At 49.5% G+C, this 115,343-nt stretch carries 97 protein-coding genes (2 of these 97 cut by a window edge); 31 read left to right on the top strand and 66 right to left on the bottom strand.

What is annotated here, in order from left to right; genetic code table 11:
* Positions 1-745, bottom strand: partial view of a single-stranded-DNA-specific exonuclease RecJ gene (gene recJ / locus C8E01_RS12770; RefSeq protein WP_165820630.1) — the 5' end (the start) only. It extends 971 nt beyond the left edge of the window; the window shows 745 of its 1,716 coding nt (coding positions 1-745); its start codon is at positions 743-745; its stop codon lies beyond the left edge, outside the window.
* A gap of 284 nt (positions 746-1,029) precedes the next feature.
* Between recJ and C8E01_RS12760 the strand changes: the two genes are divergently transcribed.
* Positions 1,030-1,650: a hypothetical protein gene (locus C8E01_RS12760; RefSeq protein WP_133242765.1), complete on the top strand. Its 621-nt coding sequence runs from the start codon at positions 1,030-1,032 to the stop codon at positions 1,648-1,650.
* A 12-nt stretch (positions 1,651-1,662) separates the two neighbouring features.
* Here the strand turns inward: C8E01_RS12760 and C8E01_RS12755 are convergent, their stop codons facing one another.
* From C8E01_RS12755 to C8E01_RS12715, 10 genes are all read right to left on the bottom strand, one after another.
* Positions 1,663-3,498 (bottom strand): tetratricopeptide repeat protein, encoded by a 1,836-nt coding sequence (locus C8E01_RS12755; RefSeq protein ID WP_243409557.1) that lies wholly within the window; start codon positions 3,496-3,498, stop codon positions 1,663-1,665.
* 140 nt (positions 3,499-3,638) lie between these two features.
* On the bottom strand, positions 3,639-5,744 hold the full coding sequence (locus C8E01_RS12750) for a peptidylprolyl isomerase (protein ID WP_116543827.1): 2,106 nt from the start codon (positions 5,742-5,744) through the stop codon (positions 3,639-3,641).
* Between the two features lie 74 nt (positions 5,745-5,818).
* On the bottom strand, positions 5,819-7,117 hold the full coding sequence (locus C8E01_RS12745; RefSeq protein ID WP_116543826.1) for a hemolysin family protein: 1,299 nt from the start codon (positions 7,115-7,117) through the stop codon (positions 5,819-5,821).
* Positions 7,118-7,130: 13 nt separating this feature from the next.
* Positions 7,131-7,304 (bottom strand): hypothetical protein, encoded by a 174-nt coding sequence (locus C8E01_RS21655; RefSeq protein ID WP_165820629.1) that lies wholly within the window; start codon positions 7,302-7,304, stop codon positions 7,131-7,133.
* A complete protein-coding gene (lptC, locus tag C8E01_RS12740; protein WP_243409556.1) occupies positions 7,304-7,840 on the bottom strand; it encodes an LPS export ABC transporter periplasmic protein LptC in 537 nt (178 codons plus the stop codon). The genes C8E01_RS21655 and lptC overlap by 1 nt, the downstream gene beginning before the upstream one ends.
* 94 nt (positions 7,841-7,934) lie before the next feature.
* Entirely contained in the window at positions 7,935-9,230 is a 1,296-nt protein-coding gene (locus C8E01_RS12735) for a hypothetical protein (RefSeq protein ID WP_116543825.1), read from the bottom strand.
* Positions 9,223-9,945: a type III pantothenate kinase gene (locus C8E01_RS12730; RefSeq protein ID WP_116543824.1), complete on the bottom strand. Its 723-nt coding sequence runs from the start codon at positions 9,943-9,945 to the stop codon at positions 9,223-9,225. Before C8E01_RS12730 ends, C8E01_RS12735 begins: the two co-directional genes overlap by 8 nt.
* Before the next feature lie 4 nt (positions 9,946-9,949).
* Positions 9,950-11,794, bottom strand: a complete 1,845-nt coding sequence (locus C8E01_RS22070; protein ID WP_116543823.1) for a pseudouridine synthase — start codon at positions 11,792-11,794, stop codon at positions 9,950-9,952.
* 90 nt (positions 11,795-11,884) lie between these two features.
* Entirely contained in the window at positions 11,885-12,445 is a 561-nt protein-coding gene (gene scpB, locus C8E01_RS12720) for an SMC-Scp complex subunit ScpB (RefSeq protein WP_116543822.1), read from the bottom strand.
* A 12-nt stretch (positions 12,446-12,457) separates the two neighbouring features.
* A complete protein-coding gene (locus C8E01_RS12715; RefSeq protein WP_116543821.1) occupies positions 12,458-12,847 on the bottom strand; it encodes a TraR/DksA family transcriptional regulator in 390 nt (129 codons plus the stop codon).
* A 345-nt stretch (positions 12,848-13,192) separates the two neighbouring features.
* Between C8E01_RS12715 and C8E01_RS12710 the strand changes: the two genes are divergently transcribed.
* Positions 13,193-13,789: a DUF3575 domain-containing protein gene (locus C8E01_RS12710; RefSeq protein ID WP_116543820.1), complete on the top strand. Its 597-nt coding sequence runs from the start codon at positions 13,193-13,195 to the stop codon at positions 13,787-13,789.
* A 94-nt stretch (positions 13,790-13,883) separates the two neighbouring features.
* On the opposite strand, the gene ribH is transcribed toward C8E01_RS12710, so the two are convergent.
* From ribH to pdhA, 3 genes are all read right to left on the bottom strand, one after another.
* Positions 13,884-14,360, bottom strand: coding sequence for a 6,7-dimethyl-8-ribityllumazine synthase (ribH, locus tag C8E01_RS12705; protein ID WP_116543819.1), 477 nt, complete (start codon positions 14,358-14,360; stop codon positions 13,884-13,886).
* Positions 14,361-14,531: 171 nt separating this feature from the next.
* On the bottom strand, positions 14,532-15,251 hold the full coding sequence (locus tag C8E01_RS12700) for a tetratricopeptide repeat protein (RefSeq protein WP_116543818.1): 720 nt from the start codon (positions 15,249-15,251) through the stop codon (positions 14,532-14,534).
* A 117-nt stretch (positions 15,252-15,368) separates the two neighbouring features.
* The gene (gene pdhA / locus C8E01_RS12695) at positions 15,369-16,415 is read right to left on the bottom strand and encodes a pyruvate dehydrogenase (acetyl-transferring) E1 component subunit alpha (protein ID WP_116543817.1); all 1,047 of its coding nucleotides are present in this window, start codon (positions 16,413-16,415) and stop codon (positions 15,369-15,371) included.
* 131 nt (positions 16,416-16,546) lie between these two features.
* Here pdhA and recF point away from each other — a divergent pair, with 131 nt between their 5' ends.
* From recF to C8E01_RS12670, 5 genes are all read left to right on the top strand, one after another.
* Positions 16,547-17,653 carry a DNA replication/repair protein RecF gene (gene recF, locus C8E01_RS12690; protein ID WP_116543816.1) on the top strand — a complete coding sequence of 369 codons (1,107 nt, stop codon included), beginning with the start codon at positions 16,547-16,549 and terminating at the stop codon, positions 17,651-17,653.
* 50 nt (positions 17,654-17,703) lie between these two features.
* The gene (locus tag C8E01_RS12685; RefSeq protein ID WP_116543815.1) at positions 17,704-18,027 is read left to right on the top strand and encodes a DUF721 domain-containing protein; all 324 of its coding nucleotides are present in this window, start codon (positions 17,704-17,706) and stop codon (positions 18,025-18,027) included.
* 30 nt (positions 18,028-18,057) lie between these two features.
* Complete coding sequence (locus C8E01_RS12680) at positions 18,058-18,720, top strand: hypothetical protein (protein WP_116543814.1); 663 nt, start codon at positions 18,058-18,060, stop codon at positions 18,718-18,720.
* Between the two features lie 55 nt (positions 18,721-18,775).
* Positions 18,776-19,336 (top strand): acyl-CoA thioesterase, encoded by a 561-nt coding sequence (locus C8E01_RS12675; RefSeq protein WP_116543813.1) that lies wholly within the window; start codon positions 18,776-18,778, stop codon positions 19,334-19,336.
* 185 nt (positions 19,337-19,521) lie between these two features.
* Positions 19,522-20,901 carry a M20/M25/M40 family metallo-hydrolase gene (locus C8E01_RS12670; protein WP_116543812.1) on the top strand — a complete coding sequence of 460 codons (1,380 nt, stop codon included), beginning with the start codon at positions 19,522-19,524 and terminating at the stop codon, positions 20,899-20,901.
* Positions 20,902-20,977: 76 nt separating this feature from the next.
* Here C8E01_RS12670 and C8E01_RS12665 read toward each other — a convergent pair whose 3' ends face one another.
* From C8E01_RS12665 to C8E01_RS12655, 3 genes are all read right to left on the bottom strand, one after another.
* Positions 20,978-21,592 (bottom strand): head GIN domain-containing protein, encoded by a 615-nt coding sequence (locus C8E01_RS12665; protein WP_243409555.1) that lies wholly within the window; start codon positions 21,590-21,592, stop codon positions 20,978-20,980.
* Between the two features lie 614 nt (positions 21,593-22,206).
* Entirely contained in the window at positions 22,207-23,784 is a 1,578-nt protein-coding gene (locus C8E01_RS12660; protein WP_243409554.1) for a rhomboid family intramembrane serine protease, read from the bottom strand.
* Between the two features lie 65 nt (positions 23,785-23,849).
* A complete protein-coding gene (locus C8E01_RS12655) occupies positions 23,850-24,032 on the bottom strand; it encodes a hypothetical protein (RefSeq protein WP_116543810.1) in 183 nt (60 codons plus the stop codon).
* A gap of 232 nt (positions 24,033-24,264) precedes the next feature.
* Here C8E01_RS12655 and C8E01_RS12650 point away from each other — a divergent pair, with 232 nt between their 5' ends.
* Genes C8E01_RS12650 through C8E01_RS12640 form a run of 3 tightly spaced genes read left to right on the top strand, consistent with a single transcriptional unit; the run spans position 24,265 to position 28,042 of the window.
* Complete coding sequence (locus C8E01_RS12650; RefSeq protein ID WP_116543809.1) at positions 24,265-25,080, top strand: N-formylglutamate amidohydrolase; 816 nt, start codon at positions 24,265-24,267, stop codon at positions 25,078-25,080.
* Positions 25,059-26,933 carry a flavohemoglobin expression-modulating QEGLA motif protein gene (locus C8E01_RS12645; RefSeq protein ID WP_116543808.1) on the top strand — a complete coding sequence of 625 codons (1,875 nt, stop codon included), beginning with the start codon at positions 25,059-25,061 and terminating at the stop codon, positions 26,931-26,933. The genes C8E01_RS12650 and C8E01_RS12645 overlap by 22 nt, the downstream gene beginning before the upstream one ends.
* A gap of 59 nt (positions 26,934-26,992) precedes the next feature.
* The gene (locus C8E01_RS12640) at positions 26,993-28,042 is read left to right on the top strand and encodes a glutathione synthetase (RefSeq protein WP_116543807.1); all 1,050 of its coding nucleotides are present in this window, start codon (positions 26,993-26,995) and stop codon (positions 28,040-28,042) included.
* 587 nt (positions 28,043-28,629) lie between these two features.
* Here the strand turns inward: C8E01_RS12640 and C8E01_RS12635 are convergent.
* The 4 genes from C8E01_RS12635 to C8E01_RS12620 form a co-directional block, all read right to left on the bottom strand.
* Complete coding sequence (locus tag C8E01_RS12635; RefSeq protein ID WP_116543806.1) at positions 28,630-29,082, bottom strand: hypothetical protein; 453 nt, start codon at positions 29,080-29,082, stop codon at positions 28,630-28,632.
* A gap of 27 nt (positions 29,083-29,109) precedes the next feature.
* A complete protein-coding gene (locus C8E01_RS12630; RefSeq protein ID WP_116543805.1) occupies positions 29,110-30,018 on the bottom strand; it encodes a hypothetical protein in 909 nt (302 codons plus the stop codon).
* 120 nt (positions 30,019-30,138) lie between these two features.
* Positions 30,139-30,957, bottom strand: a complete 819-nt coding sequence (locus tag C8E01_RS12625; protein ID WP_116543804.1) for an energy transducer TonB — start codon at positions 30,955-30,957, stop codon at positions 30,139-30,141.
* A gap of 61 nt (positions 30,958-31,018) precedes the next feature.
* Positions 31,019-31,852: an energy transducer TonB gene (locus C8E01_RS12620; RefSeq protein ID WP_116543803.1), complete on the bottom strand. Its 834-nt coding sequence runs from the start codon at positions 31,850-31,852 to the stop codon at positions 31,019-31,021.
* Positions 31,853-31,992: 140 nt separating this feature from the next.
* Between C8E01_RS12620 and C8E01_RS12615 the strand changes: the two genes are divergently transcribed.
* A complete protein-coding gene (locus C8E01_RS12615; protein WP_116543802.1) occupies positions 31,993-33,843 on the top strand; it encodes an ABC transporter ATP-binding protein in 1,851 nt (616 codons plus the stop codon).
* Between the two features lie 157 nt (positions 33,844-34,000).
* Here the strand turns inward: C8E01_RS12615 and C8E01_RS12610 are convergent, their stop codons facing one another.
* The 8 genes from C8E01_RS12610 to C8E01_RS12575 all read right to left on the bottom strand — a co-directional run bounded on the left by C8E01_RS12610 (position 34,001) and on the right by C8E01_RS12575 (position 44,312).
* Positions 34,001-34,771: a DUF2490 domain-containing protein gene (locus C8E01_RS12610; RefSeq protein WP_116543801.1), complete on the bottom strand. Its 771-nt coding sequence runs from the start codon at positions 34,769-34,771 to the stop codon at positions 34,001-34,003.
* A 252-nt stretch (positions 34,772-35,023) separates the two neighbouring features.
* Positions 35,024-36,802, bottom strand: coding sequence for an SLC13 family permease (locus C8E01_RS12605; RefSeq protein ID WP_116543800.1), 1,779 nt, complete (start codon positions 36,800-36,802; stop codon positions 35,024-35,026).
* Between the two features lie 186 nt (positions 36,803-36,988).
* Entirely contained in the window at positions 36,989-37,426 is a 438-nt protein-coding gene (locus C8E01_RS12600; protein ID WP_116543799.1) for an SIR2 family protein, read from the bottom strand.
* 122 nt (positions 37,427-37,548) lie between these two features.
* Positions 37,549-38,022 (bottom strand): fasciclin domain-containing protein, encoded by a 474-nt coding sequence (locus tag C8E01_RS12595; RefSeq protein ID WP_116543798.1) that lies wholly within the window; start codon positions 38,020-38,022, stop codon positions 37,549-37,551.
* Positions 38,023-38,118: 96 nt separating this feature from the next.
* The gene (locus C8E01_RS12590) at positions 38,119-38,745 is read right to left on the bottom strand and encodes a rhomboid family intramembrane serine protease (protein WP_116543797.1); all 627 of its coding nucleotides are present in this window, start codon (positions 38,743-38,745) and stop codon (positions 38,119-38,121) included.
* A gap of 318 nt (positions 38,746-39,063) precedes the next feature.
* Positions 39,064-40,038: a polyprenyl synthetase family protein gene (locus C8E01_RS12585; protein ID WP_116543796.1), complete on the bottom strand. Its 975-nt coding sequence runs from the start codon at positions 40,036-40,038 to the stop codon at positions 39,064-39,066.
* A gap of 8 nt (positions 40,039-40,046) precedes the next feature.
* The gene (rnr, locus tag C8E01_RS12580) at positions 40,047-42,305 is read right to left on the bottom strand and encodes a ribonuclease R (protein WP_116543849.1); all 2,259 of its coding nucleotides are present in this window, start codon (positions 42,303-42,305) and stop codon (positions 40,047-40,049) included.
* A gap of 171 nt (positions 42,306-42,476) precedes the next feature.
* The gene (locus tag C8E01_RS12575) at positions 42,477-44,312 is read right to left on the bottom strand and encodes an ABC transporter ATP-binding protein (RefSeq protein ID WP_116543795.1); all 1,836 of its coding nucleotides are present in this window, start codon (positions 44,310-44,312) and stop codon (positions 42,477-42,479) included.
* 464 nt (positions 44,313-44,776) lie between these two features.
* On the opposite strand from C8E01_RS12575, the gene C8E01_RS12565 reads away from it, so the two are divergent.
* Complete coding sequence (locus C8E01_RS12565; protein WP_116543793.1) at positions 44,777-45,382, top strand: HAD family hydrolase; 606 nt, start codon at positions 44,777-44,779, stop codon at positions 45,380-45,382.
* A gap of 57 nt (positions 45,383-45,439) precedes the next feature.
* On the opposite strand, the gene C8E01_RS12560 is transcribed toward C8E01_RS12565, so the two are convergent.
* The 3 genes from C8E01_RS12560 to C8E01_RS12550 form a co-directional block, all read right to left on the bottom strand.
* Positions 45,440-46,060, bottom strand: a complete 621-nt coding sequence (locus C8E01_RS12560; RefSeq protein WP_116543792.1) for a lipoprotein signal peptidase — start codon at positions 46,058-46,060, stop codon at positions 45,440-45,442.
* 86 nt (positions 46,061-46,146) lie between these two features.
* Complete coding sequence (gene ileS, locus C8E01_RS12555) at positions 46,147-49,500, bottom strand: isoleucine--tRNA ligase (protein ID WP_116543791.1); 3,354 nt, start codon at positions 49,498-49,500, stop codon at positions 46,147-46,149.
* A gap of 1,003 nt (positions 49,501-50,503) precedes the next feature.
* Positions 50,504-52,006 carry a glycine--tRNA ligase gene (locus C8E01_RS12550; protein WP_116543790.1) on the bottom strand — a complete coding sequence of 501 codons (1,503 nt, stop codon included), beginning with the start codon at positions 52,004-52,006 and terminating at the stop codon, positions 50,504-50,506.
* Between the two features lie 227 nt (positions 52,007-52,233).
* On the opposite strand from C8E01_RS12550, the gene C8E01_RS12545 reads away from it, so the two are divergent.
* Positions 52,234-53,370, top strand: coding sequence for a hypothetical protein (locus C8E01_RS12545; protein ID WP_116543789.1), 1,137 nt, complete (start codon positions 52,234-52,236; stop codon positions 53,368-53,370).
* A gap of 340 nt (positions 53,371-53,710) precedes the next feature.
* On the opposite strand, the gene C8E01_RS12535 is transcribed toward C8E01_RS12545, so the two are convergent.
* From C8E01_RS12535 to C8E01_RS12480, 12 genes are all read right to left on the bottom strand, one after another.
* Entirely contained in the window at positions 53,711-54,169 is a 459-nt protein-coding gene (locus C8E01_RS12535) for a hypothetical protein (protein WP_076668407.1), read from the bottom strand.
* Positions 54,170-54,259: 90 nt separating this feature from the next.
* Positions 54,260-54,766 carry a DUF4385 domain-containing protein gene (locus C8E01_RS12530; protein WP_116543787.1) on the bottom strand — a complete coding sequence of 169 codons (507 nt, stop codon included), beginning with the start codon at positions 54,764-54,766 and terminating at the stop codon, positions 54,260-54,262.
* Positions 54,738-56,816, bottom strand: a complete 2,079-nt coding sequence (locus C8E01_RS12525; protein ID WP_116543786.1) for a cation:proton antiporter — start codon at positions 56,814-56,816, stop codon at positions 54,738-54,740. The genes C8E01_RS12530 and C8E01_RS12525 overlap by 29 nt, the downstream gene beginning before the upstream one ends.
* Positions 56,817-58,201: 1,385 nt before the next feature.
* The gene (locus tag C8E01_RS12520; RefSeq protein WP_116543785.1) at positions 58,202-59,818 is read right to left on the bottom strand and encodes an Ig-like domain-containing protein; all 1,617 of its coding nucleotides are present in this window, start codon (positions 59,816-59,818) and stop codon (positions 58,202-58,204) included.
* 76 nt (positions 59,819-59,894) lie between these two features.
* Positions 59,895-60,782 carry a class I SAM-dependent methyltransferase gene (locus C8E01_RS12515; RefSeq protein ID WP_116543784.1) on the bottom strand — a complete coding sequence of 296 codons (888 nt, stop codon included), beginning with the start codon at positions 60,780-60,782 and terminating at the stop codon, positions 59,895-59,897.
* The gene (mnmG, locus tag C8E01_RS12510; protein WP_116543783.1) at positions 60,783-62,645 is read right to left on the bottom strand and encodes a tRNA uridine-5-carboxymethylaminomethyl(34) synthesis enzyme MnmG; all 1,863 of its coding nucleotides are present in this window, start codon (positions 62,643-62,645) and stop codon (positions 60,783-60,785) included. It lies immediately after the preceding gene.
* A 67-nt stretch (positions 62,646-62,712) separates the two neighbouring features.
* The gene (gene ybeY / locus C8E01_RS12505) at positions 62,713-63,141 is read right to left on the bottom strand and encodes an rRNA maturation RNase YbeY (protein WP_116543782.1); all 429 of its coding nucleotides are present in this window, start codon (positions 63,139-63,141) and stop codon (positions 62,713-62,715) included.
* The gene (locus tag C8E01_RS12500; RefSeq protein ID WP_101444487.1) at positions 63,125-63,550 is read right to left on the bottom strand and encodes an ATP-binding protein; all 426 of its coding nucleotides are present in this window, start codon (positions 63,548-63,550) and stop codon (positions 63,125-63,127) included. Before C8E01_RS12500 ends, ybeY begins: the two co-directional genes overlap by 17 nt.
* A 31-nt stretch (positions 63,551-63,581) precedes the next feature.
* Entirely contained in the window at positions 63,582-66,890 is a 3,309-nt protein-coding gene (locus C8E01_RS12495) for a DUF4175 family protein (protein WP_116543781.1), read from the bottom strand.
* Positions 66,891-67,047: 157 nt separating this feature from the next.
* Complete coding sequence (locus C8E01_RS12490; RefSeq protein WP_116543780.1) at positions 67,048-67,809, bottom strand: exodeoxyribonuclease III; 762 nt, start codon at positions 67,807-67,809, stop codon at positions 67,048-67,050.
* 97 nt (positions 67,810-67,906) lie between these two features.
* Positions 67,907-68,257, bottom strand: coding sequence for a hypothetical protein (locus C8E01_RS12485; RefSeq protein WP_116543779.1), 351 nt, complete (start codon positions 68,255-68,257; stop codon positions 67,907-67,909).
* A 106-nt stretch (positions 68,258-68,363) separates the two neighbouring features.
* Positions 68,364-68,717, bottom strand: coding sequence for a carboxymuconolactone decarboxylase family protein (locus C8E01_RS12480; RefSeq protein WP_101444491.1), 354 nt, complete (start codon positions 68,715-68,717; stop codon positions 68,364-68,366).
* 95 nt (positions 68,718-68,812) lie between these two features.
* Here C8E01_RS12480 and C8E01_RS12475 point away from each other — a divergent pair, with 95 nt between their 5' ends.
* Positions 68,813-69,499, top strand: a complete 687-nt coding sequence (locus C8E01_RS12475; RefSeq protein WP_243409553.1) for a ComF family protein — start codon at positions 68,813-68,815, stop codon at positions 69,497-69,499.
* A 63-nt stretch (positions 69,500-69,562) separates the two neighbouring features.
* Here C8E01_RS12475 and gldJ read toward each other — a convergent pair whose 3' ends face one another.
* Entirely contained in the window at positions 69,563-70,798 is a 1,236-nt protein-coding gene (gene gldJ / locus C8E01_RS12470) for a gliding motility lipoprotein GldJ (protein WP_116543778.1), read from the bottom strand.
* A 63-nt stretch (positions 70,799-70,861) separates the two neighbouring features.
* Positions 70,862-71,875, bottom strand: a complete 1,014-nt coding sequence (locus C8E01_RS12465; RefSeq protein ID WP_116543777.1) for a PorP/SprF family type IX secretion system membrane protein — start codon at positions 71,873-71,875, stop codon at positions 70,862-70,864.
* 106 nt (positions 71,876-71,981) lie between these two features.
* Between C8E01_RS12465 and C8E01_RS12460 the strand changes: the two genes are divergently transcribed.
* The gene (locus tag C8E01_RS12460) at positions 71,982-75,008 is read left to right on the top strand and encodes an AsmA family protein (RefSeq protein WP_116543776.1); all 3,027 of its coding nucleotides are present in this window, start codon (positions 71,982-71,984) and stop codon (positions 75,006-75,008) included.
* Positions 75,009-75,275: 267 nt separating this feature from the next.
* On the top strand, positions 75,276-76,067 hold the full coding sequence (locus C8E01_RS12455) for a DUF4382 domain-containing protein (protein WP_116543775.1): 792 nt from the start codon (positions 75,276-75,278) through the stop codon (positions 76,065-76,067).
* A gap of 112 nt (positions 76,068-76,179) precedes the next feature.
* Here the strand turns inward: C8E01_RS12455 and C8E01_RS12450 are convergent, their stop codons facing one another.
* The 13 genes from C8E01_RS12450 to C8E01_RS12390 form a co-directional block, all read right to left on the bottom strand.
* A complete protein-coding gene (locus tag C8E01_RS12450) occupies positions 76,180-76,656 on the bottom strand; it encodes a DinB family protein (RefSeq protein ID WP_116543774.1) in 477 nt (158 codons plus the stop codon).
* 2 nt (positions 76,657-76,658) lie between these two features.
* Entirely contained in the window at positions 76,659-77,054 is a 396-nt protein-coding gene (locus C8E01_RS12445; protein WP_116543773.1) for a DUF6970 domain-containing protein, read from the bottom strand.
* A gap of 91 nt (positions 77,055-77,145) precedes the next feature.
* Positions 77,146-77,532 carry a diacylglycerol kinase family protein gene (locus C8E01_RS12440; protein ID WP_116543772.1) on the bottom strand — a complete coding sequence of 129 codons (387 nt, stop codon included), beginning with the start codon at positions 77,530-77,532 and terminating at the stop codon, positions 77,146-77,148.
* Between the two features lie 87 nt (positions 77,533-77,619).
* Positions 77,620-77,931, bottom strand: coding sequence for a peptide-methionine (R)-S-oxide reductase (locus C8E01_RS12435; protein WP_116543771.1), 312 nt, complete (start codon positions 77,929-77,931; stop codon positions 77,620-77,622).
* 23 nt (positions 77,932-77,954) lie between these two features.
* Positions 77,955-78,350 carry a methionine-R-sulfoxide reductase gene (locus tag C8E01_RS12430; protein WP_116543770.1) on the bottom strand — a complete coding sequence of 132 codons (396 nt, stop codon included), beginning with the start codon at positions 78,348-78,350 and terminating at the stop codon, positions 77,955-77,957.
* Positions 78,351-78,445: 95 nt separating this feature from the next.
* Entirely contained in the window at positions 78,446-79,222 is a 777-nt protein-coding gene (locus tag C8E01_RS12425) for an SDR family NAD(P)-dependent oxidoreductase (protein ID WP_116543769.1), read from the bottom strand.
* A gap of 198 nt (positions 79,223-79,420) precedes the next feature.
* Positions 79,421-80,269 (bottom strand): SRPBCC family protein, encoded by an 849-nt coding sequence (locus C8E01_RS12420; protein WP_243409551.1) that lies wholly within the window; start codon positions 80,267-80,269, stop codon positions 79,421-79,423.
* A gap of 209 nt (positions 80,270-80,478) precedes the next feature.
* The gene (locus tag C8E01_RS12415) at positions 80,479-80,856 is read right to left on the bottom strand and encodes a hypothetical protein (protein ID WP_116543767.1); all 378 of its coding nucleotides are present in this window, start codon (positions 80,854-80,856) and stop codon (positions 80,479-80,481) included.
* 25 nt (positions 80,857-80,881) lie between these two features.
* Complete coding sequence (locus C8E01_RS12410; protein ID WP_116543766.1) at positions 80,882-81,241, bottom strand: hypothetical protein; 360 nt, start codon at positions 81,239-81,241, stop codon at positions 80,882-80,884.
* A gap of 48 nt (positions 81,242-81,289) precedes the next feature.
* Positions 81,290-81,790, bottom strand: a complete 501-nt coding sequence (locus C8E01_RS12405) for a GbsR/MarR family transcriptional regulator (RefSeq protein ID WP_116543765.1) — start codon at positions 81,788-81,790, stop codon at positions 81,290-81,292.
* Positions 81,791-81,959: 169 nt separating this feature from the next.
* The gene (locus tag C8E01_RS12400) at positions 81,960-82,982 is read right to left on the bottom strand and encodes a hypothetical protein (RefSeq protein WP_116543764.1); all 1,023 of its coding nucleotides are present in this window, start codon (positions 82,980-82,982) and stop codon (positions 81,960-81,962) included.
* Positions 82,983-83,383: 401 nt separating this feature from the next.
* Positions 83,384-84,781 carry a class II fumarate hydratase gene (fumC, locus tag C8E01_RS12395; RefSeq protein ID WP_116543763.1) on the bottom strand — a complete coding sequence of 466 codons (1,398 nt, stop codon included), beginning with the start codon at positions 84,779-84,781 and terminating at the stop codon, positions 83,384-83,386.
* A 111-nt stretch (positions 84,782-84,892) separates the two neighbouring features.
* Positions 84,893-85,609: a hypothetical protein gene (locus C8E01_RS12390; RefSeq protein ID WP_116543762.1), complete on the bottom strand. Its 717-nt coding sequence runs from the start codon at positions 85,607-85,609 to the stop codon at positions 84,893-84,895.
* 267 nt (positions 85,610-85,876) lie between these two features.
* Here C8E01_RS12390 and C8E01_RS12385 point away from each other — a divergent pair, with 267 nt between their 5' ends.
* From C8E01_RS12385 to C8E01_RS12360, 6 genes are all read left to right on the top strand, one after another.
* Complete coding sequence (locus C8E01_RS12385; protein ID WP_116543847.1) at positions 85,877-88,813, top strand: CHASE domain-containing protein; 2,937 nt, start codon at positions 85,877-85,879, stop codon at positions 88,811-88,813.
* A gap of 69 nt (positions 88,814-88,882) precedes the next feature.
* Complete coding sequence (radA, locus tag C8E01_RS12380) at positions 88,883-90,268, top strand: DNA repair protein RadA (RefSeq protein WP_116543761.1); 1,386 nt, start codon at positions 88,883-88,885, stop codon at positions 90,266-90,268.
* A 195-nt stretch (positions 90,269-90,463) separates the two neighbouring features.
* The gene (locus C8E01_RS12375; protein WP_243409550.1) at positions 90,464-91,879 is read left to right on the top strand and encodes a TlpA disulfide reductase family protein; all 1,416 of its coding nucleotides are present in this window, start codon (positions 90,464-90,466) and stop codon (positions 91,877-91,879) included.
* 210 nt (positions 91,880-92,089) lie between these two features.
* Positions 92,090-93,277, top strand: coding sequence for a baeRF7 domain-containing protein (locus tag C8E01_RS12370; protein WP_116543759.1), 1,188 nt, complete (start codon positions 92,090-92,092; stop codon positions 93,275-93,277).
* An 87-nt stretch (positions 93,278-93,364) separates the two neighbouring features.
* Positions 93,365-94,387 (top strand): SPASM domain-containing protein, encoded by a 1,023-nt coding sequence (locus C8E01_RS12365; RefSeq protein WP_116543758.1) that lies wholly within the window; start codon positions 93,365-93,367, stop codon positions 94,385-94,387.
* Positions 94,388-94,426: 39 nt separating this feature from the next.
* Positions 94,427-95,344 (top strand): mechanosensitive ion channel family protein, encoded by a 918-nt coding sequence (locus C8E01_RS12360; RefSeq protein WP_116543757.1) that lies wholly within the window; start codon positions 94,427-94,429, stop codon positions 95,342-95,344.
* Positions 95,345-95,398: 54 nt separating this feature from the next.
* On the opposite strand, the gene C8E01_RS12355 is transcribed toward C8E01_RS12360, so the two are convergent.
* The 6 genes from C8E01_RS12355 to C8E01_RS12330 all read right to left on the bottom strand — a co-directional run bounded on the left by C8E01_RS12355 (position 95,399) and on the right by C8E01_RS12330 (position 99,411).
* Positions 95,399-95,737 (bottom strand): hypothetical protein, encoded by a 339-nt coding sequence (locus tag C8E01_RS12355; protein ID WP_116543756.1) that lies wholly within the window; start codon positions 95,735-95,737, stop codon positions 95,399-95,401.
* 227 nt (positions 95,738-95,964) lie between these two features.
* On the bottom strand, positions 95,965-96,141 hold the full coding sequence (locus C8E01_RS12350; RefSeq protein ID WP_116543755.1) for a FeoB-associated Cys-rich membrane protein: 177 nt from the start codon (positions 96,139-96,141) through the stop codon (positions 95,965-95,967).
* 34 nt (positions 96,142-96,175) lie between these two features.
* The gene (locus C8E01_RS12345; RefSeq protein ID WP_116543754.1) at positions 96,176-96,979 is read right to left on the bottom strand and encodes an inositol monophosphatase family protein; all 804 of its coding nucleotides are present in this window, start codon (positions 96,977-96,979) and stop codon (positions 96,176-96,178) included.
* Positions 96,976-98,214 (bottom strand): Lnb N-terminal periplasmic domain-containing protein, encoded by a 1,239-nt coding sequence (locus C8E01_RS12340; protein WP_116543753.1) that lies wholly within the window; start codon positions 98,212-98,214, stop codon positions 96,976-96,978. The genes C8E01_RS12345 and C8E01_RS12340 overlap by 4 nt, the downstream gene beginning before the upstream one ends.
* Positions 98,215-98,377: 163 nt before the next feature.
* Positions 98,378-99,073, bottom strand: coding sequence for a 16S rRNA (cytidine(1402)-2'-O)-methyltransferase (gene rsmI / locus C8E01_RS12335; protein WP_116543752.1), 696 nt, complete (start codon positions 99,071-99,073; stop codon positions 98,378-98,380).
* Positions 99,074-99,165: 92 nt separating this feature from the next.
* A complete protein-coding gene (locus tag C8E01_RS12330) occupies positions 99,166-99,411 on the bottom strand; it encodes a 4a-hydroxytetrahydrobiopterin dehydratase (RefSeq protein WP_116543751.1) in 246 nt (81 codons plus the stop codon).
* 115 nt (positions 99,412-99,526) lie between these two features.
* Between C8E01_RS12330 and C8E01_RS12325 the strand changes: the two genes are divergently transcribed.
* The 9 genes from C8E01_RS12325 to rpiB all read left to right on the top strand — a co-directional run bounded on the left by C8E01_RS12325 (position 99,527) and on the right by rpiB (position 114,225).
* A complete protein-coding gene (locus tag C8E01_RS12325) occupies positions 99,527-100,396 on the top strand; it encodes an SDR family oxidoreductase (RefSeq protein ID WP_207774898.1) in 870 nt (289 codons plus the stop codon).
* A gap of 76 nt (positions 100,397-100,472) precedes the next feature.
* Positions 100,473-100,784: a hypothetical protein gene (locus C8E01_RS12320; protein ID WP_116543750.1), complete on the top strand. Its 312-nt coding sequence runs from the start codon at positions 100,473-100,475 to the stop codon at positions 100,782-100,784.
* Positions 100,785-100,882: 98 nt separating this feature from the next.
* The gene (locus C8E01_RS12315) at positions 100,883-101,122 is read left to right on the top strand and encodes a hypothetical protein (RefSeq protein ID WP_116543749.1); all 240 of its coding nucleotides are present in this window, start codon (positions 100,883-100,885) and stop codon (positions 101,120-101,122) included.
* 93 nt (positions 101,123-101,215) lie between these two features.
* Positions 101,216-101,911, top strand: a complete 696-nt coding sequence (locus C8E01_RS12310) for a metallophosphoesterase family protein (RefSeq protein ID WP_116543748.1) — start codon at positions 101,216-101,218, stop codon at positions 101,909-101,911.
* A gap of 423 nt (positions 101,912-102,334) precedes the next feature.
* Entirely contained in the window at positions 102,335-104,563 is a 2,229-nt protein-coding gene (locus tag C8E01_RS21935) for an Ig-like domain-containing protein (RefSeq protein WP_243409549.1), read from the top strand.
* An 830-nt stretch (positions 104,564-105,393) separates the two neighbouring features.
* A complete protein-coding gene (locus tag C8E01_RS12300; RefSeq protein ID WP_165820627.1) occupies positions 105,394-111,414 on the top strand; it encodes an IPT/TIG domain-containing protein in 6,021 nt (2,006 codons plus the stop codon).
* 215 nt (positions 111,415-111,629) lie between these two features.
* On the top strand, positions 111,630-112,904 hold the full coding sequence (gene glyA, locus C8E01_RS12295; protein ID WP_116543844.1) for a serine hydroxymethyltransferase: 1,275 nt from the start codon (positions 111,630-111,632) through the stop codon (positions 112,902-112,904).
* 36 nt (positions 112,905-112,940) lie between these two features.
* Positions 112,941-113,783, top strand: a complete 843-nt coding sequence (tatC, locus tag C8E01_RS12290) for a twin-arginine translocase subunit TatC (RefSeq protein ID WP_116543746.1) — start codon at positions 112,941-112,943, stop codon at positions 113,781-113,783.
* A gap of 4 nt (positions 113,784-113,787) precedes the next feature.
* Positions 113,788-114,225, top strand: coding sequence for a ribose 5-phosphate isomerase B (rpiB, locus tag C8E01_RS12285; protein ID WP_116543745.1), 438 nt, complete (start codon positions 113,788-113,790; stop codon positions 114,223-114,225).
* Between the two features lie 15 nt (positions 114,226-114,240).
* Here rpiB and C8E01_RS12280 read toward each other — a convergent pair whose 3' ends face one another.
* Positions 114,241-115,343, bottom strand: partial view of a hypothetical protein gene (locus C8E01_RS12280; protein ID WP_165820626.1) — the 3' portion only. It continues 262 nt past the right edge of the window; 1,103 of the gene's 1,365 nt are visible here — the last part of the coding sequence; its start codon lies beyond the right edge, outside the window — the gene reads right to left on this strand; its stop codon occupies positions 114,241-114,243.

Raw genomic sequence — 115,343 nt, 5'->3', positions numbered from 1 at the left:
AGTACGCCAGAATACGGTTCTCGCCCGTGATCGGCACAATGTCGGCGGCAATACTCACCACCAGCAGGTCGAGCAGTTTAAAAGCCTCTTCCTGCGGTATTCCCTGCTGAAGGCAAAAAGCCTGTATCAGCTTAAAGCCAACGCCGCAGCCCGAAAGTTCTTTGTAAGGGTATGGACAATCAATCTGCTTCGGATCCAGTACCGCCACTGCCGGCGGAATGTCCTCGTCAGGCAGGTGGTGGTCGCAGATGATGAAGTCTATACCTAACGACCTGGCATACGCCACTTTGTCGGCTGATTTGATACCGCAGTCGAGGCTGATGATGAGCGAGAAGCCCTGCTCTTTGGCATAGTCTATACCTTGCGTGGATACGCCGTAGCCTTCTTTATACCTGTCGGGAATGTAGTATTCCAGCTGGCCGGGTTGAGTGAGCGGCTTTAAGAAACTGTACATGAGCGCCACAGAGGTGGTGCCGTCTACGTCGTAGTCGCCGTAGACCAGTATGCGTTCGGATTCGTGCAGGGCCTCTGCCAGTCGGTCGACGGCGCGGTGCATGTCCTTCATCAGAAAAGGGTCGTGCAGGTCGAGCAGGCTTGGGCGGAAAAATGCTTTAGCTTCTTCGAACGTACAGATAGAGCGTTGACACAGTACATCGGCCAGCGTGGTGCTGATTCGGAGCGATTCGGCCAGTTGATTGATCATTGCTGGCGCAACGCTTTCGTTATATACCCACCTTTTCTCCATATGCTGCTTCACAAATAAACCCGAAGCAAAGGTAGTCAATTTACACAGGATTTGGGTCCAGCGCAGCCCAATAGACAGCACCTTTCCGCTATTTTTTGTAATTTGCAGCCATATAACACCCCAGATCATGAAGCGCATTAAAGAAATTTATGAGCAGTATAAGAACTACTCGCTCGACCTGATCATGTATGGATTTTTCCTTATATTTATTCTGTTCCTGTTTCTTTTCTTCTCCTAAAATTTACAGCAGGGCAGCGTATACATCTCCTAAACACCTCCTTGGCATGGACAGAAAGCTCTGGCTGACCGTAAGCCTGAACTGTGTGTTAACTGTATTGCTTACCAACCTGCCTTTTCTACCGGGGCCTCACCTGTTATACCTTCCTGCTCAATTATTTTTTTCGTCGGGTATGTTCTTGGGCATATTGGGCTTTTTGTTGATTCCCATCGGCCTAGTCTGGACGATATGGGCTTTCATTAAGCATCCGGAACCTCGCCTCAGCAAGGCGTTTGCTATTTTGTGCTGGGCCCTGCCTGCCACTGCTTTGGTTTCCACTACCTGGCTTGCTAATCATACTCGTGATATAAGCCGTAACCTAGCCATGAGCAATGCCGCTGAATTGATTGAGCGGGTAGAAAAACACTATCAAGAACAAGGCGCTTACCCAGAGACACTGGAACAACTGGCAATGGACCAACCTTCTCCTTGGGTAATAGGGATCCCCGCTTACTTCTACTCCAAAACCGACAATGCCTATACCTTATCCTTCACTCAGAACGTGATCCTTGGCTTTAACTATGAAGTAGTAGTATTCGATCCGTCGGGTTTACATAAGGCGGAGGGCGAACTGACCACCCTGTATGACACTGGGCTTGCCAACTGGAAGTACTACATTTACGATTGAGCCCTATACCTGTTAATTGACCACGGGCGCATCGCCCCGCAGACTGCGAAAGCGCTTGCGCGCCTCAGCCACGTAAATGCTGCCCTGGTGCTTTACCAGAAATTCGTTGTATAGCTCCTGTGCCTTCTGGGTGTCTTTCAGGTTTTCCTCGTAGATGTAGGCCATCTTATACAGGGCATCATCACTCAGAATATCGGCGGGAGCGCTTACCACTTTTTCCAGACTGGCAATGGCTTTGTCAAACGCACCGGTGCGCTCATAGATGCTGGCTTTCCGGAAGTAGATCTCGTCTGTCAGGCTATGGCCCGGGAATTTTTTTAACATCGCATCTAACCTGCCTTGCGCTTCGTCCAGCTTGTTCTGGAAGATGAGAAGCTCAATGGCCGCATACTCCTCCATCGCAACGGTAGACGTATCCAAACCGGTATTGTCTGTTATGAGCAGGCTCAGGTCCATGGCGTCGTTGGCGATCTCACGGCTGGTGGCCAGTTTCAGGATGTCGAGGTGGGCCTGCGCCAGTTCGAAGTCGCCTTTGTAGTAGTTGAGGCGGGCATTGCGCAACTTGGCCTCGTGCCCGATCGGCGTTTCTTTATGCGATTTCTCTACCTGCGAGTACAGCAGCGTCGACTCCCAGGGCTCCCCCTTCAGCAGGTAGATATCACCCAGCGTGAGTTTGCTTTCGGCTACAAAGTCGGGTTTAGCCCGTGGCGTTGTAATTGCCTCTTGTAGCAAAGCAATGGCTTTGTCCTTGTCATCCAGATGAAAGGCATAGAGATTCGCCATGCGCTGGAGCACCTCCACCGTTTGGGCATTGCGTCCCACTTCAGCCAGCAGCGCCTCGTAGTCTGACACCAACGTTCTGATCTTGTCCAGGTCAACGGGGAAGGTGTTCTCTACCTGCTCTTCGCGTGCATGGATCAGTCGCTGCCGTGCGATCAAATAGTAGGGGCCGCCCGGATACTCCTTGATAATGTACTCATAGGCCTCTATCGCCCCCTGGTAGTCTTTGTTGCGGGCACTGATGGCGCCCAGTTCCATCACGCGGGTGCCGCCGCTGCGGGTGCGCTTGTCCACGGAGCGGGCCTGCAGCAGGGCGCTGTAGAAGTCGCGGCGCTGGATATAGAGCCAGATCAGCAGTTCGTTGTAAGCCTGCAGGTCGGGGTTTTGCTGCACCCGGGTAATCAGCTCTTTTTCCAGCGCATCAAAAGTCTTTTCGTCCTGCATACTGTTCTGCAGCATGTTCTGCACATAGATCAGTTCGCTTTCGTTTTCTTGTAGCAGGTTGAGCGCCTCCCCTATCAGGTTTTCGTGCTTCTGCCGGAAGGTATAGAGCGCGATAAGGGATCGATTGTGCTCGTAAGGGTTCTTACTAAGCTCACGGCCGCGCAGGTAGGCTTTCTCAGCATAGTCGAATAACTCGTGCTGCACAAATACACTGGCTGCTACGATTACTTCCTCTGGCTTCAGTTGCGCAATCAGTTTGTCGAAGTGCTTTTCTGCACCCGCTTTATCGCCAGTGGCCTGGTAGACTATACCCAGGTCGATGTTGTAGTTGATCTGACCGGGGTAACGCTTGATGGTGCGTTTCACCAATTTTTCGGCCTCTTTGTGGTTATTCTGCGCCAGCAGGGTTTTCAGGTAGTCGGGATACACGACAGAGAAAAGTCGCTGGTCGTCGATCAGCTTGCCGTAAATGGCCTCTGCCTTTTGGTACTCGCCTTTGCTCAGGTACTCGCGCGCCAGCGCCAGTTCCTGGTTTTGCGCCATGGAAAGCGGCACTGCCAGCACCACGAACAGGAGCACAAACAGCAGTCGCAGCAGGTAGGTATGAGCAGGTATAGACATCATGTATTACAACGTGTAGACGGGCTTTTTGATATGAACTTATCTCCCGGAAATGAAGATAGCCAATAATTTCTGTTTGGCCATAAACAGAAGAGGGCCACCCCAGTTGGGGCAGCCCTCTTCTTATGCCTTCTGTGCAGGTCTTAGAAGAACCTTACACGGTTGTCTTTGATATCAGCTTTCTCTTTGATCGCTTCAAACGCGTTGGTTTCTACACGTGAGCTGCGGGTGTTTGCCAGTTGCGCCTTCACGCCAGACAGGTCCTGTGCATCCGGCGAGTTGGTCAGGTTAACCAGCTCTGCTATCACCACACCACCCTGTCCTTCGATCGGAGCAGTACGGCTGCCAGGCTTCAGGCCAAACGCTTTGCCAATCGCCACTGGCTCCAGACCCAGGCCAGGTATAGCACCAGAAGCTAGCGATACTTCTTCAGCATCTCTTACAATGGCATCCGGGCCGTAGTTAGCTGCGATCTGGTCAAGTGAACCGGTAGCGCCTTTCAGCTTCGCGATGATCTGCTGTGCTTTCAGCTCGTTACGAACGGCAGCTGTCAGCTCTTCTTTCACATCCTCCAGCTTGGCATAGCCTTTCTCACGCTGGCCAGTCAGGGTAGCGATTACATACTGGTCGTTGATCTCGAACACAGGCGATACGTCACCTACTGATGTGTCTTTGGAGTAAGCCCAGCGCACCAGTTCTCTGGCGTTGCTCAGGTTACCTACCAGCACGTTGTTTTTACCTACGTTTGGCACTTCTTCAATAGATAGCGCTTCGTTTTTCTTCACGTTCTCTCTGAACTCGTTGGTTGAGCCGCTTGTGCCAGCCAGTTCGTCAGCCATCGCATAGGCCTGATCGCGGGTGGCATCGCTTGCGTCCAGGGAGCGCTGCACGGCAGCCACTTTGTAAGTACGCTTCGACTTAGGAGCCGTCACTTTAATGATGTGGTAGCCATACTCTGTTTCTACGGGAGCTGGCAGCAGGCCTTCGGCAGAAGCACCAAATACGGCCTTCTCAAATGCTGGCACCATACGGCCTTCCGTGAAGTAACCCAGGTCGCCACCTACTGAGGCAGTACCGTCAGAACCGTGCTGCGCGGCCATTGCTGCAAAGTCAGCGCCGTTTTTGATTTGCGCCTGGATGTCTTTCGCTTTGGCAAGAGCAGCCTGCTTGGCCTCCGGTGAATCATTCTCCGGCTTAATCAGGATGTGGCTGGCACGGGCAGTGTTCACGCTACCGTCCTTGATGTCCACGATCTTGTACAGCGCATAGGTGTCGCCATCGTTGTAAGGACCGTATACCTTGCCCTCTTCTAATGGAGCGATTTTGTGCAGTTCCTCAGGCAGTTCTGCCGTGTGCAGGTAAGTACCGTCGTAAGGTGTATCTGAGTGCGTGTTTACAAAAGCCGAGTCATTAGTAGCTGCTGTAAACTGCTCTGTCAGGTCTTTCAGCTCTTCCTGGAAGTAGTTCATGTCTTCGGTAGAAGCAGCAACCGGAATGGTCACATACTCCAGCGTACGGCCGTCTTCTACTTTGTAAAGCTCCTTGTTGCGGTTATAGTAGTCTTTTAGCTGCGCATCTGTTACGCTCACAGCAGAGTCAGCGATCGAGAAGTAAGGAATGTACAACACCTTCATGTTGGCGATCGTGTTCTGCGCCTCGTAGTGCTTCTTCGCTTCAGCCCCTGTTACGTACACCGACTTGGTCAGCAGGTTGCTGTACTTGGTCTGGATGCGATCGTTGAGGATGCTCTGCTCGAAGTTAACCCACATCGGGCGGCCACCTGTCTGATCCAGGCTCTGCAGGTACTGAATCACCTGGTTGCGCTCAAACTCCCCTGTTTGTGGGTTGGTGAATGCCTGACGAACCGATGGGTGGATGTTGTTACCCTGCACCATGTCGGCCAGTTCTTCTTCTGACACCTGAATGCCCAGGCGGTCATACTCTTTCTGTAAGGCTATCTGGAAGATTAGCTGGTTCCAGGCCTGCTCGCGCATCATGGCCATTTCGCTCTCGGTGGCAGCACGCTGTACCTGTCCTTCGTACTGGGCTTTGATCTGCTGGAACACCATATCGAAGCGCTGGTAGTCTATTTTCTCACCGGCTATTTCGCCTACAGTAGTCGTATCATTACCCAAAAGTCTGGAGTTTGGCCCTAATAGGTCGCCGCCTACTACAAATACGCCAAGTCCAATGGCGATAGCGCCAACAGCCCAACCCGACTTTTCTCTAATCTTGTTAATTAATGCCATGTGTTATACGAATGATAAAGGATGTGCAAAATAAGGTTAATCGTGCAAAAATTCAAAATTTTGTGCGCATCTGTTTAAAATACGCCATCTGCCTGTAAGTCTGGGTCTTTGAAGAGCTTCACCGCATTGATGCGGTTTTCATCCATCGACAGGATGGTAATGGTAAAAGGCCGCAGTTCCACGACATCGCCCGGCTTGGGTATTTCGCCCAACACCGAGAAGATAAGGCCGCCCAGTGTCTCGTAATCCCCTTCGGGCAGGTTGAGCTCGTATTTATCGTTCAGGTAGTCGATCTCGTGGCGGGCGCTCAGCAGGTAGAGGTGCTTGGCCGGAAACGCCTGTTCGAGCAGTGCCTCATAGTCGTATTCGTCCTGTATCTCCCCTACGATCTCCTCAATCACGTCCTCTACCGTCACAATACCGGATGTCCCGCCGAATTCATCCACCACAACCGCCACGGTGCGGTGCTCTGTGCCGAAGCGCAGAAACAACTCGCTGGCCAGCATGCTCTCCGGCACCAGGCTCACCGGCGACAGGATCTCGCGGATGTGCTGCGGCTGCTGAAACATGGCCAGCTGGTGGCAATAGCCGATGATGTTGTCAATGGAGTCCTCATATACCAGTATCTTGGAATGCCCTGTATTGATAAAGGTATCGCGCAGCACTTCCACCGGCTCATTCACCTCCACGGCTTCTACCTCCGTGCGGGGAACCATGCACTCTCTTACACGCACTTTTTTAAATTCCAGCGCATTGTGAAATATCTCCTGGTCTACTTCCGGGGCCCCTTCCTCTACTGTGTGGTAGAGCCTGTTCTTGATGAAAGCATTCAGGTCAGTCACCCCAAACACGGGATGCTCATCTGAAAATTCCATCTTGAGAATCCGCTCGGCAATCCACTTGCTTAGCCCCATCAGCAAGATTACAACAGGGTACAGGAGGTAGTACAGCACCAGCATGGGTATGGCCAGCACGTCCAGCATGCGGTTGGGGTTGATGGCAAAAAGGCTGCGGGGAAGAAACTCGGCAGTGAGCAGTACGATAACCGAAGCCACCAGCACCTGCAGCACCAGAATAAGCGGCGCCAGTTGCAAAGGGGTGGGCAGATAGGCCTGGAGCAAGGTATAGAGTATACCTGCAATCACGAAGCCGTACAGCACCAGCGAAAGAACATAACCAATCAGGGTAGTGCCCATCAGCCGCGAAGGATGCTGCAGCAGGTGTGTGAGGATGCGCCCGGAGAAAACGTTGTTTTTCTCGTCGAGCTCTATCTGCAGTTTGTTCGCCGCCATAAATGCAATCTCTATACCTGCGAAAAAAGCACAGGCCAGCAGCGCAGCAAATAGCAACAGTATCTGGTCGGGGTCTATCATAAGATGCTACAGACTACTCGGTCTGCTTCTTCTTGCGGTAATGGTACACGATGTAGAGCATAAAGCCGATCATGTAAATCCAGTAATTGCCGGCAATGTCAGACTCCTCAATGCTTCTGTGCACGCCGATTACCATGGCCACAAAAGCCAACGACAATAAAATAGTATTAACCAGTTTTTGGTTCATTATTCTTTCAGACTGAATACGCCCGTTACTTTTTTGATCCTGTAATTGCTAAAGTCCTGGTTTGCCTCCAGACCGTGCCCCATCAGAATCTCCTCAGGCGTCGTTATTTTCACAAACTTGTCTGTGTAGATCTGGGCTTTGGCTTTGTTCCAGTACAGCTCTTCGGTTTCGAGCTTTTCCTGCTTCTGCAGATTGTGCACGATCACGTTTCCCCGCACCAGGTATAGGTCCTTGTTGCGCTCCTGCTTGCCATAGTTAGCCTGAAGCGTTGATGTCACCTTCTCTCCTTCTTCCAGAAACTCTACATCAATGCCATCCGGAAAAACCACATCGCCATTTTCGTAGTCTTCCTGCATCGGAGTCTGCAACCTCACCATCACTTTGGCTGAATCGCTGTAAAGTGTCAGCACATTGGCTGTTTCCCTAAATGGGCCTGAATATTTTTTTTCCTGGTCCGGGTCTTTCAGCTCTGTTCCGCAACCTGTCGCCAACATAGCAAACAAGACGGCCAGCACTGAAAAAATAGATCTCGGCATGCTTTTATCTTTATCGAAAGTGAAGATACTAAAAATTAAAAAAGACCGTCGTCAGAACGGCCTGTTTTAATAATGCTTTTAAAGTCGGAATAGTTTACTCTATTCTGCGTTTTACAAACCAGCGGCTGTTGATGGTCACGCCCGCACCGAACTGAAAGTAGTTCTCCGCGATCAGGCCATTGTCTGTTGTGCCTCTTTTGCCGTAGCCCATCATAACGTTAAGCTGAAAGGGGGGCTCAAAGTAATTACCCCGTCCTAATGGTAGCGTTAAGCCACCTGTAACGGCCATGTCTTTAATATTTTCACCGTTGATGCTGTATGGGCTCTGACCGTAGCGCAGGCCGCCTCGGTACGTTATACGCTTGAAGTAGCTATCGATGGCAGTTGGATCTGGCGTGTACTCGGTACCAAAGCCGATTTTATAGCTTTTGCCTAGTTCCTGTTCACCGTCCAGGTTGCGGTAGTCTGACCAGTCCTGTGTCATGAACTCCGTGCCAATGGTCAGGTTAGAACCATTGTCGTAGCTGATGGAGGCGCTCAGACTTGGTGGAACATTCACAGAGGATTCAACACTGTCTGGCAGCATCGGAGCTCCCTTAAGGGCATCACCCAGATCGCGGCGCTCGTAAGCGGATTTGCGATTTGCATTCAGGTCGGTACCTAGCGTGTAAACTGCTCCTGCGCTCATAAAGGCTTTATCAGCTATTTTCTTGCGGTAGTTGGCTCCACCCCTGAAAATAAAATCTGTATACCTAGTGCGCTCCACGTAAGCCACTCGCTCCAGCGACGTGTTGCTGATCGATGTATCCGCTACGATAGAGGAAGACTCCTGTGAGATGGTGCCAAACAAGTATGAGGCGCTGGCACCAATGGTTAGCCCATCAGCAATTCTGACACCATGCCCAAAGTAAAGTTCTGAAATGTCGCCCTCTCCACTATACTCATTGATCACGACGGCTTCCTGTCTGTTAGGCAGGGAGCCCATGTTTTTGATGCTGTATTCAACCGAGCTGTAAGGCCTTAAGCTGATTGCTGAACTCCAACGCTTGGTAATAGGAACTCCCAACGTCATATAAGTCAGGTTGGCGTCGCCGTCGCGCTGCGACTGGCTGGCGTTTTTCAAGGTCTTATACCTGCCGGCTATACCTATATCAAACACTGTGATGCTATTGTAATATAGAAGTGCCGGGTTAGCGGTATTGGAGTGAAAGCTGTTTCCAGTGCTTACGCCCACATCGCCCATAGCTGCCGTTCGCAAATTGCCTAAGTTTGTGTTGAGTTCTCCTAATCCGTAGCGGGAGTAAGGCGAGTTACCAATGCTTTGCGCCTGCACGCCCTGCGCGAGGCACAGCACGGATGCGCAAATAAGTAAACGGAGCGTTTTATACATTATGTCTTAATATTCTTTGCAGTCCAATCAGGACCAGTTCAGGAATTACAAAGATGGGGTGTTTTATGGTACTTTCAAAAAATCCAGCGTCTCCACCACAAAGTATAACCACCAGTTTATCTGATTTTTGCCGATATGCGCTGATCATACCTTCTACTTCTGCCACCGTACCACCCAGCACACCGCTCTCCAGCGACTCTTGTGTGGTCTGTCCGATCAAAGGAAAATTTTCGTGGATTCCTTGTACTAACGGAAGGCGGCCTGTAAAATTATGCAGCGCTTTGAATTTCATTTGGATGCCGGGCGCTATACCTCCGCCCTGGTAATGGCCGTGCTCATCTATAAAGTCATAGGTGATGGCTGTGCCTGCATCGATTGTGAGGCAATTGCGCCCAGGAAAGAAATAGTGAGCTGCTACAGCGGCAGCCATGCGGTCGGCACCCAGTGTTGCGGGGGTTTTGTAATCGTTGGAAACAGGCAGGGCTGTCTGCGCCGAAAGCTCAATAATGCTTCCGGACACTGACAGCCCTGCTTTTATTTGTTCCACTGCGCCACCGCTCACCGAGGCAATAATGGCATTGTCAAAAGTCTGGCTTGCCACCTCTTGGGGTAGCCCTTCCTGTTCTTTAAAACTGCCTTGCGAGACAAGGGCGTCTTCTTCGAAAACACCGTATTTGCCTCCTGTGTTGCCTATGTCAAGGACGATGCTGCGCATGCGCTTACATAAAGTATTTCAGACGAATCACTTCTTTTTCGGTCAGGTAACGCCACTCGCTGCGCGGCAGGTCCTTCTTGGTCAGGCCAGCATACTGCACACGGTCCAGTGTTACTACATCATAACCCAAGTGCTCGAAAATACGACGCACAATGCGGTTACGGCCAATATGGATCTCCAGTCCAAGGAACTTCTTAGAGTCACCCAGCATGGCCACATCGTCCACCATTGCTTTGCCGTCTTCCAGTTCCACGCCTTCCACTACTTTCTGGAAATCGTCTTTGGTGATCGGTTTGTCCAGCTCTACCTGGTAGATTTTCTTGATCTCGTTTGATGGGTGCGTCAACTTCTGAGCCAGTTCCCCGTCGTTGGTAAACAGCAACAGACCAGTTGTGTTGCGGTCCAGGCGGCCTACCGGGAAAATACGCTCTTTCGAGGCTTTCTCCACCAGGCTCATCACGGTCTTACGCCCTTCCGGGTCTTCTGTAGTCGTGATAAAGTCTTTCGGCTTGTTGAGCAGCACATATACCATCTTCTCGCGGCTCAGTACTTTTTTGCCGTAAGTAACGGTATCAGAAGGCTGTACCTTGAAACCCATTTCGGTTACTGCTTCACCATTCACCTTGATTTCGCCTGACAGAATCAGTTCATCTGCCTCGCGACGGGAACATACCCCGGCATTGGCGATGTAACGGTTCAGACGGATGCTCCCGTCCTCATCTTCGCCTTTGCGGTTGGTCTTCTTGATGCGCGGATTATCCTTGTAGCGACGCAGGTCATAGTTCGGCGTCTCTGGCTCTCTCTCTGAGTCAGAGCTGCGATCGAAGCTACGGCCACGGCGCTCCTCGCCCCCTTCGCTAGACTTATCTTTGCGGTCGAACGATCTGCGTTCGCCTCCTTCGCGTCGATCACCAAAACTGCGGCGCTCACCGCCTTCTCTGCGATCGCCTCCGAAAGAACGTCTCTCGCTACGCTCACCACCTTCACGACGGTCACCTCCAAAGCTACGACGCTCGCCGCGGTCTTCTCTTTCACCACCTTCTCTGCGATCACCATAAGGCTTACGCTCCCTGTCTCCACCGAAAGAACGGCCTTCACCGCTCTCTCTTCTGTCTCCGTACGGCTTGCGCTCACCACCTTCGCGGCGATCGCCGTATGGCTTGCGCTCTCTGTCACAGCCTTCACGGCGGTCGTTGCCAAATGATCGGCGTTCGCCTCTTTCTTCACGGTTTTCACCGAATGAACGTCGCTCACCACCTTCTTCTCTATTGTCGCGGCTAAAGGACTTTCTCTCACCACGCTCAGAGTCAAAGCGGCGCTCGCCGCCTTCTTTGCGATCGCCATAGGATCTGCGTTCGCCTCCTTCGCGTCGATCACCGTAGGGCTTACGCTCCCGGTCTCCTCCGAAAGAGCGACGTTCGCCACCCTCTTTCCTGTCGCCATATGGCTTGCGCTCGCGATCACCACCGAAAGAGCGTCTTTCGCCGCCTTCTTTGCGGTCACCGTAAGACTTGCGTTCGCGATCGCCTCCGAAAGAACGGCCTTCACCACCCTCTCTGCGATCTCCGTACGATTTTCTTTCCCCTCCTTCGCGGCGCTCTCTGTCGCCTCCAAAGCTGCGGCGCTCACCACCTTCGCGGCGGTCGCCGTACGATTTGCGGTCTCCGCGGTCTTCTCTTCTGTCGTTCCCGTAAGAGCGGCGCTCTCCGCCATCTCTGCCTTCGCCTTTATCTCTTCTGTTAAATATCTTCTTTTCACCGCGATCGTTGTACGGTCTGCCTGACTCATTTCTGTCAGACGATCTTCTGCCTTCGCCGTCGCGTGAAGGTCTTTCGTTTTCTGTTGCCATTGTCTAATTATTATCGATGCAGTATCGCTACTGTACCTGTGTGCAGTATATTATAAGCTAGTATACTCTCTATTAAGTGATGTGGGTTCGCTAATCGGAAGCTTCGCCAATCATATTCTCTTCTGTGGCGAAGTCCTTTAGCTGCGGGAGGTCTTTGATGTGGTTGATACCGAAGTAGTCCATGAATTTTTGAGACGTGCCGTACAATACGGGTCTCCCAATGGTTTCGGCCTTACCTTTAATTTCGATAAGTTCTTTCTCTAGTAGTTTGTGAATGGCATAATCGCAGCCTACGCCACGAATCTGCTCTACAGCCGAGCGGGTTATCGGCTGCTTGTAGGCAATAATTGCCAGCGTCTCCAGAGAAGACGCTGACAATTTCTTTTTTGATTTGTGCTTCAGGTAAGTGCTTACCGTCTCCTGGTACTCCGGTTTGGTCAGGAACTGGTAGCCACCACCTATGGCATATATCTGAAAGGCAAAACCAGCTTCGGCCAATTGCTCGTTGATGTTCTCAACGGCCTCTAGCACGTCCCCTACGAGCACCTCCATTTGCAGCGACTCCGTGAGGCAGCGCTGAATCTCTTCGATGCTTATGGGCGATTGGGCACAAAAAACCAGTGCCTGAATATGGTTCTGCAGTATATTCAAAGTGTAAAATTACTAGTCGTTACGCTGAAGCTTGGCCTCGATGGTGTGCTGTGTGTGTGGTACGGCACGCAGTCTCTCTTTCGGAATCAGCTTACCCGTCACGATGCAAACACCGTAAGTGCCGTTTTTGATGCGGATCAGCGCATTCTCCAGCTGCTGGATAAACTTCATCTGACGCGATGCCAACTGGTTCAGGCTTTCCTTCTCGGCTGTGTCTGCACCGTCTTCCAATACCTTGGTCGGAGATGCCGTGTTATCCGTGCCCGAGTCGTTTTTGCGGCTCAGGGTCTCTTTGATAAAAGACACTTCCTTGCGCGCATTTGTCAGCTTCTCCTGAATGATTGCTTCAAATTCTGCCAATTCCTCACGGGAATACCGTTGTTTCTCTTCGTTTGAATTCATGATACTATCTTAGAACTAGGTTATAGTTTTTTGTCTTGATTCTCGAAAAACCGCCCCTGTGTTGTGTTTGCGCTTGTGCCTACTCAACAGCAAAGGGTACATTTTAGTTTACCGCTTTAAACTTATACCCAAAAACCGAACCACGCTGATGTTCAGGTTATTATTTAAGCTAAATTTCGTGCAAAAATAGAAGTTATATCTATAATTTGCTACCTGCCTTCTCTATTTTAATTTTAATTTTGTCTTTCCACTCTTTTATTAGATTCGCTTAAATACTGGAATGGAACTTGCTGCTAGCCTGAAATAGCATCTGCCCATTTTTTTTCGGAATACACATCTCATTATATGAAAAACAAGATTATACTAGCTTTTGCCGCTGCGGCACTTCTTTTTATACCTGCTCAACAGGCTCATGCTCAGGCACAACAGCCAAATAGAGCCGTCATTAAGGTGAATCCTTTGAGTGCCTTTGCGCTTACAGGATCGGGCTTTTTAGAGTACGCCATCACTGATAACCTGAGTGCTCAGCTAGGCGCTTCTGTTACCGGTGTATCTATTTCTAATATAAAGTTTAGTGGTTATGGCTTTACGCCTGAGGTGCGGTACTATTTTTCTGAAAATAAAGTGGCTCCTATGGGACCCTATGTGGCGGGCTATGGCCGTATCAGGAGCTTTAAACTGACTGCAGAGAAGCAGGACGAAGAAGGCCGGGACTACAGCGCCACTTACAAACCAATAGGAGCCGGTGTGGCCATTGGCAACCAGTGGATATTCAACAGCGGCTTTACATTCGATGCGTTTCTGGGTGCTGGCTACAACGGTGGCAACCTAAAGGTGAACATTGGAACAGAAGAAGACTTTGATACAGGTATAATTGGCGATATGCTGCTGGGAGGCGGTTTTTCCGTTCGGCCAGGTATAGCGATCGGCTATAATTTTTAACCTCCTATACCTGTACCCCCTTGTATAAAATCAAAAAGGCCCTTGCTCGTAATAGCAAGGGCCTTTTCGTTATACCTCTATACCTGCTCCTGGTCTAGAAGCTCAGCATGTGAATGGCTGCTGCGGCTGCCTCTACGCCTTTATTACCGTGCTTGCCACCCGCTCTATCCAGTGCCTGCTCCAGGTTGTTGGTAGTAACGAGGCCAAACGAGACAGGCTTGTTGAACTTAAGGGACACATTGGTGAGGCCATTGGCCACCGCATGGTTGATGTAGTCGTCATGCTTGGTATCTCCTTTGATTACTACACCGATGCAGATCACCGCATCTATCTCTTCCTGCATAGCCAGGAATTGTGCACCCAGTGTTAGCTCGAAGCTGCCGGGCACCGTATTCCGGAAAATGTTTTCCTTTTTGGCACCATGCTGCAGCAAAGTATCAATAGCGCCTGCGCACAGCACATCTGTTATGTCGTGGTGCCAGTCGGCCACTACAATGCCGAATCTCTTTTCAGATATATCGCCGAAGCCCTCTTTCTTGTAGTCGTTCAGGTTTTTGAGAGAAGTAGCCATATGATGAATTGTTGATGGTTAAATGGTTGATGGTTGGGCCCGCAGGTATGGAACGTACCAGTTAGAGTACAGGTATAGCCATTAGACTCTAGACCGCTATTACAAAAAAAGAAGCGCTTTTGCCGGTAAGACAAAAGCGCTTTTTATATTCAGGCATTCGCCTATAGGATCTTAGTTAGCAGCTGCGCCGGTCATTGCCTCGGCACGCGCCTTAAACTTCTTGGCATCTGTTACTTCAGCCGACGTCACAAAATCCTTGATGATCTTGTCGTACGTATTGGCAGCGGCCTGGAAGTCGTTGGCAGCTTCGTAAGCTACTGCAGCCTTCATCAGGTACTGTGGAGAGAAGTAAGCGTTGCTGTTGTGGTTCGCAGCTTTGTTGTACAGGTCAGCGGCCTCCTTGTACTTGCCCTGCTCTGAAAGTGCATCACCTGTCAGGCTGTAAGCACGAGCCTGCAACAGGTAATCATCCGATTTGAAATCTTCTAAATGAGACTGCGCCTCGGCAAAATTTCCCTGCTTCAGTAAAGCAACACCAGCATAGAACCTGGCCAGGTTGCCAGCTTCTGTTCCGCTATACTCATCCGCCACGCTCAGCAAACCGTCGTACTGACCATCGCCGTTCAGGGCTTTGTTCAGTGAGTCGGCTTCAAAGTAATAAACCGCCTGGAACATGGCCTCGTGTGCCTCCTGGTTTTGGGTGGTGCGGTGATTGTAATATAGGAAACCTGCAACAATAATAGCGGCAATGGCGGCAAACACACCGAGCAGCTTGGTTTTGTTTTTCTTCACGAAATCCTCAGAACCCGTTGTCAGGCGCTCTGCCAACGCATCCGGATTTTCTACCAGCTCCTCAAACTCGCTGTGCTTCTGTACTGTCTCTTTTGCCATTAGTTTAATTGAAATAAGAACTCAAAAATAGAAATTAAAAGCGATTCGTTCCAAATCTCATAAGATCAGAACATCAAATTTATGTTTTTTAATTCCTAATCCTTAATTATTTAAAATTTAGTCCATTATGTATGGATAGTCCGGCTCCACGTAAATGTCGGTGTACAGCTCAGACGGATCCGGATATGGCGATTCTTCGGCAAATTTAACAGCCTCGGCTACGATCTGCTTCTGCTTCTCGTCTATCTCGTCCAGCTCCTCTTCTGTCGCCCAGCCGTTTTTCAGGATAGTCGCTTTTACAGATTCGATGGAGTCGCGGCCTTTGTAGTCTTCCAGCTCCTCTTTGGTTCTATACTTGGCAGGGTCTGACATGGAGTGACCTTTGTAGCGGTAGGTCTTGAACTCGAGCAAAGTAGGTCCTTCGCCGGCACGGGCACGCTCAGCAGCTTTCGCCACGGCGTTGTGCACGTTCTCTACGCTCATGGCCTCTACCGGCTCAGATGGCATTTCGTAGGCATGGCCCAGTTTGTACAGGTCGTTCACGTTAGACGTACGCGTTACCGAAGTACCCATCGCGTAGCCGTTGTTCTCGATCACGAAGATCACGGGCAGTTTCCAGGTCATGGCCATGTTCAGGGCCTCGTGGAACGCACCTTGGCGCACCGCACCGTCACCCATGTAGCAAATGCACAGCTTGCCTGTCTTGTTATACTTCTCAGCGAAAGCCAGACCTGCGCCAAGTGGCACCTGACCGCCTACGATACCGTGACCGCCTACGAAGTTTACTTCTTTGTCGAACATGTGCATCGAGCCACCTTTGCCTTTAGAGCAACCAGTAACCTTGGCAAACATTTCGGCCATTACGGCACCCGGCGATGTGCCAAGGGCCAGTGGGTGTGCGTGGTCACGGTAGGCTGTAATCCACTTGTCGCCTTTCTCAAGGGCTGTTACGGCACCAGCCACACAAGCCTCCTGGCCGATGTAAAGGTGGCAAAAGCCTTTGATTTTCTGCTGGCCATACAGCTGGCCTGTTTTTTCTTCGAAGCGGCGGATGAGTTTCATCGACTCGTACCACCACATGTAAGTCTCTTTTGAAAATGTTGGTTCAGCCTGTACCTTTGCTTTCTGCGACTTCGCTTTTGCCTTTTCTTTCGTATCAGCCATGGGTATTTGTGTATCGTTATTGTTGTCCGTACAGCTTTTTTAGCGAGATTCGACCTCAATTAGCGGCAAATCAGCTTACTGTCGGGTTTTAGCATGCGAAATTAAGGAAAAAGAAATCAAAGAAGAAACTAATGCTCCTCGAAAATCTAAGTCTGCTGTTTTTCAAGAACTACGACGACGCTAACATTAGTTTCTCGCCGCACATCAATTGCTTTATCGGCGACAACGGCAGCGGCAAGACCAACCTGCTCGATGCCATCCATTACCTCTCCATGACGCGCAGCGCCTTCAACAGCTCCGATGCCCTCAACATCAAGCAAGGCGAAGAGTATTTTATGGTGAAAGGGCGCTTTAAAATAGAGGAAGAGAAACACACTGTGACCTGCAGTCTGAAGCAGGGCCAGAAGAAGTCGGTGGTGCACAACAAAGTGGCTTATGAGAAGATGAGCGACCACATCGGCCGTTTCCCGGTGGTGCTGATCTCGCCTTACGATACCGATTTGATCCGGGAGGGCAGCGAGGAGCGCCGCAAGTACTTCGACAGCCTGATCTCGCAGCTCAACCATACCTACCTGGAGCAGCTGATCCAGTACAACTACATCCTCAAGCAGCGCAACTCTTTGCTCAAGCAGTTTGCCGAGCGCCGCTACTACGACCGCGACTACCTGCATATCCTCAACGAGCAGTTGGTGCCGCTAGGCGAGCAATTAGCGCAGGAGCGTCTGGCCTTTCTGGAGAGCTTTGAGCCGGTATTCCAAAAGCACTACCGCCACATCTCCGACAGCCACGAGACTGTAACGCTCACCTACAAAAGCCAACTGCCCGGCGCTAACTTTGCCCAACTATTGGAACTGGCTGAGCAGAAGGACCGCGCCCTGCAGCGTACCACAGTGGGCACGCATAAAGACGATTTCGTGTTCCTGATGGACGGCAATCCCGTGAAGAACTTCGGCTCACAGGGACAGCAGAAGAGTTATGTGATTGCCCTGAAGCTGGCGCACTTCGAGGTCATGGACGAGCGCCAGCGCCACAAGCCCCTCCTCCTCCTCGACGACATATTCGACCGTCTCGACGAGAAGCGCATCACCAAGCTCATGCAAATGGTCGCCGCCCATACCTTCGGCCAGATTTTTTTGACTGACACCCACCTGGAGAGAACGGATAAAATACTCTCTGGACTATCCGAGCAGATCCGTAGATTTGAGGTGAAAGAGGGAGCGGTGAAAGTAATTGCTTAATTTGCACCTTCAAGTTCCACTCAACCACTCATTCAAAAACTAACCACCCTGTGCGCTACTACAAGAAGAAAGAGGAGATTGCGAAGCGAAAGGCTGACGTGCAGACCATCGGCGACAGCATCAAAGGGTTGCTGAAAGCCTACCGGCTGCAGGGCAAGCTCAATGAGGTGGACCTGGTGCAGCGTTGGGAGGAAATCATGGGCAAGCCCATCGCCATGAAAACGAAGGAGCTATACTTCCGGGATCAGAAACTGTTTGTGCGCCTCACCTCCGCACCACTCAAGCACGAGCTCAACATGTCGAAAAGCAAAGTGGTAGAGCTTCTCAACCGCGCCATGGGTGACGAAGTGGTGAAAGAAGTAGTATTTTTGTAGGCCCTATACCTGATTGGCTGCTTCCCTTTTATGAGAAATCTTGCGTTTTTAATCCCGTCGGTGCTATTCTTGAGCATGAGTTTGGGCTGTGAGCAAAGTAAACGGGGCCTGACAGAAGCCAACGGCATTACGATCGAGTCAGCAGAAGAAACGATCAAGGACACATCCTCTGCTATAGCTGCCTCTGAAGCTGAAATCCAATACGAGCAACAAACAGCAACTGAGCGCACAGCCATTGTGTGCGAGGAAAAAGACGAGGACAATCCTGGCTCTGAAGATCCGATCATTGTCAGAACTTGCACTTATAACAGCTATAAATCGGTGGCCACGGGCATGCCCGACTATAAAGGCCGCTACAGCTGGGAACACACCCTATATAAGTTGGAAAACGATGCGTATGTGCCGATAAGCAACGCCTCCTTGTTCAACGAAAAACGAAATGACTTGCTCCGGCAGGTCAACCAACGGATACTGGCAGAGTACCACCTCTTCCTAAGCGACCCTGACTTCAGTGACTGTTTTACGATGGCTGAGTCTATACCTGAATTCGGGTATGAGGATCTGAATATAGGCTTTGAGGATGATCAGCTCATTTTTCATGCCTCACTTGGCTTGCCTGAGGCTTGTCTTTCGATAGACGGTGCTTCTGTTTCTTTTAAACTTTCCGAAGTAGCTCCTTATTTGCAGGAGTAGCATACCCCTCCTCTACTTGCCCCGTATACCTTGCCAAAACATTTTCTGTACACGCATGGCTATACCTGCATTCCGACCTGTTTCGTATTCACGCACCACTCTTACCGAGCTTATGATTCCGAGCTATGCCAACTTCGGTGGCAAGATACATGGTGGCATTCTGCTCTCGCTCATGGACAAAGTGGCTTATGCCTGCTCTGCCAAACATGCCGGTAACTACTGCGTGACCGTAACAGTGGATGGCGTGCACTTCCTGCAGCCCGTGGAAGTGGGCGAACTGGTTTCGCTGCTGGCTTCGGTGAACTATGTGGGCAATACGTCGCTGATGGTAGGTATAAAGGTGATTGCCGAAAACGTAAAAACAGGCATGGTTAAGCACACAAACACTTCATACTTTACCATGGTGGCCAAAGGCGACGACGACAAGCCCACGCAGGTGCCGGGCCTGATACTGGAGAACCAGGATGATGCGCGGCGGTTTTTGGAGGCGATTAAGCGGCGTGAGCTGGCCCAGCGCTACCAGTCAGAGTTTGCTGAGGCCAAGCATGGTATTGCCGTCGAAGCTGAACTCTATAAACTTGCGGGCGAGCGCTGCCAGCTTGCTTTCAAACAGTAGGCCAGCTTGGGTGATTTATATCTCCGATTGGATTCTTCTGCTATACCTGCTATTGCTTGCGCTTTGGCACAGCCTTTCTTTTCGTTCTTCCCCGAAGCTGCTTATATTTAAAAACTAAATCTAATCGAACCAGTTTAGCATTAACTCTAAACAATTAAGCACTTAACTGACCTCACCTAACACCAATGACCCACAAAACGAAGTTCACCCGACTGCTGGCGCTTTGCATGCTGGCAGGGCTATACCTGAGCCAAACCGTGGCCGTACAGGCCCAAGCCGCACAAGACGAAGAGATTCAGAAAATGGTAGGCGAAGTGTCAGCAGACAACCTGCGGACGCTTGTTGAGAAAATGGTTTCCTTTGAAACCCGCCACTCCCTGAGCTCCACCACTGACAAGAAAAGAGGTATAGGCGCCGCCCGCGAGTGGGTAAAATCGGAGTTTGAGAAATACGCCAAAGCCTCCAACGGTCGTATGACGGTGGACATGGACCGCTATATTGTGAAGGGCGATGGCCGCCGTATACCACAGGACGTGGAGATGGCCAACGTGGTCGCTACCCTCAAAGGCGCTGACCCGAACGATGACCGCGTGATCATTGTAGCCGGTCACCTCGACTCCCGCGCCACCGACGTGATGGACGCCAAAAGCAAAGCCCCCGGTGCCAACGACGATGCCTCCGGAGTGGCTATAGTGATGGAAATGGCCCGCGTGATGGCTTCGCGCCAGTTTCCGGCAACACTCGTGTTTGTTGCTTTTCAGGGCGAAGAGCAGGGCTTGTACGGTTCCCGCCACATGGCGGAACGTGTTAAGAAAGAGGGCTGGAACCTGGTGGCCGTGCTCAACAACGACATCGTGGGCAACTCCTACTCCGCTGAAATGGGCATTCACGACAACACCCGCGTGCGTGTGTTCAGTGAGGCCACTCCTTCCAACGAAACGGAAGAGCAGGCCCGCCTGCGCCGCACGCTGGGCTCAGAGAACGACGGCCCAAGCCGCAACCTGGCCCGCTACATGAAAATGACCGGTGAGGCGTACGTAGACCAGATCGAGGTAGTGCTCGGCTACCGCCCGGATCGCTTTCTGCGTGGCGGCGACCATACGCCATTTAACCAGCAGGGCTATGCCGCTGTGCGCATGAGCGAGATGAACGAGGACTTCGATCACCAGCACCAGGACGTGCGCAAAGAGAACGGCAAGCAGTACGGCGACCTGACAGAGTTTATGGACTTCGAGTACCTGCGCAAAAATACAGCTGTGAACCTGGCCACCATGGCAAACCTGGGCCGGGCACCGCAAACGCCCGAAAAAGTGGGTGTGCTCACCGCCAACCTCACCAACAAAACGGACTTGAAATGGGACGCCCCCACAAAAGGCAAAAAACCAGCCGGCTATTATATCCTGATGCGCGAAACCAGCAGCCAGACCTGGGACAAGAAGTTCTTTGTGAAAGACACGAAGGTGACGCTGCCTTACTCCAAAGACAATTACTTCTTTGCCGTGCAGTCCGCTGACGAACTTGGCCATACCAGTCTGCCGGTACTGCCGGTGCCGGTGCGCCAATAGATTTTAAACATTGATGGCATAAGAAAAGGGCAACCCAGCGGGCTGCCCTTTTCCGTTTTATATGCGATGTATTCTCTTACATTTTAGAAATTTTGGCTGCGGCCGATACGTTAGACGATACGCTTGGGTCGCCTTTGTAAGTGACTTTAGTAGCACCCGAAGCATTCACGTTCAACTCGTTTTTGGCAAATACTTTCACATTGCTGGCACCGCTTGCTTCTACGTGCACCTTCTTTGCCTCTAGCTCTAGCGCTTCTACTTTGGAGGCCCCTGACATATCCATGCGCATTTCGTCGGCACGGCCGCTCAGCATTACCTTACTGGCGCCGCTCATGTTGGCTGTCAGCTTTTTGGTGTTTAGAGCCAGCGTTACTTTGGAGCCACCGCTCAGATCCATTTTAAAAGCATCGGCCTTAAAAGTAGAGTTGCCTGTCACTTTCACGCCGCCGCTTATATCAATCATATTCAGTTCCTTAACTGATATATAAGCCTTAAGGCCTTTGTTGGTGCTGATATTGTCAGAGGTATAAATGTGGAGCACCCCATTTTTAACTTCTGTTTGGATGCTGTTGAGCAGGTTCTCCTGCGCTTCAATCCTTACGCCCTCTTTGCCGCTCTGCGTTACTTCCACTGAAAAGCCGCCGCTTACATCGACTCCTTTAAAGCCGGATACTGTTCTGTTTTGTGACACAGGCTCCCCCTCGCCTTTCAGGTTGCGGCGTTCTTGCGCCGTGGCTGTCAGGTTTGTCAGCAGAAAGGCTATTGGGCAAATGCTTTGTAAATGTTGATGGTGCTCATAGGTTTATTTTGTTTGATGGTTTCTGGTTAAGCGTGCGTCGCTTAGCAGCAGGCTATACCTTTTTCTGAAGCTTTTCACTACCTAATAGATGCAATGATTCCTCAAAGGTTGCTTGGAGCTCAGAAAAAAATGATACTATTTGATACTCCTCTGCAAAAGGAATTGCAAGGTATAGGCTGTTGCCCGAGAGATGTTTGCCGTGAAGGTGCAGCAATGATAAACAGGAAGCATTATGCCCCTTATCGCTGACTCAAGAATTTAGAAAAGGATGAATTGCAGAGCTGATTCGGATTTATCAATCCGAATTCCAACTATTGCGGGTCTGGAGAGCCGCATGTGCTGGCGCACGGGGATGTGGACATCCCCAGCAGTATACTTCGGGACATGGATATCCCGAAGAGCATTTGCTTAAACTAACGGCATCGGTAGCATACCTAAGTTATAGGTCGCTACCGATAATTGGTTAGCACATCAAGCTGAATCGAAAGTCGCGCTATTATAGCAGTTTATTTCTGTTTTGAAATTATTTCAATCACCCCGTTCTGGGCCTTTTCGCCATATTTGGCTATGGCTTCCTCGCCCTTCAGCACAGAAACCTCTTCTATTTCTTCTGAGGCTACATAATCCTCTATTTCATCAGGTGCTATACCTTCCAGTGCCTCTCCGTCGAGCACGATAAGTGGTTTTGTCTCCAGTTTAAGGCCTGTCGCTTCCTCCAGCGCTTCTGGCAGTGGCATCTCGTTCAGGTTTTCGTGTGCCGTAGTGGGCTTGCCTTCTCTCAGATCGTTTAGATCCTTCACAAAGGTGCCGATGGCCAACAACACCCGTTGCTGCTGCTTGTGCATCCAGGGCTGGTTCTTTTGGATATCGTCGCGCATCATGGTATAAGATGTCTTGCGCAGTTGCGTGTAGTTCAGCAAGATCTCTACCTCTTTTGCCTGCTGCTCGCCCAGGCCGGGCAGTTCCTGCAGCGCCGTCAGTTCTTGGATGCTCTCGTCCCACAAAGCTATACCCTGCTCCAGTCCTGGCAGGTACTTTCCCCCATTGATCAGAGTGGCATCCAACTCCATTTCCTTCATCACATCCATTGCTTTTGTTTCCCGCTCGCCAAAGCGGTCCAGCATAGTCAGGTATTTGGCATTCTCGGTCGGTATCTGCAGGTATAGGCCTACAAAAGCACCTAGCAACAGTGCCGCTGTCACAATGCTTCCGCGCAGATTATAGTCTTGCGTGAAGTATCTGCCCGAGCGCAGCATCAGCACGGCGCCGTAGGCTATACCCAGCACCAAACCACCTGTGTGGGCGGCGTTGTCTATACCTCCTTTGAGACCAAAGACCAGGTTCAGCGCAATAACGCCGAGCATGTTGTATACCATGCCTTTTTTCTCGGCCCAGGTCATCCGCCGCTCCAGCAGCACCATGGTCATGAACATGCCGAACATGCCAAAAATAGCCCCGGAGGCACCCGCGCTGATGCGCTGCTGGTCCCACCACAGGCTCGCCAGACTGCCCGCCAGTCCGCAGAGCACATAGGCCGTGACAAACTGCTTGCGACCCACCAGCGGCTCCAGCGCACCGCCTATGCTGGCCAGTGCATACATGTTCACCAGCAGGTGAATGATGCCGATGTGCAGAAACATGGACGTGAAAAGGCGCCATGGTTCTCCGGTCAGGGTATAGGGACCGAAGTTGGCGCCTGCGTTCACCAGGTCCTCTCCTTCAGGAGAAAGCACGTGCACACCTGCCAGTAGCAGCAGCACGAAAATGACAATGTTGATATTGACCAGGATAGGCGTGACAAAGTAGTGCCGCTGCGGCACAAAGAACGTCCAGAAATCCTTGAATTTGTCTGTGAGTGAGGTCGGCCCCGTGGGTTCAGGATTCAGCTGTTGCTCACGTTGTTGAAGGGCTTGCAGGGTATCCTGCTTTATTTGCTCCAGATTTGGAGCCTGAATGTTTCTTCTTTCAATCTCAGCGATCACGGCCAGTATAGCTTCCGGCTCGTATGCTGCATGTTCTCCTAAAATTTTCAGCAGTTGCTCGTCCTCTTTTTCAGAGGCCACTGCTGCATAACCATTTTCCATCTACAAACCTTATTCTCTTTCTGTAAAGATAAGGCCGCGGACTCATTATGCAAACACAGGGGATATTAACGGGTAGAGGCGACCATCACCTTTCCTACCAGCAGAGCTCCGCTTAACCCGATGGCATACCACAAACCGAGTACAAAGGATTCTGATAGAAAGAGTCCTCCGTTTCTCAGGCTCTGCATCAGCAGCACCACCGAAAAGATTGCAATAGCTAATAGCGCATTTTTGTAAAACTGACGCATAGGCACCTATGGTTTATGGTAAAACAATTGGTATATAGCTATACTTTATAGTACCATATTTTGTTATAGACTTCTAAATCTATTTATTTCTGATCAATCTACAAACTATCTCGGGTTAAGCTTTCGCTCTATTATTATAAATTGTTTGTGACTGAATATCAAGGTTTAAACAAATATGCCTGTTAAATAACCTTAGGTATAAATATCGGGTAAATGTTTCCAAAAAGATTTTATGCCTGGTTCTAAACAATCACAATCCTTTTATACCCTTACTACCGGACAAAGTCCACTCGTAGCCACTGCCATACACGACGGCCACCGCTTGCGCGACAACATCAGCTCTCTTTTTTCGCTCTCTTCGGATGAGCGGCTGCGCGAGGAAGACCCCTTTACAGCGGGCTGGGTAAGTATAACCGACAACCAGATAATAGGTTTAAACTCCCGCTTCGAAATGGACCTGAACCGTCCGCGTGAAAAAGCAATTTACCGCAAACCCGAAGACGCCTGGGGCCTCACCGTCTGGAAAGACAAATTACCAGAAGAACTGGCGCAGGAGTCGCTGGCCCGCTACGACCAGTTTTATACCGATGTGAAAAAGATGCTGCAAGGTATAGCCGACCGTCATGGTTGCTTTGTGGTGTACGACCTGCATACCTACAACCACCGCCGCGATGGCGCAGATGGACCGGAAGCCGACCCGCAGGAAAACCCCGAGGTGAACCTTGGCACCGGCAACATGAACCGCCAACTCTGGGCGCCCGTAGTCGATGCCTTTACCCAAAGCCTGCAGGCGTACGATTACCAGGGTCGCCACCTCGATGTGCGCGAAAACGTAAAGTTTGAAGGCGGCCATTTTATGCGCTGGATCCACGATACCTTCCCCGACCGCGCCTGTGTTATCTCCATCGAGTTCAAAAAGTTCTTCATGGACGAGTGGACCGGCAAACCGGACGAGGCGCAGCTGCAGGAAATCAGGAAAGCGCTGCAGCGAACGACAGAGCCGGTGCTAAAGGCGCGTGAACAGGTATGCAAAACCCTTTTGCCATGACCGATACCATTTCTGACATCTTCATAAAAGGCATCGTCAGGAGTTTGAAACGTGGCCGGCAGGTGCGCCGCAGATTGCCTGATGGCGGTTTGCTGCACATCGACAGGCCGCTGCCCTTTCTGGTGCTTTACCGCCACCCGGCAGGCCAGCCCGACCATGCCACTGCCGACTTTGTGAAAGCTGAAGCCGCCTACATCATCGCCCGCGAAGAGCAGACGCCCGAACTGCGGCAGCTGATAGGTGAGATAGCCAAAGCCATGGCCGACGAGTTTGGTGCTTTCATGGTGCTCGAACTCTTTGCTGCCCCGGACACCCGCCCGTCCGACAGTCCGACCTTTCGGGTGCTTGGCCCTGAGGAGGCGCTGCCCGCCACCATTCGGACGCTTAAGACCGAACTGGCCAGCATCAAAATCAGCAACCTGCCTGTTACGGTGGACACGGCCCCGAACCAAGCCTTGCTGGAAGGACCTAACAGCCTGATGAGCGAAGAAGAGCTAAAACAGCACAGTACGCTCATGCTCGGGCTCGAACTAAAACCCATTTACCGTCAAGCCGGCACCGGACAGGTATACCCCTTGCTGCAGCGCACCCTGCGCAGCCATGTATCGAGCGCCATCAAAAAGGCGGTTTTCGACTTCGTGCGTGTGCAAACCACCCATAAGCCCCAACACTTCCAGGCCTTGGGCCGGCAGGCCGTCGTGCCCGCCGTGTGGCGCATCGACAAGCAGCTGACCTCCATTAGCGACCAGTTCCGGTTTCTGTTGCTCGTCACGCCCATCAACGCCGAAGAGGCCTGGGAGGAGTTTCGCAGAAAGAAGTTCAAACAGGTGCCCAACTTTCACTATCGCCTCATGCCCGTGGACGCAGACATGCTCAAACGCAAGCTCTACAACATTCCCATTGAGAAGGTAGAAGATCCAACCCTGGCTTTCCTGTTCCGCGACAAGCGCCACGAGCTCGACAAGACGCTGAGCATGCTGGCCAACCGCAACACGCCGCATTTTCTATACAGCAGCCTGCAGTTGTTTGGTGGTGTGGACGAGCAGCTGCTGAAAGTAGCCGAAGGCATACTGGCCGCCATACCTGAGCCAGTACGTGCCGAAAATGTGCCGCTTATACCAGTAGACGAATTTGCCGCACTGGCTGAGCGCGAAATCGCTTACCTCAAAAGTCAGTACCCGGCGCTCGAATCGGGTGTGGACATACGCAAGGACATTGTCGGGCTGATTGTTTCCAAGGGCAGGCTTAACATCGGAACCGACGCTAAAATACCACGGCATCGTGCCGAAGCACTGATCCAGCACGAAGTCGGCACGCACATCCTCACCTATTTCAATGGCAAGGCGCAGCCGCTGCAGCAGCTCTATGTAGGGGCACCTGGCTACGAAGAGCTGCAGGAAGGACTGGCCGTGCTGAGCGAGTACCTGGTGGGAGGACTTGATCAGGACCGCTTGCGCATACTGGCTGCCCGTGTAGTGGCAGTGCACCACCTGACCAAAGGCTGCAGCTTTACCGAGAACTTCCTGCGCCTCAAGGAAGAGTACAGGTTCAGCGATGAAACGGCCTTTAACGTGACCATGCGCGTGCATCGGGGTGGCGGGCTCACCAAAGACGCTGTATATCTGCGCGGACTCGTGCACCTGTTGAACTACCTCAAAGAGGGACATGAACTGGAGCCACTACTGATCGGCAAAATACGGCAGGAGTACATTCCCATTGTACAGGAACTTATCTACCGGCAGGTACTGCGGCCCGTGCCCATCCGGCCGCGCTACCTCACCGACCCGGCTGTAAAACCTAAGCTTGAAAAACTTAAAACCGGGATATCAGTATTTAACCTACTGCAATCATAAAGAATAAGCCAGTATAAATACCTAAACCGAAACTCTACTAACATACCAACTCAGCATCCATGACTATAGCATTTGTAGTAAACGATATAAGTACAGAGCGGCCAGGCTATGCCACCGTTTTTATGGCGCAACGCATGCACAACTTCGGACACACCGTGTTCTTAACGGGCGTGGGCGACCTTGCCTACTACCCAGATGGCTACATGGGCGCCACGGCCGTGCAGGCCGATCCCAACCATAAGTATAAATCGCCTGCCACCTACCTGGAGGCCTTACAAAGCGAAAAAGCCAATAAAATACGTATTACAGCACCAGATCTGGACGTGCTTATGCTTCGCAACGATCCTTCTGCCGAAGGAGAAGGCAGAGCTTGGGCCCAGAATGCAGGCATCATTTTCGGGCAGCTGGCCCTGCGCCACGGCGTGATTGTGCTCAACGACCCGACTTCGCTCTCCGATGCCGTCAACAAGATGTACTTTCAGCACTTTCCGGAGGCGGTGCGCCCCCGCACGCTCATCACCCGCGACAAAGAAGAGATAAAGCAGTTTTTTCAGGAGCAGAAAAACAACATTATCCTGAAGCCGCTACAAGGCTCTGGCGGTTCGGGTGTGTTTATGGTGAAGAAGAACGACGCCACCAACCTCAACCAGATTGTGGAGGCCATCAGCCGCGACGGTTATGTGATTGCGCAGGAATACCTGCCGCAGGCCACTGAAGGCGACGTGCGCCTGTTTGTGGTAAACGGCGAGGCATTGCAATACAAGGGGAAATACTGCGCCCTGCGCAGGGTTGGCGCCAAAGACGACATCCGGAGCAACCTGCATGCAGGGGGTTCTGCACAGCCCGTGAAAGTAGACCAAACCATGTTGGACCTGGTAGAACTGGTGCGCCCAAAGCTGATACAGGACGGCATGTTTATGGTCGGGCTGGATATAGTGGGAAACAAACTCATGGAGATAAACGTGTTCAGTCCCGGAGGGCTTAACGGTGTCAGCGAAATGGAAGGGGTTGATTTTTCTGTGCCTATCATAGAGTCGCTCGAGCGGAAGGTTCACTACAAAAAAACCTACGGCGTTCAGATCGACAATAAAACAGTGGCTATGATTTAAGCCTGGCCTCAAGCCCCGAAAAGGGACAGTCGGAAACGCGTTTTGAGTAACGCGTTTCCGACTGTCCCTTTTTTATGCATTAGGTATAGTGAATCTAGATATTCCGATGCGTGGAAAACTCATTATTCTTCCGAAGATCTTAGCCCTTGAGATAAGCTAGAGAAGCCGTTAGGAAATCAAATAGGAGGAGTGAGATAAAAATTATTGCCCTGACAATCAAGAACATATAAAAAGCGCAAAAAAAATTACATGCTTTGCTTTTGTTTATAAAAACAAAACTATAATTTTGCACCCGATTTGAGAGAGATACATAACCGGAAAGCTAATATGAAAAGCAATTCCCAAATACGCAAATCTCAGTCTAATTTTCTTGAATTTTATTAGCTGTGTACAGCACAGTTTTAGAAAAGTGATATACGATCTGCCTCGGCAGGTATAAAGATAAGGTTAGTTAAAGTTTAGATTAGTTTGTTTTAAGGTGAGAGAAGGCCCCGGTCATTTTGACGGGGCTTTTCTCATTTCAGAGCTTTTTGACTTTATAATGCTAGTAATCTAGCAGATTTATCATCCTCTTTGTTAACTGTAAATTAAGTATACAGCAAATAGGCAGTACCCAGTGTAACAGGTATAGCGGCTAATAATAGTTTCAAAATCAGCCCAGGTGAGGGTGTGCCTGCTCCCCATGGCAGTTTCGTTTTAAATACGTAGCGAAGACTGGTTACCAAAGCTACCATCGCCAGCAGGCCCGCCACTAAGTGTGTAATGGCAATGGCTGTATCGAAGGCAGCAGCCTGCCCCATACTATGCTCGGCAGTGCGCAGGTTCCAGTAGACGAGCACCAGCAGACTGGGCAAGGATACCAGCGCCCCCAACCGCATGCTGAACAAAGTGAGCCACGAAGCAAAGGCAAAAAGCGGAATCGCTGCCATCAAGCCCATTCTCCGGTAAAAGAGGGCTTCATCTCCTGTCAGATCAGTGTAGAGCAGGATCAGGAGTGCGTGGGCAAAGCCCGTCAGGAAAAGCAGCAGGTAGCGCGTCATAAGCTACTATACTGCAGAAGCAGGTTTTCAGATTTCTTCCAGGGTGTAATAGGTATAGGTGCTCCGCAAGAGTGGCAGTTTTTCGGGAAGGTTTGTGTTGTATACCTGCACCTCATATGCCTCCCCCGCTTCGTTGTAACTGTATACCTCCTCCATGTAAGGCTTACCGCTTCGTAAAATGGTGCGCTGGCTTAGCATGCCTGTTTCGTCATACACAAAGTTTATCTCTTCAGAGGCACCCTTCACATTTCTGATCCGGATCTGCTTTAGCCGCCCGGCTATATTGTAGTCGAACTCCATGCGCTTTTGCAGCATGCCATCTTTGTGTAGTTCACGTTCTACTACAAAGCCCTCCTGTGTGCGGTGCGACCAGCCCGGCCCACGCTCCTGCAAGTGGCGCATGGTATAGCTGCCAATGTAGTTGCTGTAAATGAGCGCCGCGTTCTTATGCAATTCCTCCTTTGCTTTAAGATTTCCATCCGGCCAGTAGGCCACGTTGATCAACGGCTGGAAAGCGCCCGTCGTGGGGTCGTACATTTCAACCTGCTGGCTTTTGGGCATCAGGTTCGTATCCAGGTTTTTCTTATACTTAATGGCGATCCCCGTCAGCGCACTCCAGTTGGTGGTATACACATCGGATATAAAGTTCTTTTCCTGGATGACCACTGCATCGGCGCCGTACTCCCTGGCTTTGTCCTGCAGGTTTTTGATCATGTAGGCATGAGGCACATTCTCCTCACTCCTTGTTTCAAGCGCTGCCAGTTTAATGTACTCCTCCTGTGGCCACTCGCCGCGAAAGAACACTTCTATTTCATAAGCATGAGGTTGTGCAGGAATTTTGGTCAGTCGTTCGTCCACTTCAGGGTATAGCGACGGGGAGCAGGCGGTTAGCGTAATAGTCCCCGCCAGCAGCAAGAGCAGTACAGATTTTTTCATAGGTCTTTACGTATTGTTCTGACCCAATATTGCTCAAACATCATGCTGTATTTGCAAAGCATTGGCCTGTACTTAAAAAAATATAGCCAAATACTATATAAGCAAAGACTGTTCAGGCTGCTAGCGTGTGGCGAACCGCAGCGGAAATATATACGTCATCTCTGTAGGCACGCCTTCTATTGTTCCGGGTTTGAATTTTGGAAATTGCTTTACTACCCGAATAGCTTCGGCTTCGCAGTCTGGATGCAAACCCTGCAACATTTCTATCTTACTGATTTGGCCTGTGGTATCAACCATAAACGACACCACTACTATACCCTGTATCCCTGCTTTCAGAGCATTACCAGGATAGCGTACATTCTTGCCTACCCATCTGAACATTTGCATTTCACCACCCGGAAACTCCGGCATCACTTCCATCGGGGTGTGCTTCACTTCCTCCCCAGCCTCATTGTATACCCTGCCAATCAGCATTTTGCCATTATCGTATACCTCTACCCTGCGCAAGGCTCCCGACGGGAAGTATGATTTGAGTGTGTCGACGAGTTGGTAGCGGTGGTACTGGCGGCTAATGTGCACCTGGCCATTTTCGTACCAGCGCGTGTGCGGACCAGTCAGGCTGTCGTTGCGGAAATTCGTCTCCAGCTTAACCTGGCCTCCCGCAAACCATTCGTAGTGCGTACCGTACTTTAGTTTTTTGCCCTGAGCCCAATGTTTATACCTATGCTGCCGCAGTTTACTGTTGTCTTTCAGCAGATAGCGTGTGCTAACAATGCTTCCCGCCGAATCTTCCTCTGTCACAACTTTGTACAAGGCCTTTCCGGGCTCAACCTCCCGCCCCTCTTCATTGAAGTATTCTGTGTGAAGTGATTGGGAAACGGCTACGTGCCCACAAAGAAGCAGAAGGGCCATTGCCAGGAATGTGTAAAGTTGTTTCATTAACTGAGATTGGTTAAGCTTTAAAAAAACGCCTATTAAGAATAGAGCTTTGCTTGGCTTGCTAATGCAGCGCAAAGCGCACGGGTAAGGTATAGCGCACCGGCGTGGGCTTTCCCTCCAGCAGGCCTGGTTTCCAGGTGGGCATTCCTCTCACGACACGCAGCGCCTCGGCATCCGCATCCACGTGAAATCCTTTGATCACTTCCGGATTGTTGATGTTGCCCTCCTTGTCTATCACAAAAACGACGAATACTATGCCCTCCGCTTTTGCTTTGCGGGTGGTTTTGGGGTAGCGGATGTAGCTCCCCAGCCATTGCAGCATCCGCTTCTCTCCGCCCGGAAACTCAGGCATTACCTGCATCGGGAAATAGGCCTGCTCTTTTCCGGTTTCATCGTATACCTTGCCCGTTTGCATGTTGCCATCGGCATATACCTCTTGTCGGCGTATAACTCCTGTTTCGTAATAAGACGTGAGTGTATCAGTAGGCGTACCGTTATGGAATTTCCGACTTAGCTCCTTTTGCCCGCTTTCGTACCATGTGTTGAAATTGCCTGTCAATTCATTGTTCAGGTAATAGGCTTCTGTCTTTAGCTGTCCGTTTTCATACCATTCCATACTCGGGCCGTGCTGTGTGCCATAGCCATACTTGCCCCCATCAATATTGCTATAGATAGTCAGACTTAACTTTTTGTTGGTTCCTGACTGGAACTTAGTGCGGGTACCTCGCCCGAGCGAGTCTTTTTTAGATACAATGAAGTACGCCGCTTGGTCCGGGCTCACTTCTTTTCCGTTTTCGTTTACGTACTTAGTGCTGATTTCCGGATACTGGGCCTGTGCATAATGACCTATACAAAACAGGGTCACCGCCAACAAGAAAGAGTAAATATGTTTCATCGCCTAAAAATAAAGATAAGTTCGAAAAAAGCATCTGGGTGCAGACCTAAATACTACAGCTTTTGTTATGGTAAGATGGCAGGGCGAAAACATAAGCCCATTTTTTCGGTATAGGTATAGGTTTCAGGTATAGATTGACGATGAACAGACCGAGCAAAGGTGCCCGTGGGGCGAATCAGACAGATGATAAGAAGAGCTTCCGCGAACAGGTGGGCGCCCTGAAAAACCTGCCCAAATTCTTCCGCCTGATCTGGAATACGAGCCCGAGCATGACCATCGGCAACGTGCTGCTTCGCCTTGTCAAGTCGGCTATACCTTTGGCGATGCTGTATGTGGGCAAGCTGATCATCGACGAGGTGATCGGGCTGATTGCCGTAACCGGAGAGCGCGATCTGAGCTTTCTTTGGATACTGGTGGCGGCAGAACTGGGCCTGGCTATCCTTTCAGATATCTTCAACCGGGGCATCACGCTGCTCGACAGCCTGTTGGGCGATCTTTTCTCCAACAATACCTCGGTGCAGCTTATCGAGCACGCCGCCCGACTGGACCTCGCGCAGTTCGAAGACGCAACGTTCTATGACAAACTGGAGCGGGCCCGTCGGCAGACCATCACGCGGGTGGTGCTCATGTCGCAGGTGCTCTCGCAGTTACAGGATATGGTCACGATCGCGTTCCTGGCCGTGGGCCTGATTGCCTTCAATCCCTGGCTTATCCTGATTTTGCTGGTGGCCGTTATACCTTCTTTTTTGGGTGAGACGCACTTCAACGAGCGTACTTATTCCCTCTCCCGCTCCTGGACGCCTGAGCGCCGCGAACTCGACTACCTGCGCTACATTGGCGCCTCCGACGAAACGGCGAAGGAGATCAAAACCTTCAACCTATCGGGCTTCCTGGCAACCCGTTTTAAACAACTCTCCGACCGCTACTATGCCTTAAACAAAAGCCTGATCGTGCGGCGGGCCGTGTGGGGAAGCGCCCTCTCCTCTTTGGGTACGCTGGCTTATTATGGCGCCTATATTTTTATACTGGCACAGACGGTGGCAGGGGCTATTACGGTGGGTACGCTCACCTTCCTGGCAGGCTCGTTCAGCAACATGCGCAGCTTGCTGCAGGGCATCATGACGCGCTTTTCGCAGATTGCCGAGAGTGCCCTATACCTGCAGGATCTTTTTGACTTCCTGGAGCTGAAACCGCAGATCACGCCGCCTGCCAATCCACTGCAAATTCCACGACCTATAAAAGAAGGCTTTACCTTTGAGAATGTCGGCTTTAAGTACCACAACAGCGAAAAATGGGCGGTACGCTACCTCTCCTTCCACCTTCGGGCTGGCGAGAAACTAGCGCTGGTAGGCGAGAACGGGGCTGGCAAAACAACACTGGTCAAGCTATTGGCCCGCCTCTACGAACCTACCGAGGGCCGTATTCTACTCGACGGCGTCGACCTGCGCGAGTACGACCTCAACGATCTACGCCACCAGGTTGGCATCATCTTTCAGGACTATGTGCGCTTTCAAATGACAGCCTCCGACAACATTGCCATCGGGCAGATCAGCAACATCGCAGACCGCGACCGCATACAGGGCTCTGCGCAGAAGAGCCTGGCCGACCCCGTGATACAGCGTCTGCCGGATGGCTATGAGCAGGTGCTGGGCAAGCGCTTCAACAAAGGCGTGGAACTGTCGGGAGGGGAATGGCAGAAGGTGGCGCTGGCCCGGGCTTATATGCGCGACGCGCAGCTGCTCATCCTCGACGAGCCCACCTCAGCACTCGACGCCCGCGCCGAGCACGAGGTTTTCCTGCGCTTCTCAGAACTGATTGCCGGTAAAACAGCCGTGCTTATCTCCCACCGCTTTTCTACGGTACGCATGGCTGACCGCATTCTGTTTCTGGAGCAGGGGCAGCTCAAAGAGCTTGGTTCGCATGAAGAGCTCCTGGCGCAGAATGGCAAATATGCCGAGTTGTTTGCGCTACAGGCGAAAGGGTATCTGTAGGCACGTATCAGGACAAAAGATTTCCTGATTAAGGCCAACTGAGTTCTGCATGCTAAGCGTCAAAACCAAATGCCCTTTATTTTTTGAGCGTGTTTTATTCTCCTCAGGTCTAATCAGACTTTATACTTAGCACGCTTTCGTGCGGACCAGGCATACCTTAGTCTTCCGCACCCATCTGTTTTTTCGTTAAATCTATTCTGTGGGAGATGGTTAGCTGAGCGATGTGCCGGTTGTAGAACTGGTTGCCCGCTGCCCGTTGCTGGTACCAGTGCAGGTAGCCTGCTTCCACTTCCAGATTATCTAAAACACCGTAGCTCAACCCAGCATAGATCCTGTTCTGGTCGAAGCGGTTGTACACAATCTTGTTGCCGGCATTTACATGGATCTCATCGTTTAACTTGAGCTTGAGCGGCTGTTCGTTAATCTCTGCCAATCGGTACTCTATACCTAGCCTATACCTGAAGCGGTAATTCGTGTTATATCCGGGGGCCAGCTCTCCATTGCTTGTGTTCCGAAAGAAGCGCTTCTCGGCCCTATACCTGTGCGTAATGGTTAACCTTCCAAGCGGCTGATTGTAGTTAAACTGTATGTGCGGCCTTAGTTCAGGCACAACCAGTCTTTGTGTAGCTTTGGGATCGTTCGGGCTTTGCCGGAAATACGTAAAGCCTGCCACCGCCTCCCAGTTTTCGCCTAGCGCGTAACGGGCTTGCGAGCGCAGCACGAATTGGTGGTGCCTGTTGGGGTTTATAAAGCGCCTTTCATGTATTTCGGACGTCAGCGACCACTTTGGGTGGAATTTGAGCGTGTTAGCATAAGAGAGCCAGACCAGTTGCTGGTGTATTACTTCTTTTGCAGGAGATTGGGCATAACCCGCAGCGGCATACAGCACACCTACTGAAAGCAGCACGCAAAGCCGTATTTTATTCATCCTCCGCCATAAAATGCCAAACCAGTATCACACAGGCCAGACTCAGCACTGCCAGTAAGATCAGAAACAGGTCCTCTCCCATGGTTGGATGATATTGCGTTGTACAATCGCTTTCTTTTCAGTTGCCCTTTTACAGCTTTTCCTGTGTACAGGCATACCTGCTAACAAGTTAATTAAATTCGCCATTACAACGGCACATTACTCAACATTGCACTGCGAACAGTTAAGCAATTCTGTCCCACGTGGAACAATTTAAAACGGAAAGAAAAAAGGTATGATAAACGAAGCCACCAGCCATAGCAGGATATTGAGCGGCGTGCCTACACGCAGGTAGTCTACAAATCTGTAATTCCCCGGTCCGTAAATCATGGTATTGGTCTGATAGCCCATGGGCGTCATGAAGCTAAGGGAGGCTGCATAGGCCACCGCCACCAGAAAAGGGCGCACGCTCACTCCCATCTCTTTGGCAGCCACGATGGCAATGGGTGCCAACAGGGCCGCCGTGGCGTTGTTCGACATAAAATTGGTAGACATAAAGGTGATGAAGAAGAAGGCAGACAAAAGCGCATGCGGCCCGTAACTACCTATCGAATTGACCAGATAGCCTGAGAGCAGACTGGCAGCACCGGTCTTTTCTAGGGCCGTACCCATGGAAAGCACACCGGCCAGCATAAAAATCACTTTCCACTCAATGGCCTTGTAGAGTTCGTCGAGGCGGATGGATTTGGTGAGCACCAGCAACACCACGCCTACCAATGCACTGAGCACAATGTGCGCCAACCCTGTGGCCGCTGTAAACACCACGCCTACCCCTATGATCAGTACAGGTATAATCTTGCTGTAATCGTAGTGGCTGCGCTCTGTTTCGGAGATAAGCAGAATGTCCTCGTTGTTGCGCAGGTTTAAAGCCTGGCTCTTGTCGGCCGAAATCAGGAGCACGTCGCCGGCCGAGAGCTGCGTGTGAGTGAGTTTTTCGTGCAGAATTTCGTCGCGGTGACGGATGGCAACAACCGTGGCTCCGTGGTTATAGGCCCTGAAGTCAAGTTCTTTCAGGGACTTGCCTACCATGTATGAGTTGGGCGTAACGATGGCCTCGTAGAGCTTTGAGTTGGCATTGTTCAAATCCTCATCATTGAGCTTCCGCTCCGATTTCAATTTGATGCCCTTTTCCTCCTTCATTTTCTTGAGCTTCTCCACATCGCAGCGCACCTTTAGCACATCGCCGGCCCGCAGCATGGTATAGGGCGTGGCGTTGAGCTTGTACTTGTCGCGGGTAACCTGCAGCACGTCTATGTCGAGGTTCTGCACCAGACTGGAACTGCTGAGCGGCATACCTACCGAGGGCGAATTGGGCAACAGCACGATTTCGGTCAGGTAGTCGCCCATGTTGAAATCTTCTGTCAGGTCATCAGCCACCTTGCGGGTAGGCAGCAGGAAGCGGCCCGCAAATAGCATGTAAAGCACCCCGGTTATCAGAAAAAAAATCCCGGCAGACGATAGTTCGAACATCCCGATGGGGGCTTCTCCCTGCGCCTCGGCTATACCACTCACCAGTATGTTGGTGGAGGTGCCGATAAGAGTGCAGACGCCACCCAAAAGTGCTCCGAAAGAGAGTGGCATCAACAGTTTGGCAGGACTGATGCGGGTGTCGCGCGCTACCTGTATCACCATAGGCATGAGCAGAGCCACCACCGCCGTGTCGTTAACAAAAGCGGACAACAGGCCCGCCACCAGCATAACTGCCAGTAAACAGAGCAGGTAATTTTGGCGCCCAACCCGGGTGAGTAACACACCCACACTGCTCAAGGCCCCAGATTTAAAAATCGCTGTGCTGATGATGAACATACAAGCCACTGTGATGGTGGCAGGATTGCTGAAACCGGCAAGTCCCTCGGCGGGCGTGAGTATGCCGAGCATCATGAAGAGTGACATAACCAGAATAGCTGTCGTATCGATGGAGAGCTTCTCGCTGACGAAAAGCACCACAGCCACCGCTATCACAGACAGAACTACGCCGATCTCGTACGTCATGCTCGCTATTTAAGGATAGAACCGACCTTGTATGCTGCTAGTCAGGAGGCCTAGCATTGCCACAGACAAGAGGAGAAATAATTGGTAGCTATAACTGCATTTGAAGCCAAACAGTTACAAAAGATCGGAATTAGCGGAAAGGAAAAAAGCAGTGATGTAAAAAGAAATGCTGCAGAAAGGCGAGTGTTATACCATTGTTTTGTCGAGCCAATCCTGAGCCGCTTCGCAGGTTTCGAAATGTTGAGAAGGCAGTTCGATCTTCTTTATACTATCCGTTACCTGCAGACTAGCAATTCTATCGATAGGCATGACATTGGCAATCCTGCTTAGTCCGGCTACCTGCATTCTGCGCTGCGACTCTTCGTGTATACCATTGAGTTGTTGTGGATGGGTGATCATGCTGCGCATATCGATGAGCAGAGTAAAACCGGGCGCAACCAGTTGCAAAGCTCTGTCCCAATCTTTCAGAAAGTCAGGTACGCTGTCGGTGTTTTTCCAAAAGCCAAGTATGCTGAAGTATATTCTGTTCCTAATGCCGTCATAGCCTATTTCGTAACACGAATTACTTGCAACATTCTGTTGGGTCGTTAGACAGGGGTCGGTATGTGGCTTTTTGCTATCCATGCAGGGCTTAGATATAGCATACGCAATCGCTCAATAAACGCATGATACCTATTCAAGGATGAGTAGCCATATAAGAGGTAATGCTGTACAATCTTGAATTTTGGTTGTTTATTCTCTTCTTTTTAAGGTTGTAGCACCCCACCTAACTCGTGTACCATACCATTTCGGAGGGCAATGTCGGCTATGCGTAACTGCACGCCGTTTAGCAGGGTACTGCCCTTTTTACGGCACACATTCAGTGTAGTACCACCATAGGTTTGTAAGCGGCTCCCCTCTTTAAAGTCAGTTCCGGACAGAGTGCCTTTGACCAGGTGAGCTGCCATCACAGCGCGTATTTTCTCTACGGATTGCCCTTTTAACTCCTGTAAACGTGCTTCGGGAGGCATCAGCAAGGTATAGGCCGTACTGCCGGAAAGAGTGGGAGCCATACCCGCCGTGGTCAAAAGCTCCGCCAGCACAGGGCGCTCGTTGATAACGTACTCCATAATTGTCGTGCGTTCCAGATTGTTATTCTGTGCCGAGGCTGGTTTGCCTACCAGAAAAGAGGCTATAAAAAGTACTATTCCAAGGTATAGATAGTATCGTTTCGATTTCATCGGTATAAATGCTTGTCTTTAACATTTATACGGAATCCATCGACTCTCAGCCTGAATTAAATTTTGGAGAACCAGTGCAAAAGAGTACAATTACACCTAACCGAACAAGCGCCAGGTACTGATTTGCTCAATAAACAGCGGACCCGCTTTTGGCACCAGTGCCAGTGTAATCAAAAGCCCATAGACTGCCCCGTATAAGTGGGCATCGTGGTTGATGTTGTCGCCCATGCTTTTACCCTTGAAGTAAGAGTACATCAGGTATAGAATACCTAAAATGAAGCCTGGTATACACAGGATGGCATAGAGGCAGATATCCTGCGTCGGGTAAAACAGGATGCTCGAGAACACGACGGAAGCCACACCACCCGAAGCGCCCAAGGCACGATAAGCCGGGTCATCGCGGTGTTTCAGGAAGGTCGGGATATCTGACACGATGATGCCGCCTACATAAATCAGCAGGAAAATAGCAATGCCCATTACATCGCCATAAATAGCGCCAAATGTACGTTCCACCGCATTGCCGAAGAAGTATAGCGTAAACATGTTAAAGAACAGGTGGGTATAGTCGGCGTGCAGGAAACCTGAAGTCAGGAAGCGATGCCACGAGTTATCGCGCACCACAGAGTACGGATGAAAAATCCAGTTCTGCATGAGCTCGTAGTTTTTCCAGGCATACCACGAAATGCCTACTGTAATGATAATCAGGATGATGGTAACGCTCATTTTTTTCTATTGAGTGATTGAGTGAATTAGCGAATGAGTGGTTGTTTTATTTCGATTGAGCGAATGACGTACTGGACTCTCAAACGCTTGACTTTTGCTGGCACTCCCATTTTATCGGGTGCCGCTTAATTGATTTGGCTTTCTGGTATAAGCTAAAGTAATCTGAAGACCTCCCCTACACCTTCTGACATCTATCTATAGCTATAAAGTCCTCTCCTATACCTACAGTTTAAACCGCTATGCTAGTAAGTATACTTCGCTATACCTGCGAATCTATACCTGAGGATTCAATATCTGCGAACCAACAATTTAACAATTCTATGAATCCCTTTCCATCAACTGCAGCGCCAGCCCATGAATGGTAGCTTTACGCTCAATTGGGACTTGCACGGCCTCTAGGTGATACAGCGCTTGCTGGAAATAGAAATCGATTTGTTGCTCGGTTTGCTTTCGGATGTTGAGCTGGTCGTAAACGGCGGTAATGGCTTGTACCTTTTCTTCGGCTGTGTCAGCTCCTGTTTTATCGCGCCAGTTGAGGATGGTTTGCAGTTGCTCCTGGTTGGCTTGTTCCAAAGCTGTCAGCATCAGGAAAGTTTTCTTGTCAGACAGAATATCACCGCCTACTTGCTTACCAAATTTGTCTTTATCGCCATACACGTCCAGCAAATCATCGCGCAGCTGGAAGGCGATGCCTACGTTGTCGCCGAATTGCTTCAGGTGCTCAGCATCGCTGTCGGGGGCTCCCTGCAGAATGGCACCCAATTCCAGACTGAACCCTAAAAGCACGGCCGTCTTGAGTGTGATCATGTGGATGTACTCCTCAATACTCACTTGCTCGCGGCGCTCAAAGTTCATGTCGAGTTGCTGGCCTTCGCATACCTCAGCGGCTGTTTTGCTGAACAACTGCAGCACTTTACCCAGTTTGTCGGACGCTATACCCAGCATCATTTCGTAGGCGCGCACCAGCATCACGTCACCACTCAGGATGGCGGTATTGGCGTTCCACTTTTCGTGCACAGTTTGCTGTCCGCGGCGCAGTGGGGCCTTGTCCATGATGTCGTCGTGCATGAGCGTGAAGTTGTGGAAAACCTCTACTGCCGCAGCAGGCAATAGCGCGTTTTCCACATCATCATCATACATTTTTGCAGCCAGAAGCACCAGTAAGGGCCTTATCCGCTTTCCGCCCAGCGACATGATGTAGCGGATGGGCTCGTACAATTCCGCCGGCTGTTCGCCATAGCGGAGCGTATTTAGGGTTTGGTTAAGCTGGGTTGAAAGCTGCGTAATATCCACAGGATGTATTAATTTCTTTTAAGGGTTTCCACCAGTTCCATGTCGATGGTGCGCTCGGCCATGTTGGCGCTCACAATCTCGACCATCACCTCGTCGCCAAAAGAGATAATGCGTTTCGACTGACGACCAATGATGCGGTAGTTGTTGGCGTCCAGCTCGTAGTAGTCGTCGTTCAGACTCGACAGGCGCACCATACCTTCGCACTTGTTCTCTTCAATCTCTACAAATATACCCCATTCTGTCACACCAGACACAATTCCTTTGTATTGGTTGCCGATGGTGTCCTTCATGAACTCCACCTGCTTGTACTTAATGGAAGCACGCTCGGCGTCGGCAGCCCTTTTCTCCATCTCAGAAGAATGGCGGCAGCGCTCCTCAAAAGCCTCTTTGTCTTCCGAAGTGCCACCGTCCAGGTAATGCTGCAACAGGCGGTGCGCCATCATATCCGGGTAACGACGAATCGGTGACGTGAAGTGCGAGTAGTGGTCGAAAGCCAAACCGAAGTGCCCCTCCGGCTCGGTGCTATATTTGGCCTTGGCCATCGTACGAATCGCCAGGTTCTGGAGCACGCTTTGCTCGGGCTTGCCCTCAATTTCATGGGTCAGGTTGTTAAGTTCTTCGGAGATGTCGCCATCCGGGTCTACTTTGTAGCCGAACTTGCGGGCGAAAATAGAGAACGTGCTCAACTTGTCAGGATCCGGGGAACCGTGGGTACGGTATACCATGGTCGGGCGCTTCTTGCCCTTGCCTAAGCCGTAGACAAACTCAGCCACCTTTTTGTTTGCCAGGAGCATGAATTCCTCGATCAGCTTGTGGGCGTCTTTGCGCACCTTCACATAAACAGAAAGCGGCTTGCCATTCTCATCCAAATTGAATTTCACCTCCGTTGTCTCGAAGCTGATAGCGCCATTTTTGAAGCGCTTCTCCTGCAGTTTCTTGGCGATGTTGTTCAGGATGTTGATCTCCTCGGCAAAGTCGCCCTCACCGGACTCAATGCGCTCCTGCGCATCTTCGTAGGAAAAGCGGCGGTCAGAATACGTAATCGTGCGGCCAAACCACTCGTTGTACAGTTTACCGTTATCATCCAGCTCAAAAACAGCAGAAAAAGTCAGCTTCTCTTCGTTCGGGCGAAGCGAGCAAAGGCCGTTAGAAAGGCGCTCCGGCAACATCGGGATGGTTCTATCCACAAGGTATACCGACGTGGCTCTGTGGAAAGCTTCCTTCTCGAGCAAGCTGCGGGGATGCACATAATGGGTAACATCGGCGATATGCACACCAATCTCCCAGTTACCGTTTTCGAGTTTTTGGATGGAAAGGGCGTCGTCAAAGTCTTTGGCGTCGGCAGGATCGATGGTAAAGGTGGTCACGTCACGCATGTCGCGGCGCTTGGCAATCTCACCGGCTGGTATCTTATCCGATATCTGCTCGGCTTCTTCTTCTACAGCCTCCGGGAACTCGAACGGCAGTCCGAACTCGGCCATGATGGAGTGAATTTCGGCCTCGTGCTCTCCGGCCGGGCCAAACACGCGAATCACTTCACCGGTTGGGTTCTTGCCTGGCTCTTTTGGCCATTCGATGATCTTTACCAGCACCTTGTCGCCTGACTGCGCGCCATTGAGGTTACGCTCGCCCACAAATACGTCGAAGTAGAGTCGCTTGAAGTCGGGCACCACAAAACCAAAGTTTTTGGTAAGCTCCATCAGGCCCACCAGTTCGGTGCGTGAACGCTCCAGTACCTCTACCACCATACCTTCGGCACGTCCTCCGTGCACGGTTGGCAGTACTTCCACTTTCACGAGATCACCATCCATGGCGTACTTCAAATGCTCGCGGAACACCCGCACGTCGTCTTCGGTCTCCTCCGACACAATGTAGGCATATTTGCTATTGGCCAGGTCTACACGGCCTGTGATGATGTTGACGCGCAGGTTGAGTTGGTATTTGTCGCCGTCTATCAACAGCAATTTATTCTCACGCACGAGGTTGTTGACAATAACCTGTAGCTCGTCGCGGCCTTTCTTATCTACCACACCTAATCGGCGGGTCATCTGGCGCTGGGTGAATACGGTGTCGGGGCTGCTGGAAAACATCTCCAGTACAATGCCTTTGGCTGAACGGTCTTTGCCGCCGCCTTTGCGGCCGTCGCCTCTGCGGGAGCCGCTACCTGCGGATGGTTCTCTTCTGGAAGACTCGCCTCTGCGGGAGCCGCCTTTTTCGTTGCGGCTGTCTTTGTCTCTGCCGCCTTTGCTTGGTCTTTTACTTCTCATGTATCTTGTTTCTATTGGCCGGTGCAGGTATGCCGCACCCCAGGCCATGCAATCATTGGTTGAAATAGTTTAGCCTCTATACGCCCACAAGGCAGACTAAGGTTAAAGCCAGATCAATTTCAGGTGAATTTATAGAGAAAAGTCTATATATAGGCTATACGCGTGGGTATATTAATCCTGGTACTGCGCTATACCTGATTTGAGCACTGACCGTTTCTCCTGTGCCGCTATAATAGCCTCGGGCTCACCGCTGGGTATAGCCTGCAGAAGCGAGCGGGTATACTCATGCTGCGGATTCTGGAAAAGTTGCGCCGGTATACCTTGTTCCACGATGCGGCCCTCGTGCATCACCAGAATGCGGTCGGCCATGTGCCTGGCAACAGCTAAGTCGTGGGTAATGAAAAGGAAGGTCATGTTGAAATCGCGCTTGAGCTCATTCAGTAAATTGAGCACCTGCGCCTGCACCGACACATCCAGCGCCGACACCGACTCATCGCAGATTAGCAGTTTCGGCTGCAAGGCTAAGGCCCGTGCAATGGCAATGCGCTGCCGCTGCCCGCCCGAAAAAGCCTGTGGATAACGTTGCGCATGGCCGGCATTAAGGCCCACCTTCTCAAGCAGTTCTACCATCTTTCCACGGCGTTCCTTATCGCTTCCATAGAGTTTATGCACACGCATGGGCTCCACAATGGCCTCCCCTACGGTGTGCATGGGGTTGAGCGAGGTATAGGGGTCCTGGAAGATCATCTGAAAATGGCGGCGGTTCCGACGCAGGGTTTCCGCGTTCATGCGGGCTATGTCGTTGCCTTCGAACAGCACGCTCCCCGCCGTTGGCTCCATCAGCCGCAGAATCGCCCGCCCCAGTGTCGTCTTGCCGCTCCCCGACTCTCCCACCAAGGCAATAGTCTCGCCGTGCTTCACCTCAAAGCTCACGCTGTCTACAGCTTTCACATGGCCAATGGTGCGGGAGAAAATCCCTTTTTTGATGGGGAAGTATACCTGCAAGTCCTGCACCTGCAGCAAGGGCGGCTTCTGGCTGTTGTCGCGCTGTTGCTTTATACCGGAGACTGTGCCCACATAGGCATTCACTACATCCACCAAAGAGGGTTCATACACCTGCGGCTTTTTCTCGCGGATTAAACCTTGCTCGTTTTCCTCCATGAAGTCGGCCACCGTTGGCAGTTTGACCTGCGGCTTGGTGCTCAACGTAGGTCGGCAGGCGAGTAAGCTTTTGGTATAAGGATGCTGCGGATTAGTGAAAATGTCAAGCACTTTGCCCTCCTCCACAATGCGCCCCTTATACATCACCAGCACGCGGTCAGCAACCTCGGCCACCACACCCAGGTCGTGACTGATGAACAGCACCGCCATGTTTTGCTTCACCCGCAGCTCGTCAATCAGCGAGAGCATGCGGGCCTGCACTGTCACATCCAACGCGGTGGTCGGTTCGTCGGCAATCAGGATAGCGGGTTCGCAGGCCATGGCCATGGCAATCATCACCCGTTGCTTCTGCCCGCCTGAAATCTGGTGTGGATAAGTATCGTAAATTTGCTCAGGCTGCGGGAGTCTGGCTTGTTCAAAAAGCTGTAACACACGTTCCTTAGCCTCCTTTTTGGAAATTTTGCGGTGCCACAAGAGCACTTCCGCCACTTGTTGTCCACAGGTATAGACAGGGTTGAGCGAAGACAACGGGTCCTGAAAAATCATGCCCATTTCATTGCCTCGGATCTGTTGCAAGTGCTTTTCTTTCAGTTGTAACAAGTCCACCGCTCCCAGCCGCTCCGACTGAAACTCTGCCCTCCCATTTACTTGTGCACTGGTATCGAGTAGTTGCATCAGCGACAGTGCCGTCACCGACTTACCTGAACCTGATTCCCCCACGATGGCCACCGCCTCACCCGCGTATACCACAAACGACACCTTGCCCACCGCTCGGACTATACCCTGGCGTGTGGAGAAAGTGGTTTCGAGATCCGTGACCTGCAGTATGGGCGTAGGTATAGACAAGGGTGATGGACTATGGTGCTTTGGTAAAAATAAGGGTTTTTACCACTCTTTGTTAGTGATTAACCTGAAAGACACATATTTTGGGTAGTCTATAATTTCACTCAAACCTGTGTGAGCATACCTATCCCATAACTCCAGGTCCTTGTTTAAGCTAATTCTGATATGCAGTACCGGCTTTTATATTCCTATAGCTTTTTTGATGGGCATTTTGGCCTGGCTTGACATTGTGCCGGCAACCATGAATGCACAACAGTATACTGGTTTCAAGGGGTTTGCTATTTCGATAGGCTTTATACCTGTCTTCATCATGATCTTAACCCTAGCCCACTGGGTTATGCTCGCGATAGGGCTCAAGTTTTTCAAAATAGGAGTTAAGCTTTATGATAGTGTATTATCGAAAAAGATGACATCACCCGAAAACTAAACTCGTAAAGCAAAATTCAATTCATATATCAAAGCTTACCATGAAAACAACCATCATCTGGGACCTCGGCGCCGTGTTGATCGACTGGAACCCGCATCACCTGTACCGCAAGATTTTCGATGACGAAGCAGAGATGCATCATTTCCTGGAGAACGTCTGCACCTTTGAGTGGAATGAAGAACAGGATGCCGGCCGCACGATTCAGGAAGCCAATGACTACCTGATTGCCAAACACCCGGAGCATGAAGAGAACATCAAAGCCTACTATGGTCGCTGGGAGGAAATGCTGGGCGGCCCAATTCATGATTCTGTAGAAATCTTACGTGAGATGAAGTCACGTGACGAGCACAAGTTGTACGCCCTCACCAACTGGTCGGCTGAACTATTTCCAATTGCCCTGGAGCGCTACGACTTCCTCGGCTGGTTCGACGGCATTGTTGTATCTGGCACTGAAAAAGATCGAAAGCCTAACCACAGCTTTTACCATACCTTGCTGAACAGGTACAACTTGCAGCCAACTGAAGTTCTGTTCATCGACGACAACCTCCGCAACATCAAAGCTGCTGAACAATTAGGTATAGAGTCAATTCATTTTAGATCTCCTGAGGAATTGAGAATGAAGCTTGAGCGAATGGGGATTTTATAAATAAAAAAGCGGCTGCTCCACATGGAACAGCCGCTTTCATTTTGTTGATACTATACCTTAGAACCCCTGTTGCTCAGCTGCTGGTTGCTTGGCCGGCTCGTCGTAATGGGCAAAGAAACGCTTCTGGTTGAATAGGATAATCAGCACCCCGATGAAAATAGCTGAATCTGCTACGTTGAAGATCGGCCAAAGCGACATGGGCTTACCGCCTAACAAGGGTATCCAGTTTGGAACGATACCTTCCCAGATATCAAAATAAAACATGTCGATTACCTGCCCATGAAACCAAGGCGTTGGCGAACCATACGGGTGATTATCAAACAACACACCATAGAACGTACTGTCGATCAGGTTGCCGATGGCCCCCCCCAGAATTAAGCCGATACACCAGATCAGACCTTTGGGCGCTTTCGTCTTCACCAGGTAGTAGATATAGTAGGCTATACCGAAAACTGCCACGAGTCTGAATAACGACAGCATCAACTTACCGTAATCGGAACCAAGCTCTACACCGAAAGCCATCCCTGGGTTTAGGGTATAGTGCAGCTTCAGCCAGTCGCCCAGTAGCACGATTTCGCCCGGCATACCCATTTCCATGTTGTAATGCACGATAAGCTTCACAGCTTGGTCTATGATGATGACGATCAGGGCCACCAGGTAGTACTTCCAATATTTCATGTTTCGTCAATTAGGCTGCAGGGACCTTATTCAGCCGCCGCAGGATAAAGGTATAGCCCCGGCTGTTTCCAGCCGGGGCTTTTTGTTTATGCTACTACCGCTTCGGTGCGAATACGGATGTTTACTTGGTAATCGTCCACCTCAAGGAGTGTGCCATCTACCACATTGTTAGTCAGTTCAAGGCTCAGGGCCTGTGTTTCGGCCTGTATGTAGTCGCGGAAGTTTTCCACAGCTGCATTCACCTCCTGCACCGATGCCTGCAGCACGATGTGTATCTTATCCTGCACCTCCAGGTTGCTGTCTTTGCGCAGGTTCTGGATACGATTCACCAGTTCGCGGGCGATACCTTCCTGTTTTAACTCTTCCGTAATGGTCACGTCGAGCGCCACGGTCAGTTTGCCTTCGCTGGCTACCAACCAGCCCGGGATGTCCTCCGAAGAGATTTCCACGTCCTCCGGCGTCAGCACGGCGGTTTCCTCGTCGCTGATTTGCAGCTCGATTCCTCCTTCACGCTCCAAGTGCGCGATATCCTCTTGGTTCATTTGCTGCACGGCAGCGGCCACCAGTTTCATCTTCGGACCGAAAACCTGACCGAGCTTCTTGAAGTTCGGCTTAATCTTCTTCACTAATATACCTGACGTATCGTCGATGTACTCCACGTGCTTGATGTTCACCTCACTCATGATCAGGTCTTCCACAGCCTGAATTTGCTGGCGTGTCTTGTCATTGAGCACAGGTATAAGAATGCGCTGCAATGGCTGACGCACCTTGATGAAGTGCTTCTTGCGCAGCGAGTGCACCAGCGACGAAATGGTCTGGGCCAGCGCCATGCGCTCTTCCAAATCCTTGTCGATGGCCGTGTGCTCTACCTCTGGGTAGTAGGCCAAATGTACCGATTCCTCTTTGTGCTTGCCGCTCACGGCATTCAGGTCGCGGTAGAGTTGCTCGGCGTAGAACGGCGCGATAGGTGAAGCCAGCTTGGCAATCGTCTCCAGACAGGTATAGAGTGTCTGGTAAGCGGCCATCTTGTCTTCGTTGTACTCACCTTTCCAGAAACGCTTGCGGTTCAGACGCACGTACCAGTTGCTCAGGTCGTCCACTACGAAGTCCTGTATCGCACGGGCGGCACGGGTTGGGTCGTAGTCTTCCAAGAAAGTATCAACGTCGGCAACCAGCGTGTTCAGCTTGGAAATAATCCAGCGGTCACTTTCTGTTCTGCGCTCCAGCGGCACTTCGTCCTCGGCAAAGGTGAAGTTGTCTAGGTTGGCATACAGTGCGAAGAAAGAGTAGGTGTTCTGCAGCGTTCCGAAGAAACGGCGCTGTGTCTCTACCACTCCCTCCGGGTTGAACTTCAGGTTGTCCCAAGGTGGCGCGTTGGCAATCATGTACCAGCGCACGGCATCCGGGCCGTACTTGCCAATCATCTCGAACGGGTCGATGGCGTTGCCGAGGCGCTTGCTCATCTTGTTGCCGTTCTTATCGAGCACCAGCCCGTTGGCGATGACGTTCTTGTAGGCCACACTGTCTTCCAGCATAACCGCCAGTGCATGCAGCGTAAAGAACCAACCGCGTGTCTGGTCAACACCCTCGGCGATGTAGTCGGCCGGGAAGTTCTGTTCGAATATTTCTTTGTTCTCCAGCGGGTAATGCCACTGTGCATAAGGCATGGCGCCCGAATCGAACCAAACGTCAATCAGGTCTGTCTCTCTGTGCATTGGCTTGCCTGAGTGGCTCACGAGCACGATGTTGTCCACATACGGACGGTGCAGGTCATTTATCTCCACGGCAGCGTCCATCATGCCAGCGTCCACGGCACGGTCTATCTCTTCGCTTAGTTGTGCGATAGAGCCAATGCAGATTTCCTCCTCGCCGTCTTCTGTTCTCCAGATAGGCAGCGGCGTACCCCAATAGCGCGAGCGCGACAGGTTCCAGTCCACCAAGTTCTCCAGCCAGTTGCCGAAACGGCCCGTACCTGTAGACTCCGGTTTCCAGTTAATCGTCTTGTTCAGCTCAATCAATCTGTCCTTTACCGCCGTGGTCTTGATGAACCAGCTGTCCAGTGGATAGTAAAGTACCGGCTTATCCGTACGCCAGCAATGCGGGTAGGTGTGCTCGTATTTCTCTACTTTAAAGGCTCTTCCCTCTTCTTTGAGTTTGATGGCAATCAGGACGTCGGTCGGCTTGTAGTCGGCGGCTGATTCGTCCTCGCCGGTGTAGTTCTTCACGTACATGCCGGCAAAGTCGGTCACCTCTTTCACGAAGCGGCCTTGCTTGTCCACCAGCGGCATTGGTTTCCCGTTTTCGTCCTCCACCAACAGCGCAGGGATGTCGTTCTGGGCAGCTACCCGGAAGTCATCCGCACCAAAGGTTGGCGAGATGTGCACGATACCCGTACCGTCTTCTGTGGTCACGAAGTCGCCTACCACCACACGGAAAGCGGGCTTGTCTGGCTGCACATACGGCATTAGCTGGTGATATTCCACGCCAGCCAAATCAGCACCTACAAACTCTTCTACTATCTTGTAAGGAATCAGCTTGTCGCCGGAGCTATAATCTGTCAGAGCCAAGTCAACTGCCTTCGGGTTGAAAAAGCGGCTCACCAGGTCTTTGGCGAGTATCACTGAAATCGGCTCGTAGGTATAGGGGTTGTAGGTACGCACTTTCACGTACTTAATGCCCTTGCCCACGGCTAGTGCTGTATTGGCAGGAAGCGTCCACGGGGTGGTTGTCCAAGCCAGGAAGAACACTTGCTCTTCCTCGTACTCAAACAAGAACATGTTACGGGTGATTTTCTTCACCTCGAACTGAGCCACGATGGTCGTGTCCTTCACCATCTTGTAGCAACCCGGCTGGTTGAGTTCGTGCGAGCTCAAGCCCGTACCCGCACCCGGTGAGTAAGGCTGGATGGTATAGCCTTTGTATAAAAAACCTTTGTCGTACAGGCGCTTCAACAGGGCCCAAATCGACTCAATATATTCGTTCTCGAACGTGATGTAGGGGTTGTCCAAGTCCACCCAGTAACCCATCTTCTCGGTCAGGTCGTCCCACTGGCTCTTGAAACGCATCACCGTTTCGCGGCAGCGCTGGTTGTACTCCTCTACCGTTATCTTCTTGCCGATATCCTCTTTCGTGATACCCAGCTCCTTCTCTACCTGCAGCTCTACGGGCAGACCGTGCGTGTCCCACCCGCCTTTGCGGTTCACCTGGAATCCTTTCAGGGTCTTGTAGCGGCAGAAAATGTCTTTCACGGCGCGGGCCATCACGTGGTGAATACCCGGCGTGCCGTTCGCCGATGGCGGACCTTCATAAAACACGAAAGGCTTGTGCCCCTCTCTTGTCGATACCGACCGCTGGAAGATGTTATGTTCTTTCCAGTATGCCAGTACGTCTTCGCCTACTTGCGCGTAGTTCAGGTTTTTGTATTCGTTATACTTTGCCATTTTCAGCACTTAATCTTCCGGTAATTCTTCGTCAAAATTCAAATCAGCTATCTCAGGCATAATCTTAGAGCCAGCACTGCCATTTGGCAAGATAGTCAGGTTTGATAACAGTACAATCTACACCGCCTGCCTTCCACCCAATATTGCCAGTTAAAACCCTGGCAATCTAATCAGGACAGGTAACCTAGAGCGCAGTAAAAAGTGACTTATTTTCACTCATTATGCTGTAAAGATTCAGTATAGGAGATCAATCGTCATAAATCCGATAGCCCTCTCTTTTTACTGTAATAAAGCCCTTCTTACTCCAGATTTTCCAGCTGTAATACAAAGGTAAGTATTTTTAAATTTTTGCTGCTTTCCATGTGGCAGCTTGCAGGACTTTTCTATCATCTTCTGCTATACCTATATCTTACAAGGTGCATTAAAACATCGTGCTTATGTCCGGTAAATGCTGTGGAATAATCGCCAGTAAAGTGGTTTTATAGAGCTGATTAACACTTTTCGGACAGATTTTACACAGCCTGGCCTTTTGCCTTTATCTATAAAAAGCTTTTAAACCCCCACATATCATTCGAAGAGGAGTTTGTCATAATCGCAAAAGCATTCACCATCTTCCTATACCTATTTAATTGCCAGCAACGAAGTATTGAAACCGAAGTACAGACCATTTATAATCTTGTCCAGAGATGTTGATCTTTGCAACAGGTATAAGTGGTGTTTTTTTAACTCTTAGAAACATATAATGCTGTTTATCAGATCAATAGCTATAAACTTCACTATTATTAGATACTGATTATCAACATTATCAAGCATTAAGCTTAACATAATAAAAGCACTTTCTTGTATTTTGAGACATTTTCAGAGGTGATTTAAGGTATAACTCTAACTAGTGGATGTTTCAAATAACTTTGCCTACCGCTAATAGCAGTCCAGGAACAGTTGGCCACAAAACAAAAACAGCCCGCGACTAGTGCCGCAGGCTGTTTTTATGAAGGGCTATACCTTAGGCTAGCTTCTCGAATATGCTCTTGAAGTTGACAGCTTTGTCAATGTAGCTGTGCAGCTCACTGATTGGCATACGCACCTGCTCACGGGAGTCACGGTCACGTACCGTTACCGTATTGTCCTCCAGCGTCTGGTGGTCTACAGCGATACAGAACGGTGTACCGATCAGGTCTTGACGAGTATAGCGCTTGCCAATAGAGTCACGCTCCTCGTAGATCGTGTTGAAGTCGTAGCGCAGTGCGTTGAAAATCTCGGTCGCTTTTTCTGGCAAACCGTCTTTCTTCGTCAGCGGCAGGATAGCGGCCTTAACTGGTGCCAGTGCCGGATGGAATTTCAGGAAGGTGCGTGTCTTTGTGGCGTCGCCTTCAGTAATTTCCTCTTCGGTATAAGCGCTGCAGAAGGTCATCAGGAACAGGCGGTCAGCGCCTACAGATGTTTCTACTACGTAAGGAATGTAGTTGCCGTATGGCTTGCCTTCCTCGTTCAGGTCGTTGTCGAAGTACTGCAGTTTCTTGCGGCTCAGCTCCTGGTGCTGTGTCAGGTCAAAGTCGGTGCGGGAGTGTATACCCTCCACTTCCTTGAAACCAAACGGGAACTTGAACTCGATGTCCACAGCGGCGTTGGCGTAGTGGGCCAGCTTCTCGTGGTCGTGGTAGCGGAGGCTATCGGCAGGTATACCAATGGCCTCGTGCCACTTCTTGCGGTTATCTTTCCAGGTGTTGTACCACTCCATCTCGGTGCCAGGGCGCACGAAGAACTGCATCTCCATCTGCTCAAACTCACGCATGCGGAAGATGAACTGACGGGCCACAATCTCGTTACGGAACGCCTTCCCAATCTGAGCGATACCGAACGGCACTTTCATGCGGCCGGTCTTCTGCACGTTCAGGAAATTCACGAATATACCCTGAGCCGTTTCGGGGCGCAGGTAAATGGTGCTCGAGTCTTCGGCTACGGAACCCACCTGCGTCGAAAACATCAAGTTGAACTGACGCACTTCGGTCCAGTTGGTAGTGCCGGAAATCGGGCATTTGATGTCTTCTTTAATGATCAGCTCACGAACGCCATCCAATTCCTCGGCTCCAAGCAGGCGGCCCATCTCCACGAGCAGCTCGCTGGCTTTGTCGTAGTGTCCGTCTGCTTCGTACTGGGCGGCTTTCTCTTCGATCAGCACGTCGGCGCGGTAGCGCTTCTTCGAGTCCTTGTTATCGATCATCGGGTCGTTGAAGCTGTCGATGTGACCGGATGCCTTCCAGGTGAGCGGGTGCATGAAGATGGAGGCGTCTATACCTACCACGTTCTGGTGCAGCTGCGTCATGGACTTCCACCACAGGTTCTTGAGGTTGTTCTTCAGCTCTACGCCCATCTGGCCGTAATCGTACACGGCTTGCAGGCCATCGTATATCTCACTTGACGGAAATACGAAGCCGTACTCCTTTGCGTGTGAGATGATATCTTTCAACTGTGCGTTTTCTACAGGGGTTTTCTCTTGTGTCGCCATGCTGCAAAGATAGGAGATTAAGGTGTGATTATGCCATAGCCCGTTTAGAGATTTTGAGTGTACCTGTTCTGCCATACCTGCTTTATAATAAGTCAGGTATAACCCTGAGCGCCAATACAGGTATAATTCTCCATCTGTTAATAATTTCTTAACATTGGACAACTCCACCTACCGCCTATTTTATGGTAACTTGCGTCGTTTTTTAAAAGCTCACCCAATTCTTTAAAATGGCTAAGACTAAAAAAAAGAAGAAACTTTCAGTTCCTACCCAGCCCTACAAGTTTAGAAAGCGCTTTAGTTTGCTTGATGTGCTGTTCAATAAGGAAAAGAAGTTTCTTTATTTTATCGCCTTCTCCTTTATTGTCGCCGGTATCGTTTACCCGTATGCATCCATCGCGATGTGGGTGGGCTTCCTGTTTGCTGCCTACTCGGCTATCGCCAATGACAGTATCCAGACCATCGGTACTTTCATCGTATCCAACGAAAAGCGCGCCTGGTACTGGCAGTGGCTCTTCATGGGGGCTATCTTTTTGGCAACCGTATTTTATAGCTGGTATATGTTCGATGGCGACGTAACCTACCAGCGTCTCTCCTCTAAGGGCTTTGACCAGACGCCTGATAACTTTGTGTTCCTGCAGTTGGCAGCCCCGATTATCCTCCTGCTCCTTACCCGTTTCCGTATACCTGTATCCACCACCTTCATGCTCCTGAGCGTGTTTACGGTAAGCTCAGGTGCCATTGTGGGTATGATAGAAAAGAGTTTGCTGGGCTATGTGGCAGCTTTTGGTTCAGCGCTTATCATATACCTTGCGCTATCCAAAGTCATTAAGCGTTTTGTGAAAGGCGAAGCACATGGCTTTTGGACAGTGGCTCAGTGGGTTGTATCGGGTTTTCTGTGGCACACATGGCTGGCGCAGGATTTGGCAAACGTAGCCGTATACCTGCCGCGTTCGCTTAACGTTTGGGAGTTCGTCGCGTTCGCTGGTTTTATTTTCCTGGGTATGGGCTTCCTTTTCTTCAAGAAAGGCGAGAAGATTCAGGAGATCATCAACGAGAAATCGGATGTGCGTGACGTACGCAGCGCCACTATCATTGACTTGATCTACGCTATCATTCTTTACTTCTTCAAAGAACTGAACAACATGCCAATGAGTACTACCTGGGTGTTCATTGGTTTGCTGGCGGGTCGCGAATTAGGTATGCGCATCAGAGCGCAGGAAGGTGGTGCAAAACTTGCCAAGACCTTTAGCCTGATTGGGCGGGATATCCTGTCTGTAACGATCGGTTTGGTGATCTCGGTGATCATGGCCATTGCCATCAACCCGGTTATTCAGCAAGAGATTTACAACTTCTTCTTCAACTAAGTTATAGCAGCTTTGCTATTGAAAAGGCCCGGTTTCAGCCGGGCCTTTTTTTGTGCCCTCTTGTGCACAGCCATACCTGAAATATGGCCTCCTATACCTGTGCCAGCTATTCTACGATAGTTTTTCCACAGCGCCATACCTGTTCTGCAGGTATAGAGAACTGTATCTAGAGTAGCTTTCTGCAAGCCTTGGTCTGTCATCCGTTAGGGTCTATACCTTGAGGCAGGTACAGCTTTTTTTCCGGATCTACACTTCTTTTCAGGTTATTTGCTCCAGGTGAAAGCAAAAAAAAACCCCGGCTCCTTTGCAGAAGCCGGGATTTGTGCATGAACTGTTTTTCTTATTTCTCTGGCCAAACAACCTCGAGGTTGTCATTGATGAACACACCGAAGTTCACGGCGATCAGCTGGTCTTCGTCGAAGTACAGGTCGATCATTTCTTTTTCGTAGGAAATACGTGTTTCGCCTGTCTCCATTTCCTCTTCCTCCAGATCTTCGTAGCCGTGGTCAGCGAAAAGCCTTTTCAGCTGCTCCTGACTCATTTCGAAAATGCGCTCTTCCCACAACTTCACATCGCGGTTAGCTGTTTCTATGCAGCTCAGTTTGTAGTCGTCCTCCTTGTCGAAGTACAGTGAGTAGCCTTCCTCCCAGTAGTTCCAGGCCTGGTGCTCAAACTCATCTTCTTCGTCGGACTCTTCTATCTCTTCAGGTTCGCCCAATAGTGCTTCTACTTCTTCCATTGTAAGGCCAAACTTGATCTTACCAAGCCCTTTGCCTAACCTGATTTCTTTGTTAACCATGTTGCTCTCTAGTTTTATCTTGTATGCAAAGATATGTGATTTACTAATTTCGGAATTAAAAGGTTAGGTGATTTAATATCCTCCTATTTTTTAAGACTCGTATTTTGCCCTGAAATCTGCCATTAGTCTTTTGTAAGTTTCATTCTCTTTGGCATCCTCCCATTTTTCTTTGAAGATTCGCGCCGATTCCGCTTTTACCGGGTCTGGGTCCAGGGGTAACAGATCCCGGCCGTGGGCTCCGCTTTGCCCTTTCTTATCATCCGGAACAGGTCCTTTGTACTTCTGGCCCGTGCGGTGGTTGGCGTAGCGGCGTGAGCGGGTGTATCCCATCTGCAAAAACTTGCGTGCCATGTCGGCGCCTACAAAGTCGTTCTGACGGAGGTAGTCCAAAAACAAGCCGTAGATATGCTCCGATGACTCCCGTGCGATCTGAGGCGTCTTGAAGCGCCAATGCGGCAGTATCTCCGACTTATAGGGCTCTACCAGCAAAACGCCCTGCTCGCCTTTGCCTATACGGTACAGCTCCGGGTTTTTCCTGAAATCAGTTGATTTGAAATCAAGGTCGTAGTTAAAAGCCTTCGATTTCTCTTGTTTCATTGGTATAGCCTGTCGTCTTGAACTGATTGTCCTGGTACATGTTTGGGTGCTGCTCCGGGTATATGATAATGAAGCTGTTGTCTTTGTAATTGCGCGAAAGCACTCGCGGCACATTGTCGAGCACGCCATTGTAGGACACAGTGCCTTTGCGAGCCGATATCACCACCACCATATCATCCTTGCCTATACCTGTCTGGTTGTTCGCAAACTCAGGCATTGTCGGTCTTGGCATGTAGGTGGCATCCATGGCCGGCTTGCTGCTTTTTACGGTAGATTTAATGTTGTTGATTGTTCTGTGGCCTGCCATAAACACCACCTTGGTCCCTAGCTGCGTAGCCATCAGGCGCACGGTGCGCATCCATCGCAAAAAGCCCCTTTCAAGTTCGGCGTAAGCTGGCACTATCACCACCAGACGACTGGTTGTGTTTAGCGGCTGCATGATTTTGCACACCAGTATCATCTGCTCTGTGTTCTCCAGGAGGTTGTCGAGCACGGTCCCGAAGATGCGATCTCGCGTGGTGATTTTAGCGTTCCAGCCCAGCACCACCTCCGTAATCATCAATTCTTTGATGGCGCGGAGAATGCCGCTGGCAATGTTTATGTCAATTTTGGAGACCAGCTGCACATCGTTATCAGTAGCTGATGCGTGGGTGATGGCCTCCTGCAGCATCTTGTTCTTTTTGAAAATCTCTTCTTCGGCCTGCTCATTGTCTAGCACAACCGCTAGTGGGTAGATGGGTTCCTTGTAATCCGGGTTGCGCAGCATGATAGACAGGTCTATCAGGTTTTCTATGTTCTGTGGATTGGCAATCGGTACCAGGATGCGATCTGGTTTTTGACTCAGGTCCGGCTTGCGTCTGCTCTCGATGATAGCGAGTTTCTTGCCTACCTTTTCCGTCACAAAAGAACTTACCAGACAGGTCACCAGGATCAGGACGATGGTACCGTTAAGCGCATCCTCGTTGATGATTCCCAGGTTGAAACCCACCAATATAACGGCCAGTGTGGCTGCCGCGTGCGCGCTGCTCAATCCAAATATCAGGTTACGTTGCGTTGGGCTGTAGCCGTATACCTTCTGCGTTGCCCAGGCTGCCAGGTATTTTGTAATGAGCGCCACCACTACAATAATTCCTGCTATGATCAGGGCTTCGGGCCCTCGAAAGAGCACGCTCAGGTCCACGATCATCCCCACATTTATCAGGAAGAAGGGAATGAAGATGTTGTTGCCTACGAACTCAATTCGGTTCATCAGAGCCGAACTATGTGGTATAAGGGTATTGAGTGATAACCCTGCCAGGAAGGCTCCGATGATGGCCTCCACGCCCGCCAACTCTGCCAGAAATGCCGCTGCGAACACCATGGTGAGCACAAAAATATACTGTGCTCCCTTTTCGCTTTCTATTTGCTTGAAGAACCAGCTGGCGATGCGTGGAAACACGAACATAACGATGCTCCCAAATACAGCCAGCGAAATAGCTAGCTTTATCCAGTACCACATATCCAGATTGCCTGCCGCTCCGCCAGCCACCACGGCCAATACCAGGAGCACGGCCGTATCGGTTACAATTGTTCCGCCAATGGTTACGGTTACCGCTTCGTTTTTGCTTATACCCAAACGGCTGACTATGGGGTAAGAAATCAGGGTGTGCGAAGAGAACATGCTGGAGAGAAGTATGGCTGAGATCAGCTCAAACTCCATGATGTAATAAAAGATAAGTGTTCCTACCGTAATTGGTATCAGGAAGGTGAATGCCCCGAAGACAAGACTTTTGTTTTTATTCTTTTTGAAATCTATCATATCGATTTCAAGGCCGGCCAGGAACATGATATAAAGTAAGCCCACCGTTCCAAACAGGATGATGCTCGAATCGAGCAGTAGCAGGTTGAACCCATTCGGACCCACAATCACACCTGCCAGTATAAGCCCCACTATACCCGGTATTTTTAGCTTGTTGAGTATAATGGGGGCAATCAGGATAATCAGCAGCACCAGTGTGAAGATCAGCACTGGGTCTTCGAAGGGTGGTACCAGCTTTAAAAGAAATGTCATAGTTTTATGTTATGTGTCTTTTACCTTATAAATATAGAGCTTTTATTTTTTTACTTTTTCCTGCGCCTCTCTCCCCTGCTTTTCTGCGAATGGTTTTCTCTTCCTTTTTGAGCCGACTTATCCAGCTTTCCACATCTTACCTGACCTTATTAATTTTAATTAGATAAATCTTTAAATAAATCTTCTTTCATCATTAAGGCTGTTTATAAGTTGATAAGTGTGGAACATTTAGACTTGTCCTCATTTACTTTTTGTATACCTCGCTCATACACTTCTCTTCCCACATATTATTTTTCTGTTAATTTTTCATCTTCAATCACTTAACTGTCTTGTCCACTTTTACCCATTTTGTGTGCATTACTTTTTTCACATACAGTTGCCTCCGTGGAAAAGCCTTTTTAGGGTATACCTTTGTTAACCACTTTCCACTTTTTGGTTGTTCCACAGCCCCCTTGCTATACCTGTGGAACATGGGCATGTTGAGTTATCAGATTTGCTCCACACTTGTCCACAGTTATACCCGCTCTTTTTGTGGATTATTAGATGGGTTTTTTTATTTCAGAAACACGCCGATTTTTAAGCAGCACACCATTCGGTTTTACCTCTTACGGCATTCCGAAGACTTTATTTGCAAGCTTAAGTCTACTTTGTTTCATTAGTGGTTTATTGCATGTGGGTTTTGCTAATACTTATCTATGTTTGTGTGGCCTGAGCTTCCTACACGCATCTATCAGTTCCTTGTATTGTATTCTTTTAGCTATACATAAATGATGCTTTCCGATGCGTCACTATTATCTATTTTACTTCTGGCTTAGTACCAGCCTAGCAAACAGGTCATACTTCTACTGATCTACTCAAAAGCAGTTTTTAAACTCTCTAAATGTTTGATCGTCGCTTTATGGATCTACCAGTATTAAAGGAAGCTTAAATGTATGGGTATTACTGCAGGCTTATATGGATAGGTGTTATGTAGGTGATACCGATTGTAACTAGTGAATCTCTACGGTAGCTTTCAGTTTCATTATCCACTTTTTTAATCTGGTCTGCTTGCGTTATTGGCCTGGCTATTCAAATAACGCACTTAGTTACTTTATACTCGAAACAGAGCTTTTAAAGATTTGTTGAATAATATTACCCTTTTAAAGCTGATTGCTATTTGGGGTTATTTGTCTTATCTTTTGTCAAAGATCCCTTTTTTTCATTTGAGTGGATTTTCAACGGTCCTGACTTACGCTATCAACCAGCTTTGCTATTGTTGAAAAATTTCCATTTTATTTGTCACACATCAGCTGTGCTACATTATGATGCATTTTTATCCACGCCTGTTTGAATGTATATCTAGTGGGTTAACAAAAAAGGGAAGCTAAAACAGCTTCCCTTTTTTGTTAAAATGCGATGTTCTCTTCCATATCCCAATTCGCCCGGATCTCCAGCGGTTTGTCATGCAGGTATACCTGTTCTGGCTCCTTGACGAGTTCTGGGTCTCCTCCATCCCATTTGCCGTTGTTGTTGGCATCCAGTATTACCCGGATAAAGTAAGTGCCCGGATCGATGTTTCTGAAGTTGTACGTTTTGGCATTACGCACCTGGTTCTTCACTCTGTACTGGTTGTCTACCAATTGAACGATGTAATTTGTTTGCTGTGTTTTTACCGCTCCTCTCAAAGTGCCGGCTCCACGCGCTTCTGCTATCGTTATTTGTATGGCAGGTTTACTGAATTGTTCTCCCTGCACTGGCACGATGCCGGCGCTGTCTAAAACGATTGTGGCTTCACGCATGGTGTTCGTCCACCGTGGCATTGCAAAACTCAGTTCTGTTCCAGATCGGTCTAATTTTACTTGGTCAGGATAAGTTAGTCTGGCCACTACAGTGCTATCAACCAGTAGACGTATCGGCTCCTTCGATTGTATCCTTACCGGTGTTTCCAATTCAATGGTCACCAGTTGGCCTTCGCTTATCGTATTGTTATTGCCTGTGCCGTTTCCATTCGTTTTTAATCTGGCCCCGCCCACACGTTGTGCTCTTTTTCCCTCAAATGCTATCTGCACTGTATCCACTGTGCGGTTCGCAGCCGAATCTAGTGCTGTTAAAATAGCTCTGCCTCCTTTAAACCGGTTGTCTCCGAATAAGTCAACAATCTTTCCGTCTGATGAAATTTTATAGATTAGAGTGTCTTTTGGAGAATCGACGGCTGTAGCAGAAAAGCTTTCCAAGCCTTCATTATAGTTCGCTACAAAGCGGTCTGTATACCTTTCGCGGCGCTGTAGCAGGGGCCTTTTTGTATCTATTCGTACTGTCTTCAATATAATGTCCTGTTCTTCACTTGTTACGCGTATCGGTTCTCCCCTATAAGCGATCCACTCATCTTCGTTATCATACAGGGAGTTGTTGTTTTTATCTGTTAGTGCATATATTCTGTACTCGCCGTCCTTTATATTTTCGAATACGAACTCCCCATTTGCATCCGTTTGTGTCTGATAATAAGGTCTGCTTTTCCGGATGCTGAGTGTATCATTCGTTGGGTACAAAGCCACCACGGCTTCATTCTCCGGTTGTTGTGTCAGGAGCCTTAGCACTTGTCCGCTTACTCGGCTTGAATCAATGAACGTTCCTGTGCTAAAGGTCAGGCCAAGTCCTTCCGCTATGTTCTTCTCTGTGATATCTTGTATGCCTTTTCTAAAGTTAAAGGTATAGGTTGTATTTTCTTGAAAAGGTTCTTCAAAGACCAATTCTAACCTTGTCCTGCTTAATCTTACCTGGTATTTGTTGTCGGTAAATGGCGTTATCAGCAATTCCTTCTGCAGGTTATTTGGCTGCACCTCCTCATTGAAGTCCATTGTGATTGTGCGAGTGCTGACGTTGAGCTCCTGCGGTTTTGGATTGCTGGTTAGAAGCTCGGGAGCGTCTTCGTCTTTAGGTCCTCCCTCCGGGTTATTTATACTCGCACAAGAAGCGACTATAATGGTGGTGGCAGCGAGAAAAATACTGTTGACAAGTTTCATCTACTATTCGTTTAAATGAAAAACAGGCAAACTTTCGCTTGCCTTGTTCTTATTTATTAACACTCTTTTACGGTGCTTATTTTCTTTTTGCTACAAAGATGAGGCTCGAATAATCTTTGCCGTTTTTCTCTGCATAGCTATTGGACTTATACCCATTCAATACGCTGCTGATGACCTTTGTCTTTCCCTCCTTTTGTTTTTCGCTTAACATACTGACATAATAAGCATCAAATTTCATAGGTAGCACCTCCTCCAGTTGCATCTTGTGCTTCTTAAGCAGGCGTTTCATAGTGGGCTGCGTGAAATGATACAGGTGCCGTGGTACATCATAAGCTGCCCAGTTTGCCTTGTACTGTTGCGCGTCATGCGAATCGGCATTGGGAACAGCTATGATCAACGTACCATCTTCTTGTAACAGGTTTATGAGTTCTGCCAATGTTTCGTTTAGCAAATGAATGTGCTCCAGTACATGCCAGAGGGTAATAACTTCAAATTTTTCACTTGAAATCTCCTCAAGACCTTTAACTACTGTTTCTCCTGTCAGTGATGAGGCTTCCTCGCGTGCACGAACATTTGGCTCCACTCCTCTTATACCCCAGCCATCCTGTTTACAGGCATTTAAGAATACGCCTGTCCCACAGCCATAATCCAGTATGGTGCCTTTGGCTGGTGCATGTCTGTTGATAAGCTCTACCTTTTGCTTCGTTGTAATGGAGCGCACTACATGATAGGCCCTGTTGATAATGCCCGTCTTAATGTTGCTGTGCGATATGTATTCTTCAGATTCATAGTACTTATCAATACTGGTGACATCAGGACGTGGGTTTGTAAACTTGAAGCTGCAGTTCTCGCACTCCACAATTACAAAGCTCTCTTTCGACACCGCATTGTCTGTTACTACCAAAAAGTTTTTAAAATCTTCCTTGCCACATATCGGGCAATGCTCCAGTCTTTCGTAGCTCATTTATTTTCCAAGGTATACCATTAGTACCGATATGTCAGCTGGCGACACGCCACTGATGCGCGATGCCTGCCCGATGGTTTCAGGCTGTACGCGCAGCAATTTTTCGCGTGCTTCTGCTGACAAGGCAGGTATGTTGCGGTAGTCTATTTTCTCTTTGATGTTATAGTTCTCGAGCTCACCCATTTTAGCAGCCATCGTATGCTCCTTTACAATGTAGCTCTCGTATTTCACTGCAATCTCAGCTTGCTCCACGCTGTCAGCTTTAAACTTGCTCAGATACTCAGCTACGGCCGGCACCGCTTCAGCGATATGCTTTATCTCGATGTTTGGTCGCTTGATCAATTGACCTGCCCGCTGCTTTTCTACGATCGGAGCCGAGCCCATTAGCTCCAGCATGCTGTTGATATCTCCCGGCTCAATCGGCTTGTTATTCAAGTACGCAATGATTTCGGCTGACTCCGTTATCTTCTTATCCACAGCTGCCATACGGTTTTCATCAGCCAATCCTAGTTCATAGCCTAGCTTCGTCAGGCGAATATCGGCGTTGTCCTGACGTAGCAGGATGCGGTGCTCTGCTCTGGAAGTAAACATGCGGTACGGCTCGTCCGTCCCTTTGTTTACCAGATCATCGATCAGCACACCGATATAAGCTTCTGATCGCTTCAGTATAAACGGTGCTTTCTCGTTTATCTTGTTGTGTGCATTTATACCTGCCATCAATCCCTGGCAAGCTGCTTCTTCATACCCTGTGGTTCCGTTTATCTGACCTGCAAAGTATAGGTTCTCCACCACCTTGGTCTCCAGTGTTAAGTTGAGTTGGGTCGGTGGGAAGAAATCGTACTCGATGGCATAGCCTGGACGGAACATTTTGGCATTCTCAAAACCTACGATCTTCCGAAGCGCTTTCAATTGTACATCTTCAGGTAGCGAGCTGGAGAAGCCATTCACATATACCTCTACCGTATTCCACCCTTCAGGCTCCACAAAGATCTGGTGACGGTCACGGTCGGCAAAGCGATTGATTTTGTCTTCAATTGACGGGCAGTAACGAGGACCCAATCCTTGGATACGACCCTGGAACATAGGCGACTTCTCGAAGCCAGTTTTTAGGATATCGTGTACTTCTGAATTGGTATAAGTAATAAAGCAGCTGCGCTGTTTTGCCAGTGGCGTCGTTTCAGTGTATGAGAACTTTGATGGATTTTCATCTCCGAATTGTTCTTCCATGCGACTGTAGTTTAATGAACGACCATCCACACGCGGAGGAGTTCCGGTCTTCATACGACCTGCTTCAAAGCCAAGCTGGATCAGCTGTTCGGTTATACCTTTCGCAGATTTTTCGGCTGAACGGCCACCACCCATTTGCTTCTCGCCAATGTGGATAATACCATTCAAAAAAGTGCCATTTGTTAATACAACAGCCTTTCCACGTATGGTTATCCCCAGGCTGGTACGAATCCCAACGGCTCTTCCGCCCTCCACTTCTATACCTGTCACCATCTCTTGCCAGAAGTCCACATTCTCGGTTTGTTCTAAAGTTAGACGCCAAGCTTCGGCAAATCGCATGCGGTCGCTCTGCGCGCGAGGGCTCCACATAGCAGGACCCTTTGACTTATTAAGCATGCGGAACTGGATCATGGTCTCGTCAGTTATGATGCCGCTCATACCTCCAAGCGCATCCACTTCCCGTACTATTTGCCCTTTCGCGACTCCACCCATAGCTGGGTTGCAAGACATTTGGGCAATGGTATTCATGTTCATAGTTGCCAAAAGAACTTTAGAGCCCATTTTGGCCGCTGCAGCAGCGGCTTCACAGCCTGCATGACCCGCACCAACAACTATGATATCGTATTCTGGAAACATGTATTCAGTATTTAGAGATGTTTCACGTGAAACATCAAAGAGAGGTTGGTAATTCCTTTTATTGCGATTAAAATTTCCGCAAAGATAAGGAAGAATCTTCGAGTTTGCGCATAGCTACTTCCTGCTCAGGGGTTTTATCTTTGAAACCTAGCAAGTGAAGTACGCCATGGATGAGGACGCGGTGAAGTTCGTCGTGGAATGAAGTGCCGTGCGTAGCGGCATTGTCACGCACCCGGTCTATGCTTATAAAAACATCACCTTCGATAGTGCCTTCTATGTCGGCATTGTCGAAGGTGATGATGTCTGTGAGTGTGTCGTGATCGAGGTACTCAACGTTGATCTGATGCAGGTAATCATCAGAGCAGAAAATGTAAGTCAAACCTACCAATTCATGCTCATGCTGCTCTACAATGTCTGCGATCCAGTCGGAAATCTGTTCTGGGTTTTCCAGCGAGAAATCGATGTCCTCGCTGAAGAACTCAATTAGATGATCCATTCTGTAAGGAAGTGATGTTGAATATGAGTTGCACCTTTTTACCGTTGTCAAGGAAGTTCACCTCGTCACACAGGTTGCGCATTAAGAAGATGCCACGACCACCAGGGTTCTCTAGGTTCTCTGGAGCGGTAGGATCCGGAAGGGTGTCATAATCAAAACCAGGGCCTTCGTCCTCAATTTCAAAAAGAAGCTGATTGTTCTCTACCTGAAGCGTAAGGTATACTAGTTTTTCCTTGTCGAATTTATTGCCATGGCGGATGGCATTGTTTACAGACTCGGTAACGGCTACCATGATGTTGCCATACACGTCGTCTTCAAACTCGAATTCTTCCTTTGAATTGTCTATGAAGCTTTCTATAACCCGGATGTTCTCGATTAAGGAAGGAATCTGAATTTTAACCTGATTCATATAACTTGTTAGTGATGCTATAAGGTGCGTATTAGTTACTCATATGCTGGAAATACTCGCTTACCTTCTGCTTATAGTAGGGCGTTAGGGCCGGTGGTACAGTCTGCAGTAATTCCGTTTGTTTTTCTTTCGTTCTTAAATACTTCTCAAATGACGGCGGAACTCGTCTGGCTACATCCTGAGCGCTCTTGGCCTCACGTTTGTTGTCCAATTCCCGCTCCTTCATAGACTTCTCTGCTTCCAGCAAACGAGTGAGTATTTCGCGCTGTCGCATGATGGTCTGGTCAGTCAAACGTTTATTAACGAGATCAGTCTCGCTTTGTTCCATCATCTTGGTGATATTTCCTAACTCACCATTGCCGCCCTTTTCGCCAGGTTTCTGTCCCTGCTTTTCCATTTCCTTCAGGGCGTTGCGCAAAGCCTCCTGCTCCGCAGCTAATTTAGCTAATTCTTCAGACAGTGCCTTACCTGACTTGCCACCTTTTTTCAATTCTTCAATTTTTTTGTTCAAAGCATCCTGCATCTGACCAAAATCGCCCGGTTGCGGCTTGCTGCCCTTCTGTTTGCTGGCCATACTGCCCTGCATTTGCTGCATGGCCTGCTGCATCTGCTTAAGCGCATCGTTCAGCATCAGGGCCAGGTTATTCATGGAAGTCATAGCCAATTGTTGCTGAGCGGTAGCACGACCCACGTTGCGGTCGCGCAGGTCTTTCATGCTGTTGTCCATGCTTTGGTTCATCTGTGCCACCTCGCGGGTCACGAACGACTCGAGCTGAAATACTTTCTTGGCAAGGGCAAAAAGGCTGTCCTCAATCACCTTTGCATTGTCGCGGAGCGAGAGCTGTTGCTGTGAAAGGGATATGAAGCGTGGGTCGCTTTGGTTAACGCCCCGGAAGGATTTCATCAGACCCTCCTGGTCAAAGGAAAGCTTGATCAGGTTCTCCAGAATGTCGCGGAGGTTGTCGAGGTTCTGCTCCATCCCCTGCATGCTCATGCTATTCTGCATTTGCTCCATCTGCTGGGCCATTTGCTTCATCTTCTCCCCCGCCTTCTGCTGCGACTCGCTGGCTTTCTTGTTCTGGTTCTTTTCGAGCTGTTGCTGCCCCTGCTCCATGTCCTGCTCTATCTGTTGCTGTTCCTGCTGCATCTGTTGATCGTCCATCTGGTTCGGGTTCTGAAGCTTGTCATTAAGTTCTTTCAGGTCCTTCATGTCCTGCTTCAGCTGCTCAAACTCTTCTTTTATACCTTCCTGCTCCTGTTGCAGCTGCTTGTTGTCCTCCTGCTTCTGGACAGTTTTGTCGGCCAGTTCTTCCTGTTCCTTGGCCATTTCCTCTAACTTGTTGGTGATATTGTCGAGCTTTTGCTCAAACTGAAGCTGTTTGAATAACTCCAGTGCTCTTTCGAGTTCACGTTCCAGGTTGCGCTCACGGTTGTCGAGTTTGCTCAGCAGTTTCTGTAGCTCGGAGTCTTTGGGGCTTTGCTCCTGCAGTAGCTTTTCTAGCTCTTCGTACAGCTTCTTGGTTTCCTCATCCAGCAGACTGTCCATCAGCTTTTTCAGTTCCTGCGCTTTCTCGGCCAATTGCTTGTCCTGTTCCGAGAGCATGTTCTGCTTCTTGTTGAGCTCATCAAAAAGCTCTTTCATGGATGAGATGTCCTGCTCCAGTTGCTTGCGCTTTTCCGCCAGGTCCTCCAGCTGCTTTTTGTCCTGCCAGTTCAAGTCACGCTTGGTTTTCATCTTCTCCTCAGATTGGGCAAGTTCCTCTTTCAGCTTAGTGCTCCTCTCCAACGATTTGCTGAGCTGGCTCTCCACCGACTGTGCATTGCTGATCAGTTCCTGCTCGAGGTCTTTTTTACTCGGCACCCGCAGTTCAAAGGAACGCGTACGTGCGCTCTTGGGTCCCTTCAAGCCGTCGTTGTCCCAAACCTGCACAAAGTACTCCAACTTGTCACCTGGATTAAGCTGCAAGCCGGCTGTGTTCCACTGGTGGTAATAGGTCTGGTTGAGTTGCTGTCGGTTCAGTCCGATCGGTACACTCTTATACTTGGCCTGCGGATTTTTATCGTTGGTCACCTTATAGTTGAGCACCAGTCGGGTCAAACCGTAGTCATCCGCTATTTCGCCGGCTAGTACCACAAAGCGGTATAGGGCAGAGTCGTGGAACTGCTCCAGCGTGATCTGCGGATGACGGTCAGGTATAGTTGTAATCTGGTAATTGATCTCTTCCTTGCTGGTACTATGGGCGTTCCGAAGGTCTACACCATAATTCTGGCTTTCGGTAAACTGCTTGCTGGCTGTGAATAAGTTTGCCTTAGATTTGGCTACAAGCGTTTCAGAGGGGTTTTCTAATTTGATTTCAACACGCTCCGTCTCGGTGGCGTCGAAGTTCCAGGTGATGGTACTGCCAGCAGGTACAGTGGCATTGCCTGTATTTTGAATGAGCTCAGGCTTCCGGTTCAGATAAGCGGGGTAAACCACTTCCATATGAAAGTTCTTCAGGCTAGGCCGGGAGAGCAGGTTCAGGTTGTAGTCATCAGACATGAAGCCAGAGCCTTCTAACTGAAAACCCATAGGTCGTTGAAGCTGCTTAAAGGTATAGGTATAGCCATTGCCATTCTTCTGCAGTCGCTGGCGTCTGCCGTTGTAATGGATGTATACCTCATTGGGTATAGTCTTGCCTTCCAGCTGCACTTTCAACTCAAAGTCCTCTCCTCTGTAGGTCTGCAGCGACTCATTCTCTACCACAAACCGGAAAGGAGCCAAAGGGGTGTAATGTTTCTTGTAGTTTAGGATACGCTCGGTGCCCTGCACAAATATGGTAGGGTATAGCAAAGCGATCAGCAGCATAACGACTGCAGGCAAGGCAATGTATTTCAAAAGCGGCTTGTTCTCGCGATAGGTAACGGCTTCCTCAAAAGGATAGTTGACTAGCTGGGAAGAGCGCTGGGCTATACTGGCAGCAATAAGCTCGTTGGTGCGGTCAAGGTCTTTTAGCTGAATGGCGTTCAGTAACTTATCTTTTATTTCCGGGTAATGGTCTCCTACCCTGGCGGCGGCCTGCTCATCTGAGAGCAGTTTTCGTAGATTGGTTAAGGCCGAGAGCGGAAGGATGATCCAGCGAACGAGGGCGTAGATAGTGAGGGCTACGAAAGAAAACAGCAAAAAGGCCCGTACAAAAACCGGGAAGTAGAAAATGTACTCCAGCAGACTGTAGACAATGTAGATGGACATCAGCAAGCCTACAGCGAAAATGCTCCCCCGCAACAACAGGTTGAGGTAGAACTTTTTCTTAAAGGCCTGCAGCTGGTATAACAGCCTGTCCATTGCATCGTGCTGATTCATCTGCCTGATTCTTTATTCGTGACTAACCCATGCTTACAGCTAATAATTAACCCCAAAGGTATAAGTTCTTAAAATAGAGAAATTTAAGAGAACCTCCTACCTCATTTACTATTTAACTGATGACAAGGTCGATTTAGTATACGTACAGGGCGTTGCACTATATAATATCCAATAATACAGGGCAGTGATCGGAGTGTTTGGCCTCCGGCAAAATAGCTGCCCGTTGCATGCGCTCCTGCAAATTGCCCGTCACCATGTTGTAATCGATACGCCAGCCCAGGTTCTTGGAGCGTGCTCCTGCCCTATAGCTCCACCAACTGTAGTTATGTGGCTCTTTATTGAAATGGCGGAAGCTATCCACAAAACCACTCTCAATAAACCTAGTCATCCAATTGCGCTCTTCAGGCAAAAACCCAGAGCTATTGGCATTCGATTTTGGATTATGTATATCAATCGCATGGTGACAGATATTGTAGTCGCCACTGATCACCATACCTGGCAGGGTCTGCTTCAGGTCTCCGATATACCCATTGAAATCGTCAAGCCACTGCATCTTAAAGCTCTGCCGCTCGTCGCCACTAGAGCCGGAAGGCATGTATACGCTCATCACTGAATAATCGTCATAATCTGCACGGATCACACGGCCCTCGTTATCATAGCACTCCATACCACAGCCAATTTCCACATGGTTGGGCTTTTCCTTACTTAGGATGGCCACCCCACTATACCCCTTTTTAACAGCAGGGTGCAGGTATACGTTATAGCCCATGTCCTCAAAAATGGCCCGATCAAACTTGTCTTCGCAGGCTTTAATTTCCTGCAAGCATAACACGTCCGGGTTGGCAGCTTTCACCCAATCCTGAAACCCTTTAGAAATAGCGGCGCGGATGCCGTTTACGTTATAGGTAATAATTTTCATACTTCCTGTTTCACAGTCCATGTATAGGCAGCATGCCTCCCTTTATCTACCAGGGGAACATGCTGCCCGTACAGGTTAAATAATTGTTCTTGAGATGTTAAATTTCGTCGGCTCTGTCGAAGTACTCCAGGATGTGCCATTTCAGCATTCGCTCTTGCTCCTTCAAGTTGGTGAAAGGAATAGGTTTGACAGAGCGGTAATGCGGCCAACCTTCCTGGTCAACATGTTCTAACTCGTAAAAACCGGATAGGCTGAACACCTTGCAGGTGGCAATATGCATCAGGTCCTGCTTTTCTTCTTTTGTGAAATCTGAGATACCCCTGCCCAGTTCCTGTATACCTATCAGAAAGAGGATGGCATTCAAGTCAGGCTTTTTCCCGAAAGTCTTCATCATGGAAGCCCGAAGATTGGTCCATCGGTGCTCCAGGTTAGAGGATTCGTCGGCCATATAAGTTAATTGTTAAATGGCTGAATTGTTAAATTGTTGTCCTCAACATCGTAAGGATCACGAAGAGTAGCAGCAAGTAAACAACCCAGCAATTGAAATATTTTGTTTAAGAAGCGCTTTGTTGGGCTTTAAGTTCCTCCCAGTACTCGACTGCACGACGGAAATGCGGGATCACGATAGAGCCTCCCACCAGGTTGGCAATCGAGAACACCTCAAACACCTGCTCATCCGAAACACCTTCTTCAAAGCATTTGCCCAAGTGGTACTTGATGCAATCATCGCAGCGGAGCACCATGGAGGCCACCAGGCCAAGCATCTCCTTGGTTTTTACATCCAAGGCACCTTCTGCGTAGGTGTTGGTATCGAGATTAAAAAAGCGTTTAATTACTTTGTTGTCGTACGACATGATGCGTTCGTTCATGCGCGTACGGTATTCGTTGAATTCTTCTATCTGACTCATTGTTGTGTGTGCTTTGACTATTTTATGCTATTAAAAGTATAAGAGATAAAGTTAATCGAAATTATCAAGAATACCTTAACCACATCAGCCCCGCTATGTTACAGGATTTCCTGTCCCTGCTTTTCCCTGAAATATGCCATGCATGCGACCAGCCTTTGGCGCGAGGAGAGCGCTACATCTGTACCGAGTGCAACGTGAAACTGCCTTATACCGACCTGCATCTGCATGGCGCTACTGAGCTGAATTACCTGCAGCAGCGATTTTGGGGTAAGGTGCCCATTAGGTTTGCGTTTTCCTATCTGCATTTCAGATCTAAAGGACGAGTGCAGCGCGTGCTTCACAAACTCAAGTATAGAGGGGCACAGGAACTGGGGGAGCATCTGGGCAGACGGTATGGAGCCATACTGTCAGAGCATGGGTATGCATCGCATCTCGACCTGGTTATACCTGTTCCGCTCCACCACCTGAAACAGCGACGTCGGGGCTATAACCAGTCTGATGGATTTGCTAAAGGACTAGCCGAGGCGCTACAAATTCCGTGGAGCAACAAAGTGCTGGAACGTGCCATAGACACTGACTCGCAAACCAAGAAAAGTCGCCTTGACCGTTGGCAGAACGTGGAGCAGGTGTTCATTGTGAGGCAGGCGGCGGAAGTGAATGGAAAACGAATATTGTTAGTCGATGATGTGCTGACGACCGGGGCGACACTGGAAGCCTGTGCTCAGGCGCTGTTGCAGAACGGATGCAGCGATGTAAGTGTGACCACTATTGCGGCAGCCTAGGTATAAATGCAAAAAGCCCGGGTATACCCCGGGCTTTTTAAAATATAGTATTAACTGTTAGTTCTATCTGTTAGATCCGGCGTTGATCATCGCGCAACGGAAACCGATTGTTGCTGTAGATGAGTCCTGCGCCATGTATCTTCTGGTACCTGGAGACAGCCAGTAAGCTACATCTTTCCAAGAACCTCCTTTGAAAACGCGTACTTCGTTGCTGATCAGGGAGTGGAAGCCTTCTGCTGTATCGTAATTTTCAGCTTCGTCCTGGTAGCCGTCTCTGCGGAACGGGTTCAGGTCTTCTACGTCCTGGAATGAAAGCGGACGGTACACGTCCTGCACCCACTCGTTCACGTTACCAGCCATGTTGTACAGACCGAAGTCATTTGGCGGGTAAGCGTAGATGTAGTCCGTGATCATGGCACCGTCGTTGAGGGAACCGGCTATACCGGCATAGTCACCGCGACCACGCTTAAAGTTAGCCAGGAACTGACCCATTTTCTTGCCGTGTGGGTTACGCAGCTGATGGCCATCCCAAGGATATAGTCTTCTGTTGTTCTGGTTTTCGTCTTCGTTGTACTGGGTACCGATCAAAGCCTGGGCAGCATACTCCCACTCAGCCTCTGTTGGGAGACGGTAGTTCGGCAGCACATAGCCAGACTCAATAGAAAGTGCAGTCGCTTCGGTTGCTTCCTCCGTACGGTTTCTACCGAAAAGTCCTCTTCTCTTAGTGCTACCACCAGTTGCTTCTTTAGCCAGGTTTTCATTCACCTTAGCTGTACGCCAGGTGCAGTAGTCGTTGGCCTGTAACCAGCTAACACCTACTACCGGGAAGAAACGGAAACCAGGGTAACGCAGGTAATACGTTACATAAGGGTCGTTGAAAGAAAGCTGGCGGGACCATACAGTCGTGTCCGGAAGAGCGGCTACGTATACCTCAGGTATAGAGTCACGCTTCAGGTAGTGCAGGTACTCCAACCAGTGGATGTTAGCCACCTCGGTTTCGTCCATGTAAAAAGAAGCTACCGTTACCGTGCGCTCTATATTGTCGCGGGTCATGGCGATGTCCTCCTCCATAGAGCCCAGCGTGGTACGGCCACCTTCAATAAATACAAGGCCTGGCGCCTGAGGGAAATCTTCGTAATCGTTTACCTGAAACGCAGTCTCGTCCTCGTTATATTCTATACCCGTGGCCGAGCTGTAATCGCCTGGGTCAGTGCTAGTTGGATAGCCGCCACCTTTGCCACATGATGCAAGGAGAGCCCCTCCTACTACAACGGCAGATACATACTTAATAAGCTTCATAGATTAGGACCTACTAATGATAAGGTTCTTTTAATGTAATTTAACGTGCAATTATAACTAAATTCAGAATGCCGGACAAACAATGTTATGGTTTATTTTGGACAATCGTCGGGCGGTGAACAAATTATTTAAGTTAAGTTGTTCAAAAACGAGCGAAATTTCATTCGCCCCTCCCGCCTGCCTGCCAAAACCCTTCACTCCCACGTCGTGGCTGAAGCCGATACGGAGCCTGTTGAGGCTCACGCCTGCAATTATACCTAAGCTTTGATCCTGCTCGGTACCTGTTGCAGGTACTACTTTATATATTACTCCTAACGCCAAAGGCGAATAGATAGTATACAAGGCTAAATCTATGCGGCTAAAATTTTGCTGATGTGTAAGGTTCAGTGCCGTGCTTATGCTAAACTCGGCATTGCCTGGCCTCAGGCCAGTGCTCAGGTAAAATTTATAGCCGGCGTTTGCTACAAATCGCAGGGGCAGACGGGTCGTCTCATCGAAACCATAGTTTGGCTGGTTAAGATGTGCTACGTTTAGTCCCGCCCAGAAATTGTTATTATACAGGATGCTGCCTACAGCAAAGCTTACATAGTTGGCTGGATCGAATTGATTGGCTTCGGCTGAAGTGAGGGCAGTTTGCCCGTAGTCAGAAAGTTGGTCGCCAAACACCAGGTTATCGTAATTGACACGCAGCGAAGCAATAGTAGTTTGAAGGCCGGCCGCGAGAGCAAGGTTTTCGGTAAGACGGGTATGGTAGGCATACGCCAAAGCCGCCTGCAGTTTTTGTAATCCGCCAATACCGGCGCGGTCTTGCTGCAGTACCATCCCAATTGCACTTTTGGTGCCCTCGAAACGGTAGTCGGCTGAGACCTGATTGGTGATGAAGGATCCGTTAAGCGAAGGCCACTGGTTGCGGTGAGCAACAGCCACGCTCCAGTCGCGGCCCAGTCCGCTGAAGGCAGGGTTCAGGTATAGCCGGTTTGCGTACTGTTGCGTAAAATGCGCATCCTGCCCTGTTGCCTGCAGGCTGCAGAGGCAAATCATCAGGCAAAAAAGTAATTTTGTGAGGCCTATGCGCATACTATCAGTACTCCTGAACGGTTATTGCTACAGAGCTTGTATAATTTCTGCATGGTTTTCGCTATAAAATTATATAGCTTAGCTTTTACTAAACGCAACCACCTATATGAAAAAAGTAGTTATCGGTTTTTTTGTCTTCCTAGCAGTGCTGTTGGCACTGGCAGCATTGGTGCCTCTGCTCTTCAAAGATAAAATTAAACAGGCCCTGGACAAAGAGATCGCCAAGAATATCAACGCTTCTGTTGTGTATGCGACAGATGATGTAAGCCTTTCCCTTTTTCGGGATTTCCCGAACATGTCGCTCGGCGTGGAGAACTTGCTGGTTGTTGGCCAGGATTCTTTCGCAACTGACACGCTGGCTAAGGTCCCTTCTTTCCGGATGGGTCTTGACCTGATGAGTATCATCAGCGGCAACCGACTTAAGATTAACAGCATCAAGCTCGATGACCCGACCATCCGCCTGCTCGTGCTCAAGAGCGGTAAGGCAAACTGGGACATTTTTATTTCTGATACCACCACAGCAGCCGAAGCTGACACAGCGGCCAGTGACTTCCGTATGGCGATCAAGCAATGGGATATCACCAACGGAACGCTATTCTACGACGATTTGAGCATTCCTTTCGGATTGGCGGCTTATAATGTGCAGCATACCGGCAGCGGTGATTTTGAGAAGAGCGTGTTCGATATGAAATCGCAGACCAAAGCCGACCGTTTTGTGATGACGTATGACGGGGTGAACTACATCGAAAACGCGGTGCTGGACGCCGACGTCACCATGGCCATGGACCTCGACAAGTACCTCTATACCTTTAAAGACAATAACATCCGCATCAACGAGCTGCCGGTACAGTTTGCCGGTACCATTTTGATGCCCGAAGAAGACATTGACCTGGACCTGACCTTCAAGGCTGCTGACACCGACTTCCGCAGTGTGCTCTCTGTGGTGCCGGGTATGTTCAAAGAAGATTTCAAGGACATCAAGACAGAAGGCAACCTGAGTTTTGACGGCTATGTGAAGGGACGTTTCAACGACACCCTGATGCCGGGATTCGGCACGGAGCTGAAAGTGAGCGAGGGTATGTTCAAGTACCCTGACCTGCCGCAGGCCGCCCGCAACATCAACGTAGACATGCGCATCGATAACCCAGATGGCAACATGGAAAACACCGTGGTGGATGTGCGCAAGTTCCATATGGACATGGGCAAAAATCCGATTGATGCCCGTGTGCTCATAAAAGGTATAGAAGTGATGCAGGTAGACGGAAACGTGAAAGCCGATATCGACTTGGACGAGGTAACCAAGGTGTTCCCCGTGGAAGGAATGACATTGCGCGGCCTTCTGAAAGTGGATGCCGATGCAAAAGGCACCTACAGCGAGAAGAGCATGCCGGTAATAGACGCTGATATGCGCCTGACCAACGGCTATGTGAAGTCAGCTGACTTCCCCGCGCCCATCCAGAACCTGAACGCAGTGGTGAACATCCTCAATAAAACAGGAAACACCGACGACACCCGCATCAACATAGAGCGCTTCAACATGACCCTGGACGGCGAGCCGCTGGAGGGCCGCATGCTGGTGCAGGGTATAGCGAGTCCTGCTTTTGATGGTCAGATAAAAGGTATACTCGACCTGGAGAAGTTAACCAAAATATTCCCGCAGGAAGGTATGACAGTGACAGGGCGCATCAACGCCAATGTGGCTGCTAAGGGCAAGATGTCAGATATCGAAGCTGAGAAGTACAGCAATGTGACGGCAAACGGTACCATGGGAATCAAAAACCTGAATTTCGTGAGCACCGACATGCCGCAAGGTATAAAAATCAACAGTGCTGATGCCGTGTTCAATAACGAGCGCATCCAACTCAATAACATGAGCGGCTACCTGGGCAAAAGCGACTTCAGAGCCAGCGGTACGGTGTCGAACTACATAGGCTATGCAATGGCTGAGAACCAGTCGTTGCGCGGTAACTTTGACCTTAGCTCCAATACCTTTAATGTGAACGAGTGGATGGTAGACGAGAATACCGGGCAAACGACAGCCGCTACTACCGAAGCTGAAGGCGTAGTAGAGGTGCCGGCTAACCTGGACATCACCCTGAATGTGGATGCCAAGCAAGTGCTTTACGACAACCTGAAGCTAAACAATGTAGGCGGCCGTGTACTCGTGAAAGACAAGGTGGCCCGATTGGAAGCTGTGAAATTCAACACGCTGGGTGGCGCTTTTGTGGCCAGTGGCAGCTACAATACCCAGAGTCTGAAACAGCCGCTTTTTGATATGAAGCTGGACGTACAAAACCTGAGCTTCAAAGAAGCCTTCAACGCTTTTAACACCATCAAAGTGGTTGCTCCTATCGCAGGCCTGCTAGACGGTACCTTTTCCACCAAGTTCAACTTCGCAGGGGAGCTCGGCCAGGACATGGTGCCGATCTTCAAGACGCTGGACGGCTCAGGTATAATTGATGTGGTGAAAGCGGCAGTGAGCAACGTGAAGATTGTGGACCAGATCAGCAGGCTGACGAACTTTAACGAGCTGCAGAACTTCGTGATCCAAAACAAGCGCATTGATGCCCAGATCATAGATGGCAGCCTGGTCATTCGTCCGTTTGACCTGAAAGTAGGGGACATAGAGATGACCGTGGGCGGCTCTAACAACGTGAACGGCAACATAGACTATGTGACGGCGCTTAATGTACCTGCTGGTAAGGTAGGCCGGGAACTGAATACCAGACTGGGGAGCCTGATTGGCAACGAGGCGCTTAAAACATCGGATCGCATTACCCTGAACCTGAATGTTGGCGGCACACTGTCTGAGCCGCGCGTGGCGTTGGCGGGTGGCAGTGCCAAGGGGCAGGCCAAAGACCTGGTAGAAAGTGTGGTGAAGAGCAAGGTAGACGATGCCCGCCTGCAGTTGGAGCAGAAGAAGCAACAGGTGCAGGACAGTGTGCGCAACGAACTTGACCGCCGACGTCAGGAAGCCGAAGACAAGGCGCGTCAGGAACTGGAGCGAAAGCGACTGGAAGCTGAGCAGCAAATTAAGAAGCAGGCAACAGATAAGATAACCGACTTTCTGAAGCCCAAATCGAAGCCAGCCACGCCACCTGTGCAGCCTGACACGACCAAAGTGCAGCAGTAAAGTATAATTTCTATAAAGGTATAGCCTTAAGGCAATTGTACTCTTTTAATTAAGCAAAAGCCGGCAGCAGATAACAGCTGCCGGCTTTTATTTTCTTAAAGCTATATAACATTGTTAGACTATTTATCGTTTTGCAGTCGCAGGCATCGGAGAAACCAAACAAATCCATATGCCTGGTTAAAAAAAAAATATAGCAATATCTGATTCTTCATTTTATCTTCATCTAAGGAACAGATATTTGCTATGTAACTTAAATATGCAATTTTTATGAAAGCAAAATTTGTAATTCCTTTTCTATTGAGCGGCCTGGTATGGTTTAGCTCTTGCGACTCAACAACTGACAGCACTGGTACGGCCCGTATGGAAGTGCGCATGACGGATGCACCGGGCGACTATGAGGAAGTAAATGTAGACATTCGCTCCGTGCAGATCCACAAAGAGGATACTGACAATGAAAGCGGCTGGCTGACACTTGATGAGATTAATCCAGGTGTATACAACCTGCTTGATTTCGCCAATGGTCGCGATACACTGCTTGCTTCTGCAAACCTGCCAGCGGGTAGCATATCACAGATCAGATTGGTATTGGGCGAGAATAACTCACTTAAGCTTAAGAATGGCGAAGTGAAGAGCCTGAAGACTCCAAGCGGACAGACATCCGGTCTGAAAGTGAAAATAAACGCTGATCTGCGCGAAGATGTGACCTACGTAGTACTGCTGGACTTTGACGCAGCCAAGTCAGTTGTAGCCAGAGGCAACGGAGAGTATAATCTGAAACCGGTTATCCGCACGATCACCCAAGCAGTAGCAGGTGGCATTGCTGGCAAAGTTACGCCTGCCGAATACAAGCCGGGCATTTATGTGATCTCTGCTGAAAATGACACCATTGGTGGTTTTGCCAATGATAACGGTGATTTCTTGATCAAGGGTGTGAAAGCGGGAACATACTCAGTTAAGTTCTATACTGGCGACGCCGCCCGTGACACGACTTTGACAAACATCAGTGTATCTCAAGACCAGATAAAAAACCTGGGTACTGTTCAGTTACCAATCAAATAAGTTTAAGGGGCAGTCCATTTCCTGTCTTGCCTCTTAAGTTCTCAAACAAAAAGGAGCTATTCGTGATGAATAGCTCCTTTTTGTTTGTCTTAGCTCTTATTTAGCAGAAGTGCTAATATACCTGTCCCATCAGCTCTCGCACATAAGTCACGTAGTCGGTGTTGGGCGGAGTATGGCCGCACTTGCGCAGGTCGGTGGCTACCTGGGCACGGTGGTAAGTTGCATGATTAAAAGCATGGGTCAGAATATCGAGTACGCGGGTGCTATACTTGTGGCCCTGGCTGTTGGTGTAGTCGATCAGGCGGTTAAACTCTTCCTCGTCAGCGTTCGATACCAGTTCGGCTATTTTGTAGGAGGCATACTGGTGCAGTTTGTGCAGTTCCTCAAGCGTATGCTCCTGCCATACCTTCACCGGGCTCTCGGTGCCTGTAATGCGGGCTATCCAAATGGCCTGCGCATTTAGCGCATGACTGAACAGGCGTGCTGCGTTAGCCGGCAGTTCGGGCAGCGAGTCGAATACATGCAGCATCGTCTGGTTGGCCCAGATGTTATATTCCGAAAGGTTCTTTAATACGTCGTTTCCAGTCATCTTCAATTATATTCTCTTTTATCTTCCCAAATTAAGGTTTCATTCGTCCGTGCGTCCAAAAAATCCGCGCAGCGCCCATCGCCCTGACCCGTTATGCCGCCTTCGGGCTCGCAGAGCAGGTTGCCCTCCGTGTCGTATACCTTGGAGGGGATGTCGCAGCAGCGGCTGGTGAGGTAGTAAACCTCCTGCTCATTGTAGGTATAGCGGTATACCTTGGCCGGTGGGTTTGCAACGTCCTCCTGCTCCAATTCCCGAATAAGCTCGCTTAGCCAGCCCGTAGGGATGTCCTTTGCCTGCTCCACCTCGGAAGTGGCAGTTCTTGCTGCTGTCTTGCAACCGACAGAAGCGATCGTCAGCAGGAGCGCAAGCGCCCACACAAATGGTTTAGGTATAGCCATAGCGTTTTTTCAGACGGAGCGCAAAGGTAGGCATTTATGGCTAAACACTGGTTATGGTACCGTATTATACCTGTACCTGCCTTTGCGGCATTTACAATTCAGTGTTTACGTAGTGGACCCAATAAGGTACGAAGATGAACAAACCAACAGCTACAGAGGTCATTGCAGCCATTAATACGCCGCCGGCCGCCAGGTCTTTGGTTTTGCCTGCCCAGATGTTATGTTCCGGCGACACCAGATCGGTAAGTGTTTCGATGGAAGTGTTGAAAATTTCGGCCACCCATACCATGCCAATGCATAGGATAAGCAGGCACCACTCTACCCGGGTGACTTCAAAGCGATAGGCCATGACCAGTACGATGATGCTGGCCAGCACATGCAGGTGCATATTGGGCTCGGAGCGGAATACGGCTGTCAGACCATTAAAAGCAAACCGGAAACTGTTAAAGCGGCTTCTGATAAAAGAGGGTCGGCTCATGATAGAATATAACGGGGTGAGAATATTCGGTTTTTACGATGATATACTGCTGAAACAGGTATAAAGTTAAGAGACAGCCCTGCATTGCTATTCTGCAAAACGGATGGCTGCCTCATTGATACAATAGCGAAATTGCGTGGGAGTGCGTGCGTCCTCGAAGAGGTGCCCCAGGTGCTGACCGCATTTACTGCACAGCAGTTGCGTGCGCTCCCGCTCATAGGTTTTGAGTACCTTGTGGATAACATGGTTCCCAATCTGCTCCCAGAAGCTGGGAAAGCCGGATCCGACCTCAAATTTACTGCTGGCCTCAAACAGCGCATGGCCACAACAGGTGCAGACATAAAAGCCGGTTTCATGTGCGCGACCATTGGCCGATACCTGTTGCCTGTGCTTAAACATTTGCTTGCGGCTATATCTGCGGTTTACTTTTCCAGATCTTCGACCGGTACAAATTTCATGGAAAGGGAATTGACGCAGTGGCGAACGTTCTTTGGAGTGAGGTACTCCCCTTCAAACACGTGGCCCAGGTGACCGCCACAGTTGGCGCATACGATCTCAGTGCGGTGACCGTCCGGGTCAGGTATACGCTTCACAGCGCCCGTTATCTCATCGTCGAAGCTAGGCCAGCCGCAGTTCGACTCGAACTTATATTCGGAGGTATAGAGCGGCGCATTGCAGCGGCGGCACAGGTATACGCCTTCTCCTTTAAAGCTGTTATACTCACCGGTGCCCGGATATTCGGTGCCTTTGCGCACAATTATGCGCTCTTCGTCTGGTGTCAGTTGGTTATATTCGGATGGGTCTTTCGCAATTTTCATAAGCTTATCTGTAATTACGTTGTGTATACGAAGGTATACAAATAACGCACCGCAAGGGCACGATCTGACAGGATGACCGAGGTAATAGTTATAGGTTATGCCCCCTGCCCCATGTACTGCGACAGCCCGCCGTCCATAAAGTAGCTCGATCCGGTTACATAGTCAGCATCGGAAGAGGCCAGGAAAAGGGCTACTTTGGCGATCTCTTCCGGCTTTCCGGCCCGCTTCATAGGTATATTCTCTTCGCTCTCTTCACGTTTTTCCTTGTCGTCCACTGCCTCCTGGTTCATGGGCGTCAGGATCATGCCGGGACAAATGTTGTTCACGTTGATGCCATCCTCCGCCAGTTCGAGTGCCAGGGTGCGGGTGAGGTTGCGCACGCCCGCTTTGGAAGCACAATAGTCTGCCGTGCCCGCCGATACGATCTCCTCGTGCACCGAAGACACATTGACGATCTTACCCTTGCCTCCCTGCTGCTTGCGGTGCCTGATAAAAGCACGGGAACAGAAGAAGGTGCCATAGAGATTGGTCTTGATCGTTCTGTCGAAAACTTCGGTGTCCATGTCAGCCACGTTGATGCCAGAGCCGTTTACCGCTGCGTTATTCACAAGTATATCGATGGAGCCAAACTCTTTCAGGACCTGCTCAAAAAGCTTTTCCACCGCCTGCTCATCACTGATATCCACCTGCAGCACCATTCCTTTCCGGCCATGCTTCTTGACCTCGCCCAAGGTCTTTTCGGCGCCTTCTTTGTCGGTGTGGTAAGTCACCACTACGTCTGCCCCTTCTTTTGCGAATTCAATTGCGGTGGCTTGTCCTATACCTGAGTCGGATCCGGTAATTAAAGCAACTTTGTTTTTGAGTTTGTCCATAGCTTAGATGTTAGAGGTATGGGTATAAAGCATACGTAATCATACTTATGGTAATGGCAGATAGTTGTGATGCCGTGTAGAGTAAGTTAAATGTTCTGGAGCAGGTGTGTAACCAGAAATAGCCAGAGGGCATAAGCTACTGCGGTAATCGGTAAATGAACGGGTATCGTTTACTAAGTTTCGGATGTCTCAGTAAAGTTACATACTCTCTGAACGCTGTTTCTCAATTTTAAGAATATTGTTCTGAATGTCTTTCATAATCCATTTTCCCCACAGCCCAGCATAGAAATTAAAAGTCGTGTTCATCTTAAAATAGCTGTACAGGTGCAGACGGTGTATACCGTTGGGCAGCTTTTCAAGTTCGTAAGTCCCGCTGAGCACATCAAAATAATCCCCTCCTATTACCACGTGCTCGTCGAGTGTGGTTGACGGGATTTCGTGTGGATGTGCTTTGATGTTGAACACCATTTTCTGCAGATCCTGATACTCCGTTACCGTTTCGTGGAAGACAAGGCCATTGGTGAAGATTGCTTTCCGGTAGGCGCCCACTCCCTCATAATTCAACTCCGCTTTTACAGGCCTCGGGAAGCCGAGTGTTCTGGTCAGGTAGCCGGTGTCTTCAGCTTCAGGAATCTCCATTACCCTGGTCACGTTGCGCCAGATCTTATCTGCCGGCGCATCAATGTCGATATAGGTATAGGCTTTGTAGGTGCCAGGTAAAGATTCGATCATGCTCTCAAGGGGAGACAGCAGCAGGGGAAGCAACACGAGAGTGGAAATGCTGAGTTTGTTGTTCATATTCCGTGCTTTCAGGTAGCCCCCCAATAAGCCACCAAGCGAAGCGGCGATCAGGAACACAGGCAGTATCATCAGCCAGCATGCCCAGCCCTCCAGTGCCAATGCAAGCGTAATCACAAAGAACAGGAAGACAGGTATCCAGGGAGCGATTATTCTGTAGCTGGTTTTCCTTGCCTTGCTCGCGTCGGACAGGTATACGGTCAGCGCGCCGACAATTGTAGGCAGGCAGAACAGAAAGGTAACTGTCATGACAGAAAACAAATTTGCCCAGGACTCAATCCCAAACAGGAGCCTCAGAACGACTGCGTAAACTGTGGGTATTCCAATTGCAATGAGTGTAGTGCGTAAACTTCTCTTGTTCATGTTTCGAGGGCTTTTGCTATGCTACAAGTATAAGTTTGCTGGTAATAGCTCAAGAGGAAGCAGCCCCTGCCGGAGCTGCTCCAGACTTTAATTGCTTAGGCTTTTACTTCAGCGACCTGCACTTTTTCTTTCGCTTTGCGTTTGCCCCGGAAGAACAGGTATAGGTTTAGAAAGAGCATAATGCCGAGGTAGATAGAGAAGCCTCCCAACTTGTGGCTCAGTGCTTCGATCAGGTCTTGCGGCGTGAAGATTCCGTTCATCTTCAGAATCAGCAAGGCGGCCCCAATGTTCATCAGGTAGAATCCAATCTCAAAGAGTCTGTTGGTGGCCATGGCGATTTCCTCCCGGCCGTTGAAAATGTCCAGCATAAAGATCTGGCTGTTTTTGAAGAGTGTGCGGGCTACCAGCACGGTCATCAGTAAGGCGATTGGCAGATAGATCAGGTACCCTTTTACCATTAGTGCATTTTCCATGGCTTTGTCTGTTTATGGTTTATAGTTAATTTATAGTTTGATTTTTCCGGCTGATCAGGTAAAGCACTGCTAAATTGAAAAAGTGAATGCCACCCAGTGAGACTAAGATGATACCGACCCGGCTGCTCAGCACTTCGATCAGCTGCTCGTAGGTATAGATCGGCAACTGTTGCACCATCAGCACAAACACATAGCCCACATTGAGCAGGTAGTAGCCCGTGAGCAGCACCTTGTTGATGGGGTCGATTAGCTGTTCGTTCTGCTGAAAGATCTGCTGCAGGTATAACCTGCCGTTTTTGTACAAACTCTTCCCCACCCAGTATGTCACAAACACTCCAATCGGGAGGTAAATAGAATAAGCGAGGATGGTCAGGTCTGCCTTCATAATGATTCAGTATTTTCAATAATTATTGAAACATATCAGCAAAAAAAATTAGCGGGTAATCTTACCCAGGATCTTGAAGAACCAGTTCGAGTTCGATTGTATAAAAGTATTAATCACAGAGTCGGCCTGCTTGGCAAAACCCTTCAGATTCGTTGTCACTTTTTTGAATTCCTGCACCTCTTTGCCCTCACCCTGTACAGCCGAGACTTCATCGAGTAATCTGACAATCGGGTCGAGCTCTCGTTTCTTGCGCTCCTTAGCCACTTGGGTAGCCAGTACCATCGGGTCTTTATCGGTAACAAAATACTCTTTTCGCTCACCCGGCTTCAGCACTTTCTTGGCCAGTCCCCAGTCCAGCAGCGCCCGTATGTTCATGTTGGCATTGCCTCTGGAAATCTTGAGGTCTTCCATGATTTCCTCAGTAGAGAGAGGCTCTGTCGCGATCATCAAAAGCGCATGTATCTGGGCCATGGTGCGGTTCACCCCCCAACTTGACCCCAAGCTGCCCCATGCTTCTATGTACCGCTCTTTTGCTTCGCTATATTCCATGGCACAAGGATACTACTTATTTCATAACTTTCAAATATTATTGAAAATAAAATTACTTTTAATACGATGTGTATTTCTAAATGATTCGGAATAGATAGATTTAGTGCCTGTTACAAACAAAGAAAGCAGCCCTATACAGAGCTGCTTTCTAATTAATATATCTCCAATCTTACTCTTCTAACTTGAGAGGATAGTTGCTGCAGCGGGCCTCTACTACCCGGAAATTGCCATACGCTTTCTTTAAAGAGGCAGCAGGATCTGCTTTTACAGGTATAAGCTGCTTTTCGCCGCGTTGGGTTCCGATCTCGAGAGACTCACCTAAGGAGTTGGCCTCTGAAGCCGCGATCTTAAACACGGTGCCTGGCTTCATGCCTTTCGCTTCGAACACTACGTTGCCGCTGTTCCCCTCCTGCATCGATTTAACGGTGACATTGGCTGGTTGCTGGCCGGTATATTCCAGCCACAAGGTACGTACATCCTGGTAGCGGGCGTCGTCGTAGCGGCCTTGTCCTTCCGCACACATTTGCAGGCGGGCAATGGCACCGGAGCCTGTTTTGCTGCGTTCGGCCCCAAAGGTTACAACGGCTTTGGCCACTTCCGGTACATTGTCAAACCACACAAACGAGACCTCGTTCTTACCGTTGGCAGGAATTTCTTTTTGCACCAGCAGCTGTCCGGTACGGCTGTATAATGCCACTTTAGAGCCTTTGTCCTCTTCGGCTATGTCAGTAAATACCATGGTTTTCATGGTGACGGAACTCACCGGCGAAAAGTCCAGCGTAATGCGGCCGCCCTCGCGGTTGGCTTTCAGACCTGACTCGTCGCCTACGGTCAGTAAGCCGGACATGCCATCAAACCGGGCATCCATAAAGTTGACCAAGTCTGTTGCCGGGTCGTGTGCGTCGAGCAGTACAGCCTCCGTTTCGGGGAGGTACTTGCCGTTGTGACCACGACGCTGTGCCTTTACAATCATCACGGCGCCGTCTTCTTCTATCACATTGGCTTTGCGGGGAAGTTCGCCCTCTCCAAACGACTGCACCAGGTTACAGGTAGTGGGGTCGTAGCCTCTCAGGTCCTGCTGCTGGCTGGCTTGCATCGGCTCAACCAGGTCCTGGTCTGCGTTACGCTCACATGAAAATAAGAAAAGGCTGGCAAATGCCACGGCGAAGGTTTTTGTAGTAAATGCTTTCATAGCAGAATGTATAGAGTGAAAAATAAAGCGAACAGCTTAAAAAGCTAGTCTTAAGATTAAAATATACAAATTGTATTATATATGTTTTCTGTGTTTTTAACTTTGGGCATAAAGCATACCTTTCCTGATGCGATTTAGTGAATCGATTGTGTAATATTCTTGTATATGGGAGGTTTTTTGTTGAAGCGCTGCTTCTGAATTGGGATACGTGACTTACTCGGTAACTGTTTGAAAAATTGTACTAAAAATGACTATTTTCTGAAAGGATATGTCCGTTAAATGACGAAAATGGGTTTTTGGGCGTAAATTTTTTTTGCCCTTAAGCTGGGTGTTGTGCGACAAAATAAAAAAAGGCGACCTATGCAGGCCGCCTTTTCTGTAGCGTGTATTTTATGTTAGGCTTACTTTTTCAAGCTGCCGATCATATCCTCCGGCTTCACCCACTCATCGAACTGCTCGTTGGTCAGGTGACCCAGTTCGATGGCTGCCTGGCGAAGGGTTGTCCCCTCTTTGTGGGCCTTCTTCGCGATAGCAGCAGCTTTGTCATACCCGATGTGCGGGTTCAGGGCCGTTACCAGCATCAGTGAGTTCTCGAGGTTGTGCTTGATGCGCTCTCTGTTTGGCTCTATACCTACAGCACAGTGCTTGTCAAACGAGTCGCAGGCATCACCGATCAATTGTGCGCTCATCAGCAGGTTGTAGATCATCACCGGCTTGAACACGTTCAGCTCGAAATGGCCGTTCATGCCGCCTACCGAAATAGCCACGTCGTTACCGATCACCTGGGCACATACCATCGTCATCGCCTCTGCCTGTGTTGGGTTTACTTTGCCTGGCATAATAGAAGAGCCTGGCTCGTTTTCAGGTATAAGGATCTCGGCTATACCTGAGCGCGGACCAGAAGCCAGCAAACGGATGTCGTTGGCGATCTTCATCAGGGAAACGGCCAGCTGCTTCAGGGCGCCAGAGGTTTCTACCATGGCGTCGTGCGCAGCAAGTGCCTCGAACTTGTTAGGAGCCGTGCGGAAATCGTGGCCTGCATACTTGGAGATTTTCTCAGCTACCAGCTCTGCATAACCAGCCGGTGTGTTCAGGCCTGTACCTACGGCAGAGCCTCCCAGCGCCAGGTCCTTCAGGTGATCCAGCGTGTTGTTGAGCGCCTTCATGCCGTACTCCAGCTGCTTCACGTAGCCAGAAAGCTCCTGGCCCAGTGTCAGTGGCGTGGCGTCCATCAGGTGCGTACGGCCGATCTTCACCACGTCCATAAACTCCTCTGACTTCGCCTTCAGCGTGTCATGCAGTTTCTTCACCATGGGCAGCGTGTGCTCTACCACTTTCTTGTAAGCGGCAATGTGCATGGCTGTCGGGAAGGTGTCGTTAGACGACTGCGACTTGTTCACGTCGTCATTCGGGTGGATTTTCTTTTTCTCGTCCATCAGGTTGCCACCCAGTACCACGTGCGCACGGTTGGCCACCACTTCGTTCACGTTCATGTTCGACTGCGTGCCCGAGCCTGTCTGCCATACCACCAGCGGGAACTGGTCGTCCAGCTTGCCAGCCAGTATCTCGTCGCATACCTGCGAGATGATGTCGGCTTTGTCCTGCGCCAGCACGCCCAGCTCGGCATTGGCCTGAGCCGCCGATTTCTTCAGGATAGCGAAGGCCTCAATTACCTCTTTCGGCATCTGCTGACCACCGATGGTGAAGTTTTCTTTTGAGCGCTGTGTCTGCGCGCCCCAGTATTTGTCGGCAGGCACCTCAATCGGGCCCATCGTGTCTTTCTCTACGCGAACTTGCATATCGTTTATACTTAGGTTTAAAGGATCAGTTTAACTCCGGCAAAACTACGAAAAATATTCTTTTACGGCCGCTATACAGGTATAATCAAGGTGTGGCTTATACCTGTAAATTTATCGGATAACGCGTTTGCCCGAGCGGTCGGATATAAGAGCAATCATATCCAGGGAAATAGGCTTCAGATAAGATGTGTTCAGGATGGTCTGGTCTTCAAAGGTGATAAGGTACTCTCCCTCGGCACCCAGGTAGTGGATGCTCTCGATTGCACTGTGCGGGTAGTTACGCTCCTGGTTGAGCAGGTTGGTCACCTGCACCTGGTTTTCGTTTACGTTCACATGCCAGCGCATGGCAAACCAAAGTACAACCAGCGAGAAAACCAGCATGGCCCCGAACAAAATGCCGTAGAGGCGAATAGAGCGAAGCCCCTCCTGCTGGCGCAGGTACTGCTTGTACAGGTCATGGTCCTGGTTTAGGAGGGTGCTCTGTGAGAGTCGCAGCGGCAACAGCGCCACGGTAAGGCCCAGCAGCAGGCCCGGAGCAAAGAAGGCTTTGAAGTTAGGTGTCATCACAAACATCTGCTCGGAAGATATGTGCAGAATGCTCGAGAGCATAGCCAGCGCCCCTGAGAAGAAAACGGAAAGCACCGAAGCAAAAACAAAATAGGCAATTGTCAGCTGCCATTCTTTCTTTTGCATGTAACGGACCTCGTCGGGGCTTAGGGGAGCCTGGTGACCTGCTGGTGATAGCCGGCGCAAGGCAAAGCGCAGCACAGGCAACAATACAGCCACAGCTACAAAACTCAACAGCAGGCTTTTCAGAATATCTATCATGGTAAAAAGATGTTTGGCGTAAAATTAACATGCAAAGGCCAATAAACTGTAGATAATTCAGCTTTACCCATTTAAAAAGAAGTGACAGAGGTATAATGATGGGCCTGGTTCACACTGCCGCCGCCTCTGGATTTAAAGCCCCTAAATGTTGCGGCAGTTAAGATAAATTCGTTATTTTTGATGACCTAACCATTGAACTAAGTGCTACCGCCGGCCGTTGTTTTGCGCAAGGCCGGTGTTTTTTTGAATGGCCTGTTCATCTCATTTATGAAACTTTCCAAACTGCTAGCGTTTGTCCGGGAGTATCTGATCGCGATCTCGTCTTTTCTGCTTATTTTTCTATTAACGCTTTTTATTTATTCAGAGACCAAGAAGAAAGCGCTGGAGCGGAATGAAAAACTCTTTGAACTGAAGGCATTGCAGGCCACGCAGGCACTGGAACTGCGCATGCGCGACTATACCCAGATTTTGGTGGGCGCGAAGGCGCTTTTCGTGGCTTCCGATACGGTTACCCGCGAAGACTGGGCGCAGTACTACAGCACGCTGAAGCTAGAAGAGAACTACCCCGGCATACAGGGTGTGGGCTATAGCCATTTTATAAACTCCGACGAACTACCTGCCCATATCAAACGCCTCCGGAAAGAGGGTTTCGAAGATTATGCTATCCGGCCGGATACGCCGCGCGCTAACTACACCTCCATCATTTACCTGGAGCCGCTCGACAAACGCAACCGGCGTGCCATTGGCTACGACATGTTCAGCGACTCGGTTAGGCGCTCTGCGATGCAAATGGCCCGTGACACGCGAAAGCCAGCCATGTCGGGCAAGGTGAGGCTGGTGCAGGAAACAGGCGTGGACGAACAGGCAGGCTTCCTGATCTACCTGCCCATTTATGAGGACAATGCCGAGCCGGAGGCCATCAAAGAGCGACAGCGCCTGATCAAGGGCTTTGTGTATAGCCCATTTCGGGCCAAAGACCTGATGATGGCCATCTGGGGGAGTAACTATAACGACCTGGATATAGAGGTATATGACGGTACCAGCTTAGGGAAAAACGACCTGCTATACAGCACAGACAGTGTGCTGCATTACCACGATGCCAAAAAGAGGGAGCTCGACATGCTGAACACGCTGAGTATCAGCAACCAGACATGGCGGCTTTACTTTTCTGCCAAGCCCTCGTTTGCGCGCTCTGCCGATACCGAACTTCCTTATTTTATTTTGTTGGGAGGTACCATCATCAGTCTTCTGATGTTCTTTATCATCTGGTCGCTCATCAACACACGCCGCTCCAACAGCCTCAAGCAGACGATTACCGACAATGCCACGGCGGCTCTGTTTATGATGGATGCTGAAGGGTACTGTACCTTTATGAATCCGGCAGCTGAAGAGATGACGGGCTATACATTGGAGGAGATCAAGCGCAAGCCGCTCCACAACATGATCCATCATACCCGTCCGGACGGCAGGCCATACCCTATAGAAGAATGCCCGCTCGACAGAGCCTTGCCAACAAACAACAACATGCGCTCGCACGAGGATGTGTTCATTCGCAAAAACGGAGAGTTCTTTAGTGTAACGGTTGCCGCTCACCCGATCATCGAAAACGGATTGCCAACCGCCACGATCATTGAAGTGCGCGACATCACAGAAGAGAAGCGAGCCCAGCAGGCCATAATCGAAAGTGAGGCCCGCTTCCGGACCATGGCTGATAACGCCCCGGTGATCATCAGCATACTCGACATCTGGAAGCAGAGCGTGTATGTGAACAGGCAATGGCTCGACTTTAGTGGCCAAAGCTTCGAAGACAGCATCAACTTCGGCTGGCAGCAAATCATCCACCCGCAGGACCTGCCTGGCTTTGATGAGCAGTACAACAATGCCCTTGCCTCAGAAAGCGATTTTAGTGTAGAGGTGCGCATGCGCCGACATGATGGGCAGTACCGCTGGATGGTGGTTACCTGTACGCCCCGCGTCGGCGCCGATGGCGAATTCCTGGGGCACATCAGTTCGGCAATCGATATTACGGATATAAAGGAGGCAGACCGCAAAGTGAAGCAGAATGCCGAACTGTTGCAGAAGCTGTTCCTCGAAGTACCGGCCCTGGTAGGGCTCGTGCGCGCCTCAGACCAGCAGTACCTGCTGGCCAACCCGCTTTACCGCAAGCTGTTCGGACACCGCCTGCTGGTAGGTAAGACGCTGCGTGAGGCCCACCCTGAACTGGAGTACCAGGGTATATTCGAAGAGATAAAGAAGGTATTTGAAACGGGCTCTCCCTTTGTGGGCAAGGAGGTGCCCCTTATGGTTGACAGCCACAACAACGGCAACCAGACGCAAGGCTACTTCAACATTGTGATACAGCCGCTTATGGATGCAAAGGGCAAACCAGAGGCCGTGCTGATTTTCGCAGTGGAGGTAACGGAGTTGGTGAAAGCCCGCACCAAGCTGGTGTCAACCAATGAGGAGCTCAGCCTGAAAAACATGGAACTGCTGCGCACTAACAACGACCTGGACAACTTCGTCTATACGGCCTCGCATGACCTGAAGTCTCCGATTGCCAACATGGAGGGCCTGTCGAACCTGTTACGCGACATACTGGAAGGCAAACTGGAGAGCGAAGACAAACAACTGCTCGATATGCTGGCAGATGCAATCGACAAGCTGAAGCGGACGATTGCCGACCTGGCTGAGATCACCAAAGTGCAGAAAGGGCTCCATGCCAAAGCAGAGCCGCTGGTGTTTGAACAGGTGCTGCAGGATGTGATGCTGGACATAGACAGTCTCGCAAGAGAATCCAATGCGAATGTGCAGGTAGATTTTCAGGTGAAGAATCTGCTGTATGCCCGCAAAAACCTGCGAAGCATCATTTACAACCTGGTGTCCAATGCGCTCAAGTACCGCAAGCCGGATCTAAGGCCGGAGGTGCACATCAGCACCTACCAGGAAGGGGAGTATGTGGTGTTGCGCGTGCAGGACAATGGACTTGGCATCAAAAAAGGACAGGAGCAAAAGCTCTTCAATATGTTTAAACGCCTGCACAATCACGTAGAAGGCACAGGTATAGGCCTGTACATTGTGAAGCGGATTATCGAAAACAATGGCGGCCGCATAGAACTGGAAAGTGAGCTGGGGCAGGGTACTACCTTCAGGGTATACTTTAAACAGACGCCTGTGGAAGAAGCCGTGAATCCGCAGCAGGTATAGCGCTTCTTTTTTAATCAATTCAAGAACACGTCAGCTCCGGTTAAAAGGGCTGCATAGGCATAAAGCTGAATGGCTAAAATCAAAACCTCATATTTCTGCCAGAACTGCGGGGCGCAGTCGGCCAAGTGGATCGGCAAGTGCCCTGCCTGCGGGGAGTGGAACACCTACGTGGAGGAAGTGGTGCAGCGCGAAGAACTTACGCCCACCAGCGTATGGAAAGTGGGCAATACGAGCAGTTCGGCGCAGGTGGCCAACAAGCCTAAGCCCATCGCTGACATCAATTACCAGGAGCAGCAGCGCATCCAGACCGTAGACCAGGAACTGAACCGGGTGCTGGGCGGTGGCATTGTGCCGGGCTCTATGGTGCTGATAGGTGGCGAGCCAGGTATAGGCAAGTCCACGCTGATGCTGCAGATCGCGCTGAGCCTGACGGGCCTGCGGGTACTGTACGTGAGCGGTGAGGAAAGCGAGCACCAGATCAAGATGCGGGCCGAGCGCCTCAATGCCCAGACCTCCGACTGCTTCATCCTGACCGAAACCGGTACCCAGAACATCTTCAAGCAAATAGAGCAGCTGCGCCCGCAGGTACTCATCATCGACTCTATCCAGACGCTCCATTCTTCTTTTATAGAAGCCGGAGCCGGTAGCGTGAGCCAGGTGCGCGAGTGCACGGCGGAGTTGCTCAAGTTCGCCAAAGAAAGCGGCACGCCCGTTTTCCTGATTGGCCACATCACTAAAGAAGGCAACCTGGCAGGACCCAAAATACTGGAGCACATGGTGGACACGGTGCTGACCTTTGAGGGCGACCGCCACATGACCTACCGTATTCTGCGCACCTCCAAGAACCGTTTTGGCTCTACCTCTGAGTTGGGCATTTACGAAATGCTGGGCACTGGCCTGCGCGAGGTGAGTAACCCGTCTGAGATCCTGATTTCGCAGCGTGAGGATGCGTTCAGTGGCATTGCCATCGGCGCCACGCTGGAGGGCAATCGTCCGCTGCTGATAGAAGTGCAAAGCCTGGTAACCCCTGCCACTTACGGCACGCCGCAGCGAACCAGCACCGGTTTCGACGGCAAGCGCCTGAACATGCTGCTGGCCGTGCTGGAGAAGCGCGGCGGGTATAGACTGGGTGCACAGGACGTGTTTCTGAACATAGCCGGTGGCCTGAAGGTGGAAGATCCGGCGCTTGACCTGGCCGTGTGCGCCTCCATCCTCTCCTCTTTTGAAGACATTGCTATACCTAGCACCTCATGTTTTGCGGCCGAGGTGGGTCTTGGGGGTGAAGTGCGAGCCGTTAACCGCATCGAAAACCGCATTACCGAAGCAGAAAAACTGGGCTTCCGGGACATCTACATCTCAAAATACAACAAGAAAGGTGTTGACCTGGGTAAATTCTCTATTAATGTCCACGCTTTTGGACGATTAGAAGAGGTGTTTGCCTCCCTGTTCGGTTAGAATTGTCCTTTAAACAGGAAGTACTTCTATCTTTCGTATAATTCGGAGGGTGGCGTTGGGAATTGGAATTATAATCTATATAATTAATGTTGAGTGCGTTAGCTGAGATCTCATCTGTCCTGGACAGGAAGATCGAAATGGCGCCTTACTCAACCAAAATTAGATTTTATAAGACACCTCTACCCACTCGTACCTATGAAACGGATGATCACCCTATTGCTGGCATGCATGCTGGCGACACATTACCTGTTGGCTCAAAGTACCGTTACCATTACGGGCAAAGTTCAAAAAGGCCAGGAGGATGACATCTTCATCGCCTCTCTCCCCTCTTTATTATTTCCGGAAGAACAACGCACCTTTACGGAGGTAAACAACGGGCGCTTCAGGTTTGAACTGCCCGTTAGCAAACCCATGACAGTAGAGCTGGTCTACGGCAACGAATCAGTACCACTATACCTGGAGCCGGGCTTTGAGCTGCAGGTATCGTTTGCAGCTGGAAAAATGCTCAAGACACTGAAATACAGTGGGCGGGGCGCCAACGAAAACAACTACCTGGCGCTGCACACTTATCGCTTTGACGAAGAAGAGGACTACCAGACCCTGCCCGACAATGTAAGGCTGTCAGAAAAGGCGTTTCTGCAGTTCCTGGATTACCGCAAAGAAGACCAGCTGGCCATCTTCGAGAAGAAAATAGAAGCGAAGCCGGTGAGCGAGCATTTCCGGCAATTGATTCTGGCTGAGATCGAATACAGCTACGCCAACGATCGCCTCACCTTTTTTGATATGCGCAAGCTGATGCGACTGCCGGTGCAGCTTCACCCCTCTGCTACATACTTCGACTTCCTGGATCACCTGGACATGGACCAGCCTGCCAATCTGGACGCTATCAGTTTTCCGGCCTTACTGCGTAACTACATTCGCTTCATTGGGCAGCAGGCCAAGCTGGAAACGAGCGACATACACTATTATAAAAAGGCCTACGATGAGGTGAGCTATACCTTGCAGGGGCAGGCACGCGTGATGGCACAAGCCCACCTGATACGCCAATCGCTGCAGCAGGGGAACGTGCTGCACCTGCCTGCCATGCTGCAGGATTTTAGCCAAAACAAAGGTATAGCTGACGTACATGCCACCTTGCTGCGCCAGTACGAAAGCCACCCGGGCTTAGGTATAGGCAGCGTTGCCCCAGAATTTAGTCTGAAGGACATAAGCGGAGAGTTGGTATCGCTCAGCGATTTTAAAGGCAAGATCGTATACCTGAGTTTCTGGCGCACGGACTGTGGCCTGTGCATGGTAGAGCAACCACATGCGCAGGAACTGGCCCGAAGGCTACAGCCCCACGATGTGGTCCTCATCAATATAGGAGTGGACGAGAACGAACAGGCCTGGCGCAGCGTGGTGCAGTCGAGAGGCTTCGGTGGCGTACAGCTATACCTGAAAGGGCAAGGCCACGAGTTGGCTCGGAGCTATGGCCTCAAAGATGTACCGGCTTATTTCCTGATAGACGAGGACGGAACGATTCTGAGTACGAAACCCCGTCGGCCCATAGACCGCGAAGTTGAAAAAGAAATTCTGCAGCATGTGATGAGCAACCGCGCCTCCCGTAAGTAAGCAGTTTATACCTTATACTTTATCAAGAGCCGCCTGTCATGTTAACGTGACGGGCGGCTTTGTTTTAGGAGGCAAAGGACTTCTTTCCGAAAGCATCAATAACCGTGCATTTGTTTAGTGCGTAATTAAAGCCTAACCCCTCATCAGGAGGGGGCAACCGAAAGGAATTGATTGTTTGAGATATCCTTATTCATTTAACAGCTAGAAAATATGGCATTAATCAACAAAAGTGACATTGAGAAACTTCTCAATGTACAGAACAACACGAAGGGCGCACTTTGCATCTCCATTTACATACCTACGCACCGGGCTGGCCACGAAACACTGAATGGTCAGAACCAAACCCTATTTAAAAACAAACTGAAAGAAGCTCGCGCCCTGCTGTCCAGGCACGATGTGCCAGAGCAGGAGATTAACGCCTACATGCAGCCTGCCGAAGAACTCCTGAACGATACTGGATTCTGGCGACATCAGGCTGAGGGACTGGCCGTGTTTCTGACCAAAGGCTTTTCGGCACACTATACCTTGCCGACTACCATGCCTGACGTGGTGTACGTGCTCGACCAGTTTTACTTCACCCCGATCCTTCCGATCCTGAGCCAGAACGGACGCTTCTTTATTTTGTCGCTGTACCGCGAGCGCATCGGGTTCTACGAGGCCACGATCGAACGCATCCGGCAGATCGACATCAGTGCTTTTGCACCTGAGAGCATGAACGAGGCGCTCAAGTTCACGATCAAAGGCAAAGACCAGGATTTCCATAACTCTACCACAACCGTGAACGGCTCCAACATTGTGCACGGGGCGGGTGCCACCAAAGGCGACGAAGAACACGACGAGGTAATTGAGTTCATCCACGAGATAGACAACAGCCTGCAGGAGATTCTGCACAACGCCACCGAACCGCTCGTATTGGCCGGTGTGGACCACTACTGCGCTCTGTACCGCAAGTTCAGCAAGTACAAGCACATCGTGCCGCAGCACATCAACCTGAACGAGACAATGGCCGGGATGAACCCGCAGACAATACACGAGAAGGCGCTGGAGGTAGTGAAACCGCTGATGCAGCAAAGCCACACCGACTCGCTGAGCCGTTACGAGAACGTGGCAGGCACTGGCGTAACCTCTGAGGACATTGCCACTGTGGCCGCCGAAGCGGTGCATGGCCGTGTGGACACGCTGTTTATTACGCCAAGCAACCCGGTATGGGGACGTTATGACGCCAAGAGTGCCGTGGCCGAAGTGCACAAAGACTACCAGCGCGGCGACGACGACCTGATTAACCTGGCGGCCATCAAGACGCTGGCGCAGGGCGGTAAGGTGTTTGTAAGCAGCTACAACGGCCTGGCTGAGGCAAGCGAAGACGGCAGCAGCGTAAAAGCGCTCTTCCGATACTAATCAATATGTATTTTTGGCCGTTAGCGCCATAAAGTATAATTTAGAGGGCAGCCTTTGTGGGCTGCCCTTTCTTTTGCATACCCATACATGAAGCTTCACCTTTCTGACAAGCTCAATTTTCTGTCGAAAATAACACCGCTGCGCATGCTCAATGCCTTGCAGGTGGCGGGCAGCTATTGGTATGCAAGGGCATCGCGCAGGGCGGTGCACTGGGGCGACCCGCTCAGCATTTCGTTTGAGCCCACCACCTCATGCAACCTGCGCTGCCCCGAGTGCCCCAGTGGCCTCCGCTCCTTCACCAGGCCCACCGGCATGCTGCAAGACACTTTATTCAAGCAGACCATCGACCAGCTGCACAAGCGCCTGCTATACCTGATCTTCTACTTTCAGGGCGAGCCATACCTGCACAAACAGTTTCTGGAACTGGTCAAGTACGCCTCAGACAGGGGCATCTATACCGCCACCTCCACCAACGCCCACTTTCTCGATAGCGACACCGCCCGCAAAACGGTGGAGTCGGGTCTGGACCGCCTGATCGTGTCAATAGACGGCACCACGCAGGAAACCTATGCAGCCTATCGGGTAGGTGGCAAGCTGGACAAGGTGCTGGAAGGAACGCGGCAGGTCGTGAAATGGAAGAAAGAGCTGAAGTCGCGTACGCCGCACATCATGTTTCAGTTCCTGGTGGTAAAGCCCAATGAGCACCAGATATCGGAAGTGCAGGCCCTGGCCGACGAATTGGGCGTAGACGAAGTAGTCTTCAAAACGGCCCAGATCTATGATTACGAGCAGGGCTCGCCGCTTATACCGACCATCGACTACTACTCCAGGTATAGAAACAACGGCGACGGCAGCTTTTCCATCAAAAACAAACTCCTGAACCAGTGCTGGAAGATGTGGCACTCATGCGTGATTACCTGGGACGGCCTGGTAGTGCCCTGCTGTTTCGACAAGGACGCCGAATACCGCATGGGCGATGTGAAAGCGCAAAGCTTCCGGGAGGTATGGCGCAGCCCGGGGTATAACCAATTCCGCAAATCGCTGTTACAGTCACGGGAGGAAATTGAGATGTGCCGCAATTGCACCGAGGGCACGCGGGTATGGGCCTAGGCTATACCTGAAGATAATGTGAAATAACTGAATTCCTATATGAACGATATTAACAAAGCGCTTGAACTTCTGCTGGGCAAGCTGGAGAGTTGGGGTGAGCACTTGATTTTGATGCTGCCAAATATTGCCGTGGCGATCATCCTCATGATCATCACGTTTGTGATTGCCCGGTTTATCCGCAACGGACTAGACAAGGTGATCGGGCGTATATCGCACAGTGCAGCGCTCAACAACCTTATCTCCACTATTCTTTACATTGCCCTGCTGGCCGTCGGTTTCTTCTTTGTGCTCAGCGTATTGCAACTCGACAAGGTGGTGATTTCCTTGCTGGCTGGTGTCGGTATCATCGGTTTGGCCCTGGGTTTCGCCTTTCAGGATATTGCCGCTAACTTTATCTCAGGTATCATCATTGCCGTGCAGAAGCCCTTTGGAGTGGGCGATATGATAGAAACCAACGACTATTTTGGGGTGATTGAGCGGGTGTCGTTGCGCACACTGGACGTAAGGCAACCCTCAGGCGAACTGGTGAAACTGCCAAACAAAATGGTGTTTGAGAACCCGGTTACCAACTTCTCGAGTAACGGGACCCGGCGCCTCGATTTAGAGTTGGGCGTGTCGTATGGGGAGGATTTGGAGCGGGTGCAGCAGATTGTGATAGAGGCCCTGCAGGATGTGAAGAACCGTGTAAAGACGCGTGACATAGAAGTGATGTACGATGCCTTTGGTGACAGCTCCATCAACTTTAAAGCCCGCTTCTGGATTAGCTATTCGCGGCAGATCGATTTTGTGTCAGCCAAGAGCGATGCCATCATTAAGATCAAAAAAGCTTTCGACGCGAACGACGTCATGATCCCGTTCCCGATTCGCACACTGGACTTTGGCATAAAAGGTGGCGAGAAGCTGAATGAACACCTGGAACAACTGCAGAGCCAGCTGAAAGATAGGTCTAACAATTAGGTATATACGATGCAGGTATAAAACATAAAAGGCCGAAAATCGGCCCTTTATGTTTTATTTGTCTTTCTTGTCAAGGTTTTTGCCCAGGTCCTCTACCTGCTTCAGGAAGTCATCCACTTTCGCATCGGCGTAAGGGCCGTACGAGTTTGAGATCGTGCCACGCAGGCCATTGCTGGTTTCCACAGCATAGAGGATCGACATGTCATCCGGATTGCTTTCACCTTCGAAGCGATAAAAGTCTACAATGCGCACCTGGTCTGGCCCGAAGGTCTGCTTGTCCTCCATGGTGCACAGTTTGCCTTCACCCGACACTTTAAAGTCGTAGGCATAGCCGTCTTTACGAAGGCGGTTGAGTACGTTAATGAGGCTTCTTTCTTCTACTTTATCTTGCATAGCGTATAGTTTTAAGGGATATTCTAGTTAGGTATAGAACTATACGCAAAATCAGGCAAGGGATATGAAAAAGGGGCTGGAATTATTCAGGAGGCAGTCCCTTGCAGGTAGGCACGGGCTGAGAAGATCTTGTTAGGCGACAGCAGGTATGGCGCTATACCCGGGCAGGCAGGCGAGGCGTATGCCTTGAGCAAAAGTTAAAAGAGTTCAGGAAGCCGAGGAAGCTACTATACCGCTTTCTTATCGAGCTCTTTCTGGATCTTGCTGAGGTCGATGGCGGAGCAGCCGCCACAGCCTTTAGCACATCCGGCATTTTTGTTGGGCATGACGCTGCGGTAAATCACCCAGCCCATGTAGGCTACTGCCACCGCGAATATCAGGAAGATGATGATGTTCTGTACCATATGCTCTTATCAACTACACAAATTTACAAAAAGTTTATGGAAGAGGCTCTTTCCAATGCTCTGCAATGGTATCGAGCATCTCCTGGTGGATGTTGCCGTTGCTGGCCACAATCTCGCGCCCGAAAACATAATCGCCCCCAGCCGTGAATTTAGAGACATGGCCGCCGGCCTCCTGCACGATGATGGCGCCCCCTGCCACGTCCCAGGCATTCAGGTTAAACTCAAAGAATCCCTCAAAACGACCCACCGCCACATAAGCCAGGTCCAGGGCAGCCGAACCCAGGCGTCGCACGCCGTGCGATTTGCCCATGAAAGCGCCCAGTACCTGCAAGTACTGCTGCGTGAGCCCAAACTCGTAATAAGGAAAACCTGTAGCGATAAGTGAATCTTTTAATTCCTTAGCAGGTGATACTTTGATGGGGCTGTCATTTAAGAACGCTCCGTTGCCTTTTGTAGCATAAAAGCATTCGTCTTTGTTGATTTCATACACGATGCCCAGCACCACCTCGTCACCGTCCAGCAGGGCCACGCTCACAGAGTACAGCGGCAGGCCGTGGGTAAAGTTGGTGGTGCCGTCCAGCGGATCGATGACCCAGTTGAAGCGCTCGCCACGGGTGTTGTCGGTCTCTTCTTCTGTGATAAAGCCCGCCTCAGGCAACAGGTTGCGCAGGGCCTCCACCAGTTGCTTTTCGGCCTCCTTGTCGACGTATGACACCAGGTTGTTAAAGCCTTTGAGCTCTACCCTGCCCCTGTCAAAATCAGCGGCTTCGTGCTTTATAAAAGCGCCTACTCCTTTTACAATGATATTGGCATTCTGGCAAAGTTGCTGCAAGTTCATATACGCTCTTTTATTTTAGTGTCCGTGTTGCTGATAGCTACCAGCTGTCTGGCAGCCCAAACCGTATACGCGGCTCTTGTCAACAGGGCTAAGGCAATCGGGAAAACTGCGGTGTGCAGTTGCTGCGGCCATACCCACCACAGCAGCAGTGTAATGAAAGCCAGTGCAGCCGTTACCAGCATGTACTTCTGCAACCAGCCCGGGAGCACCGGCCTGACCAGGAAAGCAGCGGCCACCACGTGAGTAGGCAGCGCCCACAGCATATTAAAGTTATTGGCAGCCGCCTGGTGATCGGTGGCAAACCACAGCAAAAACAGCAACACGCCCAGCAATCCCGTGATCAGGAAAAATAACATGTCAAAGGTGCGGCTGCGCTTGCGACGTTTGTAGTCGAGCACGGTAATGACCACTACAAGGCTAAAAAACAGCCACCACACCAGCACCGGGTTAAACAGGCCACCAGTTGAAGCGGCTGTTGGGCTGTTCTGGAAAATAACTTTAGGCTCACCCACCAAAGGCACCTGCTGACCTTTTTGCTGAATCGTGGCGCTGGCGAACCCTTCTGAAAGGTAGTCAGGCAGGAACATGTACTCGTAAGGTGTGGCTTTTTGGTCGATGGGCGCACCCAGGGCCAGGTCGATGCCGAAATCGGACCAGGGCTGCGGAGGCAGGTATAAGTCGATCAGGTTGCGGAAGCTCATATCCTCATCCAGGTGGTCGATATTGAAGGCCACTTGATCGGGGAAGGTAGCCTCTATACCATCGCGGATGCGGGTGGCGCAGTTGTCGAAGAAAAAGTCATAAAGGTAAAAGCGATTCTGGGGCAGGTAATTGTTTGTGAGAAACTGCCAGTACTGCTGCTTCTGCGCTTCCGTGAAGTTCATCTCCTGCTCATAAATAGAGCGGTTATCCAGGGTATAGCTATAGGCGAAATCCTGGAAGTAGGCGATGGAGAGCTTGTAGTTGAGCTTGCCCCGGATGAACTTAACGTAGAAGCCTGGTTCGTTGAAGTCGAAGGTGCCGTAGTTGAACACGATGTCCATACCTGTGGCGGGGTCGTTGACGCGCACGGCACTGTGTCCGAAAATGGCATACAACTCTTCGCCCGGAGAGCAGGTGATCAGGCTGATTTTTGCTTCGGGAGATAGACGGGTATCCTCAAACTGCGCCTGGGCCTGCAGGGTGACAAGCAGCAGCATACAAAGCAGTGAAAGCTTTTTAAGGTATAGCTTCATGGTAATTCTTGAATCACGACACACTGAGTATGTATCACGATTATATTATTTTTCTAATCTATTAAGAACCGAAGCTCCACAGCCCGGCTGTTCTTTTTCCCAGCTTGTGCTAAGCTTTTGGCGCAGATATACCTATCTGTTGTATTAACAGATAGGTATACATCTATAATTTCGCTCCCGCTCCGGAAACTACCAACACAAACTCTCCTTTAATCGCCTTGGTTGTAAAGGTTTCGATCAGTTCATCGAGCGTGCCGTTGACGGTCTCTTCAAACATCTTTGAGATTTCACGTGAAACAGATGCCATGCGTTCGCCCCCAAAGTACTCTTTGAACTGGGTGAGCGTTTTGAGCAGGCGGTGCGGCGACTCATAAAAAATCATGGTCCGCTCCTCGGTAGCCAAACTGGTCAGGCGCGTCTGGCGTCCTTTTTTCAGAGGCAAAAAGCCCTCGAATGTAAAGCGGTCTGTGCTGAAACCCGATTTGACCAAAGCAGGCACAAAGGCGGTTGCGCCAGGCAGACACTCTACTTTAAGGCCTGCCTTCAGGCATTCGCGCACCAGCAGAAAGCCAGGGTCAGAAATTCCGGGTGTGCCGGCATCCGAAATAAGCGCCATTACCTCACCTGCCTTCATGCGCTCTGCCAAATGAGCGCTGGCTTTGTGTTCGTTGTGCAAGTGATGGCTGTGCATACGCTTCTCTATACCCAGGTGCTGCAGCAGCTTGCCGCTGGTACGGGTGTCTTCGGCTAGAATCACATCCACCTCCTTCAGTATGCGTATGGCCCGCAGCGTAATATCCTCCAGGTTGCCGATGGGTGTCGGCACCAGGTATAGGTTGGTTTTTTCAGGTTCCTGCATACAGCAAAGGTATTACTTAATTGTCGATTGTGCACGGCTGATAGCACGGTCAACTATCTGGTTATAGCAGTGGCAATGCAGCTTGAAGGGAGTTACACCATCATGTTGTCGTAGAGTTCATCGATACGCCGGGCCAGCTCCAAATCTTTGTCTGTAACGGTATTGCCGGCGTCGTGCGTGGTCAGTTCGATCTCTACTTTATTGTAAACATTGCTCCACCACGGGTGATGGTTGAGCTCCTCGGCTACATCAGCTACCTTGTTCATAAAAGCCATGGCCGCCCTAAAATCTTTGAACTCGAAACTGCGGGTAAGTTTATTTTCTGTTTCTCTCCACATAATCTGGTGACATATTTTAAGGTATAAACGGGCAGCCACCTTACAAGATGCCGGGTTGGGGTAACTAGGCCAAAAATGCAGGCGTATAGGTATGGACTGCGATCACACTAAAACTATGAAAACTATGGCAAACAAACCAAAAGAATTACCCGCTCAGGAACAGGAAGTGCAGCCTGGCAAAGAACACAAGATGAACCCGCAGCCGGAGTACATACGCGAAAACTACAAAGGCAGCGATAAACTGAAAGGTAAGAAAGCCCTGATTACGGGCGGTGACAGTGGCATAGGCCGGGCCGTGGCCGTACACTTTGCCCGCGAAGGAGCCGATGTGGCCATCGTATACCTGAACGAGGACAAGGACGCCAAAGACACGCTTCAGCTTATTGAGCAAGAGGGTCGGAAAGGGATGATCATCTCGGGTGATATCGGCGACGAGACCTTCTGCAGAGATGCAGTAAAGCAGGCCGTGAAAAAACTTGGTGGACTGGACATATTGGTGAATAACGCTGCCGAGCAGCATGAGCAGACCGACATCAAAGACATCTCGAAAGACCAGTTGCAGCGCACTTTTCAGACCAACATCTTCTCGATGTTCTACATGACCAAGGCGGCGCTGGAGCACATGAAAGAAGGCAATGCCATCATCAACTCCACTTCCGTTACCTCCTACCGCGGCAGCGACCACCTCATGGACTATGCTTCTACCAAAGGAGCCATCACCGCCTTTACCCGCTCCCTGTCAGCTAACCTGGCAGAAAAGAAAATTCGGGTGAATGCGGTGGCGCCGGGCCCGATTTGGACCCCGCTTATACCTGCTTCTTTTGACAAGAAGAAAGTAAAGGAGTTCGGACAGAATGTGCCGCTAGGGCGCCCTGGGCAGCCATCGGAAGTGGCGCCTGCCTATGTTTTGCTGGCTTCGGAAGACGGCTCTTACATAACAGGGCAGGTGATCCATGTGAACGGTGGCGAACAGGTGGGCAGCTAACCGAGCTAAACCATAGCGGCCGAAATGGAGTAAAAACAGGTATAGCTCCCGAGGGGAGCATGATAAAGACACAACTATGGAAAACAAAGAAAACGATAAACACGCAGGGGAGTCCAAGCACAGCGAGGCCGCTAAAAACAGGCCCGTACGTGTGATAGAGGACGATACCACGGATCAGGAATTCCGTGCAGGACACATCATACCGGGTGCAGATCCGCCCAAGAACGAACACCAGCGCGGCGGTTTCGGCAACCGCGACGGCAAAGAGGGCTTTGGCAGCGACACGGCATCTGAGGGACCATCAGCTACCGGTGTCAATGATTTTGCTGACGACGGCACGCCGCCACCCGACAACATGCGTACCGAAGACGAAGGTCGCGGTACCTGATCAAATGCATTGAAACTTACACAAGGTATAGCTGCTCTCCGGTACAGGCCGAGGCAGCTTGCCTTTTATTTTTAACTTAAATACAAGGAGGACACATTATGCCATCATATAAGCATACCCAGCCTGGAGGGGAAAATACAGGAAATCCAGCTGGCAAAGGTCAGGACAAAGCTGCCGGCGGTAAGCCTGTAGACCCAAACAGCACAAGAGCTGAGCACGAGGAACTGGAAGAGAAGTATACCGTGGATGATGCGGATGAAACAGGTGCCAATGTGCGCGTGAACAACCCTAACCGCAACCATGACAAGCCCGGCTTGGATAACAACAAGTATAACTAATCAGAACAAAGCTGAAAGGAATAGCACCTGCTTTTGAAACAGGTGCTATTTTTTTAGCCTCGTTAAACCGACTCAGACCAGACGTACACCGCCATGGCCCGATACGCGATCAGTGACATACACGGCTGTGCCCGTACCTTCAAAGCGCTCGTGCTCGAGCAACTGCAACTCAAAAAAACGGACGAGCTATACCTGCTTGGCGACTACGTGAACAAAGGCCCTGATAGCAAAGGCGTCCTGGATTTCATCATCCACCTCCAGAAACAACAGTACCAGGTGCACTGCCTGCGCGGCAACCATGACCAGATGTTGCTAAAAGCCGCTTCCAAAGGCGAATCGGCGCTAAATCTGTCCGACCAGGAAAAGGAAATGGTGCTTAAAAGCTTTGGTATGCAAGACTTCAGAAAGCTCCCTACCACCTACGCCAATTTCATCGACACCCTTCCCTATCACCTCGAACTCCCCGACTACTACCTGGTACACGCCGGCTTCGACTTTCATCAGGATGATCTGTTCAGAGACAAAGAGGCCATGCTTAACATCAGAAACTATGAGGTTGAGTGGGACCGGCTACATAACAAGAGGCTCCTGCACGGCCATACTCCTACTGCTCTCCATGCCATAAAAAAAAGTGCTGCACACCAGGACGCCCGCATCAACCTGGATGCAGGGTGCGTTTACTACAAAAATGCCGCCTATGGCAACATGGTCGCGTTGGATTTAGATACTAATTTATTGAATATTCAGTGCAATTTAGACCGTCCTTACACTGTTCGCAGAAAGAGTTGATAATTAATTGTTTAAATAGTTATATATTAATGTTTATCTAGGTCTAAAGATGATTTTATGTTTAGATAAAACATTATAACTGTTAAATCCAGTGCAATTTGTAAATTTTCGATAAAAAAAATAACAATAATTGTATGGAAATTCCCTGTCCTATAATTAATATTGCTTTATATTAATAATCTTTTAGACTTATTTAGTTAAAGGGCAAAATTATTCTTCCGAATATTTTAACGGGTAAAAGTGATCCTATAAGCTAGTGTGCCGCATAGTAGCTTATAGCTAGTCAGTTTATACCCTTTGGTTAGTTCTCTAAAACTAGAGTTCTAAAAAATGCTGTAAAAAGCATACTCGGAATTGCTATGTCCATACCTAGGCTCTGGTCAAGCCACCAATCAACCTGAATCTTCTAATTTTTTGTTCATTATGAAACACATCTACAATCCAACCGCCGCTCTCATCCAGCGGCCATCTGCCAACGCTACGGGAACAGCTGCGGCAAGTAAAATTTTTACGTTGCTGTTGCTAAGCTTTTTCCTGCTGGTGAGTGGGGAGAGTGTGGGGCAGGAAACAACACTCTATTCTAATGGCTTTAGCAGTGGAGATGATCTCACACTTAATACTAATTATACTGGTAAGATAGGATCTAATAGAGTTACAGGAGGAGAGCTAGTTGTGAGTGGCACGAATGGGAATGCTGGTAACCCAGGGTATAATACAACCACTGTAATCAATCAAGCTTTTGATTTCAAAGAGGGATATACATATACCGTTTCATTTGGGGCAAGAGCGATAGGTAACGATGGCAGAATAAACATTTTGTCCGGTGCAACAACTGCTATTGCTGGTAATCCAACTAATTCGAGCAATAGGAATCTTGCGGGTGAAGCAATAAATGTGGGTAGTACATTGTTAAGCTATTCCGTGTCATTTACAGCTACTAACATAGGTACAGCCCGTCTTGCACTTCAAGCTATTGGCTCTGGTAATAACGCCAATTTATATATAGATAATCTCACAATAACGGAATCATGTATTCCATTAATACCGCAGGCTACTTCTGTTGGTGCCTGTTCTACAGAGCCGATAGTTTTTATCCTAAAAGCATCTGGTAAGCTAGAGAATGAAATATATCAGTGGTATGACATGTCTGAAGTTGCAATTAATGGTGCAACTGAGGCGGAATATACAACTCAGCCTCTTTCTCAAACTACTACGTTCTATGTTGCTAAAATCAATACTGCTACGAATTGTTCAAGTCCAAAAGTTCCGGTAGTAGCACATGTTGGGAAATTAGTTTCTCCTACTGTGAATGCAAATGTAGATTGTGATGCAAGAGGAAATCAAAGAATAACATACATAGCTAGCGGAGGAGGTAGTAACGATATTTATACATGGTATGATATTAATGGTGGCATAAAAGGGACTGGATCAGAAATTGAAATGTCAACAGAAGATGACAGCGGAGTGCATTATGTTGTATTAAGTAACTCAGAAGGATGTACTAGTGATAAAAAATATTTAGTTGTGCCAACTACCAATAATCTCACTCCGACTACACCAATAGATATTACTGCAGAGAGATGCGTTGGAGGAGCATTAACCATTAATGCTGTACCTGAGTTAGGTATGGAGTACAGATGGTACGATTCAGGAGGCATTTTATTAGGTGACGACGACTCCTATACAATAGGCTCTGTAAATAGTGGGACTACTACTTTTACATACAGAAAATTAAATTCTGCAACAGGTTGTATAAGCGATCCGGCTACAGTTACAGTTACAGGAACATCAGCTATTGCAGCGACAGGAAATATTATTAGACCAGAAAATCCAATTGTCGGCCAACCTGCTACATTTAGTTTTGAGAGTAACATACAGGCTGCAGAGATTATATATTATCAATGGTATTATCATACTGTAGGAAGTTCTGCGGATAATTGGGTAACAGCGGCAAATACTCGTGATTGGACGATAAGTGAAATGCGGGGGGATATTGATGGTGTAAGAGTAGTATTGACATTGAATCCTCAGAACACCGCCTGCTATAATAACTTAAATAATGCTGATGGGACATATGAAATAAATGACTTAACAATCACCCCTCTCCCCGTAGAACTCATGTTCTTCAAAGCGCATGCACAAACCAAGGGTGTAAATCTAGCCTGGGCAACTGCTTCAGAACTGGAGAACAAAGGCTTCGAAGTACAGGTGTCAAGCAACGCCAGAGATTTTAAAGCAATCGGGTTTGTAGAGAGTAAGGTGGGAACCACTTCGGTACGCCAGGATTACAGCTTCCTGGATATGAAAGCAGTGTCTGGCACTCGCTATTACCGCCTGAAGCAGATTGATTTAGATGGCACAACTTCGTACTCACCCATTAGAGCTGTCGCTTTGGACGCTGATAATGCCACAGTATCCGCATACCCGAATCCATTTGATGATGCTGTTATCGTGACACTTAATGGTTCAGAGGCTCGTAATGTGCAGATAGTGTTGATGGATGCGATGGGGAAAGTACTGCAGCAGCGCACCGAGGAAACCTCTGGCAACTCTATTACAGTAGATATGCGAAGTGTTACCACTAAAGGCATATATGTGCTACACGTACTTGATAACGACACGAAGCATACCTTTAAGCTGATGAAGCGCTAGACGTAAGACAAAACAACCAGAACAGAAAAGGGCTGCAGGAAACTGCAGCCCTTTTCTGTTAATGATATGAGCGAATTTTTTAGTCTGTCCATCTTCTTATCTTGATTTCTCAATACGTCAAACTATAATCTCCTGCATCTCTATACTTCTATGTATAGTATTGTAAAACAACTATATCCACTTTAAAAGTCTAAATATTTTTCATAAAGAACGGTATAAAGTAAAGTAATCTATAACGATTGCTTGCTATACCTGAGCCTATGCTGAGACAGGATTGGCTGTTCTAACATAAGATCAACATGTTGCCTATTTATGCATTTTTATAATCTACCCAGGCATTAATATGGCTAATATGAAAAAGCTCATTTTAGATATACCTATGGGAATATCTACTACCTATTAAGTAAGATAATTGCATCCATTTCGCAACATTCAAAATAAGCATATTGCATTACGGCTAGAAATGGAATAATATGAAAACACTATATATAATATTTTTATGCAATATTGAGAAAGTTAAGTTGGAACATTATTTAGTTATATGGGCAAAAAATAAACATGAAAAGTTTTCAAATAACATAACCAAGGCACATTTCAAAAACAGCCTTAAACGCATCAAAAACGCAAGTTGTAAGAAGAGAGTTAAAATCAGACAAAAAAACAGGAGCTTATATTGCAAAAGTGAAAGATAAATTATCTTATTTTGTGATAATTAACTTAGCATTAAAACTGCACAAAAATTTATTAACTCTTAACTTTTAGCTATGGCACAAATCTACACTCCCCCATTAGGCCGACTATTGCGTTCACTGCTCCTGCAGTGCGTGATTATGCTGGGTCTGGTCACAGCCGGTATGGCGCAGGGCACCATAACATATGATGGTCCCTGGCGAATACCAACCTCTGAAAACATAAAAACTGATGGACTGAGCTCAGATGGGGCAGACATAGCGCCAGGTTCAACTGGAGGTTCTGCTCAATTCAGAACAACTACAGCTTATGTAGACGTTAAGCTCCAGGAAGAAAGCCAAATAGGCTTAACAGGGTACAAAGTAAGCTTCAGCTTTTTGGCAAGTACAACAAGGTTAGCGGACTACAGTGCTACTATAAGAGTGAGCTACCGTTTACAAGGGGGAACGACTAAAGAAGCTTCGACCTACGCAGTAACTGTTGAGCCGTCAACTGAAACGATATATTTGCCAAGCAACGCGACAAATGTAAGGTTTGAGCTGGCATCCGTAAATGCAGCCTATGTATTTCTAGATGCGATACAAGTTTCGCAAGAGCCAGAATTGACTGGTTTTAGCCCATCGGAAGGAGTACCAGGGACAGAAGTAACGATAAATGGCAGACATCTGAAAGAGACTACAGCAGTTTATTTTGGAGAAATACCTGCTACTATTATTTCTAAAGACAGTGCGGTTGTTATAGCTACAGTGCCGTACGGAGTTGGAAATTCCTTTATCAAGGTTGTAACCCCTTATGGAGATGTTACAAGTGCAACAGAGTTTGAGGTGCCGGCTCCAGTATTTGCTACAACAATTGAGTTTGATCCACTAAGTGCGGGTGCAGGTGAAACCGTAACGCTTTACGGGCAGTATTTCACAGGCGTAACCGGAGTGCTGTTTAACGGTGTAGCAGCTGATCCAACAACGATAAAATTCACAGAAGAAAAAGAGGACAGTGAAATTACAGTAACTGTACCTAATGGTGCAACAACTGGTAAGATTACGATAGTAACGCCAGCTGGAGAGGATGTAAGCACAAATGATTTTACAGTGCTTGGGCCACAGATTCTCGCATTTGATCATGACAATGATGTAGAAACTCCGGCTGTTGAGTTTAGCCCGGCAGGAGGCGCCGTAAGTACAATTGTAACTATCTATGGGGAGTATTTCACTGCAGTTAATGAAGTGCTGTTCAATGGGGTGAAGGCTACCTTTACAGTGGTAAACGACAATCAAATAACGGCAACTGTACCATTGGGCGCAAGCACAGGCCCGATCACCGTTAAAAGCCCTGCCGGTCAGGATGTAAGTGAGGCGCCATTTGATGTGCCGGCTCCAACCATTGCAAGCTTTGAGCCAACGTCTGCAGGTCCAAATATGCAGATAACCATTACAGGTACAAATCTTTCAGGCGTAAGCAGTGTCATGTTCTTGGGAGATCCAGCAACAGCTGAGGATGACAGAGAAGGAACTATCGTGACTCCTGTGACAAGTGATACAGAACTTGTGGTGCTCGTGCCAGCTGATGCCAGCACAGGTAAGATCCAGGTGATCTCCCCGGGGGAAGATAAAGTTGCGACAAGTGATCAGATATTCACCTTTGTTCCTGCACCGACCATTGCCAGTGTTGGAACTACTGAAGGTGGCCTAACTTATAGCATTGTAGCAAAAGAGGTGACCATCACAGGTACAAACTTTGAAACTGCGACAGCGGTTCTTCTGGGCAGTGCGACTATAGCGCCATACAATGAAATAAATAACCCGAACGGGTTCGTAGTAAATGGCGACGGTACAGCCATAACTTTCAACATACCCGCAGATGCTACGACAGGCAGTGTGACTGTAAACACTTTGGGTGGCCAGGCTGTATGGGAAGGCCCGTTTGAAGTAATACATGCTCCAATTGCAAGTATAGCTCCTACAAAAGGACCAATTGGTCAGAAAATCACGATCACAGGTCAGCATCTAAAGTATGTTTCAGAAGTAGTGTTCCTGGGTAGCGATGAAACAGGAGATGACAATAAGACGATAACATTCACAACTCCTAATGAGAGCGATACAGAGCTTGTAGTAACTGTTCCTGAAGGAGCCGTGACAGGTAAGCTCTCAGTAATAAACCCGGCAGCTGCAACAGAGACAGCAGTATTCGAAGTTATCCGGACACCAGTTATCCTGACCTTTGCTCCGAATCAAGGTGTGGCAGGTACAGTGGTATCAATCACGGGCTACAACTTTGTAAATGAAGGAACGGTAACCGTAAGCTTCGCTGGTGAAGAAGGCCTACTGGTAGCAGATAACCTGAATGTGACTTCAGACTCAACCCTAACAGCAGATGTGCCTGCTGGCGCAATCACAGGAGTAATTACTATTTCTAACTTACAGGGGACTAGCGTAAGCAACGAAGAGTTCGATATTATTCAGAAACCTACCATCACAAGCCTCGCTCCGATCAAAGGAACAGAAGGCTCAACAGTGGTGATCACAGGCACCGAATTTAAAGGTGAAGGTATCGTGGTAACATTCCTTGGAACAGAAGAAGGTAATGATGAAACAATAGCCACCACGATCAAAGTTGATTCAGAAACACAGATTACCGCAACTGTCCCAGTGGGTGCTGTAACTGGTAAACTGATGGTAACAAATGCTGCAGGTGCTAGCGAACCAAGTGAAGCCACTTACACGGTAGTGACATCACCAGAGATTATCAGCTTCACTGAAACAGAAGGTATAGTTGGTGATAAAGTAGTGATTACTGGCTGGTTGTTGAATGAAGCAACCGGAGTGGCTTTCAATGGGACAACCGCTCAATTAACTTACAGCGAAACCGCTGGTACTATTGAAGCGACAGTGCCAACAGGCGCTACGACTGGACCGATCAGCCTTCAAGTAGGTGAAGAAACAGTATTTACAACTACAGACGTCTTCACTGTTATACCTGCCCCTACCATCATCGCTTTCAGCCCAGCTGAAGGTGGTGTAGCAGGAACAGTAGTAACCATCACTGGTACAAACTTCATAGACGTTACAGCTGTTGCATTCAATGGAGTTGCAGCTGATATGGCTACTGTTCAGATAAACGAGACATTTGATGTGCTGACTGTGACGGTGCCATTCGCCGCTACTACTGGTAAAATCACCATAACTGCAGCTGCAGGCGTGGCAGAAAGCGAAGATGTTTTCGTTGTGCCAGCGCCAGCTAACATTACCTTCACAAACAACACAGCCACTCCTACTACTAGCTATGCTTATCAGTTGGTAACCGTTAGGGGGCAGTTCTTCACCAATGCAAGTGCTGTAACCTTTAATGGTAAACCTGCCGCTATGGTAGGTGCAGTTACTAATGAAGTGGACGGAGAAGGTGTTGAGACAGGCTTCCAGTTGATCACTGTAAAAGCGCCGTTTGATGGAGGCACAGGCAAGGTTGCCGTTACAACCCCGGCCGGTACAGGAACTAGTATAGTAGATTATACGGTACTAGAACCTATCATTACTACTATTAGCGCCACACAAGGTTATGCAGGTCAGACAGTAGTAAAGATCACCGGTGAATTATTCACCCAATACTGGGATGAAACGTTAAACGACGGACAGGGTGGAGCTGCTGAAAAAGCACCGGTTGTGAAGTTTGAAGGTGCTCAGGTTACGGCAACTACTTATACTGCTACAGAAATTACAGTAACTGTTCCAAACGGCGCCAGATCAGGAAGTTTGACGGTACTGTCTGGAAGCGGCGAGAGTGAGCCGGAGCAGTTTACTGTACTTGCGCCAGTTATTTCAAGTGTAGCGCCAACTGCGGTATATGCTGGAGAGGAAGTAGTAATCACAGGTACTAACTTCATTAACGTTACGGGTCTGTCTTATGGTGGCATAGCAATCACAGGCTATACAGTAAATGCCGAAAACGAAACAGGTACAGGTACTATCACTTTTGTAGCGCCAGTAGTCAATTGGAATAGCTCAGACGTGCTAAGTGTTACTTCTACAAGTGGCACAGGTACATCAGACGCCCTAATAGTATACAAACCAGTAATTACTAGCTTCGTACAGACGGGAACTACAAATGACACCAGAGTATATGCAGGCGTAAACACAGTTACCATCAAAGGGTCAAGATTTGATGAGTACTTTAATGGAACAACAGTTACAAGAGCTATACCTACAGTAACCTTTGCGGGTTCAGGAAGTACGCGTGTTGCAGGTACGATTGTAAGCGCTACCTATAGTACGACAGAAGAAGGCGAAGACGTGTTAGAAGTAGCGGTTCCTGCCGGCTCTATCAAAGGCACTATTCAAGTTTCAAGTGAAAGCGGCACTGGCCAGGCAAGCGGAGACCTGACCGTAATTGGAGCTCCGACCATTACCAGTTTCAGCACTTATGCCGGTCTTGTAGGAACAACATTTACTATTACTGGTACTAACTTTGACGATGCAACAGAAGTTAGATTCTTGGGTATTGAAGGAGAAGCTGATGAGAAGACAGCAGTTTACACTGTAACTTCTCCTACAACGATTTCTGTAACAGTACCACAGGACGCAACGATCGGTAAGATATCTGTTACTACACCATTCGACGGTGGCACACCAGTAACAAGTTCACAAATCTTCCGTGTAGTAAAAGCGCCAATCATTCATGACTTTGTGGCTAAAGAAGGACCAGCTGGATATGTTGTAACTATCACTGGTGAAAACCTGATCGATGTAAATGGAATGATCAACGTCTTCTTTAAAGGCCATGGCGGGGAAATCATCCCTGCGCCTCTCGGAAGTCAAATTGATATTCGAGCTACAGTGAATACGGAAGACCTAACTACTGCTCGTCAAATAACAGTAACAGTTCCGAACAATGCCATTACAGGAGTTATCAGACTTACAAATGACGCTGGAACGATCACTACGGCTGCATCAACACAGACAACTGTAGATGAGTTTACCGTAACGAGCCCGGTAATCGTGAGATTCGAGAAAGAAAACGGTAGCATCATCAGCAGCAGCAATCAAGCAAGACTCCTGGAAAGAGTAATTGTCAAAGGCTACAACTTGACAAATGTTGGAACTATCAAAATCGGAACAAAAGATGTTACAAACTTCTTCGAAGTTGATGAAAACACCCTTGAGATGGTAGTGCCACAGACTGCTTCGAGAAATTTCGTAACAATTACTGCATTGGGAAAAATGGAAACCAGCGATCCCGAGTATTTGGAAATTGTAAGACCAATCATTACAGTTAATCCAAATACATTAAGCTTTAAGACTCAGGAAGGTGAAGACTTCGATGTAAAATCATACACTGTAACTGCTCAGCACTTAGCTATTGGTAGAGACCTGCGATTGTCAATGACAGGAGATGTTACATTCCAGATTTCGACAGACCCTACATCTACTGCGGAGGGTGCCTGGACAAGAGCAATGAACATCACACCGGACGAGAATGGTTATTTCACTGGCACGATTTCGGTTAGAAGCACTTCGACAGAAATAGGTACAAGACTAAGTGGATCGATCGTCAACAGTTCATTAGAAGCAACGGCTTCGGTAACATTGGAATCTGAAATCGTTCCTCTTCCAGTAGAACTCATCGCTTTCGATGCTGTGAAGCAGGGAAGCGAAGTGAAACTGACATGGGCAACGGCTTCTGAACTAGACAATGACTACTTCGAGGTGCAGATGACAGAAGACCTGAAAGGCGAATTCAAAGCTGTAGGCAAAGTGAAGAGCAAAGTAAACACAACGTCACTTCGTCAGGATTACGGGTTCAGCCACAAAGGAAACTTCAACGGGACGCGTTACTACAGACTGAAGCAAGTGGACCTGGACGGTTCGTTTGATTACAGCAAAGTTGTAGCCGTATCTTCTAACGGAGTGAACCTGGCAGTTGGTCCAAGAGTGTATCCAAATCCAATCAACGCTGACTCTAAACTGGTATACAATGCCGACAGAGCAGGTAAGTTGAATGTGCGTATCGTGAACATGAATGGCTCAGCCGTGCAGAACCTAAGCTACGACATCGAAGAAGGTGAGAACACTATTCTGCTGAACCTAAACAACAACCTGCCAACAGGCATCTACATCCTGTTGACAGAGTTTAACGGTAAGACAGAGCAAGTGAAACTCCTGAAACAATAAGCTAACGCTTAACTTATAGAAGAAGGCCCGCCAATTTGGCGGGCCTTCTTGTTTTAAGCTAGCTTCATCACAAGAATAAAGAATCGCAGTTTATGTAAAGATTATTTAAGACCGATAAATCCAACGGCACTAGCGGTACCGTAGATAAACATTTGAAACATTGGTTTATTCAGGCACAAGCTTTAATTTTGAAGGAATATAAAACCAAAGAAGCCATGCAGAAAGACACAGCTATATTTGACCTGATTGCAAAAGAAAAAGCACGCCAAACCCACGGCATCGAACTGATCGCGTCCGAAAACTTCGTTTCGGATCAGGTGATGGAGGCAATGGGAAGTGTGATGACCAACAAGTACGCCGAAGGCCTACCCGGCAAGCGTTACTATGGTGGTTGCGAAATTGTGGATCAGTCAGAGCAGCTGGCCATCGATCGTGCTAAGGAGCTTTTTGGCGCTAGCTGGGCCAACGTGCAGCCGCACTCCGGTGCGCAGGCTAACGCAGCTGTGATGCTCGCCGTATTGCAGCCAGGCGATAAGATCCTGGGTTTCGACCTGTCACACGGCGGTCACCTGACGCATGGCTCCCCTGTTAATTTTTCAGGCAAACTGTACCAGCCAAGCTTCTATGGCGTGGAGCAGGAAACAGGCCTGATCGATTTTGATAAAGTAGTGGAAACAGCCCGTCGCGAGCAGCCGAAGCTGATCATTTGCGGCGCTTCTGCTTATAGCCGCGACTGGGATTATAAAAAATTGCGTGCCGCAGCCGACGAGGTAGGCGCATTGTTGATGGCGGATATCTCCCACCCGTCCGGCCTGATTGCCAAAGGGCTTTTAAACAACCCATTTGAGCACTGCCACATCATCACTACTACGACGCACAAAACACTGCGCGGACCAAGAGGCGGTATGATCATGATGGGCAAAGACTTCGAAAACCCATTTGGCATCAAAACTCCGAAAGGCGAAATCCGCATGATGTCTTCTTTGTTGGACGGCGCCGTATTCCCGGGCACGCAAGGTGGGCCGTTGGAGCACGTGATTGCGGCTAAAGCAGTAGCTTACTACGAGGCCCTGTCGGATGACTACATGGGCTACATCAAGCAGGTGCAGCAGAATGCGCAGGCCATGGCTACCGCTTTTGTGGAGCGAGGCTATAATATCATTTCAGGGGGCACAGACAACCACATGATGCTGATCGACCTGCGTACGAAAGGTATAACAGGCAAACTGGCCGAAAATACGCTTGTAAAGGCAGACATCACCATCAATAAGAACATGGTGCCTTTTGATGATAAGTCGCCGTTTGTGACCTCAGGTATGCGTATAGGAACGGCAGCGATAACGACACGCGGTCTGAAAGAGGCGGATATGGCCCGCATTGTTGAACTGATCGATGACGTGCTGACCAACAATGACAATGAAAGCAAAATTGAAGCTGTGCGCAAAGAAGTAAACAGCTGGATGAAAGACTATCCACTTTTTGCTTACTAATTCAATCACTGGAAATTTATTTATAAGCCATCATTAATGGACCAACCACACCTCGAAGGAGCGGAACAGCAGCGGGAGATGTCCTTTGTGGACCATTTGGAGGAGTTGCGGTGGCACATCATACGGTCAGTAGCATCCATCCTGGTGTTTGCTACAGCGGCGTTTCTTGCCAAGGGCTTCGTTTTCCACGATATTATATTGGCACCCTCGCGCACTGATTTCCTGAGCTATAGGATGATGTGCGAAGTTGGGCAGTACTTTGGCTCGACAGTGCTTTGTATAGAAGACCTTGGCTTTACGATACAAAGCCGTCAGATGAGCGGCCAGTTTTCCATGCACATCATGGTATCGCTGGTGCTTGGCCTGGCGATGGCCTTTCCGTATGCCTTTTGGGAGATCTGGCGATTTGTGAAGCCTGGCCTATACCCGCAGGAGCAGCAAAGCTCACGTGGAGCCGTATTTTGGGTATCGGTACTATTTGCCATGGGCCTGCTGTTTGGCTATTATGTAGTTGCTCCTATTTCGATCAACTTTCTGGCGGGCTATCAGGTAGACCCCTCAATCATCAACGAGTTTGACCTGTCTTCCTACATCTCTACGCTCACAACGCTCTGCATGGCCTGTGCGCTTATGTTCGAACTGCCCGTTATCGTGTACTTCTTCACTAAGGCTGGCTTACTTTCACCAGAAGTGATGAAGATGTATCGGAAGCACGCTATTGTCATTATTTTGATCGTGTCTGCCGTAATCACGCCTCCAGACGTGATCAGCCAACTCCTCATAGCGTTTCCGCTGGTCATCTTGTATGAGGTAAGTATTGGTGTGTCGAGAAGAATTATTGAACGTGATTTAAAAAGATTGAACCAGAATAACGCTTAAAACGATGGGATACAAAATAGCTATTGGCGGAGACCATGCCGGTTTTACTTATAAAAATCTACTAAAAGAGCAGCTGACGGCAGCAGGTCACGAAGTAACAGATTTCGGGCCAGGCTCCGACGCATCAGTGGACTACCCGGATCACGTGCACCCGCTTGCGAAGGCCGTGGTAAGCAAAGAGGCTGATTTTGGTGTCCTGATCTGCGGTAGTGGAAACGGTGTAGCCATGACGGCCAACAAGTACCAGGAAATAAGAGCGGCCCTGTGCTGGCAGACAGAACTCGCTAAACTGTCACGGGAGCACAACAACGCCAACATCCTCTGTATACCTGCCCGCTTCGTTTCGCAGGAGGTAGCGGCTGATATGACACGTGTGTTTCTGGAGACAGAATTTGAAGGAGGACGCCACCAGAACCGGGTAGACAAGATTCCGGTTTGCTAAGTCAGGTATAGCCGCTTAACGGCCTTTCTTATAGACTGCCGCTGTTTGCGTGGGTGCATAGCCTTCGAAAACGGACGGCAGTTTGTGTTTAAGCTGTGGCATAAGCCCCACCTGGTCCACAATGTATTCGGGCGTCTCCTGCCGGAAATTCTGATACAAGTCATAGACGGCCTGGTACTCGTCGAGGCGGCCGAAGTGGCGCTGTGAGAGCTGCCAGTTCAGGTATGGCGTTGCCAGTTTATTATGCTCATAGTAACTCAGGTCTTCCCCCAAAACCAAAACAGAACTGTTCTTAACCGCTCCGCTCGCACCGCCCTTCGGAAGTAGTAAATGCGAGTCATCTATCTTCACAAAGGATGCTATACCCAGGGGCTGCCGGTAACGGATCAGCAACACCCCGGCTAGCAGGGTAAAGAACATCAGGTTCAGAATCCACTTCTTCATCCGGCTGGTAAACAGAAACTCACCGAAATAAGCTATGGGCGGGAGTATGACCACGAAAGAACCAACTGAAAGCTCAGGACGGGTTACTAATACCATAACGCTCACTACAAGCCATACCGTCATGAGTTGCTGAAACTTTCCCTGAAACACAAGGCGCTGCGGCAGCGAAGTAGTACTGATGAGTGAGAGGAGCAGAATGGCTGCAGGCAAGGCCAGTGCCAGTGCCAGTTGCGCTGGGGGGATCAGAAGGTTGATGCCAAACTGCCAGGGCTGCAGCAGGTGCATTTCTACGAAATGAGAAGTAGTATTTGTGTACAGGTAATAAGTCACCAGCACGGCATAGGGAAAGGCGAAGCCACAGAGCATTAGAAGAAAGCTTCGGAAAGTGTTGGATGCAAAAAGCACAACCCCAAATGCCGCCACCAGCAGAAACTGGGCTAAAGGCAGATAGCTGAGCGCCGCAAGCCCTACCATAAAACCTCCCACAAACAGGCGGTTGTTCTCAAAGCCCTCCCTCGAAATGGTGATGATGTACGGAAGCGACAGAATGACAAACGTATTGCCGATCAGCAGCGGTGTCAGCATGTCAAACTCGTACGTGATGCTACCTAAAAGCAGGTATAGCAGAGCAGGAATGTAGCCTTTGCCAGCATATACCTGATTACGATTGAGGG

The sequence above is a fragment of the Pontibacter virosus genome (assembly GCF_003096355.1).
Classification (GTDB): Bacteria; Bacteroidota; Bacteroidia; order Cytophagales; family Hymenobacteraceae; genus Pontibacter; species Pontibacter virosus.
The sequence above is the reverse complement of the archived record's forward strand: the minus strand, read 5'-3'. Positions and strand labels throughout refer to the sequence as shown.

What these genes read in the sequence shown, in the direction of transcription:
- C8E01_RS12760 (WP_133242765.1), top strand. Translation starts at nt 1,030, where the DNA reads ATGGACAGAAAGCTCTGGCTGACCGTAAGCCTGAACTGTGTGTTAACT.
- C8E01_RS12755 (WP_243409557.1), bottom strand. Translation starts at nt 3,498, where the DNA reads ATGATGTCTATACCTGCTCATACCTACCTGCTGCGACTGCTGTTTGTG.
- C8E01_RS12750 (WP_116543827.1), bottom strand. Translation starts at nt 5,744, where the DNA reads ATGGCATTAATTAACAAGATTAGAGAAAAGTCGGGTTGGGCTGTTGGC.
- C8E01_RS12745 (WP_116543826.1), bottom strand. Translation starts at nt 7,117, where the DNA reads ATGATAGACCCCGACCAGATACTGTTGCTATTTGCTGCGCTGCTGGCC.
- C8E01_RS21655 (WP_165820629.1), bottom strand. Translation starts at nt 7,304, where the DNA reads ATGAACCAAAAACTGGTTAATACTATTTTATTGTCGTTGGCTTTTGTG.
- lptC (WP_243409556.1), bottom strand. Translation starts at nt 7,840, where the DNA reads ATGCCGAGATCTATTTTTTCAGTGCTGGCCGTCTTGTTTGCTATGTTG.
- C8E01_RS12735 (WP_116543825.1), bottom strand. Translation starts at nt 9,230, where the DNA reads ATGTATAAAACGCTCCGTTTACTTATTTGCGCATCCGTGCTGTGCCTC.
- C8E01_RS12730 (WP_116543824.1), bottom strand. Translation starts at nt 9,945, where the DNA reads ATGCGCAGCATCGTCCTTGACATAGGCAACACAGGAGGCAAATACGGT.
- C8E01_RS22070 (WP_116543823.1), bottom strand. Translation starts at nt 11,794, where the DNA reads ATGGCAACAGAAAACGAAAGACCTTCACGCGACGGCGAAGGCAGAAGA.
- C8E01_RS12715 (WP_116543821.1), bottom strand. Translation starts at nt 12,847, where the DNA reads ATGAATTCAAACGAAGAGAAACAACGGTATTCCCGTGAGGAATTGGCA.
- C8E01_RS12710 (WP_116543820.1), top strand. Translation starts at nt 13,193, where the DNA reads ATGAAAAACAAGATTATACTAGCTTTTGCCGCTGCGGCACTTCTTTTT.
- ribH (WP_116543819.1), bottom strand. Translation starts at nt 14,360, where the DNA reads ATGGCTACTTCTCTCAAAAACCTGAACGACTACAAGAAAGAGGGCTTC.
- C8E01_RS12700 (WP_116543818.1), bottom strand. Translation starts at nt 15,251, where the DNA reads ATGGCAAAAGAGACAGTACAGAAGCACAGCGAGTTTGAGGAGCTGGTA.
- pdhA (WP_116543817.1), bottom strand. Translation starts at nt 16,415, where the DNA reads ATGGCTGATACGAAAGAAAAGGCAAAAGCGAAGTCGCAGAAAGCAAAG.
- recF (WP_116543816.1), top strand. Translation starts at nt 16,547, where the DNA reads ATGCTCCTCGAAAATCTAAGTCTGCTGTTTTTCAAGAACTACGACGAC.
- C8E01_RS12680 (WP_116543814.1), top strand. Translation starts at nt 18,058, where the DNA reads ATGAGAAATCTTGCGTTTTTAATCCCGTCGGTGCTATTCTTGAGCATG.
- C8E01_RS12675 (WP_116543813.1), top strand. Translation starts at nt 18,776, where the DNA reads ATGGCTATACCTGCATTCCGACCTGTTTCGTATTCACGCACCACTCTT.
- C8E01_RS12670 (WP_116543812.1), top strand. Translation starts at nt 19,522, where the DNA reads ATGACCCACAAAACGAAGTTCACCCGACTGCTGGCGCTTTGCATGCTG.
- C8E01_RS12660 (WP_243409554.1), bottom strand. Translation starts at nt 23,784, where the DNA reads ATGGAAAATGGTTATGCAGCAGTGGCCTCTGAAAAAGAGGACGAGCAA.
- C8E01_RS12655 (WP_116543810.1), bottom strand. Translation starts at nt 24,032, where the DNA reads ATGCGTCAGTTTTACAAAAATGCGCTATTAGCTATTGCAATCTTTTCG.
- C8E01_RS12650 (WP_116543809.1), top strand. Translation starts at nt 24,265, where the DNA reads ATGCCTGGTTCTAAACAATCACAATCCTTTTATACCCTTACTACCGGA.
- C8E01_RS12645 (WP_116543808.1), top strand. Translation starts at nt 25,059, where the DNA reads ATGCAAAACCCTTTTGCCATGACCGATACCATTTCTGACATCTTCATA.
- C8E01_RS12640 (WP_116543807.1), top strand. Translation starts at nt 26,993, where the DNA reads ATGACTATAGCATTTGTAGTAAACGATATAAGTACAGAGCGGCCAGGC.
- C8E01_RS12635 (WP_116543806.1), bottom strand. Translation starts at nt 29,082, where the DNA reads ATGACGCGCTACCTGCTGCTTTTCCTGACGGGCTTTGCCCACGCACTC.
- C8E01_RS12630 (WP_116543805.1), bottom strand. Translation starts at nt 30,018, where the DNA reads ATGAAAAAATCTGTACTGCTCTTGCTGCTGGCGGGGACTATTACGCTA.
- C8E01_RS12625 (WP_116543804.1), bottom strand. Translation starts at nt 30,957, where the DNA reads ATGAAACAACTTTACACATTCCTGGCAATGGCCCTTCTGCTTCTTTGT.
- C8E01_RS12620 (WP_116543803.1), bottom strand. Translation starts at nt 31,852, where the DNA reads ATGAAACATATTTACTCTTTCTTGTTGGCGGTGACCCTGTTTTGTATA.
- C8E01_RS12615 (WP_116543802.1), top strand. Translation starts at nt 31,993, where the DNA reads ATGAACAGACCGAGCAAAGGTGCCCGTGGGGCGAATCAGACAGATGAT.
- C8E01_RS12610 (WP_116543801.1), bottom strand. Translation starts at nt 34,771, where the DNA reads ATGAATAAAATACGGCTTTGCGTGCTGCTTTCAGTAGGTGTGCTGTAT.
- C8E01_RS12605 (WP_116543800.1), bottom strand. Translation starts at nt 36,802, where the DNA reads ATGACGTACGAGATCGGCGTAGTTCTGTCTGTGATAGCGGTGGCTGTG.
- C8E01_RS12600 (WP_116543799.1), bottom strand. Translation starts at nt 37,426, where the DNA reads ATGGATAGCAAAAAGCCACATACCGACCCCTGTCTAACGACCCAACAG.
- C8E01_RS12595 (WP_116543798.1), bottom strand. Translation starts at nt 38,022, where the DNA reads ATGAAATCGAAACGATACTATCTATACCTTGGAATAGTACTTTTTATA.
- C8E01_RS12590 (WP_116543797.1), bottom strand. Translation starts at nt 38,745, where the DNA reads ATGAGCGTTACCATCATCCTGATTATCATTACAGTAGGCATTTCGTGG.
- rnr (WP_116543849.1), bottom strand. Translation starts at nt 42,305, where the DNA reads ATGAGAAGTAAAAGACCAAGCAAAGGCGGCAGAGACAAAGACAGCCGC.
- C8E01_RS12565 (WP_116543793.1), top strand. Translation starts at nt 44,777, where the DNA reads ATGAAAACAACCATCATCTGGGACCTCGGCGCCGTGTTGATCGACTGG.
- C8E01_RS12560 (WP_116543792.1), bottom strand. Translation starts at nt 46,060, where the DNA reads ATGAAATATTGGAAGTACTACCTGGTGGCCCTGATCGTCATCATCATA.
- ileS (WP_116543791.1), bottom strand. Translation starts at nt 49,500, where the DNA reads ATGGCAAAGTATAACGAATACAAAAACCTGAACTACGCGCAAGTAGGC.
- C8E01_RS12550 (WP_116543790.1), bottom strand. Translation starts at nt 52,006, where the DNA reads ATGGCGACACAAGAGAAAACCCCTGTAGAAAACGCACAGTTGAAAGAT.
- C8E01_RS12545 (WP_116543789.1), top strand. Translation starts at nt 52,234, where the DNA reads ATGGCTAAGACTAAAAAAAAGAAGAAACTTTCAGTTCCTACCCAGCCC.
- C8E01_RS12535 (WP_076668407.1), bottom strand. Translation starts at nt 54,169, where the DNA reads ATGGTTAACAAAGAAATCAGGTTAGGCAAAGGGCTTGGTAAGATCAAG.
- C8E01_RS12530 (WP_116543787.1), bottom strand. Translation starts at nt 54,766, where the DNA reads ATGAAACAAGAGAAATCGAAGGCTTTTAACTACGACCTTGATTTCAAA.
- C8E01_RS12525 (WP_116543786.1), bottom strand. Translation starts at nt 56,816, where the DNA reads ATGACATTTCTTTTAAAGCTGGTACCACCCTTCGAAGACCCAGTGCTG.
- C8E01_RS12520 (WP_116543785.1), bottom strand. Translation starts at nt 59,818, where the DNA reads ATGAAACTTGTCAACAGTATTTTTCTCGCTGCCACCACCATTATAGTC.
- C8E01_RS12515 (WP_116543784.1), bottom strand. Translation starts at nt 60,782, where the DNA reads ATGAGCTACGAAAGACTGGAGCATTGCCCGATATGTGGCAAGGAAGAT.
- mnmG (WP_116543783.1), bottom strand. Translation starts at nt 62,645, where the DNA reads ATGTTTCCAGAATACGATATCATAGTTGTTGGTGCGGGTCATGCAGGC.
- ybeY (WP_116543782.1), bottom strand. Translation starts at nt 63,141, where the DNA reads ATGGATCATCTAATTGAGTTCTTCAGCGAGGACATCGATTTCTCGCTG.
- C8E01_RS12500 (WP_101444487.1), bottom strand. Translation starts at nt 63,550, where the DNA reads ATGAATCAGGTTAAAATTCAGATTCCTTCCTTAATCGAGAACATCCGG.
- C8E01_RS12495 (WP_116543781.1), bottom strand. Translation starts at nt 66,890, where the DNA reads ATGAATCAGCACGATGCAATGGACAGGCTGTTATACCAGCTGCAGGCC.
- C8E01_RS12490 (WP_116543780.1), bottom strand. Translation starts at nt 67,809, where the DNA reads ATGAAAATTATTACCTATAACGTAAACGGCATCCGCGCCGCTATTTCT.
- C8E01_RS12485 (WP_116543779.1), bottom strand. Translation starts at nt 68,257, where the DNA reads ATGGCCGACGAATCCTCTAACCTGGAGCACCGATGGACCAATCTTCGG.
- C8E01_RS12480 (WP_101444491.1), bottom strand. Translation starts at nt 68,717, where the DNA reads ATGAGTCAGATAGAAGAATTCAACGAATACCGTACGCGCATGAACGAA.
- C8E01_RS12475 (WP_243409553.1), top strand. Translation starts at nt 68,813, where the DNA reads ATGTTACAGGATTTCCTGTCCCTGCTTTTCCCTGAAATATGCCATGCA.
- gldJ (WP_116543778.1), bottom strand. Translation starts at nt 70,798, where the DNA reads ATGAAGCTTATTAAGTATGTATCTGCCGTTGTAGTAGGAGGGGCTCTC.
- C8E01_RS12465 (WP_116543777.1), bottom strand. Translation starts at nt 71,875, where the DNA reads ATGCGCATAGGCCTCACAAAATTACTTTTTTGCCTGATGATTTGCCTC.
- C8E01_RS12460 (WP_116543776.1), top strand. Translation starts at nt 71,982, where the DNA reads ATGAAAAAAGTAGTTATCGGTTTTTTTGTCTTCCTAGCAGTGCTGTTG.
- C8E01_RS12455 (WP_116543775.1), top strand. Translation starts at nt 75,276, where the DNA reads ATGAAAGCAAAATTTGTAATTCCTTTTCTATTGAGCGGCCTGGTATGG.
- C8E01_RS12450 (WP_116543774.1), bottom strand. Translation starts at nt 76,656, where the DNA reads ATGACTGGAAACGACGTATTAAAGAACCTTTCGGAATATAACATCTGG.
- C8E01_RS12445 (WP_116543773.1), bottom strand. Translation starts at nt 77,054, where the DNA reads ATGGCTATACCTAAACCATTTGTGTGGGCGCTTGCGCTCCTGCTGACG.
- C8E01_RS12440 (WP_116543772.1), bottom strand. Translation starts at nt 77,532, where the DNA reads ATGAGCCGACCCTCTTTTATCAGAAGCCGCTTTAACAGTTTCCGGTTT.
- C8E01_RS12435 (WP_116543771.1), bottom strand. Translation starts at nt 77,931, where the DNA reads ATGTTTAAGCACAGGCAACAGGTATCGGCCAATGGTCGCGCACATGAA.
- C8E01_RS12430 (WP_116543770.1), bottom strand. Translation starts at nt 78,350, where the DNA reads ATGAAAATTGCGAAAGACCCATCCGAATATAACCAACTGACACCAGAC.
- C8E01_RS12425 (WP_116543769.1), bottom strand. Translation starts at nt 79,222, where the DNA reads ATGGACAAACTCAAAAACAAAGTTGCTTTAATTACCGGATCCGACTCA.
- C8E01_RS12420 (WP_243409551.1), bottom strand. Translation starts at nt 80,269, where the DNA reads ATGACAGTTACCTTTCTGTTCTGCCTGCCTACAATTGTCGGCGCGCTG.
- C8E01_RS12415 (WP_116543767.1), bottom strand. Translation starts at nt 80,856, where the DNA reads ATGGAAAATGCACTAATGGTAAAAGGGTACCTGATCTATCTGCCAATC.
- C8E01_RS12410 (WP_116543766.1), bottom strand. Translation starts at nt 81,241, where the DNA reads ATGAAGGCAGACCTGACCATCCTCGCTTATTCTATTTACCTCCCGATT.
- C8E01_RS12405 (WP_116543765.1), bottom strand. Translation starts at nt 81,790, where the DNA reads ATGGAATATAGCGAAGCAAAAGAGCGGTACATAGAAGCATGGGGCAGC.
- C8E01_RS12400 (WP_116543764.1), bottom strand. Translation starts at nt 82,982, where the DNA reads ATGAAAGCATTTACTACAAAAACCTTCGCCGTGGCATTTGCCAGCCTT.
- fumC (WP_116543763.1), bottom strand. Translation starts at nt 84,781, where the DNA reads ATGCAAGTTCGCGTAGAGAAAGACACGATGGGCCCGATTGAGGTGCCT.
- C8E01_RS12390 (WP_116543762.1), bottom strand. Translation starts at nt 85,609, where the DNA reads ATGATAGATATTCTGAAAAGCCTGCTGTTGAGTTTTGTAGCTGTGGCT.
- C8E01_RS12385 (WP_116543847.1), top strand. Translation starts at nt 85,877, where the DNA reads ATGAAACTTTCCAAACTGCTAGCGTTTGTCCGGGAGTATCTGATCGCG.
- radA (WP_116543761.1), top strand. Translation starts at nt 88,883, where the DNA reads ATGGCTAAAATCAAAACCTCATATTTCTGCCAGAACTGCGGGGCGCAG.
- C8E01_RS12375 (WP_243409550.1), top strand. Translation starts at nt 90,464, where the DNA reads ATGAAACGGATGATCACCCTATTGCTGGCATGCATGCTGGCGACACAT.
- C8E01_RS12370 (WP_116543759.1), top strand. Translation starts at nt 92,090, where the DNA reads ATGGCATTAATCAACAAAAGTGACATTGAGAAACTTCTCAATGTACAG.
- C8E01_RS12365 (WP_116543758.1), top strand. Translation starts at nt 93,365, where the DNA reads ATGAAGCTTCACCTTTCTGACAAGCTCAATTTTCTGTCGAAAATAACA.
- C8E01_RS12360 (WP_116543757.1), top strand. Translation starts at nt 94,427, where the DNA reads ATGAACGATATTAACAAAGCGCTTGAACTTCTGCTGGGCAAGCTGGAG.
- C8E01_RS12355 (WP_116543756.1), bottom strand. Translation starts at nt 95,737, where the DNA reads ATGCAAGATAAAGTAGAAGAAAGAAGCCTCATTAACGTACTCAACCGC.
- C8E01_RS12350 (WP_116543755.1), bottom strand. Translation starts at nt 96,141, where the DNA reads ATGGTACAGAACATCATCATCTTCCTGATATTCGCGGTGGCAGTAGCC.
- C8E01_RS12345 (WP_116543754.1), bottom strand. Translation starts at nt 96,979, where the DNA reads ATGAACTTGCAGCAACTTTGCCAGAATGCCAATATCATTGTAAAAGGA.
- C8E01_RS12340 (WP_116543753.1), bottom strand. Translation starts at nt 98,214, where the DNA reads ATGAAGCTATACCTTAAAAAGCTTTCACTGCTTTGTATGCTGCTGCTT.
- rsmI (WP_116543752.1), bottom strand. Translation starts at nt 99,073, where the DNA reads ATGCAGGAACCTGAAAAAACCAACCTATACCTGGTGCCGACACCCATC.
- C8E01_RS12330 (WP_116543751.1), bottom strand. Translation starts at nt 99,411, where the DNA reads ATGTGGAGAGAAACAGAAAATAAACTTACCCGCAGTTTCGAGTTCAAA.
- C8E01_RS12325 (WP_207774898.1), top strand. Translation starts at nt 99,527, where the DNA reads ATGAAAACTATGGCAAACAAACCAAAAGAATTACCCGCTCAGGAACAG.
- C8E01_RS12320 (WP_116543750.1), top strand. Translation starts at nt 100,473, where the DNA reads ATGGAAAACAAAGAAAACGATAAACACGCAGGGGAGTCCAAGCACAGC.
- C8E01_RS12315 (WP_116543749.1), top strand. Translation starts at nt 100,883, where the DNA reads ATGCCATCATATAAGCATACCCAGCCTGGAGGGGAAAATACAGGAAAT.
- C8E01_RS12310 (WP_116543748.1), top strand. Translation starts at nt 101,216, where the DNA reads ATGGCCCGATACGCGATCAGTGACATACACGGCTGTGCCCGTACCTTC.
- C8E01_RS21935 (WP_243409549.1), top strand. Translation starts at nt 102,335, where the DNA reads ATGAAACACATCTACAATCCAACCGCCGCTCTCATCCAGCGGCCATCT.
- C8E01_RS12300 (WP_165820627.1), top strand. Translation starts at nt 105,394, where the DNA reads ATGCTGGGTCTGGTCACAGCCGGTATGGCGCAGGGCACCATAACATAT.
- glyA (WP_116543844.1), top strand. Translation starts at nt 111,630, where the DNA reads ATGCAGAAAGACACAGCTATATTTGACCTGATTGCAAAAGAAAAAGCA.
- tatC (WP_116543746.1), top strand. Translation starts at nt 112,941, where the DNA reads ATGGACCAACCACACCTCGAAGGAGCGGAACAGCAGCGGGAGATGTCC.
- rpiB (WP_116543745.1), top strand. Translation starts at nt 113,788, where the DNA reads ATGGGATACAAAATAGCTATTGGCGGAGACCATGCCGGTTTTACTTAT.